Genomic DNA, 111,968 nt, shown 5'->3' with positions numbered 1-111,968 from the left:
CATTCTGCCAGAAGACCGGAATGCGGGAGCGGACACAAGCCGATTTGCGCGCGAAGGCACCCCGACTGGACGGTGCGCCCACCTGGTAACCCGCCGGCCTTTGGCGGGTCCCGTCTTATTATCGCGTTGGATCGGGCGCGCTTACGTCAGCCAGCGTCAGAGCTTGGCCTGGCAAAACTGGGCAGTGTGGGCGGTGCAGTCGGCCAGCGTCGTGGTGTAATCGTGCTGGCGGCGGCGCTCGGTATCGGCGCTGACGGCGGCGGCCAGGCTCATGGCGAAGACGACCATGAGAGCGCTGATGATCGTGAGGCGGCGTGCAAGAATATCCATGACAGTCGATCCGTTCGAAGCAATTGGGTTGGTGTTGGTTCGATGACCGTCTTTTCGCACAGGCAAACTGAATTCTAGCTGAGAGGTCGGTTCATGTGCCGTTCAGGTTGAATGCTGCAATGCAACGATTCTTCTCACCGAACCTCTCGATGCCTCTCATCCGGCCTGCTTTACCGGCCCGGGCGGGAGCGATGTTCCTGCGCAGACGGTTTCGGTTCTCGGGTTTGTGCGCTAGGCTCACATCTAACCCGATGCATGCAAGAGACCGGAGACCATGATGTCCGCACCCATAGACCTCTACTACTGGCCGACCCCCAATGGCTGGAAGATCACCATCATGCTGGAAGAACTCGGCCTTCCCTATGAGGTCAAATATATCAACATCTCCAAGGGCGAGCAGTTCGCGCCGGACTTCCTGAAGATCGCCCCGAACAACCGCATGCCGGCCATCGTCGATCCCGATGGTCCGGGTGGCACGCCGATCTCCGTGTTTGAATCCGGCGCCATCCTGCAATATCTCGGCCGCAAGACCGGCCGCTTCTACCCGAGCGGCGAACGGGCGCGCGTGGATGTCGATCAGTGGCTGTTCTGGCAGATGGGCGGGCTGGGGCCGATGGCCGGACAGGCCAACCACTTCCGTCACTACGCCCCGGAGAAGATCGCCTATGGCATCGATCGCTATACGAACGAGGTCAATCGCCTCTACGGCGTCATGAACCGGCGTCTTGCGGATCGCGAGTTCCTTGCTACCGAGTATTCGATCGCCGACATGGCCTGCTTGGGCTGGGTGCGCCAGTATGAAAGCGGCGGGCAGGATCTGAACGACTTCCCGCACCTGAAGCGCTGGTTCGAGACCCTCTCGGCCCGCCCCGCCGTCATCGCCGGCTTCGATGTCGGCCGTGAGGAGCGCGAGCGGCAGAAGCATCTGTCGGAAGACAAGGATGCGCAGAAGATCCTGTTTGGCCAGCGCGCGCAGTAGGGAGGATCGAGCGGGAATTTCTCGCTTCGTCCGGACCCCTCGCGATCCCGGCTTTCCCGGCAAACCGGGAAAGCTCCATTCCTTTATCGTTGCCACCTTGCGCGGCGGCGACGCCAACCGGCGCCGCCTCGGATAGGACTAGAGACGGCTCCAGGTCTGGCTCTTGCAGAGGACCTTCAGCACGCAGCCCTTCAGTTTCAACTGGTTGCCGACGACGGCGGCAGAGCCGCTATAGGTCTTGTCGTTGTCGGGGTCCGTCACTTCGCCGGAATAGGCCTCGCCCGCGCCCGACAGGGTGCCGATCTTCTTTCCCGCATGCTTACCGGTCTTCACCGTGATGCAGAAGCTGCCGCCGCAGGTGGCGATCGCGGCTGTTTCGCCGCTCGCCGTCTTCCAGTTGCCGACAATCGGCTCCGCTGCCAGAACGGGCAATGCGAGAAGAGCCGAACCCAGGATAGCGGCCGACATGATCAATGTGATCTTCATGAAATCTCCCTCCATAGGACGCCTCCCGAGCGTCTCCCTGCTAAATTACGTGAACGTAAAAGGAATGTCAAAAGGCAGATTCGAAAAGATCGCGCCGGTCGATATTTTTCGGTCGCGAAAGGTGCGCAGCGTTTCGTGGTGAACGAAGCGTTGAAATCGAGATGTAAAAGATGCGTAAAATTCGAGACGAAAGCCCGGCTTCGCAGGGGGTCGGATGTTTAACAAAAACCCAAGTTTACCAATCGTTTGAACTTCGTTTGCCGCGAATTAAGCATGCATTTTAAGCGGGAATTGAAGGCCGTGCCGCATACTCCAACCCATAAGACGAGCGGAGACGAACACTCCGCCGACAGCCTCCGGAAGATCAAGAGCCACGCAGATGGCCGGGCTTTCAGGGGTCGAAACAGGGACTGCACGAAGAAACGATCTAACGAAACAGGGACAACGACAATGGCACGCTTCGACCTCCAGAATTTCACCTACGCAACGATCGCCGGCGAAAACCGCGCGGAAGCCTTCTGCAACATGGGCCTGATGTACGCCACAGGCCGCGGCTGCGACATCGACGTCGTCGCTGCCCACAAGTGGCTGAACATCGCCGCCATCAAGGGCTCCGAGCGGGCAGCGGAACTGCGCGCCGAACTCGCCGCCACCATGTCGAAGGCCGATCTTGCCATCGCACTGCGCTCGGCCCGCGAATGGATGACCGTGCATTGATCGATCCGCATAAAGAAAAACCCTCCCGTCCCGCTGGCATCTCGTCCAGCCGGGTCGTGGAGGGTTTTCGTTTTCCCAGAACGCCGCGAAGGTGTCTTCCCGGCTCTATCAAGCCTTACATGTTCGGGTAGACAGGACCCTCGCCGCCCTGCGGCGGAACCCAGGTGATGTTGCCGTTCGGATCCTTGATGTCGCAGGTCTTGCAGTGCACGCAGTTCTGCGCGTTGATCACGAAGACCTCCTCGCCATCCTTCTCCACCCATTCATAGACGCCCGCCGGGCAATAGCGTGTGGACGGCCCGGCATAGATGTCGTGCTCGGAGCGCTTCTGCAGCGCCATGTCCTTCACCTTGAGGTGGACCGGCTGGTCTTCCTCGTGGTTGGTGTTGGAAAGAAACACCGAGGACAGCCGGTCGAAGGTCAGGACACCATCCGGCTTCGGATAGGCAATCTTCTTGTGCTTTGCCGCCGGCTCCAGACTTTGCGCATCCGTCTTGCCGTGCTTCAGCGTGCCGAAGAACGAGAAGCCGAAAAGATGGTTGGTCCACATGTCGAGACCGCCGAGCGCGACGCCGGCCACCGTGCCGAGCTTCGACCAGAGCGGCTTGACGTTGCGCACGCGCTTGAGGTCCTGCCCGATCGGGCCGGCGCGCCATTCGTTCTCGATCTCGACCACCTCGTCATTCGCCCGACCGGCCGCAATCGCCGCGGCGATCTTCTCGGCCGCCATCTTGCCAGAAAGGACGGCGTTGTGGCTGCCCTTGATGCGGGGGACGTTGACGAGGCCGGCGGAACAGCCGATCAGCGCGCCGCCCGGGAAGGTCAGCTTCGGCACCGACTGATAGCCGCCCTCGGTGATAGCGCGCGCGCCGTAGGACAGGCGCTTGCCCCCTTCGAAGGTGCCGCGGATGGCCGGATGCGTCTTGAAGCGCTGGAACTCCTCGAACGGGTAGAGGTAGGGGTTCTTGTAGTTGAGATGCACCACGAAGCCGACGGCAACCGTGTTGTCCTCGAGGTGATAGAGAAACGAGCCGCCACCCGTGCTGAGGCCCAGCGGCCAGCCGAAGGAGTGCTGCACGAGGCCCTGCTTGTGGTTCTCGGGCTTCACCTGCCAGAGCTCCTTGATGCCGATGCCGTATTTCTGCGGCTCGCGATCCTTCTGCAGGTCGTAGCGGGCGATCAGCTGCTTGGCGAGCGAGCCGCGCACGCCTTCGCCGATCAGCACGTACTTGCCGCGAAGCTCCATGCCGCGGGCGAAGCTCGGGCCGGGCTCGCCGTTCTTCTCGATGCCCATGTCGCCGGTGGCGACACCGACGACCGCGCCTTCCTCGTTGTAAAGCACTTCGGTCGCAGCAAAGCCGGGATAGATTTCCACCCCGAGCTCTTCCGCCTTGCCGGCCAGCCAGCGACAGACATTGCCGAGCGAGACGATATAGTTGCCGTGATTGTTCATGAGCGGCGGCATGGCGAAATTCGGCAGGCGCAGGGAGCCAGCGGGGCCGAGCAGCAGGAACTGGTCCTCCGTCACCTCCGTCTTGAAGGGATGGTCCGCCTCCTCGCGCCAGCCGGGCAGAAGAGCATCCACGCCGCAGGGATCGACCACGGCGCCCGAGAGGATATGGGCGCCGACTTCGCCGCCCTTTTCAAGAACCACAACCGTCAGTTCCGGATCGATCTGCTTCAGACGGATCGCAGCGGAGAGGCCCGCGGGGCCGGCTCCCACCACGACCACGTCGAAATCCATGCTTTCGCGCTCCGGCATTTCCTGTATTTCGCTCATGACCAGCCTCCGCTTCAACGGCCTATGCCGCGCCCGTCTCCATGGGTCCTCATGTCAAATAAGAGCAAGCTTGTCGAGCCGATGTGCGTCACGAAGCGGCGCGATGCCGTCTCCGCTTCCTGTTTTCGAAGGCGGGCGCTCTTGTTTTTGAGGGCGGGCCATGCGAGGGAGCGGCATCCCCACAGCCGATAACGGCGACCATTTCCATTCCCGCAGGCCCACCGCGAAGGGCCGGCCCATGCTCGCGATCGACAGCCGTTGCGGCGACCGGAACTCCCGGCGCTCGACCTGCCGCAGCACGGCGATCCCCACGAGGAAAGACACCATGACCCAGTCGCTCGGCTTTGATTTCGGCACCACAAACTCTGTTCTGGCCGCCGTCGAACACGGAAAAACACGGGCCATCGACTTCGACAGTCCTGCCGGACGATACGATACGATGCGGACGGCCCTGTCGTTCATGAAGCATCCGAACCTCGGCGCGCAGGCTCTGCAAATCGAGGCGGGACAGGCCGCCATCCGCACCTTCATCGACAATCCCGGCGACGCGCGCTTCCTGCAATCGATCAAGACCTTTGCCGCGAGCCCGCTTTTTCAGGGGACGCTGATCTTTGCGCGGCGGAATGGCTTCGAGGACCTGATGCGCGCTTTCGTCGCACGTCTGAAGGACTATGCCGGCGATGCCTGGCCTGTCGACGGCACCCGCATCGTCGTCGGCCGGCCCGTGCGCTATGCCGGCGCCAACCCGGACGACAACCTGGCGCTGGAGCGCTACCAGACGGCGCTCGGCAGTTTCGGCTTTTCGGATATCCGCTACGTCTACGAGCCGGTTGCCGCCGCCTTCTACTTCGCCCAGACATTGAAACAGGATGCGACGGTGCTGGTCGCGGACTTCGGCGGCGGCACCACCGACTATTCGCTCATCCGCTTCGAAACCCATGCCGGCGTGCTGTCGGCGACGCCCATCGGCCATTCCGGCGTCGGGATCGCGGGCGATCATTTCGACTTTCGCATCATCGACAATCTCGTCTCGCCGCTGATCGGCAAGGGCACCCAGTTCCGCTCTTTCGACAAAGTGCTGGATGTGCCCTCCGGCTACTACGCGAATTTCGGGCGCTGGAACCAGCTGTCGATCTTCAAGACGCTGAAGGATTTCGCCGATCTGAAGCAGCTCGTGCGCTCGTCGCTGGAGCCGGAAAAGCTGGAAGCCTTTATCGACCTTATCGAGCATGACGAGGGCTATCCGCTGTATCAGGCCGTTTCCGCGACCAAGATGCGGCTTTCGGCCGAGGAAGAGACAGAGTTCTTCTTCGCTCCGCTCGGCGAGCGCAGCCGCAAGATCGTGCGCCGCGCCGACTTCGAACAGTGGATCGCGCCGGAACTCGGACGGATCGAGAGTGCGCTGGACGAGGTGCTGGAAAAGACGAACACAGCGGCCGGTGCGGTGGACAAGGTGTTTCTCACGGGCGGCACGTCCTTCGTGCCAGCGGTGCGGCGCATGTTCGAGCGGCGGTTCGATACGGCACGCATCGAGAGCGGTGGCGAACTCCTCTCCATCGCCCACGGTCTGGCACTCATCGGCGCGCGGGACGACATCGACCTGTGGACAGCGGCGGCGAACTGACGCCTGGTGCCTGCGGCGAGCCCGTTCGCAGCATTTGCCGCTTTCATGCGCGGCGGCGCTTCTGTAAACCTTCTGTCATGAGCTCCCGCGACGAGACACGGTTTTCCGACGGACCGACCCTGGATGCAATGACGCCGCACGAGATGGCGGCGCTTTTGTATTTCCATGCCGATTCGGGCGTGGAGTGGCTGCTGGATGACGACCCGATCGACCGGATCGCCGCCTTTGCCGCCAGCCAGACGGCGCGCGGCGAAGCCGGGTCGGGCTCTGGTCGTGGGGGCAACGCGGGAGCCTTGCAGACCGCGCAAAGCTACAGGCCGCCAGCGCCCAAAAATGAAGCGGATGGCCGCGCTCAGCCCCCCGCTGCGGAAAAACCGAAGACGAGAGGGAAGTCCGAGCCCGCACCACGCCCGGTTTCCACCCGCGTCGCCATACCCGATGAGCAGGCTGTGGCCGAGGCGCGGATCGCTGCTGGATCGGCGCAGACGCTCGCCGACCTCAAGCTTGCACTTGAAGGCTTCACAGGCTGCAATCTGCGCAACAGCGCCCGCAACCTCGTCTTTGCCGAGGGCGATCCAGCCGCCGGCCTGATGATCGTCGGGCCGGGACCGAACGGCGACGACGACCGCGAGGGGCGGCCCTTTGCCGGCCGGCAGGGCGATCTTCTGGACAAGATGCTGACGGCCATCGGGCTCGACCGGGCCGGTGTACTGATCACGAACGTCATTCCCTGGCGCCCACCCGGCAATCGCATGCCGTCCGCGCGGGAGATGGAGATCTGCCGGCCGTTCCTCGACCGGCAATTCGCACTCGCCAAGCCGCGGCGCGTGCTGGTTCTCGGCAATTTCGCAGCACGATTCTTCTTCGGCGGCGCCGATACGATCCACGAAATGCGCGGGGACTGGCGGACGATCAGCACGGGCGGCGAGACCTTCCGGGCGCTGGCGACGTTGCATCCGCAGGACCTGATGTCCGCGCCGATCTGCAAGCGCCTTGCTTGGCAGGACTTGCAGATGTTTGCCGCGGCCGACGATTCCTGACGCTCGTGCGTCACGCGCCTCTTTCCAATTGCGAAGAAACTATGAATGGCGGAGGGAAAAAGCCATGCAAGTTGCGCATGGCAGCAACCCGACATCGCGGCTTGTGAAAAAGATGGTGCAGCGCAATATATGATCACGGGGGGAATGGAATCTAAGGAACTGACAATGAACACCCGTCCGCGCCCTCTGCATTGCGGCTTCGAAACGCTCCGTCGCAGTGGCTCTGCCCTCCGCACGCCGTTCAACGGCTTCGGCTCGGCAGCAAACGAACAGATGACGGCTGCCGGCTACGCCCGCGCCGCACGTCCTGCCAACATCTACGCCGAATTCATCCAGCGCTGATCGAAGGCTCGCTTGCGAGCGTCAAGCGCTGACGCCGGCGTGATCGCCGGCAGACACGATCTCGAAACCGTCCATCCGGGAAACGTCCCGGAAGAGATGGAAAGGACTACATCATGGCCTTCCGCGCTTTGAACGCTCTTGTTTCCGACATCCGGATTGCCGTGCGCGCATCCCAGACCTTTTCTGACCTGAGCCGCGATGCGCGCGCTTCGTCGGATGCGAACCGCGGTTCGTTCGGCCTGCTGCCGCGCTAAGGTTTTCGGCATATCGCTCTCCTCGCCGCATGATCGGTGGGCGATGGTGACGGTGTCGACCGGACTTCAGGTTAAAGCCCGCCCGTACCATCGGGTCACATGCTTGCGAGCGTCCATGACGCCGAACCTGACAATGGCGCCGGCCTGATGCGCCATCCCATCTAGGATCACCTCGAACACCTCCCTCTCCGTTCCTCCGCTCGGCTGTTCCATGTCACCCCTGCGGCGTCACATGCTTGCGCGCGGCCTTTCGCTCCAGGCCCAGCCGGTGTTCCCGTAGAATGATGAAGATGCCGGCGCCGATGACGATGGCGGTTCCGATCAGCATGGTGACGGTGGGCACGTCGTCGAAGAGCCAGTAGCCGATCACCAGTCCAAGAACGATCGAGGTATATTCGAACGGCGCGATGGTCGACATATCGGCATAGCGATAGCTCTGCGTGAGCAGCAATTGCGCAACACCCCCGCAAAAACCCGCGGCCATCAGAAAGAGGAAAGCGCGCCACGTAAGCGGCTCCCATCCGAAAGGCAGCGTCAGCAGCGAGAACAGGGAGGCGGACAGGGAGAAATAGAGGACGATGGTGTGCGTCCGTTCGTTCATTACCAGTTTGCGCACGAGCACCATGGCCGTTGCACCCAGCGCCGCCGAGAGCAGCACCGCCAGGGCGCCGTAGGCCGCCCCCGCCTCCCCGCCGCCGCCGGCAAACAGCGTCAGGCGCGGATAGGTGATGATCATCACCCCAACGAGGCCGACGATGACGGCCGACCAGCGATAGATGCGCACGACCTCTTTCAGGAACACGGCGGCAAAGACGACGGCCAGAAGCGGCATGGCGTAGCCGATGGCGATGGCCTCGGGCAGCGGCAGATGCGTCAGACCGTAAAAGCCGCAGCTCATGGCGAGAATGCCGATGAAACCGCGAATGAGGTGGCCGAATGGATCGCGCGTCTTGAAGGCGGTGGCGAGATCGCCCTTGATCGCGAGGTATCCGAGGATCGGCACCATGGCGAAAGCCGAGCGGTAGAAGGTGATCTGGCCCGTCGCGATACCGTCGCCGGCCGACTTGATGAAGGTCGACATTGCCACGAAAACGAGAACGGAAGAAACTTTGAGAGCAATACCCAGAAGCGGGTTGGGCTCGTCGCGATCCATAAGATCGGTCCTGCATGCACGAGGAGGAAAAGGCAGCTTGAAGCGGCGCGGAGAATCGCAAGCCTACTGCATAAATTCCCAAACCGGAATCAGCCGAGGCAGAAATTTGCGAATTTCCGCCGAGCTAACGGTTCCTGCGTTCACGTTGCTCTTGTTGGTTTACGCATTCTCCGTAGCGGACGACAGGTTGTCGTCGCACGGTTTTATCATCGTTACTCGAAAAGAATGAAGTCTGTTCCAAAATGGCTTATTGCTTAAAATCTTGTTAGGCCGAAGCGCGTAATTGTTCAGGTCTTTTATCGGCACTGGCCGCCGCATCGTCGCGAGCGACTTTCCAGAGTGCCCCGGGGAGCAAAACGACACATGCGGACGGACACGGGCGAGATCATCCACCTTGAAGACTACCAGCCGACAGATTTCGTGCTTGAACGCGTCGATCTGACCTTCGAGCTGGATCCGCTGGAAACCAAGGTCGAAGCCCGTCTGATCTTCCATCGCCGCGAAGGCGTGGCGGCCGACCGGCCGCTGGTGCTGGATGGCGACGAGCTGAGGATGACGGGTCTGCTGCTCGACCAGGAGCCGATCGCCGCCGAGAACTATACCGAAACAGAGCAGACGCTGACCATTCGCGGCCTGCCGGACAGCGCGCCCTTCGAGATTACCGTCACGACCGAGCTTTCGCCGCAGACCAACACCAAGCTGATGGGCCTCTACCGGACGAACGACGTCTACTGCACCCAGTGCGAAGCCGAGGGCTTCCGCCGCATCACTTTCTTCCCCGACAGGCCGGATGTGCTCGCCGTCTACACGGTCAACATTATCGCGGACAAGGCGACCGTGCCGCTGCTGCTGTCCAACGGCAACTTCCTCGGCGGCGCCGGCATGGGCGACGGACGCCACTTCGCCGCCTGGTTCGATCCGCATCCCAAGCCCAGCTACCTCTTCGCGCTGGTGGCCGGCGATCTCGGCGTGGTCGAGGACAGTTTCACCACCATGACCGGCCGCGAGGTCGTGCTGAAGATCTATGTCGAGCACGGCAAGGAGCCGCGTGCGACCTACGCCATGGACGCGCTGAAGCGCTCCATGCGCTGGGACGAGGAGGCCTTCGGGCGCGAATACGATCTCGACATCTTCATGATCGTCGCCGTGTCCGATTTCAACATGGGCGCCATGGAGAACAAGGGGCTCAACGTCTTCAACGACAAATACGTGCTGGCCGACCCCGAAACCGCGACGGATCAGGACTACGCGAATATCGAGGCGATCATCGCGCACGAATATTTCCACAACTGGACCGGCAACCGCATCACCTGCCGCGACTGGTTCCAGCTCTGCCTCAAGGAAGGGTTGACGGTCTATCGCGACCACCAGTTCTCCGCCGACCAGCGCTCGCGCGCCGTCAAGCGCATCGCCGAAGTCCGCCACCTCAAGGCCGAGCAGTTTCCGGAAGACGGCGGGCCGCTCGCCCATCCCGTCCGCCCGACGCGCTATCGCGAGATCAACAACTTCTACACGACCACCGTCTACGAGAAGGGATCGGAAGTGACCGGCATGATCGCGACCGTGCTCGGGTCTGATCTCTTCAAGGCCGGCATGGATCTCTATTTCGACCGTCACGACGGACAGGCCGTCACCATCGAGGACTTCATCCGCTGCTTCGAGGAGGCAAGCGGCCGGGACCTGACGCAGTTTTCGCTCTGGTACCACCAGGCCGGCACGCCGCTCGTCAGCGCGTCGGGCACCTACGACGCGAGCCGGCAGACCTTCACGCTTCAGCTCGAACAGACCGTGCCGCCGACGCCGGGCCAGAGTACCAAACAGCCGGTGCACATCCCGCTTCGCTTCGCGCTCATCTCCGAAGATGGCACCATCGCCGAAGCATCCAGCGTCTCCGGCGCGGAAGTGACCGGCGATGTGCTGCATCTCGTCGAGCGCAGCCAGAGCGTGACGTTCGAGGGCATCGCCTCGCGGCCCGTCGTCTCGCTCAACCGGGGCTTCTCCGCTCCCATCAACCTGCACTTCGAAAAGTCCTCGGCCGACCGCGCCCAGATCGCCCGTTTTGAGACAGATCTCTTCGCGCGCTGGCAGGCGCTGAACGACATGGCGCTCGATGCGCTGGTCGCAGCCACGGCAAGCGTCCGCGCCGGTACGCCGGTCGTCTGCGACCAGGCTCTCATCGACGCGCTGATGGCGACCGTCTCCGACGACGCCCTGGAACCGGCCTTCCGGGCTCAGGCGCTGGCCTTGCCAAGCGAGTCGGACATCGCGCGGGACATCGGACGGGATAACGACCCGGACGCCATCTTCGCCGCCCGTCGCGAGATCATGACGGCGATCGCCACGGCCGGCCGGGAAACGTTTGCCGGTTTGTTTGACACCATGCGCTCGACGGAGGCGTTTTCCCCGGATGCCGCGAGTGCCGGCCGCCGCGCTTTGCGCAACAGTGCCCTTGCCTACCTCGTGCTGGCCGAAAACGCGCCAACACGCGCCGTCGATGCCTTCTCGGCCGCCGACAACATGACCGACCTCAGCCAGGCGCTCACCATTCTCGTCCACCGCTTCCCGGACACGCCGGAGGCCACGACGGCGCTTGAAAGCTTCCAGACGCGGTTTGCGGACAACGCGCTCGTTCTCGACAAGTGGTTCACCGTGCAGGCGACCATTCCGGGTGCGGCGACGCTGGAGCGCGTCGAGGCCTTGATGGCGCATCCGCACTTCAACGGCCTCAACCCGAACCGTGTCCGCGCGCTCGTCGGCACCTTCGCCTTCTCCAACCCGACCGGCTTCAATCGGGCGGACGGCAAGGGCTACCGGTTCCTCGCGCGCCAGATTCTCGATATCGACCCGCGCAACCCCCAGCTTGCCGCCCGCATCCTCACCTCGATGCGGTCCTGGCGTTCGCTGGAATCCGGACGGGCCGAGCATGCCCGCGAGGCTCTGAGCGAGATCGCAGCTGGCGCGAAGCTTTCGCCTGACGTCAGCGACATCGTGGAGCGCACGCTCAAGGGCTAATCCGCGTCATCAAAACCTTTAAATTGTTGATTCCTTTCAGTGTCTTACGCTGAAAAGCGGGTTCGCGGCGCGACAAGCTGCGAATTCGCACCAGTGAGAACTGGTTAACGTCCCGTTACCCTTTTCGCTGGACAAGAAGAATCCGAATTGATTCATTGAGCCAGATTCGGGCGAGCGGCGCGTCGAATCAAGCGAGGTTCAAAGATTTGACGAAGATGGCGGAAGCGCAGCAGATGCGCGCGGCCGGGGATCGGCTGCGTCCACGATTCCCGGGCCTAGCGGGCCTTGAGCAGGGTTTCCTGCGACATGTGCGCAGCCTTGCCGCACCGGCCTCCCTTCGGCTGAACCAGGCGGAGCCGCTCCTGAAGCGCTCCATTCCCGTGCTGATCACGGCGTTCCTGATCGTGGTCGCCATTTCCCGCATCAGCGGCATCGTCAATGAATATGCCCGCATGGAAAACAGCGCCCGCCAGACGACGGTGATGGCGGCAACGGCAGCTGAAGCCACGCTCGCGCCGCAGGCGCATCTCCTCTTCGATCAGGCCGAACGCGCGCCCGTCGAGCAGACGCTGAACGACCTCCTCTCCCCCGACATGCTGGAACCCGGCGCCTTCGCGCTCGCCGTCCGCAATGACGGGCGCATCTTTGCCGCCTCGTCGGAGGGCAAGCCCTTCACGGGCCGAGCCCTATCGGCGATCTCGCCCGAAGTCGCGGCCTTCCAGTATTTCGGCGAGCGTTCCACCGTCATGAACGCCTTCATCGGCGGCGACGAGTACCTCGTCGCGTTGATGCAGGTGGGCGACAAGGCAGGCACGCTGATGGTCGCGACACCGCTCGCGCATATGGACCGGCTCTGGCGCGACGAGGTCTCGCTGAATGTCACGCTGTTTGCCGGAATTTCCGCCATCCTGCTCGTCGTGCTGTACGCCTATTATATCCAGGCCAAGCGCGCCCGCGACGCCGACCAGATCTTCGCCGAGTCCAATCTGCGCGTCGAAACGGCGCTGTCGCGCGGGCGATGCGGGCTCTGGGATTTCGACATGCCGAACCGGCGGCTGTTCTGGTCGCGCTCCATGTATGAAATGCTGGGCATGGCGCCGCAAGGCAGCGTGCTCTCCTTCGGCGACGCCGCCCGGTTGATGCATCCCGACGATACCGGCCTCTACAAGGTCGCGCGCTCCGTCTCCCGTGGTGAGATCCGCCACATCGACCATGTGTTCCGCATGCGCCATGCCGACGGCCATTACGTCTGGCTGCGTGCCCGTGCGCAGGTCATCCGCACCAGCGGCGACCGCGTGCACCTCATCGGCATCGCCATGGATGTGACCGAGCAGCATCGTCTCGCCCAGCGCTACGCCGAGGCCGACCAGCGGCTGGCGGATGCCATCGAATGCACGTCGGAAGCCTTCGTGCTCTGGGACAAGAACGACCGGCTGGTCATGTGCAACACGCACTATCAGCAGGCCTACCAGCTCCCTGACAGCGTGCTCGTACCCGGCACAGAGCGCTCGACCGTCAATGCCGCCTCTGCCCGCCCGATCATCGAGCGGCGCATCGCCGATCCGGATCGCGCCAATCATTCCTCCACGTCGGAAGTCCAGCTGGCCGACCAGCGCTGGCTTCAGATCAACGACCGCCGCACGCGCGACGGCGGCCTCGTTTCCGTCGGCACCGACATCACCCTTCTCAAGCGCCATCAGGTGCGCCTGCGCGAATCCGAACGCCGGCTGATGGCGACCATTGGCGATCTCTCGACGTCGCGCATGACGCTGGAGCACCAGAAGTCGGAACTGTCGATCGCCAACGCAAACTATCTGGCGGAGAAGCAGCGCGCCGAAGCCGCCAACCGGGCGAAGTCCGAGTTCCTCGCCAATATGAGCCACGAGTTGCGCACGCCGCTGAATGCGATCCTCGGCTTTTCGGAGATCCTCAAGCACCGCATGTTCGGCCCGCTCGGCTCCGACAAATACGGCGAATATGCCCTCGACATCCACGACAGCGGCAAGCATCTCCTCAACGTCATCAACGATATTCTCGACATGTCGAAGATCGAGGCCGGGCAGATGCGGATCGACCGCGAGCGGATCGATCTTGCGCCGTTGATCGAGGAGACGCTGCGCCTCACCACCATCCCTGCCACGCAGAAGAACATCAGCGTCATCCACCAGGTCTCCTCGGGCCTGACGATGGTCGCGGATCGCCGGGCGATGAAACAGGTGCTGCTCAATCTGCTGTCGAATGCCGTGAAGTTCACCAATGAAGGCGGGCGCATCTCGCTCCGGGCGCGCAAGGTCTCCGGCGCGGTCATGTTGACCATTGCCGATACCGGCATCGGCATTCCCCGCTCCGCCATGCGCAAGATCGGCCTTCCCTTCGAGCAGGTTCAGAGCCAGTATGCCAAGAGCAAGGGCGGCTCGGGCCTCGGGCTCGCCATCTCCCGCTCGCTGACCACGCTGCATGGCGGGCGGATGAAGATCCACTCGGCCGAAAACATCGGTACGATCATTTCCGTGCGCATCCCCGACTCGGTCTGAGCCGTCAGTCGGAAACGAGCGCGAGGAATATACGGCGCACGGCCTTGGTCAGTCGCCGCAGTTCGGCCTCCAGCACCTTGATATCGGGCGCATCGCCTGCCCGGCAAAGCCGCTCGATGAGACCGGCCGGCGCTTGTTTCGGATCGAACGGGCCATCGATGCAAAGGCGGACGATCTGCGAGAGATCCGTCATCAAGGCGAGCGCCCGCATCATCAGCGTGAGATCCGCATCCGACAGGAAGCCCGGGCCGAGCTCCTCCAGCACGTCCACGGTGGGCAGGCCGCAGGCCGGCAAAGCCTTCCCTTCCGCAGAGGCCAGCAGGAACATCAGCTGCGCCGAGAACTCGATATCCACGAGGCCTCCGGGGATCAGTTTGAAATCCCAGCCGTTTTCCGGCGGCTTTTCCGCCTCCACCAGCACGCGCATCTCGCGCACGTCCTTCCGCAGCACCTTCGCATCACCCGGTTCCGCGATCACAGCCTGGATCGCATCCGCCGTCGCCTGTACCATGTCCCTGTCACCGGCGATCGGGCGCGCGCGCGTCAGGGCCATGTGCTCCCAAGTCCAGGCCTCTTCACGCTGGTACTTGACGAAGGCCGGCAGCCGCGTGGCCACGGGTCCCTTGTTGCCCGAAGGGCGCAGCCGCATGTCGACCTCGTAGAGCACGCCCTCGGCCGTCGGCGCGGACAGCGCCGCGATCAGCCTCTGCGTCAGGCGGGCGTGGTAACGGGCGGCGTCGAGCGGGCGCGGTCCGTCGGAATCCGCCGCCTCTCCTTTATGATCGTAGATGAGGATCAGGTCGATGTCGGAGCCTGCCGTCAGTTCGCGACTGCCGGCCTTGCCCATCGCGACCAGCGCCACCCGGCTGCCTGTGATCTCGCCGTGCGCCCAGGCAATCTCCTGGCGGACGGTCTTGAGGGTCGCGGCAACCAGTATCTCGGCGAGATCGGTCAGCGCGCGACCGGTCGCCGGGCCGTCGATCACACCGGTCAGGAGCCGGATGCCGATGAGGAAACGTTGCTCGGAGGCAAAGATCCGCAGGCGGTCGAGCCGGTCCTCGTAATGGCGGGCCGTCGAGAGGAAATCGTCCAGCCGATGCGCAAGGTCCGCCCGCTCGGGCATCTCATCGAGCACGCGCCGGTCGAGCATGCCGTCAAAGACATGGGGCTTGGCCGCGATGATATCGGCCAGCCGGGGTGCGGCCGACATGATGGTGACAATCAGGGAGAGAAGGGCCGGATTGTTGCCGAGCAGCGAGAACAGCTGGATGCCGGCCGGAAGTTTGGCGAGAAAGGCATCGAAGCGCAGCAGCGCCTCGTCGGCCCGCCGGCTTTCGCCGAACACCTTCAAGAGCCGTGGCGTCAGTTCTGTCAGTCGCTCGCGCGCCTCGACCGATTGGGTCGCCCGGTAGCGGCCATTGTGCCATGTGCGCATCACGCGGGCAATATCCCGCGGCCGCTCGAAGCCGAGACCATGGATGGTCTCCAGAGTGTCAGGATCGTCCTTCTGACCGGTGAAGACGAGGTTGCCCAGTTCCGAGGAAAGCTCAGCCTCACGCTCGAACAGTTGCACATAGCGCCGCTCCACCGTGTGCATGACGCGCGAGAGCGCATCGGCAAAGGTCTTGGTGTCGTAAAATCCCGCCATCAGCGCGATGCGCTTCAGCTCGCCTTCTGTGGTCGGAAGCGTGTGGCTCTGTTCGTCGCGCACCATCTGTATCCGATGCTCGATATCGCGCAGGAACCAGTAGGCCGCCGTCAGCTCATCCCGCGTCCCGCCGTCGATCCAGCCGGCCTCTGCCAGCGCGGCCAGCATCGCTTCCGTCTCGCGTCCGCGAAGGGCGGCAGCACGGCCGCCGGCGATCAGTTGCTGGGTCTGCACGAAGAACTCGATCTCGCGAATGCCGCCGCGGCCGAGCTTGACGTTGTGTCCCTTCACCGCGATCTCGCCATGCCCCTTGTGCGCATGGATCTGCCGCTTGATCGAGTGAATGTCGGCAATCGCTGCATAATCGAGATATTTTCGGAAGACGAAGGGACGGAGCGCCTTCAAAAACCGCTCGCCGGCCTCCAGATCGCCCGCAACGGGGCGCGCCTTGATATAGGCCGCCCGCTCCCAGTTCTGCCCCCGTCCCTCATAATAGATCAGTGCCGCCTCGACCGGAATGGCGAGCGGCGTCGCGCCCGGATCGGGCCGCAGCCGCAGGTCCGTGCGGAAAACATAGCCGTCGCCCGTGCGCTCCTGCAGGATCCGAACCAACCGGCGCAGCAGCCGCGCGAAGATGTCGGAGGCATCCAGAATATCGGCAAAACCGAGCGCTTCCGGCTCGTAGAAAACCACGAGGTCGATATCGGAGGAATAATTCAGCTCGTCGGCCCCGAGCTTGCCCATGCCGAGAACGATGACGCCCGAACCGGCACTCGGCCGCTCTTCATCAAGGAGCCGGATCTTACCTGTGCGATGCGCCCCGAGAAGCAGGTGGTCGATCGTGGCAGACGTGGCCGCCGCCGCAAACCGGCTGAGCATCCGCGCGCTGTCGCGCGCCTCCGTCAGCCGCGCCAGATCGTGCAGCGCGAGCGCGAACGCCGCTGTTCGCTTGGCCCGGCGCAGACGCTCCATCAGCACGCTGTCGGTCACGTCGAGCCCGCGCCAGCTTTCGCGCGCTTCGGCGATGGTTTCGTCGAGAAGCGGCCCAAGCGGTTCTGTCACCACCCTCAGGAGCAGCGCGGTATGAGCAATCGCGATATCGCGCAGGTAGGGAGACAGGGAGAAGGCCGCAACGAGGAAATCGCGCAGCACAGGCGCCTCCTCCAGAAGCGGCTGCAGCAGAGGCTCGGCCTTCGTCATCGCCTTCAGATCGGCGCTGACGCTTCTCGCCTCGCTCTGGCTCATCGGCTTCAGTGCGCATGTCGCCAATGTCGCCAATGCCGCCAGCCGCGTCGGCTGCTCCCGCCCGGTCATGAAACCTCCCGATCACGACGTTTTCCAACGTTACTTTACAGCATGTCGCCGGGATGTGTGTAACGGTTTCGGGAGACCGACATGCGGCAGGGAAGCCTTCAACTCGACCCCTGCGGGAAAACCATCTCCGTCGTCAAACCCTTCGCACCTTCTGCCTCGGGCGAGGTGCTGCCAAGCACAAGGCTGCCGTGATGCAGTTCCATGACGGCCTCGACCAGCGACAGGCCGAGCCCCGTTCCCGGCTTCGACCGGCTCTGATCAAGGCGCACGAACCGCTGCACCACCACCTCGCGCTTGTCGTCGGGAACGCCGGGGCCGAAATCCGCGACAGAGACGACAAAACGGCCATCGCGCCGGAAAAGTCGGACGAGAATGCGCGGGTCAGCGGCGCCCTCGGAATATTTGATGGCATTGTCGATGAGATTGCCGAGCGCCTGCCCGATCAGCTCGCGGTTGCCCGTAATCGAGATACCCGGTTCGAGCTCGGCTTTGAGCGCCAGCGCATGCTCGTCCGCCAGCGGCTCGTAGAGTTCGACGCAATCGGCCACGCTCTGCGACAGATCGACCTCGCTCATCTCCGCGGCGGACGAACCAGCCTCGACGCGGGAGATCATCAGCAGTGCATTGAACGTGCGGATCAACTGGTCGGATTCGTTGATGATCTCGTCCATCGAGCCACGATAGCCGTCGATGGAGGTATTGTGGGACAGAGCCGCTTCCGCCTTGTTGCGCAGGCGTGTCAGCGGCGTCTTCAGGTCGTGGGCGATGTTGTCGGAAACCTGCCGCAGGCCCTCGTTCAGTTTCTCGATGCGCCCAAGCATGGCATTGAGCGATTCCGACAGCCGGTCGAACTCGTCGCCCGAGCCGCTCATCGGCAGGCGCTGCGACAGGTCCCCGGCCATGATGCGCGTACTGGCATCCGACATGCGGTCGATGCGCTTCAGCGCATTGCGGCCGATGGCAAACCAGATGATCAGCGCGCCGATGCCCATGACGCCAAGCGCGACCATCAGCGCCTGACGGACAAGAACCCGAAATTTCTCCGGCTCCTGTAGATCGCGGCCCACGAGCAAGCGCAGGCCGTTATCGAGGAAGAGGACATGGGCAAGCGCGACATGCCGGTCCTTGCGGGTTTCGTCGGTGTAGCGCTGGTAGGCGAAAGCCTCGTCCGTCCAGCCCTCCTTGTCGAGCAGACCCGGCTGCAACGAGGCGACGTTGCCGGCAAGGATCTCGCCCGTCGGACCCGCGATCACGTAAAGGGCGGCACCCGGCTGGCGCGCGCGGCGCTCCAGCGTCCGCAGCAACCCGTTGATGCCGGCACGCCCGTAGATGGCCTCGATCTGCGAGACCTCGACGCTCACCGCATCCTTGGTCTGCTGCTCGAGCAGGCGTTGCGACATGCCGGTGACATAGAAGACAAGGAAGGCGGCGCAGAGCGAGAACAGCACGAGATACAGCGCCGACAGCCGCACGGCGGTCGTGCGCATCAGAATGTCGACGCGGCTCATGCCTCGGCGCGCCCCTCGACCTTGGGTTCGTCCTTGATCATGTAGCCGGCACCGCGAACCGTGCGCAGCAGCGGCTGGTCGAAATCCTTCTCGATCTTGGCGCGCAACCGCGACACATGCACGTCGATGACGTTGGTCTGCGGATCGAAATGATAATCCCACACGTTTTCGAGCAGCATGGTGCGCGTCACCACTTGGCCCGCGTTCTTCATCAGATATTCGAGCAACCGGAACTCGCGCGGCTGCAGCAGCAGTTCGCGTCCCTGGCGCTTGACGGTGTGCGACAGCCGGTCGAGCTCGAGGTCGCCGACCCGGTAGATCATGTCCTGTTCCGGTGCGCCCTTGCGGCGCCCGAGCACCTCGATACGGGCCAGAAGCTCGTTGAAGGCGTAGGGCTTCGGCAGATAGTCGTCGCCGCCGGCGCGAAGACCCGTCACCCGGTCGTCCACCTGCCCGAGCGCGGAGAGAATGAGGACGGGCGTATGAATGCCGCGCGCGCGCAACTCGGTAATGACGGAGAGGCCGTCGCGGCGCGGCAGCATGCGGTCGATCACCAGCACGTCGTAGCTGTTCTCGCTCGCCATGAACAAGCCGCTCTCGCCGTCGCTGGCGTGATCGCTGACGATGCCCGCCTCGCGGAACGCCTTGGAGAGATAGGCTGCGGCCTCGAGGTCGTCTTCGACAATCAATATCTTCATGTGGCTGACCATACTGCCGGTCCCGTCACTTTCACAGTGTTTCCTTGAAAACAGAGCTGGTCTGAAAACGGCAACGCCGCGAAACCTTGTCGATTTCGCGGCGCGCCATCACCTTACCAGGGCAAGATCAACCTTGGTCGATAGGCAGCGCGATGAAGCGGCTGGCGTTATCGGCCTGGATCTGGAACAGCGCCTTGGTGCGCCCGTCCTTCTTGGCCTGGCTGATCACCTTCAGGATGTCGTCGGCCGACTTCACTTCCTGATTGTTGACCGAGACGATCTTCTCGCCTTCCTTCAGGCCGCGATCGCTCGCATCGCTGTCCGGATCGACCTGCGAGATCGTCACGCCCTGACCATCTTCGGCAGGTGCAACCGTCACGCCGAGATCCGCCAGTGCCTTTTCGCTCGCAGGCTGCGAAGGCTCGTCCGGCTGGACTGTTTCAGCAGCCGCTTCCTGCTTGTCGTCCGGCAGCGTGCCGATCACCAGCTTGACGCTCTGCGACTTGCCGTCACGCCACAGCGAGACATCGACCGAGCTGCCCGGCTTCATCGCGCCGATCTTGCGGGCAAGTTCGCGCGGTCCCTTGATCGGATCGCCATCGACGGCGGTGACGACATCTCCCTTCTTGATGCCGGCCTTTTCGCCCGGCGAACCCGGCTGCGGCTCGACCACCAGCGCACCGCTGGCCTCCGCAAGACCGAGACTGTCGGCGATGTCCTTATTGACGGGCTGGATCTGCACGCCGAGCCAGCCGCGCGAAACGCTGCCGTCCTTCATCAGGTCCTCGACCACGTCCTTGGCCACGGAGGCGGGAATGGCGAAGGCGATGCCGACATTGCCGCCGGAGGGCGAGAAGATCGCGGTGTTGATGCCGACCACCTGGCCTTCGAGGTTGAAGGTCGGGCCACCGGAATTGCCCCGGTTCACCGCCGCATCCACCTGCAGATAGTCGTCATAGGGGCCGGAGCCGATGTCGCGTCCACGCGCCGAGACGATACCGGAGGTCACGGTGCCGCCAAGGCCGAAGGGGTTGCCGACCGCGACGACCCAGTCGCCGACGCGCACCTTGCTGTCGTCGGCAAAGCTCACATAGGTGAACTTGCGCTTGTCATCGACCTTGAGAACCGCAAGGTCGGTGCGGCTGTCCTTGCCGACGAGCTTGGCGTCGAGTTCGGTGCCGTCGTTCAGCACGACCGTGAAGGCCGAGCCATCGCTGACGACGTGGTTGTTCGTGACGAGATAGCCGTCTTCGGTGATGAAGAAGCCGGAACCCTGTGAGGTCGGACGCAGGCGACCTTCGCCGCCCTTGCCATGCGGACCGCGTTCAGCGCGCGGGCCGTTCGGCCCATGCTGCGGACCACCGTTCGGGCCACCGAATTCACGGAACAGACGCTTCAGCGGGTGATCCTCGGGAAGATCGTCGAAACCGCGACCGCCGAAATCGAACGAGAAGCCATTGGAGGCATCCTCGGAAACGGGGTTCGCGCGGCTCTGCACGCGAACGGAAACGACGGCCGGGGAGACGGCATCGACCACATTGGCAAAGCTCGGAACCTGCTGCGGCGCCGTGATACGGACGGGCTCTGCAAAGGAACTGGTGATCGCGGCCGGAATACCCGTCGAGAGCATGACGGCGGCAAGACCCGCGACGCCGGACGTCTTCAGGACGGTCTTGAGGGAGGGACGGAAAGAACGTGTCGTTGTCATCCTGATATGCCTTTTCTTCTCTGCTCTGGCTGTGACTGGAGGGAAACAGCCGATGACGACAGAGATAGGCTTCCCCACCTTACGAGGGAATGTCTGGGGCATGAACATTTGGTAATGTTGGGAAAACGCCTTAGTCGTCGAGCATGGAGCGCAGCCGCGCCTCTTCCTCCGCGGACAGCGGCACCCCCGTCGCCCGTGACTGCCGACGGCCGCGGCCCGCGAGCAACATCGCCGTGCCGCCGGCAACCAGCAGCAGGACCGGCGCCCCCCAGAGGATCAGGGTCTTGCCCTCGAAACGCGGCTTCAGCAGCACGAATTCGCCGTAGCGCGAGACGACATAGTCGATCACGGCGGCGTCGGTGTCTCCGCGTGCGAGCCGCTCGCGCACGATCAGCCGCAGGTCCTTGGCGAGCTCCGCATTGCTGTCGTCGATCGACTGGTTCTGGCAGACCATGCAGCGCAGCTGGGCCGACAGCGCCCGCGCCCGCGCCTCCAGCGCCGGATCGGCCAGCACCTCGTCCGGGTTGACCGCCAGCGCCGGGCAGAGCGTTGCGAGCCCGAGCATCAGGATGACGACCATCGTCGCCACGGCCTGCACGCCCTTGCGAACCAGCCCGGGCACCGTCATTCCGCGGCCTCGGCCAGGCTGCGGACCGGCTTTCGCGCCCGCGAAGGCGCGCCGATGCGCAGGCGGCGGTCGCTGAGCGACACGGCGCCGCCGAGCATCATCAGGATCGTGCCACCCCAGATGCAGAGGATCAGCGGTTTCCACCAGATGCGCACCACGACGCCGCCGTTCGTCTGGTCGTCGCCGAGCGAGACGTAGAGCTGGCTTGCCCCGAAGGTCAGGATGCCCGCTTCCGTGGTCGGCATGCGTCGCGCCGTGTAGAGCCGACGCGCCGACCAGACGTCGGCGACCACAACTCCCGCTTGGCTCACGGTGAAGTGCCCGCGTTCCTCGGTGTAATTCGGTCCATTGCCTGCCTTCACGCCGTCGAAGCGGAGCGCATATCCGCCCGCATCCGTCGTCTGCCCCGGCGTCATCGCCAGAATATGCTCGCTCTGGAACGCCGTCACCGCGACGATGCCGATGACCGTCACGCCGACGCCGGCATGGGCGAGCGCCGTGCCGAAGCTTGAGCGCGGCAGCCCGGACAGCCGCCGCCAGGCGGTGGCGAGCGGCACCTTGCCGAGGCCGGAGCGGAGCACGAGATCGGTCACCGCGCCGCCGATCATATAGGCGCCGAGCGCGATGCCGAGCAGCGCCAGAACCGGACCGCCGCCCTGCGCATAGGCAACGCCCGCGCCGACCAGCAGCCCGAACGCCACGGCCGCAAACAGCCGTTGCCCTGCCGCCAGCATGTCGCCCCGCTTCCACGCGAGCAGCGGGCCGAACGGCACGGCAAACAGCAGCGGCAGCATCAGCAGGCCGAAGGTCATGTTGAAGAAGGGCGGGCCGACCGAGATCTTGTCGCCGGTCAACGCCTCCAGCGCCAGCGGGTAGAGCGTGCCTGTCAAGACGGTCGCGGCAGCGGTCGTCAGGATGAGGTTGTTGAAGACCAGCGCGCCCTCGCGCGAGATCGGCGCAAACAGCCCACCGGCCTTCAGCCGCGCGGCCCGGATCGCAAACAGCGCCAGGGCGCCGCCGATGAAGAGGATGAGGATCACGAGGATGAAGATGCCGCGCTGCGGATCGGTCGCAAAGGCATGCACCGAGGTGAGCACGCCGGAGCGGACGAGGAAGGTGCCGAGCAGCGACAGCGAAAAGGTGAGCAACGCCAGCAGCACCGTCCAGATCTTCAGCGCCTCGCGCTTCTCCATCACCAGCGCCGAGTGCAGCAGCGCCGTGCCGGCAAGCCAGGGCATGAAGGAGGCATTTTCGACCGGGTCCCAGAACCACCAGCCGCCCCAGCCGAGTTCGTAATAGGCCCAGTAGGAGCCCATGGCGATGCCGGCCGTCAGGAAGCTCCACGCGGCTAGCGTCCAAGGCCGCACCCATCGCGCCCAGGCCGCATCCAGCCGCCCTTCGATCAGCGCCGCCACGGCAAAGGAAAAGCAGACGGAGAAGCCGACATAGCCGAGATAGAGCAGCGGCGGATGGATCGCGAGCCCGATATCCTGCAGCACGGGGTTCAGGTCCTGCCCCTCGCCCGGCGCCGGCACCAGCCGTGCGAACGGGTTGGAGGTCAGGAGCACGAAGAGCGCGAAGGCGGTGGCGATCAGCGCCTGAATGGAAAGGACATGCGCCTTGAGCGTGTCGGGAAGATTGCCGCCGAAGAAGGCGACCAGCGCCGAAAAGAAGGTGAGGATCAGCATCCACAGGAGCATGGAGCCCTCATGATTGCCCCAGACGCCCGAGAACTTGTAGATCAGCGGGATCGCCGAATGCGAATTCGCCCAGACGTTCTCGACCGAGAAATCCGATGTCACATGCGCATGCGTCAGCGCCGCAAAGGAGAGCGCGACAAGGATGAAGGTCGCATAGGCAGCCGACGTGCCGCTCGCCATCAGGCCCGCGTCGCGGCAAAAGGCGCCGATGGATGGCAGCGCTGCCTGCAACAGGCTGGTCGCCAGCGCCAGCACCAGCGCGTAATGTCCGAGTTCCGCGATCATCGGATCGTCTCCTGCCCGCCGAGCGAGACGCCCTGCGCCTTCAGCCGGTCGGCCACATCCTTCGGCATATAGGTCTCGTCGTGCTTGGCCAGCACCGTATCGGCCACGAACACGCCTTGCTCGTTCATCGCGCCTTCCGCCACCACGCCCTGTCCCTCGCGAAACAGGTCGGGCAGCATGCCGGTATAGGTCACCGGCACCTTGGCCAGCGTATCCGTCACGGTAAAGGTCACCGTCGTCCCCGCGCTCCGCTCCACGGAGCCGGCCGCAACCAGCCCGCCCAGCCGGATGCGCGTGCCCGGCGCAACATGCGCCTTTTCCAGATCGCCGGGAACATAGAAATAGGCCACCGCCTGGCTGAAGGCGAAGAGCACGAGTAGCACAGCTATGCTCAGGAAACCGACGCCGCCGGCAATCAGCGTCAGGCGCTTCTGCTTGCGCGTCATCCTTCCCGTCCTCCTCCCGCCCATCATCGTGGCCGTCATGGCGCCCTCGCCGTATCGATGCCGAGTTCGGCGGCAAGCGCCAGAAGCTGCCGCCCGCCGTCGCCCTCGCGAGGAAAGGCTGCAAGCCCCTCGCGCAACGCAATTTCCGCCTTGGCGCTCTCGCCCAGAACCGCATAGGAGCGGATGATCCGCTGCCAGCCCTCAAGGTTGGCGGGGTCTTCCTTCAGCTTCGCGGCGAGGCTCGACACCATGCCCTCGATCATCTGCCGCCGGTCATCCGCGCTCATCGCTTGCGCATTGGCGATCGCCGCCGCATCCGGCCCGCCGAGCCTGGCCTCGCCGGCTGTGGGCGCGCTGCCCGCAGGTGCCAGCGCCGCAATATGCTCGTTGACGAGCGGCAGCCACGGTGCGCCGGCAGGCGATGTCTTCACAATCTCGCGAAACGCCGTCGTCGCCTCCGCCGCCTTGCCGTCCTGCTCCAGTCCCAGCGCGAGGTAGAAGCGGGCGCGCGGGTCCTGCGGTTGCAGCGCCAGCGATTGCTCCAGCGCCTTGCGCGCCTCGGCCGCCACCCGTCCTCCCGACCGCGCGATCAGGCTTTCGGCATAGCCACCCAACCGCTGCGGCGACGGGCCGTTCAGGCGGATGGCGTTGGAAAAGGCGGAGATGGCATCGTCGAAGCGGCCGCTGCGATAGTAGATCGGCGCCAGAACGTCGTATCCGGCACCGTCATCCGGGTTGGCGGCCAGTTGCTTCTCGGCCTGCGCGATGAGAAGTTCGATGTCGTCGCCAGGGTCGGCGAGACGCGCGGAAAGCGGCGCATCGGGCAACTCCGGGCTGCCCGTCGTCACGTAAAGACAGAGCCCCACCACAGGCAGAACGACGATGACGGCCGCCTGCGCCAGCCGGTTGGCCCGGCCGGCCGAAGACGCCCCGTTCGGCGCCCTGTCCTGATCCGCCATGGCACTGGCGGCAAGCAACCGCCGGGCGATCTCCGCGCGGGCAAGCTCGGCCTCTTCAGGCGCAATCAGCCCGCTCCGCGCATCCCGTTTCAGCTCTTCCAATTGGTCGCGATAGACTTCGGCGTCATGCTGTCCCGCGACAGTGCTCGGCCCACCTGCCCGCAACAGCGGCAGAAGCAGCAGCGCCGAGACGATGGCCGTCATCACGGCAACGATAATCCAGAACAGCATGTCCAGTCTTTCAAGCCCTCACAGCGCGCCCGACAGGACGCTCCGTCATCGAGCCCTTCCTCATGCCACGGCGGCAGACGGATCACGCTCTGATGGCAGCCATACTATGCGGACAGCCGTGTTCCAATCGGCAAAGCGGGCATGACGGAAAATTGAGGCATCGGCTGGACGGCGATGCCGCCCGCTGCCTGCCGGCCGTGAAAACCTGCGTCAGGTCAGCGGCGTCCAGGTGCCGTTGGCGTTGCGGCAGGCAACGCCGCGCGCGACGTTGTCGGCGGTGCCCGCCGTCACCGTATGGCTGTACTGCCGGCAGTTCTGCGAACCCACCTGATAGGGCGCCGCCGCAACCACCGAGCCGCGCATGCCACTGCCCTGCCAGACGACCGGCTGGCCGCCCGGTGCGGCCTCGAGAGCGCGATATTCCGCTTCAAGCGCCCGCTGGCGGTCCGCGCCCGACAGCTTCACATTGGCGTTCTGCCCGATGATGCCGTTGCCCAGCGCCGCGATAAAGGAGGACGATGCGCTGCCCCGCGTCGCCACGCCGCCGAGTGCCGCCGTCGTCGGCCCGGCGGACTTGGAGGCACAGCCGCTCGCAACGCCCAGAGCGACGAGAAGTCCCGTGGTTGCGAGCCTGATCATGCGGGGAAAACGGTGTCTGTCTGTCATGCGCGAAGCGGATCCGGGTTTCATGGGCAAGCAATGATGGGCTTATTTTGCATTGCCGCAAAATGCGGGCAACAGCTCATCGCGAAATAAGCAAGGACATCCGTTCATTTCCCGCCGACCCGTGTCGAAAAAGCACGCCGCAACCTGTGCCGCCGTCACGAAGCGGCCGGCAGCACCAGCGTCGCTCGGAGGCCGCCGATCTCGGCACGGTCCATGGCCAGCGTGCCGTGATACTCGCCGGCGATCTCCCGTACGATCGAAAGGCCGAGGCCGGTGCCCGGCTTGCTCTCGTCCAGCCGCCGCCCGCGCTTCATCGCCATGGCGATCTGCGCGGGCTCGATGCCCGGCCCGTCATCCTCCACATCCACCGTGATCCAGGCGCGCCGCCCGGGGTCCAGCCCCTGCACGCCTTCGCCCGAGAGATGCGCGGTGATCCGGACTTCGCTCACCGCATAGCGCGCCGCATTGTCGAGCAGGTTGCCGACGGTTTCCTCCACGTCCTGCTGTTCCATCGCCAGCACCAGGTTGGGCGGCGAGATCGTCAGGAGAAACGTCTTTTCCGAATGCAGGCGGCGCATCACGCGCACCAGCCGCTCTAGCGCCTGCTCCACTTCGGTGCGCGCCAGCACGGATTCGCGCTGCGCCGCGATACGCGCCCGGTTGAGGTAGGATTGCACCTGCACCTGCATGGCGTCGGCCTGGCTGCGCACCAGTTCGCCATGCGGCGCCTCCAGCACGCGCGCCTCGTTGATCAGCACGGCCAGCGGCGTCTTCAGCGAATGCGCGAGATTGCCCACCTGCATGCGCGCCCGTTCGATGATGCGCCGGTTGCTGTCGATCAGCGCGTTGACCTCGCTCGCCAAGGGCTGGATCTCGCGCGGAAACACCCCGTCCAACCGCTCGCTCTCGCCCGCCCGGATCTTTTCGAGCGACCGCCGCGCCTGATCGAGCGGCCGCAGGCCGAAAAGAATGGCGAGCGCGTTCATGCCCAGCCCGCCGAAGCCGAAGATGGCGAGCGCGAGGTAGAGATTGCGGTTGAAATCGTTGATATCGGCCTCGAGCACGTCGCGGTTGCCGGCGATGCGAAACCTCGCGGTGCGGCCTTGGATGTCGAGCACCACTTCGGTCTCGGCCACCTCGACCTCGTTGCCGAAGCTGTCGAGCGTCGTGTAGAATCGCTCGTAGCGAATGTCGAACGGCACGTCGTCGACGCTGACGATCGGCAGCTTGCCCGAGCCGAGCGAGGTCGAGACCAGCGGCGGCGTGTTGAATTCGCCGATCGGCTCGACGATCCAGTACCAGCCGGTCTGCGGCTGCGAAAACCGGAGGTCGCCCAGTTGCGGGCTGCCGGCCAGCACGCCCTTGTCGTTGACGACGATCGAGTTGATAACGTTGTAGAGTTGCGCCCGCAGCAGATCCTGAAAGCCGCGCTCCGAGCCTTGGCGATAGAGCGTCGAGATGACGACGCCGATCACCACGAGGGCTGCCGCCGCCCAGATGGTGGAGACGAGGAGAACGCGGGCGGTGAGCGATTGCAACCGCAGCATCAGCCGCGCCGGCTTTTTTGGGACAGCGGCCTCAAGACTTTTCCGCCATGCCTTTTTCCGCGACACCCGGCGCCTGCATGCGGTAGCCAAGCCCGCGCACGGTCTCGATCAGGTCGTTGCCGATCTTCTTGCGCAGCCGCCCGACGAACACCTCGATCGTGTTGCTGTCCCGGTCGAAATCCTGGTCGTACATGTGCTCGACCAGTTCGGTGCGCGATACCACCTGCCCCATATGATGCATCAGATAGGAGAGAAGCCGGAACTCGTGCGAGGTCAGTTTCAGCGCGATGCCGTTCACCGTCGCCTTGGAGCCCTTGGTGTCCAAGCGCACCGGGCCGCAGACGATCTCGGACGTCGCGTGGCCCGCCGCCCGGCGGATCAGCGCGCGGATACGGGCGAGCACCTCCTCGACATGGAACGGTTTCGTCACATAGTCGTCGGCGCCCGCATCGATGCCGGCAACCTTGTCGCTCCAGCGGTCGCGGGCGGTCAGGATCAGCACGGGCATGCGCCGGCCGGCGCCGCGCCATTTCTCCAGCACGGTGATGCCGTCCATCTCGGGCAGGCCGATGTCGAGGATGATCGCGTCATAGGGTTCGCCCTCGCCGAGATAGTGCCCCTCCTCGCCGTCGAATGCCTGATCGACGACATAGCCGGCTTCCTTCAGCGTGTCGGTCAGCTGCCGGTTGAGGTTCACGTCGTCTTCGACCACCAGAATGCGCATCAGATACCACTCTCCGTCTGTCCATCGTCACGGACCTTACCGGGCAAGCCCGGCAGCATTGCGTTCAGTGCCCGCCCCCGCCATTCCATGGAAGAGGCACAGTCGTCATGCGGGGCCGATCTACATCGGCACCCGCATCGTCACCTTCTTCGGCCGTCCGCCATTGCCGGGAATGAGCACCGTCACCACACATTGTCCGTCCGAGGTCATCTGCACCGACAAGAGGTCGCCGCCGGTTTCCTCGACCACCTGCGAGGCCGCCGAACTGCAATCGCCGGAAACGGGCGCGACCTGCAGGGCTCTAACGTTCGCGATAACGGGGCCGGCCGCGAAAGGCGCCGCCGCCGTCGGCAGCGGAAGCAGCGTCAGGCTTCCGGCCAGGCTTCCGACAAGCATCGCGATGATCAGCGGTGACGGCATGAACGCACTTTCGCATTTCCAAGGTGTTGCGTGTGTATTAGGTGTCCCTGCCTGAATGGCGAATGAATGCGCGACTTACGCCACTTTCTCCGCTCCGGATCAAGCCCTGATCCACTGTTCGGCGGCAGCGTCCGACGTGTCTTGCTGCAATTCTTAGCTGCGATCCGCCCTCCCTGCCTCACACGGCCAGCAGCGCGTCACCTGGAAGCCCGAGCGCCACCACCTGCCCCCGCTGCCGCACCCGCACCGACATCTGGCTCTGCCGCGCCCCGAAATCCGCGATCTCCTGCGCCAGCGGATAGGCGAAAGCGTTCGTGGTCGTGTCGCTTGCGCGCACCACCTGCATGCCCGAGAGGATCTCGACACGGTAGGCCTCGACAGGTTCGTCGAGCGGCGTTTCCCCGTCGAGCCAGGCATCCGCGGAGCCACGCGCGCAGCGGATCCACCGGAGCGTCAGGTTGCCCCCGGCATCCCGCCGCGCGCTCAGATGCACCGGCGCAAGCGGCATTTCCGCGCGCAGGCCACCGGCAAAACTGTATGTCTCTGCCGCACCGGCCGGCCTGCCCTGCGCCTCGACGATCCAGTTGAGCGTCTGCCCGGCTTCCGCACCGCTCAGGCCCAGCGGCTGCACGGCCGGGTCGAGCATCACGATCGCGGCACCGGCATCCGACCCGGCCGCCTGTGCATCGGTCGATCCGCCAAGCCCGCGCAGCAGCCGCGACAACCGCCAGCGCCCGGACGCGATCTCCTCGGCAAGCCCGAAGCCGAGGATTTCCCAGGCACCGTTGCGCGACAGCACGGCCATCCGGTTTTCGCCCTGAAACAGCGCAAGATCGCTGATCGACGTCAACTCCCCCGCATGCAGGTCGAGCGTCACCGTATTCGCACGGTCGAACCGCCCGGAAACGCCTTGCGAAAGCGCAGCGACGAGCGTTCCCGTCCGGGCGGGCCGCTCCAGCGACAGCCGCGCCGCATAGCCCTCGCGCATCGGCGAGGCCGAGAGCGTTACCGACGTCCAGGGCCGTGCAAACACCGCCGCCCGCGCAAAGCTCGCCGTGTCCCCCTCCGTGTAGCGCGGCAGGTCCATCAGGTGCACCAGCGGCGCGAAGGCAGCGGATGCGCTGTGGCCGTTCGCCGCCACCCGCGCCTGCGGCACGAAGCGGCTGGCGCCACCCATGACGATGCCGCGCGCCTCCACCCGGCGCACGTCGCCATCGTCGATCCGCTCGATGACGAACGTTCCGGACGGTCCTTCAGGCACGGTCACTACATCTCCCGGCATGGGGCCGAGCGCGTTTGGCGGCAGCGCGAAGCTCAGGCGCCGGCGCCCCGCCTGATGGTCGCGCAGCGCCGCGTCCACGGCATCGGTCGCCGCCGCCTCATGAAGCGTTCCCGCCAGCGACAGCCGCAGGATGCGCTCGTTGCCGGGCGCGGCCCTGCGCGAGCGGGCGGTCGACCGCCCATAGTCGCTGGCGGGATCGAGATGGTCGAGAATCGCCTCGCGGGCATAGTCGCCGGCGTCGCCGCGCAGATCCTGCGTTAGGGCGGCGTCCTTCACCTCGGCAAGCGTTTCGAGCCGGGCCGGCGGCCCCGCCTGCAACAGCCGCGAGCGGAAGACGAGCCGCCCGTTCCGCTCGACCGCATCGATGCCCGCCGCCGCCATCAGCGGCTCCAGCAGGTCACGCGCCGACATCTGCTCGGCCTGCACATAGCCGCCGAGATCGCCGCAGACGAGATCGGTATCGCCGTCCGCAAACCGGTGATCGGCCAGAATGGCTGCGATCGTGTCGGCCATCGTCGCCGTGCCCAGCCGGCCGTTCAGCCAGTGTCCCACCTGCCAGTTGCGGCCGTCCGCCCACACATCGAGCGCTGCGGGAAAGGCCGGCTGCGGCCGCGCGTCCCAGGTCCAGACGAACATATGGTCGGGATCGACGCCCCCGGGCGCGTGTGGACGCTGCCAAAAATCGTGGCTCGCCTCCAGAAACCGTCGCTGCACCGCATCGCTGCGCCCGCCGCCGGAAAAATACGGAACCGCACTCTCGGAGGATTTCGGATCGGAGAAGACGTTGGGCTGGTTGCCCCCCTTGTCGATGGCCGGGCAGCCCGTCTCGGTGAACCAGACCGGCTTCATGCCCGGCACCCAGGCCGTCGGCGCCGCCTTCTCCACGCCGCCGATGCGCTCGTGATGGGCGTTGCCCCACCATGCGCCGATGTCCTTGACGCGAAACATCCACGGTTTACCTGCCAGCCCGTCGGTGATCGCGGTGCGCTTGCGGGCTGCCCGGTCCAACTGGCTGGCATAATACCAGTCGAAGCCCTCACCCGCCGCATTCATGGCCCTGAACACCGCTCCGTCCTCGGGCGTGCGCTGCCTGTCCGGGTTGCCCTCGGCGATATCCTCGTCCCGCCAGTCCGAGAGCGGCATGTAATTGTCGATCCCGACCGCGTCGATGGCCGGCGACGCCCAGAGCGGATCGAGATGGAAGTGGACATCGCCCGATCCGTCCGCCGGGTGGTAGCCGAAATACTCGCTCCAGTCCGCCGCATAGGTCAGCCGCGTTCCCGGCCCCACGGTCGCGCGCACATCCTGCGCCAGCACCGTCAACGCCTCGACGAAGGGAAACCGCAGCGCCCCGTCGCGCAGCGTCGTCAGGCCGCGCATCTCCGAGCCAATAATAAAGCCGTCCACCCCGCCCGCATCCCGCACCAGTCGCGCATAATGCAGCACGAAGGCGCGATACCGCCCGTCCGCGCCACTGGTTACGGTGCCGGTACCGCAAAAGGCCGAAATCTCGCCGCGCACGGCCGATGTTCCCTCGCTGCTTCCCGGAAGCCCCGGTGCCACCGCCGCGGTGATCCGCCCGCGCCACGGATACGCCGCCTGCCCCGCGCCGCCATAGGGGTCCGGCAGGGTGTTGCCGGCGGAAATGTCCATCATCACGAAGGGATAGAGGAACACCTCTAGCCCCCGCACCTTGAGATCGGCGATCGCCGCCACGACGCTGCGGTCGGATGGCGTACCCCCATAGGCCGGCCCGCCGCCATCGCTGCTGACGAGATGCGCCGCGCCGCGCGTCATACCTGCGGCCGACCACGCGCTGCTCTCATGGCCGCGCTCGCGCGTCTCCACGCCGGGCAGGATGCGGCATTCCCCGGCGCGCAAGTCCGTGCCGAACCAGGAGACCACCAGCGCCACGCGCTTGAGGTTCGGGCAGAGCGCCTGCAGCTCGTCCAGCGAGGCCTGCCAGTCCGTCTCGCCGTGAAAGACGTTACGGTTGAGGATACGGGCTTCCCCCGCCCCGGTCTTCTCCTGCACCTGCGCCGGGTCGTAGCCATGCTCCGTCGCGCCGGGGATAATGGTCACGGCGCGGATCTGCCGCTCCAGCCGTCCGACGGGGCGGATGACCTCGACATGCAGCAGCGGAATCCGGTTGCCGTAAGGCCCGAGCGGCAACCGCTCGAAGACGATATAGGCGAGCCCGCGATAGGCCGGCGTCTCGCCCGCTGCCTGCTTCGCCGCGATCAGCGGGTCGGGCGCCTGGCTCTCGGCTCCGGTATGCAGCCGCATCTCCACGGTCGCAAGATCGAGCTCCCGCCCATCGGCCCAGACGCGCCGGATCCCGTCGATCGGCCCTTCGCAAAGGCCGAGCGCGATGTTCGCGAAATAGCGGAAGGTCTCCACCCTCGGCCCGCTCGCCTTGCCGCCCTGCCGCTCGCGATGCACCTGCTCCTCGAAGCGCGTCGCCCAGATCAGCGTTCCCCCGATCCGCATCGTGCCGTAGACGCGCGGAATGGCCGTGCCTTCTTCCGCACCGGGCACGCGGGCATCGCCGAGCCGCGCCCCGGTCACGGTCGTCATGCCGTTGAGGATCGAGCGGTCGATGACGGAACCCGCCAGCGCGCCGGCCGCACGTCCGACGATCGCGCCCAGCGGCCCGAACACGGCTCCGAGGGTTGCCCCCGCCGCCTGCAGAAGAATGGTTGCCATCTCTCTCAAACCTTCTCGGGAAAGCGGAAGACGCCGGCAATCCGCCGCCGCCAGGACGGTACCAGCGCCGATTCCACGACGCTTGCCTGCTCATAGGCATGGATGAAGCGCGCTGTGTCGCTCAAAATCCCCGCATGCTTGGCCGGTATGCCCAGCCGCCATCGGAAGAGGATGAGGTCGCCCGGCAGCATCGCGCAGAGGTCGATGGGTGGCCCCATCGCGCGCGTCGCCGCGTCCCACAGCCGATCCTCCCCGCTCCGCTCCGCCCAGTCCGGCCGGTAGGGCGGCGGCGTCTCCGGTTCCGCGCCGTGGATATCGCGCCAGATGCCGCGCACCAGCCCCAGGCAGTCGCAGCCCACACCCTTCAGGCTCGCCTGATGCCGGTAGGGGGTGCCGAGCCAGTCCCGCGCAGCAGTCAGCACCCGATGACGCATGGGTTCCTCAATGAAACAACGGCCGTCCGTCATGCACTGTCTCCCCATCCGCATAGCCATAGGAAAAGTCGCTGCCCGGCATGTGCGGGAAGCCGCGAAAGTTGAGCGCGTTGTCGAAACGGTCGCGGCAGGTGGCAAAGCTCTTGTCGCACCCCATGGTCACCGTGAGCGTATCGCCCGGCGACAGCGGCACCGGCGGCGGCAGCCACAAGGTCAGTCGCGCTGTGCTCACGCCGCTCTCAGCCGTGTGATCCTCGACATCGCAACTCCATCCCGCATTCGCCCCGCTCGTTATGCGGATGAGCCCGTAGCGATAGGCACCGGCCGCCGCCGAAAGACCGGACACACGCAGCCCCACATCGCCGGCAACCTCCATGATCACGCCCGTCTCGGTCCGCCCGGCAAGGCTCGCGCCGCATCGGGCATCCCCGAAGGCCGCGTCACATCGCCGTCCATAGCTGCGACCCTGCACCGCGCCCAGCCGGTGCGTCAGGCTGCGAAGCTCGGCGCGAAAGGCCCCACCCGCCCGCGTCACCTCGCCGATATCCTGCACGGTCAGCAACAGATGCTGCTCGGGCGCCTGCCAGTTGACCAGAAACTGCTCCACCCGCGCGCCGTCATAACGCCCCGCCGCCACATCGACCTCGCTGATGGCGGCGCTCGAAAACCCGCCCGCCACCTCGCCCGCATCCGCCGCCAGCCCTGCCGCCGCTTCCGTCTCGCTTGCCCGAAAGCCGCTCGCCGCCAGAAAATCGGTCCCCGCAAAACGGAGATCGCGGTCATGCTCGGTAAAGCCGATGACCACGCCATCGCGCCGCGTCACCCGCCAGCCATGGCACACCGTTGTCGCGTCGCCGGTGAGATGTGCCGCCAGCGCGTCCGGGATCTCTCTCATGGCCGGATCTCCACCAGCGGAATGGTCGGGATGCGCCCCGCCTGAAACTGCGCGAGGTCCACGTCGATCCGGTCGGTGTCGAACCGCACCGGCACGTCGAATTCGAACCCCGCCCGCACGGTCGCCCCCGCAGGCGGCACATGGCCCGTCGCAAACGTCACGATCCCCGTCGTCGTATCCAGCGCCAGATGCTCGCCCGCCACCGCCGCACCATTCACCGAGATCAGCAGCGTCCCCGCCGCCGGCTTGACGATGTCGCGCACCGTGCCGCCGCCCGCATCCGCATAGGTCTTGGTCAGCTGGAAGCGCGCCGTCACGCCGTCACCGGTGCCGATTACCTGATCGCCCGCCATTACCGCCCGGCCGGGCGGTCCGGAACGGAAATCCACCGGATCGCGGAAGCGAAACCCGTGCAACTGCCCCGACCGCGCCTCGAAGAAAGCGAGAACCGCATAGAGGTCGTCGATCTCGCGGATGCCGGACCCGGCATCATAGTGCCGCCGCGCGTCCCGCCAGCGGTTGTTGCGGTTCTCCCGCCCGTTCGACAGGCTGACGATATCGGTGCGGCGCACCGGCCCGCCGCTGGTGCCGAGCGCCAGCCGCATCGGAAACCGAACCTCGTGAAATCCCTGATCCATGGACCTTCCCTTTCAAACGCCGCGCCGGCCGCGCCCGACGGTGCGGGTCAGCATGGCGGCGATCTGCCCTTCCGAGCGGCGAAAGCTGTCGGCATCGCTCGCCGTCACGTTGAAGACGACGTTCGGCACGCCGCCGACCGCAATCACGCTCGCGTCCGGCCTGCCGCCGGCCGCATGTCCGCCGACGGAAGAGCCCCCGCCGCCCGTGGCACGTCCTTCGGCAAGGCCCTGAAGAAACCGGGGGGTGCCAAGGCTTCCCGTGTCTGAAAACGGCGCCACGGCACGTCCGCCGGAGGCGCCGCCCGCGCCCTTCGGCAGCCCTTGCGCCAGTCCCTCGAACACCGTGCCGATCCCGGTGGAAACCGCGTCCTGCAACGGCTTCAGTCCCGCAGACAGCGCGATATCGACCAGCCGGAGCCCGGTGCTTTTCAGGATATCGTCGAGGCCCCGCCCGCCGCGCACGGCGCTCGACAGGGCGCTTGTCATCGCCGCGCCAAACCGGCTGGCGCTTTGTTCCAGATCGGAGAGGACCGCGTCCAGCGCCTTCCCCTCCACGATCATCGCAGGGAAATCGCCGCCGTTCTCAGCTTCATCCGCCATATCCGCCTCCGTTGCCGTTATCGTCCGCCGCTCCGTCGGGAAATTGCGTCATCATCCGGGAGAGCCCGGCCCGGTCGGGTGCGGCACCCTTTCGCATGGCCAGACCCAGCGCTGCCGCCAGTTCGCGCGGGGTCATCCGCCAGAAATCGCGCGCCGGCAGCCGCAGACGGGAGAGGCCGGCCTCCATGGCCGCCTCCCAGGGAAAGGGCGCCGGTGCCGCCCCCGCCTCGCCGTCCACGGCCGTCAGGGGTCCCGCCGCGCCTGCCCGTCGTCGTCCGGTTCGCCGCCGAAGGCTGCCGTCAGCAGCTCGCCTACCAGCCGTGCGAGGCCCGCCAGCCCGTCCTCGACGCTCATGCCGGCCACATCCTCGTCGGAGACGATGTTGCCGCCGCCGCGCAGGCCGGCCGCGAGGATCGCGATCAGGTCCTCCGCCCTGAGCCCGCCCGCCAGAAAACGCCGCGCAAGCGCGGCGAGACCGTCGGCGGCAAAAGCGGTTTCCAGTTCGGCAAGACTGCCGAGCGTCAGGCAGAGGATGCGGCGCTCGCCGTCGATCACGGCTTCCACCTCGCCGCGATGCCGGTTCGCGCGCCCGGTCACGCTTCTGTCGCGCGGCCGCATCAGGCCACCGCGAAGGTCAGAGGACCGGCCGATTCCAGCGCCGCCTCGAACTGGACCTCGCCATTGTGCTGACCGGTATATTCCAGCGTCGTCAGCTGGAAGAGGCCGCTCACCGTGCCGAAATCCGGAATGATCGCCTGCCATGTCAGGATCGCGCCCGAAAAGAACGTCGCGCGCACCAGCGCGTCGGAGGCCTGATCTTTGAAAATCCCGGCACCGGCGATCGAGGCGCGCTGCACGCCCGCCCCGCCCAGAAGCTCGCGCCACCGCCCGCCGGATTCCGCATCGGTCACATCGACCGTTTCCGCATTGAACGCCAGCCGCTTGGATCGCAGCCCCGCCACGGTCGTGAACCCGCCGCCGGTCTCGATCTTCAGCAGAATATCCTTGCCCTTCTGCGCCACCATCGGCTCGTTCCTTCCTGTTTTCGTTCTGTTGATTGCCTCAGGCCCGCGTTCGCTCAGCCCATCGGCTCCGTCACCGCGCGAAACCGCATCGCGGCCACATGCCCGCGCGCCTCCCCGTCACGCGCCGTGTGCGTGCCTTAATGCCGCAGGTTCACCAGATGATGGTCGGCAAGCGAAAGGCCGGCATCGTGCAGCAGCGCCCGCACGCGGCCCGCAATCTCCTGCACCACCTTGTTGCCGCCCTCGCCGCCGCGCGCCTCGATCGTCATCGCATGCTCCTCGCCCGGCTCGCTCGCCGTCGACCAGTCGCTGCTCTCGATGCCGGCAAGGCGCAGATAGGGGTGCTTTGCCCCCTCCAGCAGCCGGTCGTGAATGCCCCCATCCCCGAGCGCCGCGACAAGCGCCGCATCGCCCGAAAGCGTTGCAAACACAGCCGCCTGCAACGCATTCCCCGCACTCATGACCCCGCTCATCTCAGGGTCTCCCGGCACCGGCAGACGAGGTAGCGCCGGCTTTCATCCGGATCGAAGGCCGACAGGATCGCCAACAGCCGCGCGCCCTTGCGAAAGCGCATGCCGACCGACACGTCCGTGCGGTGGCGGATCCAGACGTCGTGCTCGAGGTGCTCGATCTTCTCGCCGGCCCGTTCCGTGATCAGCGCCACCCGCGGCTCGATCAGCGTCCACAGCGCGCCGGCGCTCACAAACGCCCGCGAAATGCCGCCCTGTCCGTCCGGCGTATCGACAGGTCGTTCCAGTTCCATCCGCGCCGTCATGCGGCCGGGATCGATGGTATCAGTTCGCATGGTCAGAGCCTCATCCGGCGAAAGGGCGCGACCAGCCGGTCGTAGCCGGCCGGCACGTCCGCCGGCTGATCGCCGGGGGAGACGGCGCCGCGATAGGCGTAGAGCAGCGCCAGATGCAGGAGCAGCGCCCGCTTCAGCGAGGCGGGCATCTCGGCCCCGGTCGTGCCGAAACCGGCGGTGAAGTCGATCTCGATACCGTTTACCGCCCGCGCCGTCTGCGGCGCCGCGCCGAGGCAAAGACGCGCCGGAAGCGCCGCGCCATCCAGCACGAACCCCGTCATGTCCGCCTCGAACGGCGCGCCCAGCGCGTCGTATCCGGTGATGGTCTCGATGCTGGTCACAGGCGCGCGGCCGATGTCCAGCACGGAGGAATCCGGCCAGCGGTCGAGATAGAGGCGGAAGGTGCGGGCGATCAGCACGAGGCCGGTCGTCCGCTCCAGATGCTCGCGCACGGTGGTGATGAGGTCGGCGATCACGGCATCGTCGGCGGTGTCGTCGACGCGCAGATGCGCTCGCGCCTCGGCAAGCGTCAACGGCTCGCCCACCGGCGGCGCCAGTTCGGCAATGGTCATGGATATCTCCGGTCTGGAAGGGGAAGACGAAGTACGGGCGGGGGCAATGCCCCGCCCGAAACACCGGGAGGTCAGTTGACCGCGAACTTCACCAGCTTGATCGCCTCGAAATTCTGCACCCCGCCTCCCACACGCTTGGTCGTGTAGAACAGCACATAGGGCTTGGCGGAATAGGGATCGCGCAGGATACGCACGCCCGTCCGGTCCACCACGAGGTAGCCCGCCTGGAAATCGCCGAAGGCGATCGCCATGCCGCCGGTGGCCACATCCGGCATGTCCTCGGCTTCCACGACAGGAAAGCCCAGCAGCGAGGCCGCCTGACCGACAGTGGAGGGCGGCTGCCACAGATAGTTGCCGTCGGCATCCTTGAACTTGCGGATATCGGCCTGCGTCCTGCGGTTCATCACGAAGCTCGCCTTCTGCCGGTGGCCCGCCTTCAGCGCATAGATCGTGTCGATCAGCACGTCGGACGGCCCGCTCGATCGGAACCCGTTCTCTGCCCCGGTCGCGATGTAGCCGAGGCTGCCCCAGGCCCAGCTGGCCTCGGCCACATTGCCGTAGCTGAGGAACCCCTTCGGCTTGTTGATGCCGTCGCCGGTGACGAAGGCCGTACCCTCCTGCTCGCTGAAGGCGATGTCCACCTCGTCGGCGATCCAGCTTTCCACGTCGACGGCGGCATCGTCCAGCAATGTGGCCGTCGCCGCCGGCATGGCGTAGAGTTCCATGGTCGGGAAGGTCATCTCGGAGAGCTGCGGCGTCGCGGTCTGCGGCCGCGCCGCCGTTTCCGAGACCCAGCCGGAAGCAAGCCCCGACACCGCGAACGGCTTCTTCAGCACGCTGCCCGACACCTGCCGCACGGTCGAGAGCGCGCGGATCGGCGAGATCACCTGCAGCCGCCGGCCGATTTCCGTGTCGGTCTGCGCCGGCACCAGATAGCCGCCGTCGCTCGCCGAGCCGATGGAGAAGGCCTTTTCCTCCAGCGCCCGCAGCGCCCCTTCGTCGCCGCGGCGGATGTAGCTGTCGAAAGCCGCCTTGTGTTCGGCCGCCTCGAAGCTCATCGCCTCCGCCTTGCCGCCCAGCGCCGGGCGCGCCTTCTTCAGCAGCATCTGGTCCAGCGCCCGCTTCTGCTCGTCCATCCCGCGCGAGATGCGGTCCACCTTGTCGCGCGTCACCACGTCGGCGGAAAGCTTGCTCTCGATCTCGCCCAGCCGCTGGTCGTTCGCCTCCTTGAACACCTCGAAGGCGCCCATGAAGTCCTCGAAGGCCGAGGCCATCGTGTCCGGAATCGTCTTGATTTCCGGGGCCGTCTTCAGAGCTCCCACGGTCTGTGTATTGGTCATCTCAAGAAATCCTTTCGTTCCACCATCATCCGGGCCGCCCGCCGCATCGTGCGCACGAGCTCCGTTTCCCTGTCGCGGAAGAACCGCGCATGCTTGACGTTCGAGACCCGCGCCGATGGCAGCATCGGAAAGGTCACGACCGAAATTTCCCAAAGGTCCGCTTCCAGCACGCGGCGGATGCCGCTCTTGGCGTCGGTGCGCGCCTTCACGGTCTGAAAGCCGAGGGAGAGCCCGTCGAGCGCGCCGCCCTTCATCAGCTGGTGCACCTCGCGGGCGCGGGCCACGCCGGTCGAAAGCCGGCCCTCGACGAACAGCCCCCGCCCGTCCTCGCGGATCGTCGTCCAGGTGCCGATCGGCTCGTTCGGATCGTGCTGGAACAGCATCCGCACGCCGCCCGCGCCGCGCTTGGCCAGCGAGTGCAGGAAGGCGCCGCGCTCGATCGTGTCCTTGCCGAGATCGATCTCGCCGAACACGCTGGCATAGCCCGAAAACCGCCCCTCGCCCGTCACCCCCGCCAGCGTCAGCCCGGCAACCGCCGTCGTCCGCCGGACCGCATACCGGTCTGTCGCCATGGAAATCTCCCGTGATGTGATCGATTGAGAAAGCCGCTTCCCGCAGCCGGGGCGCTTGCCTATTTCTGCCCGTACCGCCGCGAAATCCGCAGCGCGGCGCCCAGCGCCCACCAGGCCATGAGGCTCGCCGCCGCCGATCCCGTCAGCAGCACCTCCGCGCTGGAAACGCTGCCGGCGATCCCCAGCCGCTCGACCGCCCAGATCCCGGTCGGTCCCCCGAACACCAGCCCGCAGACCGTCCCCGTCAAAAACCGCGACGCCGCCTCATGCCGGCTTTTCGGCAGGAGATAGATCAGCGACACGGCAGCCCCCGCCACGGCGCCAATGCCGCGCGCTGCCCAAAATCCCGGATCATCCGCCATCGCCCTGTCCTCGCCTCGTTGCGTTTTCAGCCTCAATATCCCACCGCCGCGCGCTTCTCCGCGTCGGTCAGAAAACCCGCCGCCCCGACGCGCGCCCAGAGTTCGCTCCGCTCGCCCGCAAGCCCGCTCACCTGATCGAGGTCCGCCTTGAGCTGCAGCGGCTCGCCGAACCGGTCGGAGAGCCAGGCGGAAAGCGCCGTTGCCGTTCGGTTGATCAGCGGCAGCACGGTCAGCCGGTAGAAGGCCCGGTGGGCTTCCTGATAGTTCGCATAGGTGTTGTCGCCGGGAATGCCGAGCAGCATCGGCGGCACGCCGAAGGCGAGCGCGATGTCGCGCGCCGCGCCGTTCTTCGCCTCCACGAAATCCATGTCCTTCGGCGAGAGCCCCATCGCCTTCCAGTCGAGCCCGCCTTCCAGCAGCAGCGGCCGCCCGGCCCGCATCGGCCCGCTATAGCCCTCGTCCAGCTCGGTTTTCAGGCGGTCGTACTGGTCGGGCGACAGGTTGCCCCCCTCCTTCGGCTGGTAGACCAGCGCGCCGGAGGGCCGGGCGGAATTGTCGAGCAGCGCCTTGTTCCAGGTCGCCGCCGCGTTGGACAGGTCGAGCGCCGTCTGCGCCGCCGCCAACGGTGGAAACCCCAGATGATCGTCGAGCGGATGGAACAGCTTCAGATGCAGCAGCGCCGTTCCCGCCACATAGCGCCGCACGGCGCTGCCGGCGCGATATTCATAGCCCTCCGGCCATCCGTCCCGCCCTTCCAGAACGCGCACCCGGTCCGGCCGCAACAGATGCAGTTCCCGCGTCTCCGTGCCGATCGTCACGGCCTCCACGAAGGCATTGCCCGACAGCAGCAGGTGGCCGTAGAGCGTTTCGAGAAAATCCGCCGCCGCCATCTGTCCGTTCGGCCGCGCCATTAGCTGCAACACCGCATGGTCAGTCACCTCGGTCTCGCCACGATAGACCAGCAGCGGCACGGCGGCCGACGCCTCCGCGATCATCCGTACCGTGCGATAGGCGACCGGGTTGCGCAAAAAGCCTTCCCGGGCCAGCGCCGCATAGGAGCGCCCGGTCCAGTGCGCCCGCCCCTCCTGGGCGATGGCGACGAAGCCCGCCGATTTGCTTTCGCGCCCCGGCGCAGCCTTGCGGTCCCCGCCGGATCCCGGCATTTTCAAACGAAACGGCATCTTCATGACAAGACGATCCTTCTGATGGAGGGCAGCCCGGCGGCGCTCAGCGCCGCGTGATAGGCGCGGGCATATCCCGCGATATCGACGGCACGGTCCCGCCCGTTGATGATCCGTCGCGCGCCCACCCAGTCGGTCCGGCCGGCGTTGAAGACATCGGCCAGCGACACGCCGGTAAAGGCGCCCGTCTCCATGCCGATGAAGAGAATCTCGACCGCCGTTGCGCCGTCCATCGCGCGGGCGGGATCGGCGACAAGGTCGATCCCGACAAGGCCCGACACTCTCTCGTAATTGCGCCGGTGCGTCAGCTGCACCAGGCCGCGACCGAGCCAGCACTTGCCCTCGGCATCGCGCCGCCAGTAGGGCGCGCGCACGGTCGGCAGCTGTCCGGCCGCAAAAGCCTTGTCCAGCCGGGCGATCGCCTGCGCATCACTCGCCGCCATCGTCTCCCGCACAGGCTGCATCTTTCGCCCGGTTTCGTGATGCGCGGTCGCGAGCATATAGGCAAGCCACCGCCCGTCACAGGACCCGGCGAGGCCACCCGGCCCGACCCGCGCCCGCTCGAGAAGGGCGCTCATCCCCACCACCTGCCCGCTCGTCAGCCGCCCGCCAAAAAGTGTCCGGCGAACGTTGCCGAAGAATACAGCCCTGTCCATCCGCTGATCCCCTGTCCACCAGCGTCCGCAGACGCCCGGTTGTCACAAAAAATGTGCAATACAATCGATTTAAGAAAACTAAATCGTTTAAACCTCTTAAGGCACTGATTTACTTTTTGTTTAGGCTCTGCCAGCGTAAAACCAGCAGGCGGGACCGGCCACTCAGGGTCGAATTTTAAAAAAACCATAGGGAGAGACAGCATGACCTCGACGGACAAGACGCAGACCACCGTGCGCGAAACCATCCCGCCGCATCTCCTCAGCCGTATCGAAAACGAATGGCAGCAGATGCGCGCCGTCACCGTGGCCACCCCGCGCGCAGACGTCCGCCCGGATGCCCGCCCCGCCGCGACCCCGCGCGACTGACCGTCCGCACCGCGGCACAACCCGTGGAACCTTTGTGCCCCCTGTGCGTTTTCGTCGCACTCAACCGTCGCGTTAAGGAGAGACCATGACCGTCAAGACGATTTCCCAGAGCCTTTTCGAACGCTTCGAGAACGAATGGCGCGAGATTCGCACCACAACCACCGCCCCCGCCAAGCCCGTTCCGGCGAGCGCGAAGTAGGCGATTGAGGTTGTTTCGAGAGTGACGAGAGGCGCACGTCGGGTGCGCCTCTTTTCGTTTGTGGGACGGGTTGTTGGGGCAACAAGAAAACCCTCTCTGCCCTGCCGGGCATCTCCCCCACAAGGGGGGAGAAGACTTGCGGGACGCCCTCAGCTTCAATCTCGAACGTTTCTTTTGAAGCGAGCGGCGAGCCCCGAGTCCTCTCCCCCCCTTGTGGGGGAGATGCCCGGCAGGGCAGAGAGGGCCTTCCTTCCTCAGATCCCAAACCACCACCGTCAGCCCCTCATCCGCCTGCCGGCACCTTCTCCCCGCAAACTGGGCGAAGGGACACGCGGCGTAGCTTCCGCCCCTATCATCAGCCTTCGAGAAAGAAGCGAGCGCTTGCCTCAACTCCCTTCTCCCCGCAGGCGGGGAGAAGGTGGCGGCAGCCGGATGAGGGGCCACCCCGCTCATAAGCGCCCACACCCCTCACACCATCCGCAACCGCGGTTCGCCCCCGCCCTCCAGCATCAGCGCCGTCAGCGCCCAGACCAGCGCATCCAGCCGGTCGGGCGAGCGTCCCGACGAGAGCCCGTCCGCGCCGAAATCGCACATCTGGTCCTCCAGCGCCGGAAACGCTCCGGCATGCACCACCCGGCCCTGCTCGTACAGAGCCGCCACCGGTTCGGCGCGGAGCCATTTGCCCCGGCTGGCCCGGACATTGGTGATCGGCAGGCGCGCGTCGATGCCGCGCAGAACTGCCGCCACCATGTCGCCGCCCTGGTTGATCTCGACCACGACCCGGTCGGCGTCGAAACGCCTGAACGCCCGCACCACGGCGGCGGCCCATCCGGCGGGGCTGGCACCTTCCACCGAGCAATCCGCCAGCACCACGGCGCGTCCCCGCCCGTCGATGCCCGCCACCACGATGCCGCAGCAACTTTCGGCACCCGAGCCCGCCGGCGGATCGACCGCCACGACGATACGGCCGAGAGGACCGGTATCGCGAAGCTTCAGCGCCTCGATCGCGTCCCGGTTCCAGAGCGCGTCCTCCCGGTCGGCGATCATTTCGCCGTCGAGTTCCTGCCGCCCGAGCCGCGTGCCGCCATAGCGGCCGTCCATGGCTTTCAGAAAACCCGGCGCCAGATTGTTCGCATTGTCCATGGTGCGAATCCGGCGCAGCACCGTCGCCGGGTCGGCGGCCAGCGCCTTCAGGATCGGGATCGGCCGCGGCGTCGTCGTCACCAGAATACGCGGGTCGGCACCCAGCCGCAGCGCGAACTGCAGCATGTCGAAGGTCGCCTGCGCATGTTTCCACTTCCCCAGTTCGTCGCACCAGGCATAGTCGAATTGCGGCCCGCGCAGACTTTCGGGATCCTCCGAGGAGAAAATCTGGGCGATCGTTCCATTCGGCCAGACCAGCCGGCGGCGCGAGACCTCGAAATCCGGCCGATGCCGCGTCGCCACCCGGCAGATGCCGGACACGCCGTCGATCATCACCTCGCGCGCATCGCCCAGCGTTTCCGCCACCAGCGCGATCCGCAGGCCAGGCCGTGCGCCGGGGGCCGTCGCCAGATCGTGCACCCAGTGCGATCCCGCCCGCGTCTTGCCGGAGCCGCGCCCGCCCATCAGCAGCCACACCCGCCAGTCGCCCTGCGGCGGTCGCTGCTCGGGCCGCCCTGTCAGCCGCCAGTCGGACGCCAGCCGCGCGAGAAGCACCGGCGAAAGATCCCCCGCCGCTGCTGCCAGCCAGTCCGCGAAACCGTTGGGCTGCGCTCCGCCATCCCCTTGCGGAAAAGAGCCCGCCCCGGTCGGCCGAACCGAACCGTCCCCCGCCAGGCTTCCGGAGGCAACAGCCGTGGAAACCGGGGCTGGCGCGGGAGGCTTGGCAACGGCACCTCCGGCGATCATCGCGGCCATTCCGGCGCTCGCGGAACCATCAGCAGCACTCCCGGCAGCACCGGCATCCGCCATCCCCCGCCCCACGCGGCCCAATTGTGCCAGCGAGCGATCCCAACGTCCACCGATCCGCGCCACGCCATCCTCGAAATCCGAAACGATCACCGCAACCCGCGCCGCATGTGCCACGTCGATCCTCCGACGCTGCGCGGCCTCCGCCGCATCCGGCTTATCCGGTGGGTGCGAGGGGGTTTCCGCTTCGGGAGGCGGCGGGCACGGAACCGTCGCCAGCCAGAGCCACAGCGCCTGCAGCACATCCGGCCCCGGTTGCTCTGTCTCGTTCTCCGCCGTCCTGCGCCCGCACCACATCGCGTTCCCGGCAACGCTCGACAGCGCGCTGCTCGACCAGAGCCTCCAGCGTGTCGAGAAGATTTTGGTATCCCGCATCGTCCAGTGCCTCCGCGTCCCGCCGTTCCCGGTCCTGCGCCAGCGTCCGTTGCAGGCTGTCGATCTTTTCCAGCGTCCGCACGATCAGCGACATCGCCTCGATCGAGGCCTTCGCGTCCGCCTGGGCGGCCTTGCGGTCGATCTCCTCGCCGGCCTCCGTCTGCCTGCGGTCGGTCTGCTGGCGCAGCATCTGAAACATCTGCATCTGCTCGCGCAGTTCCCGCGTCATGCCGTTCAGCATGTCCGCGAGCTCTTCGCCAGCCGGCATATCGGCCGATTTGCGGTCGAGGATCAGACGGAACGCGTCATCGAAAGGCACCTGCTCCAGCGATAGCGCCTCGCCATAGGTGCACCGCGTCGCCCACGCGCCGAACAGCGCCGGATCATAGGTCCCGTCGGTCATCGCATCGTCCTGTCGTGAGATAAGGAATGTTTTGAAGGAAAAAGGCCGGCTGTGCGACCCGCGGCCCTGCCGCATCCGCACATCTCCGACCATACGCAAAACCTACCTGAGGACCGTCACGCCGTCAAGGACTATTTTCCTATTTCGGGAAAATAGTCAGTATTCTGTCGTTTTGTTGCCGTCCGTCGGCCAGTCCGCCAGATAATCCTCGAAGTCGTCGATATCGACATCGTCCTCGCTGACCGTGCGCCCGCGCGCGGAAATGCCGGCGGCGTGCACCGTCTCCGGGTCGCCGGACACCAGCGGATGCCACCAGTAGAGGTCCACGCCGTCGCGCACGAGGCGATAGCCGCAGGTGGGCGGCAGCCAGGGGAGTTCGCGCACTTCCTGGGGCGTCAGCTGGATGCAGTCCGGCACGGTCGCCTGCCGGTTCGGATAGTCGCGACAGCGACAGGTGTCGCCGTCCAGCAGCGTGCAGCGGATCGAGGTCCAGGCGATTTCGCCCGTATCCCAGTCTTCCAGCTTGTTCAGACAACAGAGGCCGCAGCCGTCGCAGAGGCTTTCCCACTCCGCGCCGTTCATCGTCTCCAGTGTCTTGGTCTTCCAGAAAGGCACGTCGCCCATGGATCCGTCCCGCCATCCGTACCGGCTTCATCTATACCGGGCCGCCGTCCTTCGCTAGGTAAGTCTGCGTTTCCAGAATTTTAAGGCTGTTGCGACATATCCTCGTGGAAGGGAAAGCCGCTGCGTGGCAGTATAGTGCCATCCCGCGCGAAAAAAGCCTGCTTTCGCCAGCAGCCTGTGCGACATCGAAACACCGCGCGAGATTGAGGACGGTCCGAAGCGTTGACAAGCCCGAGCGACGACATTCCCGACACGACACCGCGCCCGGCGCCACCGGAGAGCGCAGCGCCCCTGAGTGCGGCTGAGCTTCCGAAAAAGCGCCACATCCTCCTGCGCATCGATGCCTTCATCGATTCGACCGTCTGGCACACCGGTTTCCGCCTTGCCGAATGGTGGGAAGACATCACCATCTTCTTCCGCCGGTTTCGCGTGCGCGGCTGGAAGCGCGTCGTGTTCGAATTGCTCGGCGAGGGCATGACCTGGGGTACCGTCGGGGCTGTGCTCCTGCTGGCGCTGGCGCTGCCCGCCTTTCAGGAAACGAAGGGCAACTGGCTGGCGCAAAGCGATTTCGCCGTGACGTTCCTCGATCGCTACGGCAACGAGATCGGCCATCGCGGCATCATCCACGAGGACAGCGTCCCCGTGGACGAGCTGCCGGATACGCTGGTGAAAGCGGTGCTTGCCACCGAAGATCGCCGTTTCTTCGACCATTGGGGCATCGACTTTCTCGGCCTCACCCGCGCCATGACCGTCAATGCGCGCGCCGGCGGGGTCGTGCAGGGCGGCTCCACGCTGACGCAGCAGCTCGCCAAGAACCTGTTCCTCTCCAACGAACGCACCTTCGAGCGCAAGATCAAGGAAGCCTTCCTGTCCGTCTGGCTGGAATGCAACCTCTCCAAGAAGGAGATCCTGCGTCTCTATCTAGACCGCGCCTATATGGGCGGCGGCACCTTCGGCGCGGCGGCGGCGTCGCAGTTCTACTTCGGCAAGGCCATCACCGATATCAACCTGGCCGAAAGCGCCATGCTCGCCGGCCTGTTCAAGGCGCCGGCCCGCTATGCCCCGCATGTCAACCTGCCCGCCGCCCGCGCCCGCGCCAACGAGGTGCTGACCAACCTCGTCCAAGGCGGGCTGATGACCGAGGGGCAGGTGGTGGCCGCCCGGCTCCATCCGGCATCCGTGGTCGATCGCGCCGAGGTGACCGCGCCCGATTTCTTCCTCGACTGGGCCTTCGACGAGGTCCAGCGCATTGCCGCCCCCTTCGCCCAGCACTCCCTGATCGTGCGCACCACCATCGACATGGGCTTGCAACAGGCAGCCGAGGACGCGATCGAATCCAGCCTGCGCCAGTATGGCGAGAGCTACCGCGTCGGCCAGGGCGCCCTCGTCATGATCGAGAACGGCGGCGCCGTGCGCGCCATGGTCGGCGGGCGCGATTACGGCGAGAGCCAGTTCAACCGCGCCACAAAGGCGCTGCGCCAGCCGGGCTCCTCCTTCAAGGCCTATACCTACGCCGCCGCCATGGAAAAGGGCATGACGCCGGAAACGACGATCAGCGATGCGCCGATCACCTGGGGCCGCTGGTCGCCGCAGAACTACGGCCGCAGTTTTTCCGGCAAGGTCACGCTGCTCAGCGCCATCGCCCGCTCCATCAACACGGTGCCGGTACGCCTTGCCAAGGAGACGCTGGGCATTCCCCGTATCGTGGAGCTTGCCAAGGCCTTCGGCGTGGAAACGCCGATCCGCCCCGACAAGACCATTCCGCTCGGCACGTCAGAGCTGACCGTCATGGATCAGGCGACGGGTTACGCCGTCTTCCCAGCCGGCGGCATGCAGGCGCGCCGCCACGGTCTCAGCCAGATCCTCAATTACGACGGCGACGTGCTCTACGATTTCAACCGCGATGCCCCGCCGGCTCAGCGCGTGCTCAGCGAAAAGGCTACGGCCTCGATGAACTACATGCTGACTCAGATCCCGATCATCGGCACGGCCCGCAAGGCCGCGCTCGACAACGGCGTCGTTGCCGGCGGCAAGACCGGCACCACCCAGTCCTACCGCGATGCCTGGTTCGTCGGCTTCACCGGCGATTACACGGCCGCCGTCTGGTTCGGCAACGACGACTACACCTCGACCAACAACATGACCGGCGGCTCCCTGCCGGCCATCGCGTTCAAGCGCCTGATGGACTACGCCGAGACCGGTATCGACCACCGCCCCATCCCCGGCATCGCCCCGCCGCCACCCGCCCCGTCCAAAAAGGACAAGCCCCCCGTCGTCGCGAAAACCGACGAAAACGCCCTCCCCCCTCTCGTGCGCCCCCGCATGCTCTCCGGCGACGTCACACGCCTCCTGAAGTCGCTCGGCACCCGCTTCGAGACCACCCCGCCTCTCGAAAACCCCGCGTCCGTCCCCGGCAAGGTCGCCAGCGCCGCCCCGGACCCGGCGCGCGATGCCGCCAGCAACTGACGCGATGATAATGCATTTCCCCTTTCGCCCGTTGCGCCGGAGGCCGCCCCTCACCCGAACCCTCTCCCCGCCTGCAGGGAGAGGGGACGTGCCATGCTCCACCTCGGTGGTCACCGCAAATCCTCACCACATGTCTCTTCTCCCCGTAAAAACGGGGAGAAGATGCCGGCAGGCAGATGAGGGGCAGCTTCCGCGCGCACGTTTCAGCGGGTTGGGAAGAAAGAACCCTCTCTGCCCTGCCGGGCATCTCCCCCACAAGGGGGGAGAAGACTCGGGGCGGGCCTCTCGCCCACTGAAGAGACGTTCTGGAAAAGAGCTGGGTGCGTCCCACGAGTCCTCTCCCCCCTTGTGGGGGAGATGGCCGGCAGGCCAGAGAGGGTCTTTCTTTTCCGCGCGACGGACACAAACCCACTCCCTACCCCCCTCGCTAAAAAGCCGCCAGTCCTGATGTTTCGCGTACCCTTCCTCGTCGCACTTACGCTCTGCGTCGCCTTCGGCGGTGGCATTGCCGTGAGCATTTCGGCACTGAAAGCCTCCACCGGCTTCGGCTCCATCCGCCTCGGGCCGTGGGTCGCCTATCCCAATGCCCAGACCGCCGACACAGACCCTTACGCCAAGGCGCACCGGGCTCGGGCCGGGCGGCTCCTCTATGGCAAAGCAGAGGGCATGCGCTTCACTGCGGAAACGGACGATACGGGGCAGCCGCTCTCCGGCGCCTGCCGCTACGACATCGTCGGCAACACGCCGCCTGCCCGCTTCTGGACCCTCTTTGCGACAGACATCGCCGACCGGCCGCTGACGGCGTCGGAGACGCTGCCGGTCGCGCTCAATGCCTGGAGCGTGCTGCGCGAGGCCGATACGTCCTTCGTCATCCACGTGGCACCGGACGCACAGGCGGACAACTGGCTGGCGGTCACCGAACCCGGCCGCTTCCGCCTCGTCCTGACGCTTCTCGATGCGCCGACGGCCAATTCCTCCGGTGCGATCGAGCTGGTCATGCCGAAGATCACAGCACAGGGATGCGGCCGTGCGTAGCCTGCTCTATGCCATCCTCGTCGGGCTGATCGGTGCCGCCCTGCTGCACATCGTCATCATCCTCGCTCTACCGCGTTTCACGGCGGAGGATGCCTATAGCCGCGTGCTCGGGCTCTACGAGATGGACAGTTTCTTCCCGCTGACCTCGGCGCCGGGGCCGACGGGTCTTTCCAACGACGATCCCTATCTCCGGGTCGCCGTCTGCGGTTTCTCGGTGCTCGGCGGCCCGGTCCGGTTCACGGCGTCGGGCGATGTGCCGTTCTGGTCGCTCGCGATCTATGATTCCGGCTCGAACGAGATCTTCAGCATGAGCGATGCGACGGCGGTCAACGACCGGGTCGATGTCGTCGCGGCAACGCCGCTGCAACTGGTAGAGCTCCGCAAGCAGCCGGCGGAAACCATCGGACAGACCATCACGGTCGAAATGCCGGAAGACGAAGGCTATGCCGTGCTGAGAGCCCTCGCGCCGCTCGGCAGCTATGAGGCGGCCGCCAGCAAATTTCTCGGTGAGGCGGGTTGCGAGCCCATGTCTCGGTAAGGCCGGTGTCTCGGTAAGGCCCATGTCTCGGTAAAAAACGTTTCGGTAAGGAAAGTCTCACTCAACCAAGGCGCACATACGCCTCAAGACCTGCAAGACGGCCTTGGATCATCCGGGGAAAAAGTCAGTGTTTCTGCGTCGAGCCGTTCAGCGGCTTGATCGAGGAAACCCCGGGGGAAACCTTGGGAAGGGTCACGCCTTCCATCCGCTCGTAGCGAATACCCGTGAAAAGCAGGATCGTCGCGTCGTGACGGGCTCCATCGGGGTTCATCTTGCGGCCGCCGCGGTGCTGGCGGTCCTGAAGTCTGATTACATCTGCCATTCTCGTCTCCAATGAACGGGATGAGACGGATGAACTTGAAACAGATTTCATCCTGCCCTCGTCGGGCTGACGCTTCACTGATCCCGTAAGATCAGCCATGAGCGCCGTTCTCGTTGCTCCTTCTTCCGGATGATTCCGGATGTATTTAGGCTCATACTGCGATGTCGGTGGTACGTCCTGAGCGTGCCGGCCCGCAGGATGATTGGGCCACAGCTTAGTAAACAAGCTCTTAACTTTGGATACCCCAAACCTAGCGATGGAAAACATCCCGAAAACCTGCCGTCCGCCCGTTGAAACCCGTGATTCGCATATGCCCATGATTCGCATATGAATGTGTACGGTGCCGATCGGAACGCCATGCGCTCCAGTCGCCGAAAGCCGCAACATCCCTCGGGGACATTGCGGCTGCATGGCTTTGCGTCCTGACGACGGGCGGCGGCCTTAGCGGCGGGCGAGAAGGCCCAGCACGAAGGAGACGCCGGCGATCGTCAGAAGCGTGGTGACAGGCTCTTCGCGAACGCGGTCACGCAGGCGCTCGGTCAGCACTTCGGCTTCGGACTGGACAACAGCCTTCGCGCCGCTGCCGATTGCGGAGACCGAGTCGGTCAGGCGGGCGATTTCGGCACGCAGATCGGAGATCTGGCTGTCGAGGTCGCTCTTGGCAACGCTGGCTTCGACTTCGGCTTCCGTGCTGGAAACGGTGGCGAACTTCTTATCGATCATTGTCCGGGGCTCCTGTTCGAACTGACCCGATAACGGGCGATCGTCCGTTTTGTTCCCCGCTCTGCCGCAAGGCGCTGTATTTCCGGGCGATGCGACGCCTGGATCCCGGGCCGCCAAAGATGTGCTTCCCGCCCGTTCAGGATCCGTTCAGGCCAGCCCGCATAGGAACAAAAACAGGCAGACGCTGTTTTCTGCTTCGCTACGTCCTGTGTGACGGCGTTCATCCGTGCCTTGCCTGCTTCCTATGCGCTTGAAGATTTTCCCGGCGCCGTCGATCGACAATCTTTCTCGTGTCGATGAGCGAACAGGAAGGGACAGCAGCCGGACGATGCCATCATGTGGACGTGTTTTACCTTGCCCATACCGTTCGGCATGGTCTGCCAGCCCCCGCCCGCAGGCCGAAAGCTCGATAAGCTACTGGAGGACCCTAGAGTGTATTCCGTCAAATCCATCCTGTCCGGCATAGCGCTGGCGGCCACGCTGCTGGCGCCGGCCGTGGCCAGCGCTGCGGAGGGCTTTGCCACCGCCAATGTCAACATGCGCTCCGGCCCCAGCACCCGCTACCCCGCCGTCGTCGTCATTCCCGTCGGCGCGCCCGTCGAAATCCACGGCTGCCTTGCAGATGCTAATTGGTGCGACGTTTCCTTTTCGCGCGGTCGCGGCTGGGTCTCCGGCTCCTATGTCCAGGCAGAGTACCAGCGCAGCCGCGTCTATGTCGCGCCGCGCTACTACCGCCCGCTCGGCATTCCCACAGTCACCTTCGAACTCGGCAACTACTGGGATCGCAACTACCGGAATCGCGACTTTTATCGCGACCGCGAATACTGGCGTGGCGGCCCGGATCGCTTCGAGCGCGATCGCGATCGTCCGCGCTTCGACCGGGACAGGGATCGGGATCGTCCCCGCGTCGAGCGGGACCGCGACCGGGAGCGCTTCGAGCGGGATCGGGATCGTAACCGCTTCGACAATGACGGCCCGCGTTTTGACCGTGACCGCCCGGACCGCGATCGCCCTGACTTCGAACGCGACCGCAATCGGGACCGGGATCGGGATCGGGATGGCAATCGTGACCGCCCCCGGTTCGACCGCGACAATGACGGCAACCGCGATCGCCCGCAGTTCGACCGGGATCGTCGGGACAATGATCGGCGGGACAATGACCGTCCCAACGGCGACCGTCGCGATAATGGCGACCGCCGTGACAACGACCGCCGCAACGCCGATCGGCCCACCCTGGAACGCCCCGATCTGGACGGCACCAACGACAACCGCGGGAACCGCGACCGCGACCGCCGCCGCGCCTGCGAGATCGGCGAACCGGGCTGCACGCTCTAAGCAGCACGTCGTCACACCGTAAGACAACAGGCGGCGCCCGACACGGCGCCGCCTGTTGCGTTGGAGGGGTGCTTCTCTCCCGACCCAAACGCCCTCCCCGGCCTGCAACCATGCCTTGCGGGACCTCCCACACAGCACGCCATCGCCTGTCCCATTGCCTGCCCCATTGCCGGACGTCCTTAAGCCGATGTTAACCACGTCGGCATAACCTCCGTCTCATGGCGCGCTCGTTGCCATCGCCGGGACACCTGCATCATGGATTCCAGAGACGTCAACGCGTTGCGCGGAGATGTTCGGAAGACGCGTGAGCTGGAGCCGGCGGCACGAGGCCTGCGTCCGGACGAGGGCAAGGGGTGCCTTGCCGAGGGATGCGTCGGTGTTTTGCGTATGAGGTGGACGTGTGGCGGATCGGTTTCGTGATTTGGAAAGACCTCAGAACGGCCGCGTGAAAGACGCGGTGCTGATGGCAACAGTGTCGAGTTTCGAGGGGCTTCGCCAGCCGCGGTCCTCGGATCTCAAGCAGTTCTGCGAACTGTTCGAGCCGCTGTTTATGGCCTCCAGCGACGAGGCACGCCGTCAGGCGGCCGCAGCGCTGGCCAGAAGCCCCCATGTGCCCCCGTCCGTCGCCCTCCAGATCGGCAGCGCGCCCATCGCCATCGCCGCCCTGTTTCTTACGCGCGCTGTTTCGATCGAGGAGCGCGTCCTCCTCGACATCATCCGCCACCAGAGCCCCTCCCACGCCAATGCCATCGCCCGTCGCGACAATCTGAGCGTCCGGGTGGTGGATGCCCTTGTGGAGCGGCGCGACAGCACCTCCCGCCCGGCGGCCTCCATGCCGGAGCCTCCCAAGCCCGTGGCCGCCCCTGCCAAAGAGACGGCCTCGCTGGAGCGCGAGGAGCGCCTGCGCGCGGAGTTGAAAGCGCTTGCCCGCACCGCCGGCCAGCCGCTTGCCGCGCCTGCAACGCCACCCCGCCGTCCCCTTCTGGCGCTCGACGCCACGCATGAAGCGCTGCTTGTGCGCTTTTCCCGCTCGGGCGAGGTCAATCTTTTCGCCGCGACTCTCTCGCATGCGCTCGACTGCTCGGCCGTATTCGGCGAACGCCTCGTTCTCGACGTGTCCGGCTGGCAACTCGCCGTCACCCTGTCGGCGCTGGGCACCCCTCGCATGGAAATGGTGCGCATGCTCACCACGCTCTACCCCTATCTCGGGGAAAGAAACGGTTCGGCAACGCGCTGCGATGCGTTGCTCGACGGCATCGATCCGGTCGATGCGAAGACCCGCGTGGAAGGCTGGATTGCCGCCGACGATGCGCGCCGTAACGGGGGTCAACGCCATGCGCCGATGCTCGGCCCGGAGCGCGCGGAAGACCCGCGCCAGCCGGCTGCCTACCCCGCCCCCGCCAACCAGACGCAGCAGGTCGCCTCCACCTTCTACCCCCGCAATCTGACGCGCAGCGCGCGCTGATCGGCCTTCAACCGTCGTTCTTGATGGTTTCGAAGAGATCGGAAACATCCTGCGTTTCCAGCTCGACGACCCAGCAATCCGGATCGAACCGGATCTCGCGGGCGAGCGCCGCATCGATGGCCTCAGCCTCGGACGACGAGAGGCGGCACTCGAACAGCCGCCCGCCCTCTTCCTCTGCCGTCACCAGGCTCTGCGGCGCCGGCCCGAACAGCGTTTCCTGCCCGTCCCGCGTCCGCTGGCGGATGAAGATCGCACCGGCCGCCTCGGACCCCTTGCGCAGCACGGCCGCATAATCCCCGCGCGAAAACACGCGGCGGGTGATGGCGGAAACGAAGATATCGGAACGGAGGCGCATGGCCCTGCATAGCGCGGGCGAAGGACCGCGTCTATCGATGCCGGCACAAGTGGTTAGGTGCGGAATTCTCCACCGGTTCGCGAAGAGTTTCGCACGTTGATTCCGAAAACACGGAGAATCCGCTGGAGCGATTGCGCTTTCCACCCCTCCCCTCCGTCATGCTCGGGCTTGTCCCGAGCATATGATGTCGCCCCCGCAAACACCATGGCCCTTCAGATCGCGGGCCGTGCAGCAGATGCTCGGCACAAGCCCGAGCATGACGGCAGGGGCTGGCGGCGCTCGACACCGGAACAATGCCATCCGGAGGCAATCGACCGGACGCCAGCTTAGATCGCGCCGATTTCCTTCATTTTCTTCAGCACCGCGGCACTCGGCTCGCCGGTTTCCGGCAGGCGGTAGTGCTTTTCGAAATGGCGGATGGCCATGCGGGTCTGGTCGCCCACCACACCATCGACCGATACATCCGCGTAAGCGAGGTTCGACAGCCCCCGCTGGATGGACATGACCATGCCGGCGCCGCTCGCCCCTGATGCGCTTGATTCGGCAGAGGCCGTTTCGGTCGCCTTGGCGTGGACGGGCTTCGGCTTCACCTCCGCACCCCCTTCGGCCGCGCGGATCGCAGCGGCGATCGGGTCGATCTCGGTTGGCGTCTTCGGGGCCGGCGGAATCTCCGTCGGGCGCGGGGCCGGCGTTATCGTGGCGATGCCGGGGGAGGCCGACGTGTCGCGCTGCAGAGCGGCGAGAAGGCCCTGGCTGACCACGCCGGTTTGCGGAAGGCCGCTGGCTTGCTCGAAGCGGCGGATGGCCGCCGTCGTCTTGGGTCCCAGACGCCCGTCGGCCTCGCCATCATAGAAGCCGTGCCGCGCGAGTTCGGCCTGCACAGTGCGCACGAGGCTCGTCGGGTCGAGGTCCGCGTTCGTGTCCTGCCGGGGTGTCGGCTCGCCCGGCAGCGTCGCGAGCGTGTCGGACCCGGGAACGCTGGCAGTGCGCTCGCCGGTCGGCAGGGCTTCGGCCGGAACCAGTCCAGGCTCGGCCTCCCCCGCTTCGTCTTCCCTGCGGATGACGAAGGTCGTGACCTTGCTCGGGTCCGGCACGTCCTGCGGTTCGCTCAACGAAACGCGCGCCGGGTCGGGATGGGTGAAGGGCAGCCGGGTGCGCATCAGCGGCGACGGGTGGTGGCCCGGCTGATACCAGAGCGCATTGGCCGCGACGAAGCCGAACACGACGGCAAACGCCGCGGTCCCGCCGAAGATGGCGGGATTGCGCAGCGCCAGACGCAACATGCCGGATGCGGCACGCAGCACGATGTTCGGTCGAGACACTCCCTTGCGCTTCAGCGCGGTCGCGCCCTTGGCGGCGCCCGTTTTCCCCTTTGCTGTTGTCGCGGGGGCTTTGCGTCGGTCAGGCTGTTTTCGCGTAGGCTTCGCCATCTGCCGCACCTCCTTTCTCAACCTCTGGCATCTGGATGCCGGGGTTCAGGGACGTGGAGCCGGCCTGGGTCTTCAGGCGCGGCGGAAATTCTGCAATGCTGTCGGCGTCGGTAAGCTGATCGGCATCGCGGATGCCGGACCCGTCGAGCGGCAGGCTGATGCGGATCACCGTGCCTTCGCGCGGGCGGCTGGAGATGTCGAAGCGGCCGCCATGCAGCGCCACCAGCCCCTTGACGAGCGCGAGGCCGAGGCCGGTGCCCTCGTATTTGCGGGTATATTCGTTCTCGACCTGCATGAAGGCCTGCCCGAGGCAGGCGAGCTTGTCGGCGGGAATGCCGATGCCGGTATCGCTGACGGTCAGCCGCAGGTCCTCACCCACGATCTCCGCATCGATGGTGACGATGCCGCCGGCGTCGGTGAACTTGATGGCGTTGCCGACGAGGTTGATGAGGATCTGCTGCACGGCGCGACGGTCCGCATGGACTTCGCCCACGCCGCGCATGACGCGGCTCGCCAGCTTCACGCCCTTGGCCTCGGCCTGCAGGCCCAGCATCGCCTCGCAGGCGGAGACGGCATCTGCCACGACGAAGGGCTCGGCGATCAGCTCGTAGCGCCCGGCCTCGATCTTGCTCATATCCAGCATCGTGTTGACGACGGAGAGGAGATGGGCGCCGGACTGGTTGATCAAGGCGACGTATTCACGCTGGCGATCGTTCTCCAGCCGGCCGAAATATTCGCCGGAGAGAATGTCGGAAAAGCCGAGAATGGCATTGAGCGGCGTGCGCAGTTCGTGGCTGACGGCCGCGAGGAACCGGGTCTTCGCGTCGTTGGCGCTTTCCGCGGCCTCGGCCTTGCTCGCGGCATCGGCCTTGAGGGCGACTTCGGCCGAGATATCGCGCGACTGGACGAGAATGCCCGACAATATGCCGTCTTCGACGATGGCGGCGAGTTCGCACCGCATATGCAGAAGCTCGGCGCCGCCTTCCGTCATGGAGCCGCGTTCCAGCCGCAACTCGACGGTGTCGCTGTCGGCGCCGAGCCGGATCGTGTCGATGGCGCGCAGGAAGGCGATGCGGTCGGAGACGTGGATCTGCTCGATGAAGCCGCGGCCGGTCGGGTCGCGCATCCAGGCGAGGAAGCCGGACGCATCGCGGCCATGCACGGACGTCACGGAGCCGCGCAGGTCGTGCAGCGTCACGAGGCCGGCGAAGAGATCATAGGCGAGCGCTGCCGGAGCGACGGGTGCTGCGAGGGGCGTGACCGGGCCTGCATCGCGGCCGGCAAGGCCGACGGCGGCGAGGCCGCCGACCAGCGTCAGCGCGCCGACGAGGCCGGCACCGACCGGCAGGGCCAGCGACAGCGGCAACACGGCGGCAAGCGCCAGCGGGGCGATCGGGAAGGCGATGAGGGCAGAGGCTGCAACGGTGCGGATGGCGGAAAGCTCGCGCTCCGTCGGTGCCGGGCGGGGCAGCCAGAGCCTGGCGGCATCGTCCACACGGGACGCAAACCTTCCAGCGATGTTCCGCACAATTGTCACGCCCGACCCTGCATTTTTCGTTATCCGGAACATCCTGCCCCGGTTGTTTATAAAGTGCCGCGCGGTCGTTTCCGGCCCGTCGAAAAAGGGTGGAACGATCGTCATCGGACAAGGCCGAATGTCTCACCGGCGGCTTAATGAAACTCTAAGTGAACACCCCCGATGTGTTGCAAAACGGCTTCACCGGCCCTTCTGAGCCAGATTCGGACGCCCTTCCTTTGTTGTGGTTAACGTGGCGTAACCGTTGAAATCATGGTATTTTTCGAGTTAATTTAACCACTATGGCATCTCGCTCCACTGCCGGAAGCCGCATTTGCAGGGGGCTTGGGCGCGGCCGCCGCCTTGACCCTTAACGCGATTGGCTCAAATGCCCTTCAAATGCGGATCAAATGCAGATCGATCGAATTTTACGAAAAGACGCCTCAAATACAGGTCTCGTTTTCAAGGCCGTGTTGGAAGAGGTGCCCTAGTTTGACGTTCGACCGAGCTGCTTCCCATTATCGGTAACCGGCACAGACCGGCCATATCGGTGAGGACACGGAACAGCAGGCGGTCGGGACAGTTGCGTAAACGTGAAGAACGGGGTCGACCATGTGGTTTCTGATCAAGGCAGCATTCTGGTTTTCGCTGGTGCTCGTTCTCCTGCCGATCTTCGGCACGGAGGAGGCAGCGCAGCCTGAGGCTGCGGCCGGGGCGAAAATGGATATCGGCCAGACGGTTTCCGCCGCCAGCGAGGCGATCGGTTATATCGGCGCCATCTGCCTTGAGAAGCCCGATGTCTGCACCAAGGGTGCCGAGACCTTCAATGCGCTCGGCCACCGCGCGAAAGATGGCGCCCGCATCGCCTATCAGCTGCTCGAAACCCAGTTCGGCGACGAGAAGACCGCTGCGGCAGACGACGCTGTCATACCGGGCGATGCGGTGACCACGGGTACTGTGCCGGAGCAGGCCTTGCCCCCAGCCCTGCCCACAGCCGCGCCCTCTGCCGCCGCTTCTGCCGGACCCGCGCTTTCGGAGACCCCTGAGGATCTCGGCTTCACCCGTATTCCGGTGCCGGAAAAGCGCATACCGCCGAAGCCGCATCGCGCGTCCTGACCGGCCCGGCGCTTGCCACGAAACCTCTGCGAAAGCCTTGCCTACCCAGCCGATCCACCTTCTCAACGCGGAACCGATCCCTTATAGAGACGGCATGACCGATGCCGCCTTCACTCCGACGCCCCTTTCCGAAATCCTCGAGAACTGCGCCTATCTCGACGACTGGCAGGACAGGATGAGCTATGTGATCGAGCTCGGGCGCACCCTGCCGGACCTGCCGGAAGAGAAGCGCACGGCTGACAACAAGGTGCAGGGCTGTGCCAGCCAGGTCTGGCTCGTCACCCACGCCGCAGAGGGCACCGATCCCGTTCTGACCTTCGAGGGCGAATCCGACGCCCATATCGTGCGCGGCCTCGTCGCCATCGTGCTCTCGATTTTTTCGGGCAAAAGAGCCTCCGAGATCGCGGCGACCGATGCGCTGGACCTGTTCGGCCAGATGGGCCTCATCGAGTTCCTGACGGCCCAGCGCGCCAATGGCCTGCGCTCCATGGTCAAGCGCATTCAGGACCAGGCGGCGGTGCGGCTGAAAGGTTGAGCGTCTTCGCGTCTGAAGAGATACCCCCAACGCCTTGCTCTCACGACCATCACCCGCCGCGCTCCCGGCCCCCATCCATATCCGGGCGATAGCCCTCCGCGCCCCAGGCATGGGTGCGGCGCGCTGGTGATGCCGGCGGGGGTGGTGCGTAGTGGCGGGCGAGTGCCATGAGGGCGGCGCGCAGCAGGAGTTTTGCCGAGCGGGCCGGCCACTGGCGTTCGCGCTCCACCGTTTCCAGCCCCTTTTCGAAACCGCAGACGTCGATGGCGACGCCGCAGAGTTCCGGGCCGATCGCCGCCATGGCGCGTGACACGCGGGTTCTGGCCGTCATAGCACTGTCGGCGATCTCAGGACCGCCGCCGCTTCCCTTCGTGCGCGTTGACAGCCGGGGTTCGTAGGACATGGTCATGCGCGGCTGCAATTGCGCGTGGGTAAAATCCCGGTGCAGCCGCTGCCCGGCTTCCAGCGCTTCAGCCGGCAGAAACGGCTTGCCGGACTTCTCCTTCAGCCGGCTCATATGGGCGAGCGGCGATTCCGCGAGATTGACCTGCACCGTCTGCCGGCCGGCCCCCGTTTCCACCGTGCCCGAGGCGATGTGCCGATGCTGGCCCGCGAAAACCGCCTCCGGATCGGACAGAGCGCGCTTGAGGAAGGGCACGGCCGGCGAAAGCACGTGCCAGCGACCGGACACCTCCGGCCCTCCGGCATCGGGCTTGGCGACGAGGCCGAGGGAGAGGGCCTCGCGCATCGCCGCTGGCGGCAGGGTGCGCTTCGCACCGTCCGCACGCGTGACGATCACGTCAGCGCCCTCCTCCGTCACCGTGAAGGCGGCGACGACAGCGGCGTCTTCTGCTGTGTCCGGCCGGGCTTCGCCGGGTCTCGCCCGCCGGCCACCCACGAGGTGGCGGACCAGCCGGACGAGATCGGCGCGGGCGGCGGCCTCCGGAGGCCTCACGTCACGCATGGGCAGCATCTCCGGCCGGCGGGAAGACGGCCGTGATGACGCGCTCGATGGCGGAGACGAAGGCATCGAAATCGGCATCGTCGCGGCGATCCTCCACCACATGGCAGGAATAGCTGACCGTGGAGCGATCCCGGCCGAAGGCGACGCCGATATCGGTCAGCGAGACCTGCAGCACGACATGGCTGACATACATGGCGATCTGGCGGACATGCGTCATCATCCGCCGGCGGTCGCGCCGCAACTGCTGGCGATCGCCGACCATCATGGTGAGTTCCTCGACCACATCGGCCACCATGCGGCAGCGAGCCTGCGCCAGCGGGTCGGGCGCTGCCGTATCGGGCCGTTCGGAAACCCGGGATGTCGCGGGCGCGGCGGACGGCGGCCATGCGGATTTGCATTCGGGCGCACGACCCAGAGCGTGACCGGGCGCGTGACGGGGCGCGTGACGGGACGCAGCCGTCCCATACGAGGCTGCCCGGACTGAGAAAGATGTCGTGGCCAGACGGAGATCGTCCGGAAAACGGCCGAGAAGACCCAATGGGCCTATCGTGGTCAGTGCGCTTTCGGCATGTGTATGAAGCATGGTCATCGCAGATCTCCGTTATAGGAATACTTTCACATATCCTACGCGGAACACGAAGCGAGCGCTACAACCAGCGCGCAATTTTTTGTTGTATTATATCATATTTCCGATAGCATCCTGAATCATATAGGCATTTTTTCCTTATTCCGGTTCTTGAATATGCCCTTCCGCTCTCCGGACATGAAAAAGCCGGACCGGATAAGGATCCGGCCCGGCGCTATGGAAACATCTTGCATGACAAGGCTTGATAAAAATCCTGCCGAGTGTGCTGTCAACCTTACTTGGCGGCGCGCTTGCGGCGCTGGCCGAGGCCCATTTCGCGGGCGAGGCGCGAGCGCGCTTCGGCATAGGCCGGGGCGACCATCGGATAATCCGACGGCAGTTCCCACTTTTCGCGGTAGTCTTCCGGCGACAAAGCGTGATGCGTCATCAGGTGGCGCTTCAGCGACTTGAAGTTGCCACCGCATTCCAGGCAGGTGATCTGGCCGTCCTGAACCGACTTGCGCACCGATACGGCAGGCTTCGGCTTTTCCACGGCGGCGACGACGGGAGCCGGTGCACCGGTGTTGTTCAGCGCCGTGTGCACATCGCCGATGAGAGTCGACAACTCCGAGACGGGCACGACATGATTGCTGACATAGGCGGCGACGATTTCTGCGGTCAGTTCCACGAGCAACTCGTTGCCATGTCCTGCCAGGTTCAGTCCGGCCATGCCATGTCCTGCCATCTGTTCACTCATTTAGTTCTCCTTTCGGGCGATTGTCTCGTTTTCGCCCGCAGGTTCGCAGGCTTTTCCATGAAGGCGTCATTTTTCCCATGGAAATGCGATCGATTGCGGTAAAAACCGGCACGATTGCATCACAATGGAACGACCGAATTACTTGATGAATGCACTTGCATTGGACGCCGCATATCTTTCCCCTACCCCGAAAAGACAACCGAATTCTGTAGAGATATTTCGGCGGCGACAACCTGCAGTATTTTCAGTCTCAGACACTTTACCGTTACTCGAATAACATTCACCCCAAAAATGTCAAACGCGTTTTTCAATAGATGCAAGACTTGGCGGCTGAAACGGCGCCTCCCGGAACAGTTGTCACAAGCAATCCCGATAGAAACGCGCGCGTTCATCTATCGAGACCCCCCTTTCGGGGCAACATCCGTGCTTGCACCACCGGCGAGGGCTGCGATTCTCTGCAACCTGCGATTCTCACCTCGTTCGCATGCGTTTCCATGAGCAGACGTTACTATAAAGCCGCGCGGCACGAGGGCTTGCGGTGGCTTTGCTTGCGCGTTGCGCGTTCCTATATGAAGCGCAGTTTCAAGATGAGGAGAACGACATGACCGAACATCGCACGCATGCTGCCGGAGACGGCGCAAACACCCCTCTGGCAAACACCCCTCTGAAGGTCGTGAAGAGCGATGCGGAATGGCGCGAGCAGCTGACGCCGGACCAGTACCGCGTCACCCGCCAGCACGGCACGGAACGGGCGTTTTCCAGCCCCGATTTCGCGCTCGGCAAGGCCGGCACCTATCGCTGTATCTGCTGCGGCAATGCGCTCTACGACGCAGGCGCGAAGTTCGATTCGGGAACGGGCTGGCCGAGCTTCTTCCAGCCGCTCGAGCCTGACGCGGTGACGCAGGTCACCGACCGCTCCTACGGCATGACGCGGACGGAAGTGAAATGCGCCGATTGCGACGCGCATCTGGGCCACGTCTTTCCGGACGGACCAGCCCCGACCGGGCTTCGCTACTGCATGAACGGCGTGGCGCTGCGTTTCGAGCCGGCTTAAGCGACACGTCTCAAGCGAGCCCGCTTGGGGCGCCGCGAAGCGCGCGGGGCCTCAAGCCGGGGTGTTGCCGATGACCGAGAACACGGCCGAGAAGTGGACGGCGGCGGCGGTCACGACGAAACCGTGCCAGATGGCGTTCTGAAAGCGCAGCCGTTCCCACACATGGAAGATGACGCCGGCGGAGTAGATGATGCCGCCGGCGAGAATCAGCAGCATGGTGGCGGCGTTCAGCGTCGTCAGCAGCGGCCCGACGGCCAGCACGCCGCTCCAGCCCATGGCGAGATAGAGCACGATGGCGAGCTTGTCGTAGCGCCCGGGAAAGACGCATTTGAGCGCAATGCCCAAAGCCGCGATCAGCCAGATGCCGACGAGCATGACGGCCAGGAACGGATCGTTCCAGCCGCTTTGCAGGAAGGGCGTGTAGGTCGCCGCGATCAGGATGAAGATCGAGGAATGATCGAACCGGCGCAGCAGCCACTTGGTCCGCGACACCGGCCACATATTGTAGACGAAGGAGATCGACAGCGTGGCGACGAGGCCCGCGCCGTAGATCGCGGCGGCCGCGATCTGCCCCGCGGTACTGGCCGCACTGGCGTGCACCAGCAGAATGGTCACGCCAATGAGCGCGAAGGCGAGACCGATGCCATGGACGATGCCGTCCGCGATCATTTCGGTCCGGTCGTAGTTCCACTTGATGCCCTTGATCTCCACGCGTGCTTCGTCTCCAGATCCGTTTCAGGTCAGGCTACGCATCCGCTGCCCGTTTGGCGAGCCCATATGGACGCGCGTTCGTCACTTTCGGTGACGAATCGATCATCGGCGAGGATGCGGGCGGGAGCGTGGCGGCGCGAACACGTTCGCGCCGGGCCGACGAGTTTTCCGTGCAAGCACAAAAAATTCGCAAGGGCGCGAATGTATTCGCGCCGGGATTGTCAACGCATGCGAGACGATCCATCGCCGATCCCGGGGATTTCGCATGGCGGCCAGGCGGTGCATAATCGGTCCTCTTCGGGGACCCTGCCATGGACGATCTGCGCCGACGCCGCCTGCTGCACATGACGGGTATGGCGCTCGTCCTGCCCGGCATCGTCCCGAACACCCTCGCAGGAGCGACCGAGATGACCCTTTCCGACCTGATGCGCACCCCTTCGACGGATCGTCCGCCCGCGCCCGAAGTTTCCGCCCTTCAACATCCGGCCCCTGAACATCCACTCGCCATGCCGGCTTTTATCGACCACGCCCGGCTGGTGGTGCGCGACCTGCCGCTCGTGTCGTCGTGGTACCAGTCCGTGATGGGGCTGAGCCTGATGGAACGGTTGCCAAGCGGCGAGACGCTCGGCGTGGGCGGACGGCCGTTGCTGACGCTCACCACCTCCGGCCATGCGACCACGGCGCCGCGCAACGCGCCGGGCCTGTTCCACACGGCCTTCCTCGTGCCGGACCGGGCAGCGCTTGCCCGCTGGCTGGCCCATGCCGCCGGCCTTCAGGTGCCGCTGCAGGGCGCATCCGACCATCTGGTCAGCGAGGCGATCTATCTGGCCGATCCCGAAGGCAACGGCATCGAGGTCTATCGCGACCGGCCCCGCGCCGACTGGACCACCCTGCCCGACGGCACGGTGAAGATGGCCACCCTGCCGCTCGATCTCCAGACGCTCTACGACGAGGGCGTGGCGCTTGCCCGGGGACACACCCATTGGGGCGGCATGGCGGCGGGCACGTCGCTCGGCCATCTCCACCTGCAAGTGTCGGATCTGCCGCAGGCCAACGGCTTCTTCCGCGACGTGCTCGGCCTCGATCTGATCTCCACCTATCCCGGCGCCAGTTTCTTCTCCACCGGCCGCTACCACCACCACCTCGCCGCCAATATCTGGAACACGCGCAACGCGCCCCGGCGCGTCGCCGATATGACAGGGCTCGGCACTTACGCCCTCCGCTTCAACGATACGGCAGCGCTTCAGACGGCGCTTGCCGCGCTGGACCGCCTGGAAATCCCCACGACCCGCACGGGCGACACCGTCTCCCTCACCGACCCGTTCGGCATCGGGCTGACGCTGTCGGCGTGAGATGGCCGAGACCCCTCAGCCCGGGCGGCGCACCACGAGGGATGTGAGCTTCAGCGCGATCGGGCGGACGATCAGCACGCTGACGAAGGCGGCGGGCATGGCGACGAGGTAGGCAGCGGCGACGCGCATCGGCAGGCCGCTATCGACGCCGCTGTTCACCGAGACGATGATCCAGCACATCACGAAGGCCATGATGCCGGCCATGAAGAAGGCGAAGACGTAAGGTGTTGCCGCCTGGGGAAGCCCTGTCTTCGCAGACCGGGCGGCGGGGGATGTGGGGGTTGCGTTCGTGGGCATGGTCTCTCCGGATGTTTCCTTGTCGATGTCCTTGTCCTAGCCGCAAACGCCGCCGCCGATTAGAGGCTTGCGAGCACCATCAATCTGAAGCAAAACTTTCGAATGGCCACTTTCTGGAGTGCACGCAGCTATGGATAGCCTTCGCGGGATCGAGAGTTTCGTGCGCAGCGTCGAGATGGGCAGCATTGCGGCTGCGGCCCGACAGCTCGGCATCAGCCCTGCGGCCGCCAGCCAGAACATCGCCCGGCTGGAGCGCGACCTCGGTGTGCGTCTCCTTCAGCGGACCACACGCCGGCTGGGGCTGACGGATAGCGGTCAGGTCTATTTCGAGCGCGTCCGCCATGTGGTGCACGATCTGGAGGTTGCCGCCACCGCCGTTTCCGCGCTCAACGACACGCCGCGCGGCCGGCTCACCATTTCCGCATCCGTCGCCTTCGGCCGTCATGTCATCGCCCCGCTCATTCCGGGCTTTGCAAGCATCTACCCGCAACTCTCCGTCGAACTCGTCGTCACCGACAGGGCCATCGACCATATCGCCGAGGGCATCGATATCAGCGTCCGGTTTGCCGAGCAGCTGGAGCCCTCGCTGATCGCCCGACGGCTCGTCACCGTGCCGATGATGATCTGCGCCTCGCCGGATTATCTCGCCCGTCGCGGCCATCCGAAGACGCCGGAAGACCTGGTGCATCACGATTGCCTGCTCTACCGGCTGGCGACGCACGGCCGCCTCTTCCGCTGGACCTTCCTGCGGGACGGCACGCTGTACGAGCCCGACATCAAGCCGAAGATCGTCAGCAACGATATCGACACCCTGACCTCCATGGTCCTTGCCGGCGCCGGCATCGCCCGTCTCGGCGCGTTCATCTCCGACGACCTGATTGCAAAGGGTCTGGTCGTGCCTCTCTTCGGTGAGAGCGCGGAAGGCGACGCCACGGCCGGCAGCGACACCATCGCCGCGCATACGCCCTTCACCTTCTACGCCTGCACGCTCGATCGCCACAGCGCCACGCCGAAGATCCGCGCCTTTATCGACTACGCCGTTGCGGCCCTGTCATCGCGCTGACGTGCTTTGTCGCTTGAATGCATCGGCTGCGGCATCTATGTGCGGAGCATCGAAGATGCATGTTCCGGCGAGGCAATCGCTTCGTCCCGGGACATAACGCCATCGAACCCCCGGAGATCCCATTGTCCGACCAAGCCCCCGTCTTTTCCAGCCTGCCCGCCCCGCCCGTCGCACGAAAGAAGCCGCTCAGCGACACCCGCCACGGCATCACCCGCACCGACGACTATGCCTGGTTCCGGGCCGACAACTGGCAGCAGATGTTCAAGGACACCTCCATTCTCGATCCCGAGATCCGCGCGCATCTGGAGGCCGAGAACGCCTATATGAAGGCGGCGATGGCGGATACCGAGGCGCTGCAGAAGCAGCTTTTCGCCGAGATGAAAGGCCGCATCAAGGAAGACGACAGTTCCGTGCCGATGAAGGACGGGCCGTTCGCCTATGGCACATCCTTCGTCACCGGTGGTGAGCAACCCCGCTACTTCCGCGAGACGCGCGAGGGCGGCGAGCGTGTGGTGCTGCTCGATGGCGACAAGGAGGCTGCGGGCAAGGATTATTTCCGCCTTTCCGGCATCAACCATTGCACCGACCATTCGCTCGGCATTTGGGGCTATGACGACAAGGGATCGGAATATTTCACGCTCCGCATCCGGGATCTGTCGACCGGCGACGACCTTGTGGACGTGATCGCAAACACCGGCGGCGATGGCGCCTGGGCGCCCGACGGCCGCAGCTTCTTCTACACCGTGCTCGACGAGAATCATCGCCCGTCGAAGATCTTCCACCACGTCATCGGGACGCCGCAGGCGGACGACCGTCTGGTCTATGAAGAAGAGGATCCGGGCTTCTTCATGGGCGTCGGAGCCTCCATGCTCGACGACGTCATCTACATCGATATCCACGATCACGAGACCAGCGAATACATGCTGATCCCGACCTCTGACCTCAATGCGACGCCCAGGCTGGTTGCGGCGCGCGAGACCGGGCTCGAATATTCCATGACGGAAGGCGGCGACGTCTTCTACATCCTGACGAACGCCGATGGCGCCAAGGATTTCAAGATCATGGAAACGCCGTTCGACCGGCCGGAGCGGGAGAACTGGCGCGAGGTCGTGCCGCACACGCCCGGCCGGCTGATCCTCAACCACATGGCGTTCGCCCGCCACCTCGTCTGGCTGGAGCGCGAAAACGGCCTGCCGCAGATCAAGATCCGCGACCGGCGCACCGGCGAGGAACATGCGATCGCCTTTGCCGAGGAAGCCTTCTCGCTCGGCCTGTCGGGTGCCGCCGAATACGACACCGACGTCATCCGCTTCTCCTACTCCTCGATGACGACGCCGAGCCAGCTTTTCGACTACGACATGACGACGCGCGAACGCCGGCTCCTGAAGACGCAGGAGGTGCCCTCCGGTCACAATCCCGACGACTACGTCACCCGCCGCGTGTTTGCGCCCTCGCAGGATGGCGTCACCGTGCCGGTCACGCTGCTCTACCGCCGCGATACCCCTCTCGATGGCTCCGCGCCCTGCCTGCTCTACGGCTATGGCGCCTACGGCATGTCCATTCCCGCCTCGTTCAACACCAACTGCCTGTCGCTGGTGGATCGCGGCTTCGTCTATGCCATCGCCCATATCCGCGGCGGCAAGGACAAGGGCTTTGCCTGGTACGAAGACGGCAAGATGGAGAAGAAGACCAATACGTTCAAGGACTTCATTGCGGCTGCCGACTACCTGAACGAACAGCGCTTCACCTCCTACGAAAACATCGTCGCCGAGGGCGGCTCGGCCGGCGGCATGCTGATGGGGGCCGTCGCCAACATGGCGCCGGAGAAATTCGGCGGCATCATCGCGGCCGTTCCCTTCGTGGATGTGCTGAACACCATGCTCGACGACACCCTGCCGCTGACCCCGCCGGAATGGCCGGAATGGGGCAACCCCATCGACGACGAAGCGGCCTACCACCATATCGCCAGCTATTCGCCTTATGACAACGTTGCGGAAAAACCCTACCCCGCCCTCCTCGCCCTCTCCGGCCTCACCGATCCCCGTGTGACCTACTGGGAACCGACCAAATGGGTGGCCAAGCTGCGCGACAAGACCACGGGCAACCAGCCGATCCTGCTCAAAACCAACATGGGCGCCGGCCACGGCGGTGCGTCCGGGCGCTTCCAACGGCTGGAAGAGATCGCGTTCGAATATGCCTTTGCGATCAAGGTGGCGCGGAAGATGTGAGGGGGTCAGGGAAGCAAGGCCCTCTCCGGCTTCCCGGGCATCTTGTCCCGGCAAGCCTTCACGAAAGTTGAGAACGACGCGCCGACTCGACTTGAAGTTTGCGTCGTGATTTATGGTGGTCGAAACTTTGATTGCGAACAACCGATGAGTTGACGTGACATGGCGCTAAGCGACGGCAGTAGGGAGACCATCGTCCAGGAAGCACAGTTTTTTTAACTCTCTTGCAGGTAATCTGTTTGCAACAGGCGTTCTGGGTACAGTCGGCACCTATATTTTTTCGGCGACGCTGTCGGATGATCGCGTTTACGTTGCATCCCTGTTCGGCATCCTTTGCTTTTTTGTATGCTTTGCCCTACATTTTCTCGCGCGCCTCAGATTGAGGGAACTGGACAAATGAATTGGCTCCTCTTAGCGACCCCCGTAGTCGGTACCATCGCTATCGTCTGCGGAATGCTTTTCCTGCGACGTGCGATGCCTCTTCGGCGGGACGCACCTTCAACAGACGATAGAGTGTCTGACGCAGTCGAACGGACCGCGACGATGCTTGCCGCTGCCGTCGGCGCAGCGATGCGAGACGAGCGTAACAAGGGCGTTGACCTTGGACTTGAAAGCTCCGCAGCGCACAATCTTGAGGATACGCTTTCCGGATACCGCCGTAAGGCCTCTTAGGCTGAGTTGAAATAGGCTTCATATCGGCAGGCCAGACAGGGTTTTTCTTCTTTCCTTACCCCCGTTCCCGGTCAATTCCCACCTCACCCCCGCGACGAACGCCGGTTGCGCCCTATAACGTCACGGGAGGGCAGCCGCTCCGGCATGGCCCGTCAAGGGGGTCCCATGCTCAGGTCGAAACGTCTCTGGCAGGTGATGCGGCTGTCGCGGCGGTTGTGGGTTCGCGCGACGCTTTATTGCCTTGCCGGTGTGGCGACGGCACTGGTTGCGGTCGTTCTCGGTCCTTTCATTCCCGAGGACATGACGCGGGCCTTCGGCGCGGATGCGGTGGATCCGATCCTCAGCATCATCGCCTCCAGCATGCTGGCCGTCACAACCTTCTCGCTGTCGACACTGGTTGCCGCCAGTGCCGCTGCGGCCAGCGGCGCGACGCCGAGGGCAACGAGCCTGCTGCTCGAGGACGCCACGGCCCAACGCGCACTCTCGACCTTTCTCGGCACCTTCCTGTTTTCGCTGGTCGGCCTGATCGCGCTGCATGCCGGGCTTTATGGCGGCGGCGGGCGGCTTGTCCTCTTCCTTGTCACGCTCGGTGTGATCGCCGTGATCGTGCTGACGCTGCTGCGCTGGATCGATCACCTCTCCACGCTCGGCCGGGTCAGTGAGACCATCGACCGGGTGAAGACGGTGGCCATATCCGGTATGCGCGATCACCTTGACGACCCACTTCTCGGCGGCGCGCCGCTCGGCCCGCTTCTGGCCGGTGCCGTGCCGGTAAGCCCCACCAAGGTCGGCTATCTCCAGCATGTCGATATGCCGCAATTGCAGGCGCTCGGTGAAGCCGGCGATCTCGATCTGTATCTGGTCGCGCGGGCCGGCACGTTCTGTTCGCCCGGCACGCCGATGGTCTACATTCGGAGCCGGGCGGCGGGCGGGCTCGACCCCAAGGTGCAGCAGGCCGTTCTCGACGCCCTGACCATCGGCCCGCGCCGCACCTTCGAACAGGATCCCCGTTTCGGCTTGATCGTGCTCGCCGAGATCGCCGCGCGTGCCCTCTCCCCGGCCGTTAACGATCCCGGCACGGCAATCGACGTGCTGACGACGATGGTAGAGGTGCTCGCCGTGGAGCCAACGGCGGATCGCCAGCGGGACGTGCCGGAGTTTCCACGCATCCACGTCCCGCCTCTGGCACTTCGCGATATGTTCGAGGATGCCTTCCTGCCGATTGCGCGAGACGGTGCCGGGAATGTCGAGATCGGCATCCGCCTGCAAAAGAGCCTGCGGGCGCTGGCCAGCCTGCCCGGCGGACGCCTGCACACCATCGCCCGCGAGATCGCGGTGGTAAGTCTTGCGCGCGGGCTGGAAAGCCTGACCTTCGAGGCGGACCGGGAGCGGCTCAAGCGGGAGTCTTTCGTGGAGGCCTGAGGCTCGCCTATCTCGACAAAGACTGCCGCGAACCACCGCCGGCGCGGGACGCCTGGTCACCCTTTCATGCCGAGACCGCCCACCCTATCTAACATTGACGACACCGGTCTTCCGACCGGATCGACGAATAGCGGACAAGGCACGGAGCGGAGACGACCATGGAGGCGACGAACAGGACGCGGGCGCAGACGCCGCCCATTCCCTTCGACAACAGCTATGCCCGGCTGCCGGACAGCTTCTTCTCGCGCGTCGCGCCGACCCCGGTCGAGGCCCCGGTGCTGATCCGCTTCAACCGGGCGCTGGCGGAAGAGCTCGGTCTCGATGTCGCGAGACTGGAAGCCGATGGCGCGGCCGTCTTCTCCGGCAACACCATCCTGCCCGATGCCGAGCCGCTGGCCATGGCCTATTCCGGTCACCAGTTCGGCGGCTTCAACCCACAACTCGGCGATGGCCGGGCTATTCTTCTCGGTGAAGTGGTGGACCGGCACGGACGCCGCCGGGATATCCAGCTGAAGGGTGCGGGGCCGACGCCCTATTCCCGGCGGGGCGACGGACGCGCGGCGCTCGGCCCCGTGCTTCGGGAATATATCGTCAGCGAGGCGATGCATGCGCTGGGTCTGCCGACCACGCGAGCGCTGGCCGCCGTCGTCACCGGCGAGCCCGTCTACCGCGAGACGGTGCAGCCCGGCGCAGTGCTGACGCGGGTCGCGGCCAGCCATATCCGGGTGGGCACGTTCCAGTTCCACGCCGCGCGCGACGATCAGGCGGGCGTCAAGCGGCTCGCCGACCACGCCATAGAGCGGCACTATCCCGACATCGCCAACGACCCCCATCCCTATCTCGCCTTCCTCTCCGCCTTTGCCGACCGGCAGGCATCGCTCATCGCCCGCTGGCTTTCGATCGGCTTCATTCATGGCGTGATGAACACGGATAACGTCGCGATCTCGGGCGAAACCATCGATTTCGGCCCCTGCGCCTTCCTCGATGCCTATGATCCGGCCAAGGTTTTTTCCTCCATCGACCGCAACGGCCGCTATGCCTATGCCGCCCAGCCCGGCATCGGACAGTGGAACCTCGCGCGCCTTGCCGAAACGCTGCTGCCGCTTCTCGATACCGACGAGGAGACGGCCGTGACCGCCGCCAACGGCGTGCTGAAGCTCTATGGCGAGCGCTTCCAGCACCACTGGCTCGCCGCCGTGCGGGCAAAGCTCGGGCTTTCCACAATTGAGGACGGCGACCTCGATCTCGTGCAGGACCTGCTGACGCATCTGCATCAGGAGGAAGCGGATTTCACGCTGGCCTTCCGGCGTCTGTCCGATCTTGCGGCCGACCCGTCGGCGGAAACCGCGTTTACCGCTTTGTTCCGCAACCCCGCCAGCACCAGCCTCTGGCTCGACCGCTGGCGCCGCCGCGTGGAGGCCGAAGGCCGAAGCTCGGGCGACACCGCAACGGCTATGCGCGCCGTCAACCCCGCCTTCATTCCCCGCAACCACCGGATCGAGCAGGCGATTGTCGCAGCGCAGACGAATGCGGATTTCTCGCCGTTCGACGCCCTGATGCGCGTCCTCGCCCGCCCCTATGACGACCAGCCCGACATGGCCCACTTCGCCGAGCCTCCGGCCCCGGGCGAGGAAGTGCTGCGGACGTTCTGCGGGACGTGACGGGCGGGGCATGCTGCTGTTGCTCTGAACGCTGCGGCATGTTATGAGTTTATTCTCATATGAGGTGCTGAAATGGCTGTAACAGTCCGCCCGAGGCCCGTAGAGGCGCAGGAAACACATATCGATCATCTTACCCGTATCGCTGCGGAAGCGAAGAGAGAAGAGGGTGAAGCGCTGCCCAAGATGACGCGTGAAGAGGCCCATGCTTTCTTCTTCAAGAGGTAGTTCGACCTTCCTACCAAATTAGGTCTGTGAGATGAGCCGGGAATGCTGAGCGCAAGACGGACTCCCGAATTGCGCCCAGACCTCTCAAAATTGTCCTGTCTCCACATTTTCGGCCTGATCTGTACTTCCGGGGAAAACCTCATCTTGAGGAATATTTCCTCGATATTTTCCTGGCGATCCAGAACGGTACATCTCTTCCTAAATGGGCTTACCGCCGGGATCTGGATACGACAGACGACGCCCTTCTCCAGCGCGAGGGCATCATGCATCTTCATCTGGGCTCGCAAAGTTCGAACGAGCTTGTCTTTCTGCTGCAGTTTGATGATCACGTGACGTTTCTGGAAATCAACGACCACCGGCATTTTCAGACCGATCCACCGGGAACCTTACTTGTCAGGCTCCACCAGGCAAAGGTCGCCGCTTTTCATGCAGAGCTGGCGGACCAGCAAGAGGAAATTGCGGACCGCTTGAGACACGAGGCAGCGGAAAAGCGGGCTGCACGGGTGAAGGCCGTGAAAGCCGGGATCAAGCCGCGAACGTCGTAGGTGCGATCATCTTCGCCTGCTTTTCGAGAGGCACCCATCTCCGTCATAACCGTACGCTGCCGACCCAAGGCCCCGGATTGTGCGCTGCGACATTGACCCATGCGAAACTTGCCCTAATTTCGCCATAACGGAGTCCGGATCTCGATCGGGCTTCGACTGCGTGATGTCTTGAGTCGCGATTGCTGCGGAGACGACATGATGCGGTATTTTCAACGTTTTAGGGCGACCGCAGTGCACTACCTCACGCGTGCGGCGTTCTGATATCGATACTGACGGGGCGCATGTCGTGGCGCCAGGAGTCTCTTCCATGATCATCTTTACGTCTGTCCTTTTTGCGCTGATCGGACTGGGGCTGACCGGCTTCGGCGCCTGGCTCGCCGTTCTCGGCGGCAGCTGGTACTATGTGTTGGCCGGTCTTGCCTTCCTGGCAACGGCCGTTCTGCTCTCGCGCCACAGGTCGTCAGCGCTCACCGTTTATGCGGTGTTCATCGTCGCCACGCTCGCCTGGGCGCTGTGGGAAGTCGGTTTCGACTGGTGGCAGCTCGGCCCGCGCGGCGGCGTCGTCATCGTGCTCGGCCTCTGGCTGCTGCTCCCCTCCATCCGCAAGCCGCTCGGCTTCACCAGCCCCACGGGCCATGTCTACCGCGCCAGCGGCTGGCCGCTCGGGCTTGCCGTCGTGCTCTCCGTCGCGGTCGCCGTCTATTCGATGACGCAGGACCCGCTCGACAAGGCAGGCGCGCTGCCGACCACGATTGCCAACGCGACTCCGGCGCTCGGCGGCAATGTGCCGGATGGCGAATGGCATCAGTACGGACGCACGCAATATGGCCAGCGCTATTCGCCGCTGACGCAGATCACCTCGGCCAATGTCTCTGATCTCAAGGAAGCCTGGCGCTACCAGACCGGCGACGTGAAGCTGCCGGAAGACGTGGGCGAGACGACCTATCAGGTGACCCCGCTGAAGATCGGCGACACGCTCTATGTCTGCACGCCGCACAATTGGGCGATCGCCATCGATGCCGCCACCGGCAAGGAAAAGTGGAAGTTCGACAGCAACTCCGGCATGAACCCGGACCGTCAGCACCAGACATGCCGTGGCGTCAGCTATTATCAGGATGCCGCCGCCGCACCGGGCAGCGCCTGCGCAAGCCGCGTCTACCTGCCGACCTCGGATGCCCGCCTGATCGCGCTCGATGCCCAGACCGGTCAGGTCTGCACCGGCTTTGCCGACCAGGGCACGCTGCATCTGGAAACCGGCATGCGCTACCAGCCGGCCGGCTATTACTACTCCACCTCGCCGCCCGTGATCACCGGCAACAAGATCATCATCGGCGGCGCCGTCAACGACAACTATTCGACGCAGGAGCAGTCGGGCGTCATCCGCGCCTTCGACGTCAACACGGGCGCCCTCGTCTGGAACTGGGACTCAGGCAATCCCGACGTCACGACCCCCCTGCCGGAAGGCCAGCACTATACGACGAACTCGCCGAACAGCTGGTCGGTGTTCTCCTATGACGAAGCCCTCGGCCTCGTCTACATCCCCCTCGGCAATCAGGTTCCCGACCAGCTGGGCATGGGCCGCAGCGAGAATGTGGAGCGGTTCTCCTCCTCCATCGTCGCGCTCGACATCAATAGCGGGCAGCTGCGCTGGGTTCGCCAGACCGTGCATCACGACCTCTGGGACATGGACGTTCCCGCCCAGCCGGTGCTGCTCGATATTGAGGGTCGCCCGGCCCTCGTCGGCCCGACCAAGCAGGGCGATCTCTACGTGCTCGACCGCCGCACCGGCGAGCCGATCATCCCCGTGAAGGAAATCCCCGCGCCGTCGGGTGCTATTCCCGAGGATTTCACGTCGCCGACCCAGCCGATCTCCGATCTCACCTTCTCGCCGCCGCCCCTGACGGACAAGAACATGTGGGGCATCAGCATGTTCGACCAGCTGGCCTGCCGCATCGAATTCGAGCGGCTGAAATATGAAGGCCGGTACACGCCGCCGTCGCTCGAGGGTTCGCTGATCTATCCCGGCAATTTCGGCACCTTCAACTGGGGTTCCGTTGCGGTCGATCCGGAAAAGCAGCTGATGTTCGGCATGCCGACCTACCTCGCCTTCACCTCGCAGCTCGTGCCGCGCGACCAGATCCCGCCGAAGGGACAGGACCAGAAGGGCAGCGAGCAGGGCCTGAACCGCAATGACGGCGCACCCTATGGCGTGCTGATGGGACCGTTCCTCGGACCGCTCGGCATCCCCTGCCAGGCACCGCCATGGGGCTACGTCGCGGGCGTGGATCTGAAGACGGGCGAGGTCGCCTACAAGCACCGCAACGGCACCGTATACGACATGACGCCTCTGCCCCTGCCCTTCAAGGTCGGCGTTCCCGGCATCGGCGGCCCGATGATCACCAAGGGCGGCGTTGCCTTCCTCGGAGCCGCCGTCGATAACTATCTGCGCGCCTATGACCTGACGACCGGCCGCGAACTCTGGCGCGGCCGCCTGCCCGCCGGCGGCCAGTCCACCCCCATGACCTACAGCACCGACGACGGCACCCAATACGTCGTCATCGTTGCCGGCGGCCACGGCTCGGTCGGCACCAAGCCGGGGGACTACATTATCGCCTACACGCTGCCGAAGTAAGGGCAGAGGAACGCGAGACGATCGAGCCCGGCCGCGCAAGCGCGCCGGGCTTTTTTCGGGGGGTGAGGCACACCTGCCGACTACGTCCTCCTCATCGCCGTGCGCGACCTCGACGAATACAAGCCTTCATCGAGAGGCTCATGACCGAACAGCGGGCGTTGGTGCGGAAGTCCAAAAGCATCGTCGCCCTGAAGATGATTACATACAGTCTGACCGTGCCATCTGTGCGAAGGGCTGCGCTAAGGCTGGAAAGCCCGCATCCGCTCGCTTATCTCTGAGACCACGCGGCCTTCATCCGCCGCACGGAGAACAGCCTCATGTATTCGATCGGCGATCTGTCGCGGCGCACCGGCGTGAAGGTGCCGACCATTCGCTATTACGAGCAGGCGGGGCTGATCGCGCCGGCGGAGCGGACCGAGGGCAACCAGCGGCGTTACGAGCGTCAGGCGCTGGACCGTCTGGCCTTTATCCGCCACGGTCGCGATCTCGGCCTGTCGATCGAGGCCATCCGCGACCTGATCGACCTCAGCGACCACCCGGAGAAACCCTGCGCCCGCGCGGATGCCATCGCCGCCGGGCATCTTGCCGCCGTGCGGGCGAAGATCGCACAGTTGCAGCGGCTGGAGCACGAGCTGGAGCGGATCGTCTCCCACTGCGCCGGCCATACGGTGGAGGATTGCTATGTCATCCGCGCGCTGTCCGACCACACCCTCTGCGACGGCGACCATGCGCGGCCGCTGGAGGATATGCCGGTTCCCCGGCGGGCATGATCGCCGTTGCCTGCAAAAACAGGCCGGTTGACAGGCTTCTCAAAAGGGATCATGCATGGCACATGATCACGACCGCAACCCGTGCCCGCTGGTATTTTACGCTGCATTCATAGATGCGGCTGTCTGATCACGTTCAACAAGCCGCCGCCAGGCGGCTTTTGTTTTGGACGGTGCCTGGGGCGGATCAGCTTCAGGAATTTCGATGCCCACCTTGTCTTCTCCGCTTGCCAGCCGCCTCCCTGCCCTGCCCGAAGGGCTGAACGTGCCGCCTGCCGCCGCCCCCAGCCGGGCGCCGCTGGTGACGATCCGCGTGGCGCGGCCGGGCGATATCGCCGCACTCTGCGAGATGATCGCCGCGCTTGCCGCGCATCATGGCGATGCCGCGCCGCTCGACGCGGACACGCTGGAGCGCGACCTGTTCGGCCCCGTGCCGTGGATCACGGCGCTCGTGGCCGAGGCCGGCGGCGCGCTCATCGGCTACGCCATTCTCGTGCCGCTCTACAGGGCGCAACTCGGCGTGCGCGGCATGGATCTGCACCATCTCTTCGTGCGCGACGCCCATCGCGGCACCGGCATCGGCCGCCATCTCGTGGCCAAGGCCCGCGAAGAAGCCCGCCGCGCCGGCTGCGCCTACCTCTCCGTCAGCGCCGCCACAGGCAATGTCAAAGCGCACCGGTTCTACGAGCAGCAGGACTTCACGGCGGGTCCGGTGACGGGGATGCGGTATGTGCAGGCTTTGCGATAGGGGGTGAGTCGGCAGAGAGCATGCGCCTTGCCTTTCAAGACCATTGGGAGGCGCAACGCTATTGCCTGACCCGTCCCGCGAGATCAGGACCCCGAGACCACGCCAAGCAAAGGAGAAGCATCAAATATTGTCCCGCTCGTCGGCCGCGGCTTCGGCCCGGCGTTCGGCAATCAGCTCCTCGGAGACGAGGCCGTGCCCGATATTCCGTCCCTTGAGCGCATCCTGCAACGCCTGAAGAGCTTCCAGCTGAGACGTGACGGGCTGGACATCCCCGCCCAGAGCGGTTGCCGGGTCGTCTGCATCCGGGCCTCCTGTAACCGTCTCTTCAGGCATCTTCCGTCGCCGCCTCCGCCAGCACTTCGGCGGCCCACTGGTTGAGGCTCTTGCCGGCGAGTGCCGCCGCGCGGGCGGCCTTGGCGCAGGTCTCGATGTAATCGTCCACGGCCTCGTGGAAGGCGGCTTTCAGGTCCGAAACCGTGTCCGCGTGGAACCCGACGCCATCCGTGATGCCGGCAAGACGGCCGAAAAAGATCTCGTCCTCGGCGTCATACTCCACCCGCGCGAAATAGCCTTTGTGCGACATGACGTTCATGGTTGACCTCCCATACGCTTGATAAAATCACGCGCCGCTCGAACCTTGTAGCGCTTGGCTTCCTTCTCCGGATGCGGACCGTGAAAGCTTTCGATATCCGCCCATGCGATCGTTCCGGACACCGGATCCGCAAAACAGCCACCAGGATCTCGCGGTGCCGATTGTTCATGCCGGACTCTACGTAGTGCTTGCACTTTCTGCAAGCACTACCGCGCCGGCACCGCCTTCAGATAGGCCGCGATCGCCTCGCGGTCGGCTACGGTGAGTTTGGCGATGTTTTGCTGGACCTCGACCATGGAGCCGCCGGCGCTGTCGAAGTCCGGGGTGAAGCCGGTTTCGAGGTAGTTGGCGATGTCGGCTTCCGTCCAGTCGCCGATGGTCTTCGAACCGGGCGTGATGTTGGGGATCTGGCCCTCGCCTTCCGGGTTCGGCGCGCCGGCGAGCCAGAGATCGGTCTTGAAGCCGCCCAGCGCGTTGCGCGGCGTGTGGCACTCACCGCAATGGCCGGGGCCTTCCACCAGATACTGGCCGCGCACCAGCTTCGCATTCGTCTGGTCGACCGGCACGCGCGGCCTGTCGCTGTAGAACAACAGCTTCCAGCCGCCGAGCGACGCCCGGATATTATAGGGGAACGGGAGATCGTGCGGCGGCGCGATATTCGGGCTCTTCGGCAGGGTCTTGATGTAGCCGTAGAGGTCGTTGACATCCTTCGGCGTCAGCCGGGCGTAGGAGCCATAGGGGAAGGACGGATAGAGATGCTGGCCGTCCGGGCCGACGCCGCGCGTCATGGCATCGCCGAACTGGGCGAGCGTCCACCGGCCGATGCCGGCGGTGTCGTCGGGCGAGATATTGGGGAGGTGGAAGGTGCCGAACGGGCTTTTCAGCGGCAGACCGCCGGTCAGCACCAGCTTGGCATCGCCCTGCGCGCCCGGGGCAGCGTGACAGCTGGTGCAGCCGCCGGCCCAGAACACCTGTTCGCCATGGCTGATATCCGGTGGGCCGAGACCTTGCCAATGCGCGGCCGGCCATGGCTCGGGCTTGGTGACGAACCATGCGCCGCCCGCCGCCACGATGCCGAGGAAGAGGACGCTCGAGACGAATTTGCGCGCGCGACGGGCCATGCGGCGGGTCCCTGTTCTCAGCGGCTGTCCGGTTCACTCTCAACCGGACAAGCGCTCTTTTTGTCTGTTTTCGTGTGTCTTTTCGGGATAACCGGTTCCGACTTGCTCTGACAAAGACCAAGGCGCCGGGCGGTGGGATCAACCCTGACCAACAGGCCAGTGGCGTCCCGCGCGCACGCGGAATGCCATGGTCTGCCGGGGCGTGGCTGAAGCGCGTCTCGGTCTACCGCTTACTTCTTGACGCGGTAGACCTGATGACAGTCACCGCAATGGGGGCCGAGCTTGCCGAGCGCGGCGCCCACGCCGGCCGCATCCGCTGGCAGCTGCGCCAGCAGCATGTCGGCATCGTCCCCCAGGCTCGCGGCCTTGGCATCGAAGTCGGCCTTGTTCTCCCAGATCTTCGGACTCGCCTCGGAATTGGCCTCCGACCCCGCCGGGAACTGATCCGGAAAGGCCTTGATGCTGGTGCTGATCGCGGTCAGCGACGTCTTGACCACCTCGGCATCGTAAGGCTTCTGACCCTTGGCGATGGCCGAGAGCGCGCCCAGGGAGCCGCCGATCTTCTTCATCAGGCCTTCGCGCACCTCTTGCGGCTCGGCCGCCGTCACCGCACCGGCGGCAAGGCCTGCCAGCGCTGCGGCGAGAAACAGGGTTCTCAGTTTCATGGGAGTCCTCTCTGGTGGCGACGCCCGTTGCGGACGCCCGTTCCGACATGCGTGTCCGACAGAAATGGCCGATCCCCGGCAGACCGATGTCCGGCCGGAATCCGGTCATTTCGTCGCAGGCATCTTGGCATCTTCCGGTCGCGTTGAAAGTAAAATTTTCGCGACATTTCGGCTGTGGAACAGGCGATGGACAGGTGTCAGGGGCGCAGGGTTTTCGACAGCTCGGGCCACTCCGCCATCAGCGCATCGCGCGTCAGAACGCCCGGCGAGGTCTTCGTCTTTTCCCGTGTGCGGATCAGGCGGGCAAAGACCACGGTCTTGTCCTTCGCCGCGCTCCCTTTCGCATCCGCCGGCCGCTCGGCCCAGCCGACATACCAGCCCCAGCCATGGGCATAGTCGAAGCTGCGATCGACGTTGCGCGGAAAGGCGGCGCCGGTCTTGCCGTGGATCGTCCAGTCGCCGACGGCACGGCTTTCCACGATGCGCTTCGTCTTCTCGATGGCCTCTGGCCCGACCGGCAGCGTGGCATTGACGAAGCCGCGCAGGAACGCGACCTGCTCGCGCGGCGAGACCTGCAGCGACGAGGCGATCCAGGCCCGCTCCAGCCCGTTGTCGAAACCGGGATCGCCGGAGAGGTCGGCATTGCCGTACTGAAAACTCTTGAGATAGCGCTCGGGCGTCTCACGGCCGAGATCGCGCGTGATGCGCTGGGAGTACCAGACGACGGAATAGCGCATCCAGTCGGCCGGGTTCGTATCCCGCAGCCAGTTGGCGCCGCCCCAGTCCGGGTCGCCCTTCCGGTAGGAAAGAACGGGCGTCGCCTCATCCTTGAGAAAGCCGGTGTCGTAGCCGATCAGCGCCAGCGGGATCTTGAAGGTGGAGGCCGGCGTCGTGCGGGCGGCGCAGTCGCCCTCCTCGATCAGCACCTTGCCGGTGGCGGCATCGAGCATGATGGTGCAGGTGACATCGACATCATCAGCGGCGAAAGAGGCGGTGGAGGAGAGCGCGAACAGGCCGAAGGCAAGAGCAAGAGGACGCAAGCCGGTTTTCCTTTCAGAATAGGACGGTGCCTGCACCATCCCCCCTTCAAAAGCCGGGAAACAGGGCATCATTGCGGCGGCACCAGCGGTCGTTCAGCAGACTTTGAAGAATCCCCGATTACTTTCCCGTCCCAAGAACCCGGCTTTCCTCCCGCCCGAACCCCTCGATCTCCAGCCGGTCCTTGTAAAGGCTGACAATCGCGAAGGCGTTCCGGTCGGGCGTATCGACCATGCCGCGGAAGGTGACGTAGTGCGTGCCATCGCGTGTGACGGTGTTGCCGGCGTGGTTGTGGCCGCAGAGCCAGGCGCGCACATTCGGATAGGTCCCGAGCATGTCGATCAGGCGCTGCGCATCCCAGAGATCATGGGCGTTTTCGGGGGCGACGGGGTAGTGGCAGAGAATGACGACCGGCTCGCCGTCGTCGCGGGCCAGATCCAGCACCTCGGCAAGCCAGGCGAACTGCGCCTCGCTGAAGCCCCCGTTCCAGCGCTGGGCATTGATGGCGCCCGCCTCCGTCAGCGCCTGCAGCCGGGCCTTCGCCTGCTCGTAGCGCGGATGACCCTTCGGCACGGCAAACAGGCTGACCTCGCTGCCATCGAGAATGACGAGGCGATGCCCGGCGACGAGGAGATCGTGATACTGCGCCGGCATGCCGAGGCGGCGGTGCACATCGCCCAGATGCTCCGGCGCCACCGCGAAATCGTGATTGCCGGGCAGAAACAAGGCCTTGTGCCGCAGACGCCGATAGACCGCCAGCGCCGGATCGAAGCTTTCCCAGTCCCGGTCGATGAGGTCCCCGAGCGTCACCACAGCATCGAGGTCGCGCCCGTTGAACACCTCGATCGCCTCCTCCAGCTTGCCGAGCGACTGACGGAAATGGCGATCAAGCGTAAGGTTCGGCTCGAGATCGGCATATTGCGGATCGGCGATGATGCCGAGGCGGAGGACGGGGGTATCGGTCATGGGGGGCGACGTAGCGAAGGTGGATGACATAGGGATGACAGGCTGTCGGCTGACAGAAGGGACGAACGCGCCACCCGACATCGGCGTGCCGGAAAGACATCGGCGTGCAGGAAATGGAGCCCCAAGGCCCCCGGCGTCTGCCGATCGGAACCCCTCCTTACGCGACGTCATCCTTGGCCTTGTGCCAAGGATCTGCAAACGACAACATATTCAGGAGGTTGCAGATGCTCGGGACAGGCCGAGCATAACGAAGGAGAGCGTCGAAGATGTCGTCATAACGAAAAAGCGGGACCCGAAGGCCCCGCTTTCCGTCATTGCCGAGCCTGATCAGGCTGCTTTTTCGTAAAGCTCCAGGACGTAGTCCCAGTTGATCAGATTGTCGATGAAGGCTTCGAGGTATTTCGGGCGCGCGTTGCGGTAGTCGATGTAGTAGGAATGTTCCCACACGTCGACGCCGAGCACCGGGGTCGCGCCGTGGACCAGCGGGTTTTCGCCGTTCGGGGTCTTGGCGATTTGCAGCTTGCCATCCTTGACGGCGAGCCAGGCCCAGCCCGAGCCGAACTGGCCGACGCCGGCCGCGATGAAGTCGGCCTTGAACTTGTCGTAGCCGCCGAGATCGGACTTGATGGCCGCGTCGAGCTTGCCCGGCAGGGACGTGCCGCCGCCGCCCTTCTTCATCCACTTCCAGAAGTGAAGGTGGTTGTAGTGCTGGCCGGCATTGTTGAAGAGCGGCTGATTGGTGCCGTAGGACTTCTTGACGATCTCTTCGAGCGAGAGGTCGGCAAGGCCGGCCTCTTCCGCCAGCTTGTTGCCGGCCGTCACATAGGCCTGGTGGTGCTTGTCGTGATGATATTCCAGCGTCTCGCGCGACATGAAGGGCGCAAGCGCATCGTAGTCATAGGGAAGCGGGGGAAGTTCGAAAGCCATGGCGGTTCTCCTCTTGGCATCGGAATTCATTCACGAAATCGTCAGGGGAACATAGGCACCCCGACCACGCGAGGCAACCGGCGTCACCGCTAAATTCATGGTCCCTTGCGAAATGGTTTTCTCCCGGGTGTCCTTCACGACTGCGTCATCGGACGGCTATCACCACTGCGAACCCCCGGAACGCCGCTCTTCCGGCCTTCATTTCGCCCGTTTCTTAAGTCCCTGTTAAGACTTTCCAAACCCAAGGGAATCCTCCATGGCGCTTGGCGCTTCGCATCGATTGCAGGACGGCATCGAGGCCGTCGAAACCATGACGCGTTTCGCGTTGGCCGTGCTGGCGCTGGCCTCCGGCGTCTATACCTATCTCGGCGTCCGTTCGATCCTCGATGGCTCGGCGACCGCGGTGTTCTTCGCCGCGCTGATCTACTCCAGCGCCGTGTCCGTGGCGATTTACGCGTTCTGGAGCTACATGGCGCGGTTCTATCCGCATGTGACCGGCCGGGCCGGGCGCGGCGCGATGATCGGTGTCATGGCGCTCGGCTGCGCGATGATCATCGCCATGTCGAGCTGGTTGAATGCGGCGGCCCTTGCCGGCTCGGCCGCGCTGGAGCAGCATCTGGCGGAAACGCTCGAGGACTACACGGCCGATCTCGACAAGGCGCACCAGAATGCGCTGGCCGCGCAGAGCCTGCTGCCGGATATCCAGCGGACGCAGGAGCGCTTCCAGCGGCTCGCCGATCAGGAGCGCGAAACAGGCGCGCTGACCGGCACCACCGGTGCCGGAAGCGTCGTGCAGCTGCTGTCGCAGATGGCGGCGCAGCTGACGGAGCTCGAAAGCGGCATCACCGCCTCGCGCGAGCGCGTCACCACCCTCTTCGACGATGGCCGCAAGCATCTGGAGACGATGCGCACGCTGGTCTCCGCCCCCGGCGCCATCGACCCGCGCGCTGACCAGTTCTCGGCGGAAGTCGTGGCCCTTTCGGGCGTCATCACCTCGTTGCAGCAGACCTCCATCGCGCCCTCGGTCAAGCGCGCGGCGGAAGACCTGTCGCTCGGCTTCATCGCGCCGATCGCGGATGGCGATGCGCCCGACCTTGCCAACCGGCAGGACCGGGTGATGGAAACGATCCGCTCCTCCGTCGCGGCCCAATCCAAGGTGCTATCGACCGCGGCAGACGAGATCCTGGCGCGCGAGCCGGTCGCGGACCGGCGCTTCGTGCCGCTTTCGTCGGCTGAGGCGGTTCTGCGCTACGCGTCGGATTTCATTCCGAGCTGGGCCGGCGCCATCTCCATCGACCTGCTGCCCGCCGTGCTCGTCTTCATGCTGTCCATCGTCCATGCGGCGCTGCGCCGGCAGGAGGAGACCATGCCGTTCGCGCAGCGCATCACCGCAGCCGAGCTTCTGGACGCGATCGAGGTGCAGCGGGCGCTTGCCCGCAGCGGCGTCGATGTCGAGGCGATCGTGCGCGGTCCGTCCGTCGCGCCATCCCCCGAGACCACGGAGCCCGGCTCCGTCGAGCCGACCAACATCACCAGTCTCGATCTCGCCCCCAAAGGCCCGCCGAAGGCCCCGCGCGCGGGAACGCCCGCATGAGCCTGACCGGAGACGCGGGCGGCTTGCAGGGGGCGACGCAAACCGCAGAGCCGGACAAGGCCCGCCCTTTTCCCGGGCGACGCCCAGTGCAGGGGCAAGGTTTGCAGCGCGAGGGTTTGCAGGGCGAGGGTGTCGCGCGCGACTACAAATCAGCCATGGAGCGCCTTGCCCGACTGGATGACGGGCAGATGATGCGCGCATTCTTCTACGGGCTCCTGGCGACCGCCCTCGTCTTCGTGCTGATGGACTGGCGCACGATCAGCCAGGAGGCTGCCCTCGTGCCGGCCTATGATCCCGCAAACCCGGCGAGCGAGCCGGTGCTGCCGCCGGCGCTGACCACCGGCGAGCCGGAGGATGCGCCGGGCGAGGTGACGACCGACGCGGAAACACTGAAGCAGGCCATCCGCTTCGAACTGCAGCCCGGTGGCGTCATGCTCGCCAAGGGCGCGATCGATCCCGGATCGGCCACACGCTTTGCCGCCGAGATCGAGGCGCGCGGCGAATATGTGAAGGTGGTGCAGCTCGATTCGCCCGGCGGCTCCGTCAGCGACGCGCTCGCCATGTCGAAGCTGATCCGCGAGCGGCAGCTGAATACCGTCGTGGAAAAAGGCGCGCTCTGTGCCTCCTCCTGCCCGATCCTGCTGTCCGGCGGCGTGGAGCGGACGGTGGCCGAGGGCGCCGTGGTCGGCGTGCACCAGATCTTCAACGGCACGCGTGAAAAGCTCTCGCCCGAAATGGCGATGTCGGAGGCCCAGCGCACCACGGCCACCATCACCCGCCACCTCGACGCCATGGGCATCAAGCCGGGCCTCTGGCAGCGCGCCATGGACACGCCACCGGACCGGCTGGCCTATCTCAGCGTCAAGGAAATGCGGGCGTTCGGGCTGACGACGGCGGCCGAGAAGGGAGCGCCCTGAGGGCTGCGTCAGCGGGTTTGGCAGCCCCTCATCCGGCTGCCGCCACCTTCTCCCCGCAGGCGGGGCGAAGGAACATGTGGCGCGGCTTCTGCCCCTATCGTCAACCTTCAAGAGACAAGCGAGCGCTCGCCCCATGTTCCTTCTCCCCGTGAGAACGGGGAGAAGGTGGCGGCAGCCGGATGAGGGGCTGCTCTACACGCGAGCCCCTCAGAAATCCGACCCGTTCCCGTGCGCCCAGTCCATGTAGACTTCCAGCGCCTTCTTGGCCACGGGTCCCACCTGAAGGTGGCGTTCGTCGAGCCTGACGACGGGGACGATCTTTGAGTAGTTGCCGGAGGTGAAGATCTCGTCGGCGGACAGGAAGTCTTCCACGGTCAGCGTCATCTCCCGCACGTCGAGGCCGGCGCGGCGCAGGAGGTGGAGCACGCGGGAGCGGGTGATGCCTGCGAGGAACGTGCCGTTGGCGAGCGGGGTCAAGACGACGCCGTCCTTGACCATGAAGATGTTGGACGAGGCGGTTTCCGCCACGTTGCCGTTCATGTCCCGCGCCAGTGCGTTATCGAAGCCGCGGGCGCGCGCTTCGATGATCATTCGGCCGGAATTGGGATAGAGACCACCGGTCTTGGCCGTGGTCACCGCAACTTCCGCGCTCGGGCGGCGATAGGGCGAGACGGTGAGCGAGGATGGCTCGGCCGTGTTCATCGGCGCCTCGAACAGGCAAAGCGCAAAGCGCGTGGAGGCGGGGTCTGCGGCGACCACCGAGCCCGGCATGCCGTGTTCGGCCCAGTACATCGGCTTGATGTAGATGGCGGTCTGACCGTCGAACTTCTTGACGCCCTCCCAGGCAAGGCCTTCGATATCATCCGCCGTCACGACCGGCTCCAGGCCGAGCGCCAGGGCCGAACGGTTGACGCGCTGGCAGTGGAGGTCGAGATCCGGCGCGATGCCATCGAACCAGCGGGCGCCGTCGAACACGGTGGTGCCGAGCCACATGGCGTGCGAGGTCGGCCCGATCAGCGGCGGGTTGCCCGTCACCCATTCGCCATCGACGAAGGTCCAGGTGGTGCTGCGCGGTGACGTATCGACGGCCATGATGTTCTCCTTGCTTGTCGTCCCGGGGTCTCGCCCTGACATCGAATGCCGTGCCGGGTCTGATCGCGGGCGCCGACATTCTCGTCCTGTCTTGTCGCATAGCCGGAAAACGGAGAACAGGGGGGAATGGATCGATCAAAACTTCTGATCGACCGCATTTCGGGGCTTTGCCGGGTTACCCTGTTTGCGCTAGGCACACGGGAACACGCCCTCACGCCCCGCGGAGACCACCATGCGCGCCATGTATTTCGACACGTTCGGGAAGACGCCTGACATCCGCGATGTGCCCGACGCGACGCCTGCCGATGGCGGCGTGGTCATAAAGGTTGAGGCGACGGGGCTGTGCCGGAGCGACTGGCACGGCTGGATGGGCCATGACCCCGACATCCGCCTGCCGCACGTGCCGGGCCATGAGCTGGCGGGAACGGTGGTGGCCACGGGCCGCGGTGTCATGCGTTACAAGACGGGCGACCGGGTGACGGTGCCGTTCGTTTCCGGCTGCGGCCGCTGCCCGGAGTGCCATTCGGGCAACCAGCAGGTCTGCCCCAACCAGTTCCAGCCGGGCTTCACCCATTGGGGCTCGTTTGCGGAATATGTGGCTATCGACTTTGCCGACGAGAACCTCGTGCTCCTGCCCGACGAGATCGATGCGGCAACCGCAGCAAGCCTCGGCTGCCGGTTTGCGACCGCCTTCCGGGCGATCGTGGATCAGGGCCGCGTGCGCGGCGGCGAGTGGGTGGCCGTGCATGGCGCCGGCGGTGTCGGGCTCTCCGCCGTCATGATCGCGTCCGCCATGGGCGCGAATGTGATCGCAATCGATATCGCCGATACGAAGCTGTCGTTTGCCCGGGAGATCGGCGCGGTCCACACCATCGACGCCACGCAGACCGGCGATGTCGCCGAGGCCGTGCGCGAGATCACCGGCGGCGGCGCGCATCTTTCGATCGACGCGCTCGGCTCGCCCGTCACCTGCTTCAACTCGATCCGCAACCTGCGCCGGCGCGGCCGCCATGTGCAGGTGGGGCTGATGCTGGGCGACCATGCGGCACCGCAAATTCCTATGGCGCAGGTCATCGGGCAGGAGCTGGAGATCTATGGGAGCCACGGCATGCAGGCCTGGCGCTACGAGGCGATGCTGGCGCTGGTGGCGTCGGGCAAGCTCAGCCCCCAGAAGCTGATCGGGCGGCATCTGTCGCTGGACGAGGCCGTGCCGGCGCTGACCACGATGGACACCGCCACCGACCTTGGCATCAGCGTCATCACGAGGTTCTGACCCGACCCGCAGACCCCGGTCCGGCGGGAACACTTTGCTCGATCCAGCTTCGGCTGATAAATTCGCGCACGGGGCAGACAGAGAATCACGAGGTGGATCATGGCACGCGCAGCGCAGAAGCCGGACGAGGACGTCTTTTTTTCGCCGGTGCTGCTTCCCAATCCCGGCCATGCGAACGGCTGGCCGCTGGCAGTCATGGTCAGCTCGCAGACGGAGGCGCGGCACAACCGCGCCAGCTGGGCGCCGACCCATCTCATCTCCATCCGCGCGCCGGAGACCAAGCTCCTGTCGATGATCGACCTGCCAGACGACCGGCACCTGCAGTTGATCTTCGGCGATACGATGGACCCCGAAGAGCGTGACGCCGCACGACCCCAGGCGATTGCCGAGGCCTTCGCCTTCATCGACGGCCTGCCGGCCGACGCGCGTCTGCTTGTTCACTGCCTGCGCGGTATCGGCCGCTCGACGGCGCTGACGCTCGGCATTCTCGCGCGCTACATGGACCCGGACGCCGCTGCCGCTGCCCTGCATGCCCTGCGGCCGGACGCCAAGCCGAACCGGCATGTCGTCGGCCTTTGCGATGCCGCGCTCGGGATGAAGGGCAAGCTGGCCAAACAGGCCCTGCGCTTTCCGGCAAAGGTCTGGAAACCGGCCAAGGGGTGAGCACAAAGGGGTAGATATGGCCTGGTCGGCGGCGCAATATGTGAAGTTCGAGGACGAGCGGACGCGGCCTGCCCGCGATCTGCTGGCGCAGGTGCCCGACCTGCGGCAAGGTCCGCTGTTCGACATCGGCTGCGGACCCGGCAATTCGACCGAGCTGCTGGCCGCGCGATTCGCAGGCGTGCCGCTGACCGGCGTCGACAGCGATGCGGACATGCTGGCTGCGGCAAGGCAGCGCCTGCCGGACATCCCCTTCGTTCAGGGCGACCTCACGGCGTGGCATCCGGGCGAAGCACCGGCTCTGCTCTTTGCCAATGCCGTGCTGCAATGGATGCCCGATCCGGCGGTAAGCATCGCCCGGCTGGCCGGGATGCTCGCGCCCGGCGGGGTGCTGGCCGTGCAGATGCCGGACAATCTGGACGAGCCGACGCACCGGGCCATGCGCGAGATCGCGGCCGATCCGGACTTTGCCAATGCCTATGAAGCGGGCCTGCCGGACCGGAACAGCCTTCCGGCGCCCGGCCATCTGATCAATCTCCTCTCGCCGCTCTGTACCCGTGTCGATGTGTGGCACACGATCTACTACCACCGGCTCGAAGGTCCCGAGGCCATCGTCGAATGGGTGAAAGGCACCGGCCTGCGCCCTTATCTTGCGCCGCTGCCGGACGAACGCCGTCAGGCCTTTCTCGCCCGCTATCGGACGCGCATCCGCGCCGCCTACCCGCCGCTGGCCGACGGACGGGTCCTGCTGCGCTTCCCCAGGTTGTTCCTTCTCGCGGTGCGCAATGGAAGCGTGCCGGCATGAGCGGCACAGCGACAGGATGCCGCCCTCATACATGACCCGGGCATGAAAAAGACCGCCTGAACGTTAAAGCGCTTGCTTGCCCTGCCGGGCCGCTTCACAAAAGAACAACGCAACTTTTCCACACCGTATCCTGATCCATGATGGCATGTCTCGTCTTTCCCCTTTTTCCGCACGGCGCCCCGGCACCGGTTGCGGACGTATGCCGGGGAGGCTGAGGCATGGGACAGTCTAGACAACCGGATTCCCCCTCCGTCGTCCTGGTGGTGGAGGATGAGCCGCTGCTGCGGATGATGGCGGTGGACCTGATCGAGGACGCCGGCTTCACGGTCGTGGAGGCCGGCAGCGCCGACGAGGCCGTGCATCTTCTGGAAACGCGGCTCGATATCCGCATCGTCTTTACCGACATCGACATGCCCGGCAGCATGGACGGCCTGAAGCTCGCTGCCGCCATCCGCGACCGCTGGCCGCCGATCGAGATCATCATCACCTCCGGCGCCGTGACCAATGCGGCAGCCCAATTGCCGGACCGGGCCGTGTTCTTCCCCAAGCCCTACGACCACACCCGGCTGATCACAACGCTGCAGGGTTTTGCGGACCTGCCGTCGCTGCCGGGGTTGTAACGGGCAAGCCCTGCCCTGACGGCCGACCGGAAAGCTGCCGACACCTGTCTGACCATCCAGCTCCTCCCCCACCGTCATCCTCTGGCCTTGTCCCGAGGATCCGGGACGTGAAAGACGGGTTTACGCCAATGGCATGTGCGGCAGATCCTAGGGACAAGCCGCGAGGATGACGGTGGGTGGTGTGGCCGCTGCGGGTGACGGTCAAGGTTCCTCATAATCCTTCAGTCTGATGGTCTTACGGCACAGGCAGCAACTGCCGACACGTGTCACACGGAGGCGGCATCCCGGCCTTCGTCCCCCCTCGCAGGCGCCCATCGACATGCCGCCATCAAACCGGATCGCGAGCCTTTTCGCCACTGATCTTTACCACAGGCGTCGCGTCCAGCGCGGCCTTCGTTTCCCCGGACAGCGGCTGCGCAGCGGAATGGTCACCGTAGAGCTTGCGGATCTCGTCGGCGACCAGGGCCTGGAGGCGCCAGAGATTGCGGTCATGGATGCCGACGGCTTCGAGGTGGAGGACGGTGTTGTAGAGATATTCGGCGCAGGATCCGACGTGACCGCAGGCACGGGCGAGGATGCGGGCGACCTCTTCCAGCGGCAGGCGGGAAACGGCGTCGTGGCCGGTCGACCCCAGCCAGAAGCCCAGCACGTTGACGGGACCTTCCGGCGTGCGGACCGGCATCCAGCGGACGGTGGAGACGGTTTCGCGGGAGGAGAGTTCCCGGCGCAGCAGGCGCTCGATCTGGGCGATCCGGTCGCCGTCGGCCAGCCGGTAGATGACGCCGTCGCACCGCCCGCCGTGCTCCAGCGCCATCATCAGCCCCGGCGCCGCGCGCGAGCCGCGCCAGCGGTCGATCTTCAATGAGAAGGCGCGGTGCCAGCCATAGGCGGTCGCACGGCGGCTTTCGACCGAACAGAATTCCGGCTTCCAGATCAGCGACCCATAGGCGAAGACCCAGAGCGGCGCGCCGCCCGATTGCGCATCGAGATCGAGCGCCAGCGCCCGGTAGTCCTCGTCCTCCATCGGCGTGAACCGCGCATTCAGACCGGGATCGACCTCTTCGCGATAGCAGAGCGCCACCAATTCCGGCGTGAGCGACAGCGCGCGCGGCTTGGAACGAGGCGATGCGAGGTTCGGGGCGGGAGATGTTGCGGACGGGATTTCGGACATGGAAGCACGTTTCCTATCGGACATCGAAACCTCCTCTTGGCCTCTATGGGAGGCCGAAGCGGTTCGTCTGTCAAGACGGCGGGGGATGCTGTTCAGGTAAGGCATCGTGTGGCGGGTCTCAAGGGATCGTCTCTCCCTCCGGCAACGCGCGCCCTATGGGATCGATGCGCTCCACCAGAAAATCGATAAAGGCGCGGATGCGGGCGGCGAGATGGTCGTGGCTGGCGAAGACGGCGTGGATCGTCTCGCGATCGGCCGGGCGGTGCGCCTGCAGCAGCGGCACGAGGCGGCCGGCATCGACATCCGGCTGGATGTGAAACGCGCCGATGCGGCCGATGCCGACGCCATCAAGGCAGAGCCGCCGCATGATGAAGCCGGCATTGACGAGAACCGCCGGCTCGAACGGACGCTGGATCGTCGCACCGCTTGCGGGATCGAGAAACGGCCACTCCGCCCGAATACCGGGAATATTGAAGCCGAGGCAGGCATGCCGGGCGAGATCGGCCGGCACCTGCGGCGTGCCGTTCCGGGCGAGATAGGCGGGCGAGGCCACGAGCAGGCGGTGACTGTCGAGCAGTTTTCGCGCCTTCAGGGACGAATCGCGCAGCGCGCCGGAGGACCGGATGGCGATATCCGTGCGGTCTCCGACGAGATCGACCACGTCGTCGCTGAGCGAGAGATCGATGAGGACATGGGGATAGAGGCTGCGGAACTCGCCGATCAGCGGCAGGATGAAGCGCTCGGCAAAGGCCATCAGCGCGCTGACCCGCAACACGCCGCGCGGGGCGGCCTGCGTGCCGCTGGCGATCAGGCGCTCGGTTTCGTTGATATCGGCGAGGATGGCGCGGGCGCGGGCCAGGTAGAGTTCCCCCTCCGGCGTCGGCTGGAGCGTGCGGGTGGTGCGCACCAGAAGCCGCGTTCCCAGCCGGTCCTCCAGCCGGGCGACGAGCTTGCTGACGGCGGACGGCGACAGGCCGAGCCTGCGCCCGGCCGCCGAAAATCCGCCGCCATCCACCGCCGCCACGAAAACCTCCATCTCACCCGCCCGGTTGTCCACAGGATGTCTCTCATGAATTCAAATCACAAGTGATTATCCAATACACAGGATTATCGCACAAGCGGGCGGCGCATATATCTCGGTCAAGTCACCCCCTTCCCTTTTCCCACCTCATGGAGGCCTCGATGCCCCTTGCCCTTCTTGCCCTGACGATTGCGGCCTACGCGATCGGAACCACGGAATTCGTCATCGTCGGCCTGTTGCCGACGGTCGCGCGGGATCTCGACATCACCTTGCCGATGGCCGGCATCATCGTCTCGATCTATGCGCTCGGCGTCACTTTCGGCGCCCCCATCCTCACCGCCCTGACCGGGCGCATCGCGCGCAAACCCCTGCTGCTCGGGCTGATGGCGCTGTTCATCGTCGGCAACGGGCTGGCGGCGGTATCGCCCGGCTATGGTCTTCTCCTCGTCGCCCGCGTCCTCTCGGCCTTCGCGCATGGCGTGTTCTTTTCCGTCGGTGCGACGATTGCGGCGGGGCTGGTGCCGGAGAACCGGCGGGCCTCGGCCATCGCCATGATGTTCATGGGGCTGACCGTGGCGATCGTTACCGGCGTGCCGCTCGGCACGCTGATCGGGCAGATCTTCGGCTGGCGGGCCACCTTTGCGGCCGTCGCCGGCCTCGGTGCTATCGCGCTGGCCGCCATCGCGCTGCTGCTGCCGGCCCATCTGCCCTCCAGCCCGCCGGCCCGGATCATCGATCAGGTCAAGGTTCTCGGCAGCGGACGCCTGCTCCTCGTCTTCGGCATGACGGCGCTCGGCTATGGCGGGACCTTCGTCACCTTCACCTATCTCGCGCCGCTGCTCGAAGAGATCACCGGCCTTTCCGCCTCCACTGTCAGCCTCGTGCTGGTGCTCTACGGCCTCGCCATCGCGGCCGGGAACCTTGCCGGCGGCCGGCTGGCCAACCGCAATCCGGTGAAGGCGCTGGCCTTTTTGTTCGCGGCCCAGTCGCTGGTTCTGCTGCTGCTTACCTTAACGGCCAGCGCCACCGTTCCCGCCCTCGTGACGCTGACCGCGCTCGGCTTCCTCTCCTTCGCCACGGTGCCGGGCCTCCAGCTCTATGTGGTGGAACTGGCGCGCCAGCACCGCCCGGCGGCCGTCGATGTCGCCTCGGCGCTCAACATCGCCGCCTTCAACCTCGGCATCGCCGCCGGCGCCTGGATCGGCGGTCTCACCGTCGCCTCCGCGCTCGGCCTCGGCGCCACGCCCTGGGTCGGCGCGCTGATGGTGCTCGGTGCGCTGGGACTGACGGTGGTCAGCGGATCTCTCGATAAAAGGCCCGTTGCCGTCGCGGCAGAGGCCTGATCGCGGCCGGGCTTCACGGGAACCTTCCGCAGCTCGGTCCCATTACCTCTCTCTCCGGACGGCGTATATGCCAGCTGCCCGGGAAACCCAGCGCGATGAATCCCTTGGCGGGATTTCAGCATCCTCTTGTGGAGGATCAGCGCCGCCCCCCTTTCCCGCCCGGCCGCAGGACGGCCGTGCCATTTCGACCCAGGAGATACGCCTATGAACATCGTCAAAGCCAACGGCGCCGAAATCCCAGCGCTCGGTTTCGGAACCTTCCGCATGCCGGGACCGGAGGTGCTGGAGATCGTGCCGAGAGCCATCCGGCTCGGCTTCCGCCATGTCGATACGGCCCAGATCTATGGCAACGAGGCCGAGGTGGGCACGGCCATTCAGCAGTCCGGCGTCTCCCGCAACGAGATCTTCCTGACAACCAAGGTCTGGCCAGAGAAATACGCCCGGTCGAGCTTTGCGCAGTCGGTGGACGAGAGCTTGCAGAAGCTGAAGACCGACCATGTCGATCTGCTGCTGCTGCACTGGCCGCGTGGAAGCTCCGTGCCGCTCGAAGAGCAGATCGAGGGCCTGAACGCCGCCGTGAAGGCCGGCAAGGCACGGCATATCGGCATCAGCAATTTCAATACGGAAGACATGCGCGCGGCGAGCCGCCTGTCGGAGGCGCCGCTGGTGACCAACCAGATCGAGTATCACCCCTATATCGACCAGTCGAAAGTGCTGCAGACAGCCCGCGAACTCGGACAGTCGATCACTGCCTACTATGCCATGGCCGATGGCCGGGTGCCGAAAGAACCGTTGCTGGACGACATCGGCAGCCACCACCGCAAGACCGCCGCACAGGTGGTGCTGCGCTGGCTGGTCCAGCAGGACGGCGTGATCACGCTGTCGAAGACCTCGACGGAAGCGCGGCTGGCGGAAAATTTCGGCATCTTCGATTTCGTGCTGTCGGCGCCGGAGATGCAGGCCATCCACGCGCTCGCCCGCCCCGACGGCCGTATCGTCAATCCGGGGCATCTCGCGCCGACGTGGGATGTGGCGGCGTAAGGCGTCCGCTCGTTCGCGTTACGGTCAAACGAAAAACGCCGCGGGTCTCATGGCCCGCGGCGTTTTCTCGATCGTTGATCAAAACCTAGAAACGGCTTAGACGAACTGGCGCAGACCCGGGACCGAGTTGATCACCGCATCCACCGTTTCGTCACCGGCATGTTCGCGGGCGTAGGCCAGCGTTTCCTTGGCGAGGCCGGTGATTTCGCCCATGGAGAGGCCTTGGCCCATCAGCTGCTGGCCAAGCGCCATGACGCCGCCGCCGACAGCGCCGATCACCTTGCCGAGAAGGCCGGGCTTGGAGCCTTCGCCGTTGAAACGGGCGACCAGCTCGGGCGCGCCGGGTACCGCTTCGATCATGCGCGCGACAGGGCCGGCATCGGCTTCGCGCTGCAGGAAGCCCAGCATCATGCCGATGGCCTTTTCCGCCTTGTCCGGCTCGATACCGACATTATCAGATACGCGGGTGACCAGTTCGCTCATGCTTTTCTCCTCGGCATGCGAATTAACGTTCACGTCAACGTAAAGGGATGGCTGGAGAAATCAAGTCGTCCCGGAGGGTTTTCATCGGCGTCTCGCGAAACTCTGCCGCATGGTAAATCGGTCGTCCGCCAACCGCAATGTCGGCACGTCCGCAAAGCGCGCGACAGGTGCCGGACGACCGAAAAACGGCAGCGTTTCGACCAACGGCAATTTTTGGCGGATGATCGGCCTGTAGACGATCGAACCGCGCATGAGCTTGTCTGCCTGCGGGCAACGTATAGTATCACCCGCAAACAAGCGAATGGATACCCACATGGCAATGCTGCAGCCCGGAATGCTCTACCTCGGCACGAGCCGCAAGCCGGACGACACGCTCGACAAGGGCGAGTACCTGACCCTGAAATACGGCAACCGCCACGGGCTGGTGACGGGCGCCACGGGCACGGGCAAGACCGTGACGCTGCAGGTGCTGGCCGAGGGCTTTGCCAGCGCCGGCGTGCCGGTGTTCTGCGCCGATATCAAGGGCGATCTCTCCGGCATCGCCGCCCGGGGCGAGCCCAGGGATTTCCTGCTCAAGCGCGCTGCCGAGATCGGGCTCGATCCTTATGAGTTCACCCAGTTTCCGGTGATCTTCTGGGATCTCTACGGCGAAAAGGGCCACCGTGTGCGCACCACCATGTCGGAGATGGGGCCTCTCCTCCTCTCGCGGCTGATGAATGCGACGGATGCGCAGGAAGGCGTGCTGAACATTGCCTTTAAGATCGCCGACGAAGGCGGGCTGCCCCTGCTCGATCTCAAGGATCTTCGCGCGCTTCTGACCTATATGAGCGAAAATGCGAGCGCACTGTCCGCCACTGTCGGCCTGATTTCCAAGGCGTCCGTCGGGTCGATCCAGCGGGAGTTGCTGATCCTCGAGCAGCAGGGCGCCGAGCACTTCTTCGGCGAGCCCGCGCTGAAGGTAACGGACATCATGCGCGTGACACCGGACGGGCGTGGCACGATCTCGGTGCTCGCCGCCGACAAACTGATGATGAACCCGCGGCTCTATGGCACTTTCCTTCTCTGGCTGCTGTCGGAGCTGTTCGAGGAGCTGCCGGAGGTGGGAGACCCGGAAAAGCCCCGGCTCGTCTTCTTCTTCGACGAGGCGCATCTTCTCTTCAAGGACGCGCCGAAGGTGCTGCTGGAACGCATCGAGCAGGTGGTGCGGCTGATCCGCTCCAAGGGCGTCGGCGTCTATTTCGTCACGCAGAATCCGCTGGACGTGCCGGAAACCGTGCTGGCGCAGCTGGGCAACCGGGTGCAGCACGCGCTGCGCGCCTATACGCCGCGCGAGCAGAAGGCGGTGAAAACCGCCGCCGAAACCTTCCGTCCGAACCCGGATTTCGACTGCGCCGAGGTGATCACCACGCTCTCGACCGGCGAAGCGCTGGTCTCGACGCTCGAGGGCAAGGGCGCGCCCTCCATGGTGGAGCGCACGCTGATCCGCCCGCCATCCGCCCGTGTCGGCCCTCTGACGGACGCAGAACGGGCGCAGGTGATGGCGCTGAGCCCGGTCGCCGGGCTTTACGATACCGATGTGGATCGCGAATCGGCCTACGAGATCCTCGCCGCCCGCGCCGCGAGAGCAAGCCAGCAGGCGGAGGCCGCACGGGAAGTGGAAGCGTCGGACAAGCCGGTCACCGGCGGCAGCCGATGGACGCTGCCGGGCTTCGGCGACGATGCCGAACCTATGCAGACCGGGCCGGTGCAAAAGCCCACGCGCGCCGGCACGGCCGCCAGACCCCGCAGCGCAGGCTATCAGCGGGAAACGGTGGTGGAAGCCGCCATGAAGACCGTGGCGCGCACCGTCGCCTCTTCGCTCGGCCGGGCTCTGGTGCGCGGCATTCTCGGCAGCCTCAAGCGCTAGGCAGAGGATCCCGTTTCGTCACCGAAACGTCAACGGCCGGCATTTTCCAGCCTTTCCAAGGTCTTGCCGGCCAGATACCGCCAGAAGTTCGTGCAAACCGACGGAGACGACTTGCAATTCTCGGGGGGATCGTCTATCTAGCGCTTATCGATCTTGCATTTTGAGCTTTGCTCCCGCGCAACGCGCCGTTCAATCTTCTCTTTCAACGTCGATCTATCACCGCCCGCACACTGCGAGCGAAACATCATCACGATTGAAAAGGAATCACGTCGTGGCAACAGGTACCGTAAAGTTCTTCAACGCAACCAAGGGCTTCGGCTTTATCGCTCCGGACAACGGCGCTGCTGACGTTTTCGTCCACATCTCGGCCGTTGAGCGCGCCGGCATGCGTTCGCTGAACGAAGGCCAGAAGGTCAACTTCGAAATCGTTCAGGACCGTCGCAGCGGCAAGAGCGCTGCCGACAACCTGTCCGCAGCCTAATACACAGAATTTCGTTTCCGGCGCCTGACCACGGATGTACTGGCAGAAACCGTCGAGACGATATCGAGAAGGTCGGGAATTTCCCGGCCTTTTTTTGTGCCTGTGTATGGGCGCGCGGGAGGCCGTTCCGTTTGCTGCCCCTTGCGACATTGGGCTGCCGCAGGACAGGATCGAGCCGAATTCGACTGCTCGGAAAAGCGTGTCGGACAGTCCCGACGGCGCACTTTGACGGTTCAGCCTGCCCTTCTCGACAAATTGCAGCAGCCGCCCGGCCGGCAAGCTTCGTCCGCCTGTTTCGCCCTGTATTTCCTGTCCCCGGCGCTTTCGATTTTCGGCGCAATGCAGTAAGCTCTTCATAACATTGCAGATGCCGGCCCCTTGCATCCGGAACCGGCCTTTGAGCGACGACGGAACAGGCATCGGAGAGCGGACGGGACGACAGACACCAGACTGCGCGATCGTGGCCGACCGGCCTACGACGCCTCACCGATACTCCCGAAGGAGAACGCCTTGGTTCCCGCCGACCGCCTGTTCAAGACCGAAACCCGCCCTGCGAACGCCAAAGCCACGCAGACCGATTCGGCCTCCAGATCCATCATCGAGGTAGAAGCCGCCCAGCGCCGCGCCAAGACCGAGCGCCTGAAGCAGGCCCGCATCGCCCAGGAAGCCAGCCAGCCCGTGCCCGAAGCGCCGGTGAAGAAGGTCGCCAAGTCCCGCAAGAAGGACTGAGGCGGGAGCGCGTCGCGCCAGTCCGCTTGTCAGGTCCGCGCATCGGGCGATCTCCCGCTATGAATGGCCATGCCTGCGGTATCGACCTTCTCACGATCGCGTGGGTAGAGATGTGGGCATTGGGATTGCCGTTGGCGCGTCACGCGTGACGCAGGGCGCCGTCATCCGGCACAGCGCTATTTTTCGTAATGGAAGCGGCACTGGATGATCTCCAGTTGCCGGGCGTCTCCCTTGCCCGACACGCGATATACAAATCGATGCTCGCCCAGGATCCGCCGCGACCAAAATCCCGAGAGGTCACCCTTCAGCGGCTCAGGTTTTCCGAGACCCTTAAACGGCGATCTCTTCGTATCCCTGATCAGGGTATTGATCTTTTCCACCATCGCCGGATCGAGACGTTGCCAATCCTCGTACTCTTCCCACGCATATGCCGCCCAGAGGAGGTTCATGTTACAAGGTCGGGTCTTTCTCGATGACCTCTCCCTTGCGAAGTTGCGCCAGACTTGCTCGCAGTCGATCGGCGTTCGCTGGCGTAGAAAGAAGATGCAGCGTTTCCTGCATGCTCTCGTACTCGCCCTCGGCAATGAGAACCAATGCCTCCGATCCCTGACGGGTCACAAGCAGAGGCGCACGTGATTCGATCACGGCGTCGAAGTGTGTCGCTATGTTCTGTCGGAACTCGGTCAAGCGCACATGGGCCATTTAGACCTCCCTTGCTAAAGCGTACATATATCTGTACGGATTTTCCGAAATTGTCAATGTCTAACGATGGAGAACGGTCGCAATCGGCAAGAGGACAGGACCCCGCAGGAAATCGGCTCACGGCTCACGGCTCACGGCGCACGGCGCACGCGACCTCCCCGCCTCTCCTTGTATCCGCAATATGCGTAACCATCTATGGACTCTCGACAGGAGACCAGATTGTCCGACTTCATCAGCTACCTCTTCGCCATCTTCGTCGTCACGCCGCTCCAGGCCGAGCTGACCGACCGCCTGCAGGGCATGCCCTCCGCCGAGCTGATCCAGGCCGGGCGCGCCTGCATCTCGGCCGAAGGCCCTCGCCTGCTGCAGATGGCGCATGAAAACTGGGGCTGGGCCGCAGCCAACGCCCTTGGCGTCAGCGCCGGCCTGGTCGATCCCGTCACCCTGCTCTCGACCCAGAACGGCCATTGCGGCCTCGTGCGCAACGCCTTGATGAACGAGGCCGGCGAGGACGCGTGAGCGGCCGGCGCGCCGCCTTCGCCTGATCATCCGCGATCCGGCATCAGATAGCGGCAGCCTCACACTCGTCTCAGGCTGGCAGTCGGGACGGTCTTCCGGATGATGATCGATGACGTCCGGACGCGACCGGTGCCGGGCGTGCTCGCCCGGTCTGGCCGTCGCGAACCGTGAAGGACGTCCCCTTCCAGCTTCGTACAAGTTCCGCCTCATAAACTCTCGCGTGTACAGCATCGACACGAAACCCTTCTTGCTGCCGACGAGAACCCTATGAAGATCCTAGCGCATCGCGGCTGGTGGCATGTTCCGGCCGAGAAGAATACGGAAGCAGCCTTTCGCCGTGCCTTCGAGCATGGCTTCGGCGTCGAGACCGACGTTCGCGACCAGAATGGTCTCCTCAAGATCTCGCACGACATGCCGATCGGCGATAGCGCCATGGATCTGGACGGGTTTCTGGACCTGCACAAGGCCCACGCGCATGCCGGCACGATCGCGCTCAACATCAAGGCCGACGGGCTTCAGGCGACGATCCGCTCAGCCCTCGACCGCTCCGGGGTTTCCGATCTCTTCTGCTTCGACATGGCCGTTCCCGACGCTCTCGGTTATCTGCGCGCAGGCTTTTCGAGCTACACGCGGCATTCCGAGATCGAACCGGTTCCGGCCTTCTACGACCGGGCGGACGGTGTCTGGCTGGACGCGTTCTTCGACGACTGGATCACGCCCGACATCATCGAGCAGCACCTTGCCGCCGGCAAGAATGTCGCGCTCGTCTCGCCGGAACTGCACGGACGCGACCCGGCTGCGGCCTGGGCGATGTGGCGCGGGCTGCGGGGAAATGGCCTTTCGATCTGTACGGATCTGCCCGACAGGGCTGCGGAATTTTGGACATAGCGCCCGGGGGGCCTTAACGGTGGGAAGTCATGATCAAGGCGGTTCTTTTCGACATGGACGGCGTTCTCATCGATGCCAAGGAGTGGCATTACGAGACGCTGAACGACGCACTGGCCGTCTTCGGCCTGAACATCAGTCGCACGGAGCACTTGGCAGTCTATGACGGCCTGCCGACGCGCAAGAAGCTCGAAATGCTTTCGCGCACGCGGGGCCTCTCGCCCAAACTGCACGACTTTCTCAACACGCTGAAGCAGCAGATGACCTACCGCGTCATCGTGGAAAAGTGCCGGCCCGTCTTCCACCACGAATATGCGCTCGGTCGCCTGCAGCGGGAGGGCAAGCGCCTCGTCGTCTGCTCGAACTCCGTGCGCTCCACGGTCGAAGCCATGATGCAGCAGTCCAACCTTCTCAAATATCTCGATTTCCTGCTCTCCAACCAGGACGTGGCCAAGGCGAAGCCGCATCCGGAAATCTACCTGACGGCCATCGAGCGGCTGAAGCTGCAACCCCATGAGTGCCTGATCCTCGAGGATAACGAGCACGGCATTCAGGCGGCGCGCGCGTCCGGCGCGCATGTCATGGTCGTCGGCTCCGTCAACGACGTCAATTACGACCGCATCGGCAAAGAAATCGCAGCAATAGAGGCCGTCCACTGATGAGATATCTCATTCCGATCGCGTCGAAGGACGATCTGTTCCCCAAGGAAGATTTTCATTTTCCCAAGCCGCTGATCGAGGTGGACGGGCTTCCGATGATCGCGCTGGTCGTGGGAAGCATTCGCAAACGCGATCCCTCGGCCCGCTTCATCTTCATCGTTCTGCGGCAGGACGTGCTCGAATACAGCCTCGACTCGATCCTGAAGCTGATCGCCGGGGACGGCTGCACCGTCATCGAGCTCGGCAACCCGACGATGGGCGCCATCTGCTCGGCGCTGATGGCCATCGACCATATCGACGACGACGAGCCTCTCGTCATCTGCAACGGCGACCAGATCATCAATGCCGATCTCGGCGCCATCGCCGATTCCTTCTACCATTCGGACGCCGATGCCGGCGTGGTGACGTTTCCCTCCGTCCATCCACGCTGGTCCTATGTGCGAGAAGATGCCGACGGCCGCGTGGTGGAAACGGCGGAAAAACGCGTGCTCAGCCGCAAGGCGATTGCCGGCTATTACTATTTCCGCAAGGCACGTCAGTTCGTGGCCCTCGCGCAGGATTGCCTGCTGAAATCGGACCCGATCGGCGGCAAATACTATCTGTCTCCCGTCCTCAACGAGGTCGTCCTCTCCGGCGGACGCATCGTCCAGTTCGAGATTTCGGCGGAAAGCTACGTCTCGTTCTACTCCCCGAAGCGCGTCGAACTTTACCAGGCCGAGAACCAAGGCCGCATCGCGCCGCTTTCGCAGCCGCGCCCGGCCGTTCAGGTCGTCATTCCCATGGCGGGCCTCGGCAGCCGGTTTTCGCAGGCGGGCTACACCAAGCCGAAGCCCTTCATCGATGTCGATGGCGCGACCATGATCGAGCGGGTCATGGACAATCTGCGCGTCGACAACGGACGCTTCGTGCTGATTGCCCGTCGCGACCATCTGGTGGCCGAACCGCTGGTGGTCGAGGGTCTCCTGCGCCGCGGCGATCTGGTGTTTTCGCCCATCGATTTTACCACCGAAGGCGCCGCCTGCACGGTGCTGACGGCCCGGACGCATCTCGATCCCGACGCCCCGCTGATGATCGCCAATTGCGACCAGATCGTCGATTTCGACTGCGGCGCCTTCCTGGAAGACGCCATGAGACGCGATCTCGATGGTTCCATCCTCTGCTTCCGCGACGTCCATCGGGATCCGAAATGGTCTTTCGCACGCACCAACGACCAGGGATATGTCGAGGAGGTTCGCGAGAAGGTGGCGATCTCCGATCTGGCGACCGTCGGCATCTATTACTTCCGGCGCGCCCAGGCCTTCATCGATGCGTCGATCGATATGATCACCGCCAACGACCGGTCGAACAACGAGTTCTACGTTTGCCCGGTCTACAACTATCTCCAGCGCCGCGGGGGCAAGATCGGCGTCTATGAAATCGCGGCGACGGCGATGCACGGGATCGGGACTCCAAACGATCTGGACGCCTATCTCGGGCTCCGCAAGATCGCATGAAGTGCATCGTGCCGCTTGCCGGCCCGGATCTATGGACGGAAAAACACGGCCTGCGGCCGCTTGTGAACCATGAGGGAACGCCCCTGATCGAAGCCGCCTTGCGGCCTCGCGCCTGGGCTTCCAGGCTGTTGCCGAGCGACTACGTCTTCGTCGTCCGCGAGACGACGGGGCACCTCGATCTCGTCGCCTTCCTGAAAGACGCCTGGCCCGGCTGCCGGATCGTCACGCTGTCGCATCTCAGCGCGGGCGCCCTGTTTTCCTGTCTCGCCGCAACGGCCCTCGTGCCGGCGGACGAACCCCTGATCATCGACCTTGCCGACGTTCTTTTCCACGAAGGCCCCGACGATCCCGCAGCCCTGTTCGCGCAAGGCCCGTACGGCGCCATCGTTCCCGTCTTTGCCTCGAGCGAGCCGTGCTACAGCTATCTGACGATCACCGACGGGCTGGTGACCGGGGCGCGCGAAAAACAGGTGATCTCGCGCCATGCCTCCGCCGGCGTCTATATGTTCGGCAATATCGAAGTCTTCCTCGGCGCCAGTGTCCACAGCATCGCGCATCGCGACGAACTCGCCCACAAAGGCAGCCTGTTCATCTGCCCGATGATCAACGGCGTCATCGCGGACGGACACGCGGTCATCGCGCCGCAGATTCTGGACTGCCAGCCCGCGGGCAAGATCTTTCACGACGCATGAAAGCGTTGTGGCAAGAGCCATCCGAATGTTTGCAGGCCGGACGGCGGCGTGGCCGTTACACCATGAGACCGTTGATATAGTCGCGGAGTTCGCACGCTTCCCGGGGAACGCGCTTGACGCTGAAGACGGCGTCGAGGACCGATGCGCCGATATGCGGCGACCGCAGCGCCCGCGGAATGCGGCGCGCAAAGACGGCACCTTTGCCCGCCCGCACGAGATCGATGACATCCGCGTTCATGTCGAGATTGTTGCAATAATTGCACAGCGTGATCGGCTGGCCCACGGTCACGCCGGTCATGGCGAGGCGTGCGGCGAAGGTCGGAAGAATGACCTCTTCGACCGGGAAGCCGACCGAGGCCATCGGAAAATGTTCGACGAATGCGCGTGAAAGCTGGGAAAAGATATGCCGGCTGGCAAACTGCCCTTCCGCCTGCCCCCCGAAAAACAGCGGCAGGCTCAAGGCCGAGAGAAACCCCTGCATGGAGGGGCTGTGGAGAAAGCTGTCGCGAAAGACGCCCCAGTCGTTGGACGAGTCATAAACCTCCATCTGGGACCCGATGTCGTATTTTCCGACATAGTCCGCGAGCCCCGGCTTCACGAGCATCTCGTTGGAGGAGATCAGGACGATCTTGTCGAACGCGACATTCATCTCCGTCGCATGGAGAAAGTTGCTGACATGGGTGTGCATGATCCCGGCCGACCACTGCGTTTCGTAGGAATTCGGATTGACCAGAACGTTCTCCGCCGCGCACAGCGCCCGAAACGCCTCCTTCTCCGCCAAGGCACCCGCGGAGACATGCAGGCAGATGACCGAGCCGGGGCAGAAGTAATCGATGTTCCTGATCTGCTCGAGAACGATGTCGGGCCGCTCGTGAACCGGAAGAGAGAAAAGAAGCCTGCTCATAACGCACCATTCCCATCGATCATCATCACACCGGCCACACAGGAAAAGATGTCGCGCCGTGTGGACTCCCTACGTATCGTGGCAATCTGTCGTCAGACTGGAAGCGCCGGAGACCATGACGGGCCGCGAGACTGCACCGTGAACGGCCTTGTGAACGGCCTTGTGAACGGTCTCGCCTGGGCCTCAAGCATTTTCGATCATGTAGATGTCGATCGGCGTCACGAGGGATACGGGGGGATGATCGTTCCTGCCGAAATAGGACGCCAGTGCCTGAACGGCGGTTTGCACTTCGAGTTCGGGTCGTTGATCGATAATGACATCGATCAGGCCTTGGCGAATGAGCTGGCGGCGGTCGTCGGTCAGTTCATGCGTAATGAAAACGACCTCGTCGGCGCAATCGAGTGTCTTGAGCGCCGTCACGACCGTCTGGGCGCCGGCGGAGGCATTGTAGATGCCACGGATCTGAGGATTTCTGCGCAAGGCGTCGAAGACGAGATCGCCCGCCGTTTCCGCGCGCTCCAGGCTCTCCAGAACGTCCGTCACCCGGCAATGCGGATAGCGTTCGCGCAACACCGCGCGGAAGCCCATCTCGCGCTCCTCATGGCCGATCATGCTCAGCATGCCGGATATGATGACGATTTCGCCGCCTTCCCTGCCCATCAGGCGCGCCATCAAGTCTCCGGCGACCCGTCCTGCTTTCCGGTTGTCGGGTCCGATATAGGCGATGCGATCCGCGTCGCGAATATCGGTGGCAAGCGTCATGACGGGTTTCCCCTGCCCGCTCCAGCCTCGAAGGGCCGTCGCGACATCCCTGTTCTGTGAACTCACGATGATCAGCGCATCGCAATGCCCACCCAAAGATTGAATGAGCGCAACGGTGGCAGCGGGTCGAACCGGGTCGATGTGATGAACCTGAAACTGCAGGTTATACTGCGGGTAGAGGCGCGTCGCGGTCTCGAAACCATCCTGCACGACCGCATGGAACGGATTTGCGCGCGACTGAAGGAGAACGGCGACACGCAGGGTCCGCGCGGCGCGCGGGTCGATCACGCGGTTGATCTTCAGCCGTCTCGCCTGTTCGAGAACACGCCGCTCCTTGTCCGGGCTCACGCCGCCGCGGCCGTTGAGGACACGATCGACCGTAGCCAGCGATACGCCGGCCGCGATGGCGAGATCTCGCGATGTCGGCTTGCCCACGGCATACTCCGTTTGAGGAGATCTCATCAAGATCGACGTATCCCCTCATTAGCACCGCGCTAGACTGCCGACAACAAACGGGGCCGAAGCGGCTCGGGTGGATCGGGAGGATCTTCATGCTACATCTCGCCGTCTTCGGTGCCGGGCGCATCGGACATGTGCATGCGACGAACGCCGCAAGCCAACCTTCCGTGCGGGTGCGCTATCTTGTCGATCCCATCGAGAGCGAGGCGCGCTCGGAGCTTGCGGCGAACGTCGGCGCCGACATCGTCGAGGCTGCGCAGGTCTTCGCCGATCCGTCGATTGACGGTGTCGTGATCGCAAGTTCGACCGACACGCATGCCGCTCTGCTGATCGAAGCCGCGCGTGCCGGCAAGGCCATCTTCTGCGAGAAGCCCGTGAGCCTCGATTTCGCGACGGTCGAGACGGTCACGGAGGCGGTGGAGCGTTCGGGTGTGCCGTGCCTGCTTGCCTTCCAGCGCCGCTACGATCCGGATTTCCGCTTCGTGAGAGACCGGATTTCGGATGGCACTGCGGGACCGCTGGAACACATCGTCATGCACACGCGCGATCCCGCACCACCGCCCCGCGCCTATGTCGAGCGGTCCGGCGGCATGTTCCGGGATCAGGCGATCCATGACTTCGACATGGCGCGCTACCTGCTGGGTGAGGAGATCGTGACGGTCTACGCCGTCGGCAATTGCCTCATCGACCCCGAGATCGGCGCAGCCGGCGATATCGATACGGCCATGGTCACGCTGACCTCCGCCTCCGGGCGCTTCGTCCAGATGATCAACTGCCGCCGTGCACCCTTTGGTTACGACCAGCGTCTCGAAGTGCTCTGCGCCCGTGAAGTGCTCTATGTCGAGAACCGTCCGCAGCGCGGGGTCGTGATCGCCGCTGCCGACGGCTTCAGGGCCTCCCCGCCGATGAACTCTTTCATCGAACGCTTCTCGACAGCCTATCGCGCCGAGATGTCCGCGTTCGTCGAGATGATCCGGACCGGCACAAAACCGCTGGCGACGATCCGCGACGGTCTGGAAGCGCAACGGATCGCGGAAGCAGCGGTGACGTCCGTCGCCACCGGCCTGCCCGTCCGGATTGGCCCCGACTGGAGGCCCTGAAGGGCGACACCGCGTGGCAACCCTGGCACAATCCTTCATACCGGAGATCATGATGAGATCTGAAAACCTTTCGGCGCTTCCGTCCGGAGTCCGCCTCGCCGTGAGCCCTTTGTCCTGGGCAAATGATGTCCTGGAGGACCTTGGCGCGGATATCCCGGTCGAGACCTGTCTCGATGACGCCGCCCGTGCCGGCTACGAGGGGGTCGAGCTTGGCCGCAAGTTGCCGCGCACAAAAGAATTGCTGGCGCCCCTGCTCGACAGCCGGAAACTGTCGCTTGCCTCCGGCTGGCATTCCGGTCAACTCGCTGAAGGCAGCGTAGACGACGAACTAACCGCCGTGGCTTCCCATGCGGATCTGCTGCGCGCCATGGGATCGACCGTCATGGTCTATGGCGAAACGGCCATGATGACGCCCGGTGCGCCTCTCGATGCGCCGATGTCCCGCAGGCGGCATCTTGCGGGAGGGGATGTCGCGGCCTATTCTGCCCGATTGACCGATTTCGGCACCACGCTCGCCGGCGCGTATGGTCTGACGCTCGCCTATCATCATCATCTGATGATGGTCGCCGAGACGTTCGACGAGATCTCGTCGATCTTCGACGCGGCAGGGCCGTCGGTCGGGCTTCTTCTCGACACGGGCCATGCGGCGGCGGCAGGCTTTGCCTACCCTCAGCTGATCGAGCGCTTCGGCGACCGCATCGTCCATATTCACCTGAAGGATGTCCGCGCGCCGGCTCTTGCCGCGGTTCGCACCCGTGACCTGAGCTTCAACGAAGGGGTGCGAAGCGGCATGTTCACCGTCCCCGGAGACGGCGCGCTCGATTTCGCGCCAATGGCGCGCTTCGTCCGGGAGAGCGGCTATCGCGGATGGCTTGTGGTCGAGGCAGAGCAGGATCCGTCGATCGTGCCGCCTTTGCCGGCCGTCACTGCGGCTTTCCACCATATCCTTGCGCAATTCTCGGCCTGATGGCCCCCTTGAGGACAACGACGATGCCAAAAAAGACGCTGAACATCGGTCTGATCGGCTCCGGCTTCATGGGGCAGGCCCATGCCGATGCCTACCGTCGCGCGGCCACGCTCTACCGGGATTTGCCGGCGATCCCGCATCTGAGCATGCTCGCCGATGTCACGAGCGAGCTTGCGGCCGATGCCGCCAACCGTTTCGGGTTTGAGCGGAGCACCGGCGACTGGCGGACGCTTGTGACCGATCCCGGCATCGACGTGGTCGACATCACGTCGCCCAACGCGATGCACCATGAGATGGCGCTTGCTGCCATCGCCGCCGGCAAGCACGTCTATTGCGAGAAACCGCTATCGGTGACGCTGGCCGAGGCCGAGGAGATGGCCGAGGCGGCACGACGGCAGGGCGTGAAGACCATGGTCGCCTTCAACAACATCAAGACCCCTGCCGCCATGCTCGCCAAGATCATGATCGACCGCGGCGATATCGGCACGCCGATGCGGTTTCGCGGATGGTTCGATCAGGGTTTCTTCAACGATCCGGACCTGCCGTTTTCCTGGCGGTGCACACGCAAGGATGCGGGATCGGGCGCGCTCGGGGATCTGGGAAGCCATGTGATCTCGGTGGCGCAATATCTGGTCGGCGATATCGATCAGGTCATCGCGCAGACGCAGACCTTCTTTCCGACGCGGCCCGTGCCGCAAAGCGGTTCCGGCTATGGGGCGACGTCGGACACGGATGCGCCGCGCGCGACAGTGGAGAACGAGGACCAGATCCAGACGCTGATCCGCTTCAGCAATGGGGCGGGCGGTACGATCGAGGCATCGCGTGTCGCTGCCGGCAAAGTCTTCGGCATCTACTGGGAGGTTTCCGGCACAGAGGGCACCATCATCATGGATGGGGAGCGCTTCAACGAGTTGAAGATCTCGCGCTTCAACGATCCGAAGCCGGACCGCGGTTTCAAGACCATCCTCGCGGGAAGCCAGGTACCGCAGTTCGGCGCTTTCTTCGGGTTCGATTTTGCAGGCGGCGGTCTCGGTTATTTCGACGTCAAGGTCATTGAGGTCCGCGATCTCATCGAGGGCATCTGCAACGGCGCGGACTGTTTTCCGAACTTCGACTTCGGGCTTGCCAACGAACGCATCATCGACGCGATGGAACGCTCCGTCGAGACCGGGTCCTGGCAGAAGATCTCCGGCTGACACGCGACGAACGAGAAGGAGAAGCACGCATGTCTTTCCCCGAAACACTGCCCCTGCCCCGGACCCGGCCACCGATGGAGGCACCCCCGCTTCGGTGGGGTATTCTCGGCTCGGGATGGATCGCCGCGAAGTTCGTGGAGTCGGTTCAGGCGCATACGCGCCAGACGATCGCGGCGGTCGGCTCCCGATCGCCCGAGGCCGCCGAGAGGTTTGCAGCCGCCTGGCAGCTTCCCCGTGCTTACGGCAGTTACGAAGCGCTCGTTGCTGCCGACGATATCGACATCATCTATGTCGCGACACCCCACAACCTGCACCATGAGCACGCGATGTTGGCGATTGCGGCAGGAAAGCATGTTCTCGTCGAGAAGCCGGTGGCTCTCAATCACGCACAGGCAGCGGACATGGTGGCCGCCGCGCGGTCGAAGGGTGTGTTCTTCGCCGAGGCGCTCTGGACCTACTTCCTCCCGAAATTCGACGTGATCAGCCAGGTCCTCGATGCCGGCGACATCGGCGATATCCTCTCCGTCTATACCGAGTATGGCGAATACCTGCCGCGCGATCACCGGATCTTCGATGCGACGCTTGCCGGCGGGCCTCTTCTCGATCTCGGGACCTATCCCGTCTCGCTCCTCGCCAAGCTTCTTGGCACGCCCGAGCGCATCGTCGGTCTGGCCACGCCCGACCCGGCCGGCGTCAACGGACAGCTCTCCGTCGTCGTCTCCAACAAGAGCGGCGCTCTCGGCACAATGTCGACATCGCCTTACGGTTTCAGCCCGACGAACGCGGCGATCATGGGCAGCCGAGGCACCATACGGTTCGAGACGGAGTTTCACCTGCCCGGCAGCTTCGAGGTCTGGTCCCTCGATGGCACCCGCCGCCTGCGCTACGAAGAGCCGAGAGGCGCGCATTTCCAGGGTCTTTTTTACGAAGCCGCCGAGATCGCCTGGGCGATCTCGGAAGGAAAATGCGAGACCGCGTGCCGACCCGTCGAGGCATCGCTCGCCACCATGCGGCTGCTCGACGGCATACGGCAGGCGCTCGGTATCGACTTCACGCAGGCAGGGCTGGTGGAATAGGCTTCTCTCACCCGTCACGTCGTCTGCAAGGACGCACGAATACCGTTGGCCAGGGCGTCGCCGAGCACGATGCCGGCTGTCACGCGTGACAAGGCGTCTCTGCCGGCACCGGCGAGATTGAAGCGAACGCTGGCGAGTGCTGCCGTGGACGATAGTGGCGTATCGGTCATGCAGACAATCGGCATCTGCAACTCTTTGATGGTCACGACATGAGCAGCGAGCGCGCTGCTGAACGGGGCCGTTTCGAGGATGACGGCCGCATCTCCGCGCCTTGCAAGAGCGAGGATGTCGGTTGCAGAGGCCAGGTCGGTCAGCAGGATGGCCCGGAGGTTCATCGCGACAAGACGCCGGTGGAAGAAGCTTGCGAACGGCAGAGCATCTTTGTCCGCGAGAATGAAGATGCTATCCGCCGTCGATAGCATGCCCGACGCAGCGCTGATGTCGGCAAGGGGGATCGTCTCGCCCATCATGTCGAGCGACATGCGGCAGGCCTCGACCGTCTCCTGAATGGCGTTCCAGTCGTCGCGGGCGGGGCCAGCCGCCGATGCAGCATGAGATGTGGCCTTTGCGACGATTCTCGTGCGTCCCGCCTGCTGGAACACCGACTGAAGATCGCTGAACCCGCTATATCCGAGGAACTGCCCAAAACGGACGAGCGTCGACGGCGAAACCTGCGCAGCGTCTGCAATGGATGCGACGGTGCCGAAGGCAATATCGTCGGGATGGTCGAGGGCGTAATGTGCAAGCGTCGCGATCCGCTTGGGAAAGTCTGCGTGCCGCGCCAGCATCAGGGCTTTCAGCGTATCGAGATCCCGCGGACGGTCGTCCTTGCCACGCTGTAGGGGTCCTCGAAGCGAACGCGCGGAGGCAGACGCCCGACGACCTTGCGGGACGGGGTCCAGCCGACCGCTCATAGATCACCCGTCACGAATTGAGCGACACCCCCGCCGAACGACCAGTCCTCGTCACTGTTCTCAACGAAAGACACCATGAGATCGGACGCCGGAATGCCGCATCTTTCGGACAATTGAACACCAAGCCCCTGATAGAATGCGAGCTTTTCGGATCTTGGCCTTGGCCGCGAGACGACTTCGATCAGGACGAAACGATCCGTCCGCGTGAAGCCGAGACCCGTATCCAGCGCGCGAAAATGCGTGTCCTCGTGTTCGAACACGATCTGGTAGCGATCCCGTTCCGGTACATGAAATGCGTCCAGCATCACCGCGTGCACCGTGTCGAGAAGGCGTGTGATGTCGGCCTCCGACCGGCCCTTGCGGATGTGCAGCTTGATCAGCGGCATGAGATGTCCTTTCGTCAGGCGGTCAGGCCTTCGTGTCGCGATCGATGATCCACTGGACGGCGGGATCGGGAACGAAACGCCAGTTCCGCAAGGGACCTGCCATGACGTTGAGATAGTACATGTCGAAACCATAGGGCGCGCCGCAGGGGTGATGGCCGCGTGGCACGAGGACGACATCGTGCGACTTCACAGCTATGGTCTCGTCGAGCGTGCCATCCTCCGTGTAGACCCGCTGGACGCCGAATCCCGTGTCAGGATCGAGCCTGTGGTAATAGGTCTCCTCCAGATAGGTGATCCGCGGAAAATCGTCCTCGTCGTGCCGATGACTTGGATAGGACGACCAGTTGCCGGCCGGCGTGAACACCTCCGTCACCAGCAGGCTGTCACAGTCGTCATCGGCTTCCATCGCGATGTTGTTGATAAAGCGCTGGTTTGCGCCGGTCCCGCGTGGCGTGAGCGTGATCCGGTCCGGCCCGATACGGTGGGCCTTGTGGCCGCCCTTTCCCGGAGCCAGGCAGACGGCGATGGTGCAGTCCGTGGTCGCCTGCGCCTGCCATGTCTCATTATTCGGCACATAGAGGCAGTGCGGCGGCGTGCGCTCAAAGACGTTCATACGATCGCCGAGTTCGCCCCAATCCGTGCCCGCCGCCTGAACCCGTGCCTTGCCCTCGACCATCACCAGAATGGTTTCCATCGCACCGGTCGCCTCACCGATCCTGTCGCCCGCGCGCAGGCGGTAGAGGCTGAAGCCGACATAGCGCCAGCCGGCCGACTGCGGCGTGATCTCGTGGACCTTGCCGTGCCCGCCAAAGGGCCGGCGTTGAAGCATGCTCATCGCTCTTGCCTTCCTTATTCCGCGGCTGTCGCGGAGGATGTGTCGAGCCCCGCATGGCGAGACATCGCCTTTAGAGCCTTCAGGCCCATGTTCTGGTAGAGGAACGGCTCCCGAACGGCGCTGTCCTGCTCGGCCTCGATGACGAGCCAGCCCGCATAGCCATGCTCTGCGGCGATCTTCAGCACGGGTTCGAAGGCGACGCAGCCTTCCGGATCACCCGGCACGGTGAAGACCCCAAGACGCACGCCATCGAGAAACGACAGGTTTTCGGAGCGGACGCGGGCCATGATCTCGGGCCGGATGTTCTTGGCATGGATGTGCGTGACGCGGTCCATGTATTTCCGGGCGACGTCCTGCGGATCGGCACCGCCGAAGGTGCAGTGGCCCGTGTCGAGGAGAAGCCGCGTCTGAGGCCCGGCCATGCTCATGAAGCGATCGATATCGGCGGCGCTCTCGATGATCGTGCCCATGTGGTGGTGGTAGCCCATCTTGACGCCCTGATCGGCCGCATGCTTCGAAAGTGCCTCATAGCCTTGCGAAAACCGTGTCCACTCGGCATCGGTCATGATGGGTCGGTCGTTGACCGGCGTGCCCTCGCTGCCATGCACGGTGTTGGAGCATTCGCAGGCATTGATGTGGTCGCCGCCGGCGGCCTTGGTCATGTCGATGAAGGTCTGCAGCGCTGCCATTTCGGTCTCCACGTCGTTGACGAGGAGATTGGTGGAGTGCCACCCGCCGACGAAGCGCAGGCCGAACGCGCCGAGCGCGTCCTTCAGTGCCCCGCCCTCGCTCGGCATCTTGTGGCCCTTCTCGATACCGTCGAAGCCGATCTTGCGGCAATCCGACAGGCAATCCTCAAGCGTCAGATGCGCGCCGATCGTCTGATCGTCGTCATTCGACCAGGCAATGGGGTTGGTTCCGTAGAGTATCATGGTCGTTCCTTCCGGCCTGTCGACATGTCAGTTGATGCGCTGGCGCGCGGTGTTGGCCTCGTAATGGGCGCGGGCGCGGGCGAGCTTGTCGGTATCGCCGACCGCGGGAACGGCGACATCCCACCAGGCGCCGCCGATACCCGGACCGGTTTCCGCTTCCGTATCGATGACGATCACGGTGGGGATCTGGCGATCCCGCGCGGCCACAATCTCGCGTTCGAGGTCCGCGATGCTGTCGACTTTCAGCGCATGCGCGCCCATCGAGGCGGCATGCGCCACGAAGTCGATCTCGGGCTGCACCTCGATGTTGCTGTCCTTGTACATATTGTTGAATTCGGCACCGCCGCACTCCTGCTGGAGCCGGTTGATGCAGCCGTAACCACGGTTGTCGGTGAGAACGATGGTGAAGGGCACCCGCATCATCACGGCGGTTGCCAGTTCGGAGTTCGCCATCATGTAGGAGCCGTCGCCGACGAAGCAGACGACCTCCTTGTCCGGCGCTGCCAGCTTGATGCCGAACGCGCCCGCGACCTCGTAACCCATGCAGGAGAAGCCGTATTCCATGTGGTAGCCGCCCGCTGCGGACCGCCAGAGGATCTGCAACGCTCCCGGCATGGTGCCGGCCGCGCACATGGCAACCGTCTGTGGCCCGGCCACCCGCTGCACCGCCCCGATGATCTGAGCATCCGAAGGCAGGACATTGGCGCTCGCAGGCTCCGGTGCCGCCGTCACCTGCTCTGTCGCCTTGAACCAGGCATCCCGAGCCGCAAAGTCCGGATCGGCGAAGCGGTGCTCGCCGAGCCCCTTCGAAATCCGCTCCAGCGCCAC

Annotated in this window: 113 protein-coding genes (2 of these 113 only partly in view); 46 read left to right on the top strand and 67 right to left on the bottom strand. The window is 64.9% G+C overall.

Features of this window, described 5'->3' with window-relative positions; all coding sequences use genetic code 11:
• Positions 1-3: the 5' portion of a YnfA family protein gene (locus GA0004734_RS08215; protein ID WP_092932806.1), read on the bottom strand. It extends 336 nt beyond the left edge of the window; 3 of the gene's 339 nt are visible here — the first part of the coding sequence; it begins with the start codon at positions 1-3; its stop codon lies beyond the left edge, outside the window.
• A 153-nt stretch (positions 4-156) separates the two neighbouring features.
• A complete protein-coding gene (locus GA0004734_RS08210) occupies positions 157-330 on the bottom strand; it encodes a hypothetical protein (RefSeq protein WP_092932804.1) in 174 nt (57 codons plus the stop codon).
• A 277-nt stretch (positions 331-607) separates the two neighbouring features.
• Here GA0004734_RS08210 and GA0004734_RS08205 point away from each other — a divergent pair, with 277 nt between their 5' ends.
• Positions 608-1,309, top strand: coding sequence for a glutathione S-transferase N-terminal domain-containing protein (locus tag GA0004734_RS08205; RefSeq protein WP_092932802.1), 702 nt, complete (start codon positions 608-610; stop codon positions 1,307-1,309).
• Positions 1,310-1,447: 138 nt separating this feature from the next.
• Here the strand turns inward: GA0004734_RS08205 and GA0004734_RS08200 are convergent, their stop codons facing one another.
• A complete protein-coding gene (locus tag GA0004734_RS08200) occupies positions 1,448-1,795 on the bottom strand; it encodes a DUF2147 domain-containing protein (RefSeq protein ID WP_092936070.1) in 348 nt (115 codons plus the stop codon).
• A gap of 450 nt (positions 1,796-2,245) precedes the next feature.
• Here GA0004734_RS08200 and GA0004734_RS08195 point away from each other — a divergent pair, with 450 nt between their 5' ends.
• Entirely contained in the window at positions 2,246-2,512 is a 267-nt protein-coding gene (locus tag GA0004734_RS08195) for a sel1 repeat family protein (RefSeq protein ID WP_092932801.1), read from the top strand.
• Between the two features lie 115 nt (positions 2,513-2,627).
• On the opposite strand, the gene GA0004734_RS08190 is transcribed toward GA0004734_RS08195, so the two are convergent.
• On the bottom strand, positions 2,628-4,292 hold the full coding sequence (locus GA0004734_RS08190) for an electron transfer flavoprotein-ubiquinone oxidoreductase (protein ID WP_092932799.1): 1,665 nt from the start codon (positions 4,290-4,292) through the stop codon (positions 2,628-2,630).
• Between the two features lie 54 nt (positions 4,293-4,346).
• Complete coding sequence (locus tag GA0004734_RS08185; protein ID WP_092932797.1) at positions 4,347-4,619, bottom strand: hypothetical protein; 273 nt, start codon at positions 4,617-4,619, stop codon at positions 4,347-4,349.
• On the opposite strand from GA0004734_RS08185, the gene GA0004734_RS08180 reads away from it, so the two are divergent.
• From GA0004734_RS08180 to GA0004734_RS25900, 4 genes are all read left to right on the top strand, one after another.
• Entirely contained in the window at positions 4,618-5,916 is a 1,299-nt protein-coding gene (locus tag GA0004734_RS08180; RefSeq protein WP_092932795.1) for an Hsp70 family protein, read from the top strand. The two genes, GA0004734_RS08185 and GA0004734_RS08180, sit on opposite strands and share 2 nt — an antisense overlap.
• Positions 5,917-6,044: 128 nt before the next feature.
• Positions 6,045-6,956 carry a uracil-DNA glycosylase gene (locus GA0004734_RS08175; RefSeq protein ID WP_245292375.1) on the top strand — a complete coding sequence of 304 codons (912 nt, stop codon included), beginning with the start codon at positions 6,045-6,047 and terminating at the stop codon, positions 6,954-6,956.
• A gap of 165 nt (positions 6,957-7,121) precedes the next feature.
• Positions 7,122-7,298 carry a hypothetical protein gene (locus GA0004734_RS25905; protein WP_092932793.1) on the top strand — a complete coding sequence of 59 codons (177 nt, stop codon included), beginning with the start codon at positions 7,122-7,124 and terminating at the stop codon, positions 7,296-7,298.
• Between the two features lie 113 nt (positions 7,299-7,411).
• Positions 7,412-7,552, top strand: coding sequence for a hypothetical protein (locus tag GA0004734_RS25900; RefSeq protein ID WP_175386258.1), 141 nt, complete (start codon positions 7,412-7,414; stop codon positions 7,550-7,552).
• A gap of 214 nt (positions 7,553-7,766) precedes the next feature.
• Here GA0004734_RS25900 and GA0004734_RS08170 read toward each other — a convergent pair whose 3' ends face one another.
• Positions 7,767-8,705 (bottom strand): DMT family transporter, encoded by a 939-nt coding sequence (locus GA0004734_RS08170; RefSeq protein WP_092932791.1) that lies wholly within the window; start codon positions 8,703-8,705, stop codon positions 7,767-7,769.
• A gap of 363 nt (positions 8,706-9,068) precedes the next feature.
• Here GA0004734_RS08170 and pepN point away from each other — a divergent pair, with 363 nt between their 5' ends.
• The gene (gene pepN, locus GA0004734_RS08165) at positions 9,069-11,717 is read left to right on the top strand and encodes an aminopeptidase N (protein ID WP_092932789.1); all 2,649 of its coding nucleotides are present in this window, start codon (positions 9,069-9,071) and stop codon (positions 11,715-11,717) included.
• Positions 11,718-11,923: 206 nt separating this feature from the next.
• Positions 11,924-14,251 carry an ATP-binding protein gene (locus tag GA0004734_RS08160; RefSeq protein WP_175386256.1) on the top strand — a complete coding sequence of 776 codons (2,328 nt, stop codon included), beginning with the start codon at positions 11,924-11,926 and terminating at the stop codon, positions 14,249-14,251.
• A 4-nt stretch (positions 14,252-14,255) separates the two neighbouring features.
• On the opposite strand, the gene GA0004734_RS08155 is transcribed toward GA0004734_RS08160, so the two are convergent.
• The 28 genes from GA0004734_RS08155 to GA0004734_RS08020 all read right to left on the bottom strand — a co-directional run bounded on the left by GA0004734_RS08155 (position 14,256) and on the right by GA0004734_RS08020 (position 41,801).
• Entirely contained in the window at positions 14,256-17,213 is a 2,958-nt protein-coding gene (locus GA0004734_RS08155; protein WP_092932785.1) for a bifunctional [glutamine synthetase] adenylyltransferase/[glutamine synthetase]-adenylyl-L-tyrosine phosphorylase, read from the bottom strand.
• Between the two features lie 98 nt (positions 17,214-17,311).
• The gene (locus GA0004734_RS08150) at positions 17,312-18,721 is read right to left on the bottom strand and encodes a sensor histidine kinase (protein ID WP_092932783.1); all 1,410 of its coding nucleotides are present in this window, start codon (positions 18,719-18,721) and stop codon (positions 17,312-17,314) included.
• Positions 18,718-19,431, bottom strand: coding sequence for a response regulator transcription factor (locus GA0004734_RS08145; protein WP_092932781.1), 714 nt, complete (start codon positions 19,429-19,431; stop codon positions 18,718-18,720). The genes GA0004734_RS08150 and GA0004734_RS08145 overlap by 4 nt, the downstream gene beginning before the upstream one ends.
• A gap of 115 nt (positions 19,432-19,546) precedes the next feature.
• Complete coding sequence (locus GA0004734_RS08140; RefSeq protein WP_092932779.1) at positions 19,547-21,127, bottom strand: Do family serine endopeptidase; 1,581 nt, start codon at positions 21,125-21,127, stop codon at positions 19,547-19,549.
• A gap of 130 nt (positions 21,128-21,257) precedes the next feature.
• Positions 21,258-21,716 (bottom strand): cytochrome c-type biogenesis protein, encoded by a 459-nt coding sequence (locus GA0004734_RS08135; protein ID WP_175386472.1) that lies wholly within the window; start codon positions 21,714-21,716, stop codon positions 21,258-21,260.
• Between the two features lie 35 nt (positions 21,717-21,751).
• Positions 21,752-23,740 (bottom strand): heme lyase CcmF/NrfE family subunit, encoded by a 1,989-nt coding sequence (locus GA0004734_RS08130; RefSeq protein ID WP_092932777.1) that lies wholly within the window; start codon positions 23,738-23,740, stop codon positions 21,752-21,754.
• On the bottom strand, positions 23,737-24,186 hold the full coding sequence (ccmE, locus tag GA0004734_RS08125; RefSeq protein ID WP_092932775.1) for a cytochrome c maturation protein CcmE: 450 nt from the start codon (positions 24,184-24,186) through the stop codon (positions 23,737-23,739). The genes GA0004734_RS08130 and ccmE overlap by 4 nt, the downstream gene beginning before the upstream one ends.
• A gap of 35 nt (positions 24,187-24,221) precedes the next feature.
• Positions 24,222-25,376, bottom strand: a complete 1,155-nt coding sequence (ccmI, locus tag GA0004734_RS08120) for a c-type cytochrome biogenesis protein CcmI (RefSeq protein WP_092932773.1) — start codon at positions 25,374-25,376, stop codon at positions 24,222-24,224.
• Positions 25,377-25,586: 210 nt separating this feature from the next.
• Positions 25,587-26,042, bottom strand: coding sequence for a hypothetical protein (locus tag GA0004734_RS08115; protein ID WP_245292373.1), 456 nt, complete (start codon positions 26,040-26,042; stop codon positions 25,587-25,589).
• A gap of 155 nt (positions 26,043-26,197) precedes the next feature.
• A complete protein-coding gene (locus GA0004734_RS08110) occupies positions 26,198-27,586 on the bottom strand; it encodes an ATP-binding protein (protein WP_092936064.1) in 1,389 nt (462 codons plus the stop codon).
• A 34-nt stretch (positions 27,587-27,620) separates the two neighbouring features.
• Positions 27,621-28,313: a response regulator transcription factor gene (locus GA0004734_RS08105; protein WP_092932770.1), complete on the bottom strand. Its 693-nt coding sequence runs from the start codon at positions 28,311-28,313 to the stop codon at positions 27,621-27,623.
• A 120-nt stretch (positions 28,314-28,433) separates the two neighbouring features.
• Positions 28,434-28,733 (bottom strand): hypothetical protein, encoded by a 300-nt coding sequence (locus GA0004734_RS26675; RefSeq protein WP_092932768.1) that lies wholly within the window; start codon positions 28,731-28,733, stop codon positions 28,434-28,436.
• Between the two features lie 178 nt (positions 28,734-28,911).
• A complete protein-coding gene (locus GA0004734_RS08095) occupies positions 28,912-32,721 on the bottom strand; it encodes a baseplate multidomain protein megatron (RefSeq protein ID WP_092932766.1) in 3,810 nt (1,269 codons plus the stop codon).
• 5 nt (positions 32,722-32,726) lie between these two features.
• Positions 32,727-33,155: an NlpC/P60 family protein gene (locus GA0004734_RS08090; protein ID WP_092932763.1), complete on the bottom strand. Its 429-nt coding sequence runs from the start codon at positions 33,153-33,155 to the stop codon at positions 32,727-32,729.
• 7 nt (positions 33,156-33,162) lie between these two features.
• Positions 33,163-34,050 (bottom strand): DUF2163 domain-containing protein, encoded by an 888-nt coding sequence (locus tag GA0004734_RS08085; RefSeq protein WP_092932761.1) that lies wholly within the window; start codon positions 34,048-34,050, stop codon positions 33,163-33,165.
• Complete coding sequence (locus GA0004734_RS08080) at positions 34,047-34,688, bottom strand: DUF2460 domain-containing protein (RefSeq protein WP_092932759.1); 642 nt, start codon at positions 34,686-34,688, stop codon at positions 34,047-34,049. Before GA0004734_RS08080 ends, GA0004734_RS08085 begins: the two co-directional genes overlap by 4 nt.
• 12 nt (positions 34,689-34,700) lie before the next feature.
• Entirely contained in the window at positions 34,701-35,288 is a 588-nt protein-coding gene (locus GA0004734_RS08075) for a hypothetical protein (RefSeq protein WP_092932757.1), read from the bottom strand.
• A complete protein-coding gene (locus GA0004734_RS08070) occupies positions 35,278-35,526 on the bottom strand; it encodes a rcc01693 family protein (protein ID WP_348626082.1) in 249 nt (82 codons plus the stop codon). Before GA0004734_RS08070 ends, GA0004734_RS08075 begins: the two co-directional genes overlap by 11 nt.
• 5 nt (positions 35,527-35,531) lie before the next feature.
• Entirely contained in the window at positions 35,532-35,885 is a 354-nt protein-coding gene (locus tag GA0004734_RS08065; protein ID WP_245292372.1) for a gene transfer agent family protein, read from the bottom strand.
• Positions 35,886-35,905: 20 nt separating this feature from the next.
• On the bottom strand, positions 35,906-36,313 hold the full coding sequence (locus GA0004734_RS08060; protein ID WP_092932751.1) for a phage major tail protein, TP901-1 family: 408 nt from the start codon (positions 36,311-36,313) through the stop codon (positions 35,906-35,908).
• 137 nt (positions 36,314-36,450) lie between these two features.
• Entirely contained in the window at positions 36,451-36,786 is a 336-nt protein-coding gene (locus tag GA0004734_RS08055; protein ID WP_092932749.1) for a DUF3168 domain-containing protein, read from the bottom strand.
• Complete coding sequence (locus tag GA0004734_RS08050) at positions 36,783-37,118, bottom strand: phage head closure protein (protein ID WP_092932747.1); 336 nt, start codon at positions 37,116-37,118, stop codon at positions 36,783-36,785. The genes GA0004734_RS08055 and GA0004734_RS08050 overlap by 4 nt, the downstream gene beginning before the upstream one ends.
• Before the next feature lie 2 nt (positions 37,119-37,120).
• Entirely contained in the window at positions 37,121-37,690 is a 570-nt protein-coding gene (locus tag GA0004734_RS08045; RefSeq protein WP_092932745.1) for a head-tail connector protein, read from the bottom strand.
• 71 nt (positions 37,691-37,761) lie between these two features.
• Positions 37,762-39,030 (bottom strand): phage major capsid protein, encoded by a 1,269-nt coding sequence (locus tag GA0004734_RS08040; protein WP_092932743.1) that lies wholly within the window; start codon positions 39,028-39,030, stop codon positions 37,762-37,764.
• A complete protein-coding gene (locus tag GA0004734_RS08035) occupies positions 39,027-39,602 on the bottom strand; it encodes an HK97 family phage prohead protease (protein ID WP_092932741.1) in 576 nt (191 codons plus the stop codon). The genes GA0004734_RS08040 and GA0004734_RS08035 overlap by 4 nt, the downstream gene beginning before the upstream one ends.
• A gap of 59 nt (positions 39,603-39,661) precedes the next feature.
• A complete protein-coding gene (locus GA0004734_RS08030; RefSeq protein WP_092932739.1) occupies positions 39,662-39,964 on the bottom strand; it encodes a DUF6107 family protein in 303 nt (100 codons plus the stop codon).
• A gap of 32 nt (positions 39,965-39,996) precedes the next feature.
• Positions 39,997-41,151 carry a phage portal protein gene (locus GA0004734_RS08025; protein WP_092932737.1) on the bottom strand — a complete coding sequence of 385 codons (1,155 nt, stop codon included), beginning with the start codon at positions 41,149-41,151 and terminating at the stop codon, positions 39,997-39,999.
• Positions 41,148-41,801, bottom strand: coding sequence for a hypothetical protein (locus tag GA0004734_RS08020; protein WP_092932735.1), 654 nt, complete (start codon positions 41,799-41,801; stop codon positions 41,148-41,150). The genes GA0004734_RS08025 and GA0004734_RS08020 overlap by 4 nt, the downstream gene beginning before the upstream one ends.
• Positions 41,802-42,002: 201 nt before the next feature.
• On the opposite strand from GA0004734_RS08020, the gene GA0004734_RS25895 reads away from it, so the two are divergent.
• Positions 42,003-42,167: a hypothetical protein gene (locus tag GA0004734_RS25895; RefSeq protein ID WP_175386254.1), complete on the top strand. Its 165-nt coding sequence runs from the start codon at positions 42,003-42,005 to the stop codon at positions 42,165-42,167.
• Positions 42,168-42,834: 667 nt separating this feature from the next.
• Here the strand turns inward: GA0004734_RS25895 and GA0004734_RS08015 are convergent.
• From GA0004734_RS08015 to GA0004734_RS08005, 3 genes are all read right to left on the bottom strand, one after another.
• Positions 42,835-44,319, bottom strand: coding sequence for a DNA-packaging protein (locus GA0004734_RS08015; RefSeq protein WP_245292495.1), 1,485 nt, complete (start codon positions 44,317-44,319; stop codon positions 42,835-42,837).
• A 154-nt stretch (positions 44,320-44,473) separates the two neighbouring features.
• On the bottom strand, positions 44,474-45,094 hold the full coding sequence (locus tag GA0004734_RS08010) for a hypothetical protein (RefSeq protein ID WP_139056247.1): 621 nt from the start codon (positions 45,092-45,094) through the stop codon (positions 44,474-44,476).
• Positions 45,095-45,250: 156 nt separating this feature from the next.
• On the bottom strand, positions 45,251-45,718 hold the full coding sequence (locus GA0004734_RS08005) for a YcgN family cysteine cluster protein (protein WP_092932731.1): 468 nt from the start codon (positions 45,716-45,718) through the stop codon (positions 45,251-45,253).
• A 291-nt stretch (positions 45,719-46,009) separates the two neighbouring features.
• Between GA0004734_RS08005 and GA0004734_RS08000 the strand changes: the two genes are divergently transcribed.
• The 3 genes from GA0004734_RS08000 to GA0004734_RS07985 all read left to right on the top strand — a co-directional run bounded on the left by GA0004734_RS08000 (position 46,010) and on the right by GA0004734_RS07985 (position 49,757).
• The gene (locus GA0004734_RS08000) at positions 46,010-48,184 is read left to right on the top strand and encodes a transglycosylase domain-containing protein (RefSeq protein WP_092936060.1); all 2,175 of its coding nucleotides are present in this window, start codon (positions 46,010-46,012) and stop codon (positions 48,182-48,184) included.
• Between the two features lie 447 nt (positions 48,185-48,631).
• Entirely contained in the window at positions 48,632-49,219 is a 588-nt protein-coding gene (locus GA0004734_RS07990) for a DUF1214 domain-containing protein (protein ID WP_092932728.1), read from the top strand.
• On the top strand, positions 49,212-49,757 hold the full coding sequence (locus GA0004734_RS07985) for a DUF1254 domain-containing protein (protein ID WP_092932726.1): 546 nt from the start codon (positions 49,212-49,214) through the stop codon (positions 49,755-49,757). Before GA0004734_RS07990 ends, GA0004734_RS07985 begins: the two co-directional genes overlap by 8 nt.
• Before the next feature lie 124 nt (positions 49,758-49,881).
• Here the strand turns inward: GA0004734_RS07985 and GA0004734_RS07980 are convergent, their stop codons facing one another.
• Together GA0004734_RS07980 and GA0004734_RS07975 are read right to left on the bottom strand one after the other, a co-directional pair.
• On the bottom strand, positions 49,882-50,079 hold the full coding sequence (locus GA0004734_RS07980) for a hypothetical protein (RefSeq protein ID WP_139056246.1): 198 nt from the start codon (positions 50,077-50,079) through the stop codon (positions 49,882-49,884).
• 441 nt (positions 50,080-50,520) lie between these two features.
• The gene (locus GA0004734_RS07975; protein WP_092932722.1) at positions 50,521-50,802 is read right to left on the bottom strand and encodes a hypothetical protein; all 282 of its coding nucleotides are present in this window, start codon (positions 50,800-50,802) and stop codon (positions 50,521-50,523) included.
• A gap of 432 nt (positions 50,803-51,234) precedes the next feature.
• Between GA0004734_RS07975 and GA0004734_RS07970 the strand changes: the two genes are divergently transcribed.
• Positions 51,235-52,137: an SH3 domain-containing protein gene (locus GA0004734_RS07970; RefSeq protein ID WP_245292371.1), complete on the top strand. Its 903-nt coding sequence runs from the start codon at positions 51,235-51,237 to the stop codon at positions 52,135-52,137.
• 445 nt (positions 52,138-52,582) lie between these two features.
• The gene (locus GA0004734_RS07965) at positions 52,583-53,602 is read left to right on the top strand and encodes a DUF2336 domain-containing protein (protein ID WP_092932718.1); all 1,020 of its coding nucleotides are present in this window, start codon (positions 52,583-52,585) and stop codon (positions 53,600-53,602) included.
• A gap of 7 nt (positions 53,603-53,609) precedes the next feature.
• Here GA0004734_RS07965 and GA0004734_RS07960 read toward each other — a convergent pair whose 3' ends face one another.
• From GA0004734_RS07960 to GA0004734_RS07950, 3 genes are all read right to left on the bottom strand, one after another.
• A complete protein-coding gene (locus GA0004734_RS07960) occupies positions 53,610-53,957 on the bottom strand; it encodes a DUF1491 family protein (RefSeq protein WP_092932716.1) in 348 nt (115 codons plus the stop codon).
• Positions 53,958-54,283: 326 nt separating this feature from the next.
• Positions 54,284-55,387, bottom strand: a complete 1,104-nt coding sequence (locus GA0004734_RS07955; RefSeq protein ID WP_092932714.1) for a peptidoglycan-binding domain-containing protein — start codon at positions 55,385-55,387, stop codon at positions 54,284-54,286.
• Complete coding sequence (locus GA0004734_RS07950) at positions 55,359-56,924, bottom strand: sensor histidine kinase (protein ID WP_245292370.1); 1,566 nt, start codon at positions 56,922-56,924, stop codon at positions 55,359-55,361. The genes GA0004734_RS07955 and GA0004734_RS07950 overlap by 29 nt, the downstream gene beginning before the upstream one ends.
• A gap of 591 nt (positions 56,925-57,515) precedes the next feature.
• On the opposite strand from GA0004734_RS07950, the gene GA0004734_RS07945 reads away from it, so the two are divergent.
• Positions 57,516-58,019, top strand: coding sequence for a DUF5330 domain-containing protein (locus GA0004734_RS07945; protein WP_092932712.1), 504 nt, complete (start codon positions 57,516-57,518; stop codon positions 58,017-58,019).
• A 94-nt stretch (positions 58,020-58,113) separates the two neighbouring features.
• Complete coding sequence (locus GA0004734_RS07940) at positions 58,114-58,554, top strand: SufE family protein (RefSeq protein ID WP_092932710.1); 441 nt, start codon at positions 58,114-58,116, stop codon at positions 58,552-58,554.
• 49 nt (positions 58,555-58,603) lie between these two features.
• Here the strand turns inward: GA0004734_RS07940 and GA0004734_RS07935 are convergent, their stop codons facing one another.
• The 3 genes from GA0004734_RS07935 to GA0004734_RS07925 all read right to left on the bottom strand — a co-directional run bounded on the left by GA0004734_RS07935 (position 58,604) and on the right by GA0004734_RS07925 (position 60,813).
• The gene (locus GA0004734_RS07935) at positions 58,604-59,518 is read right to left on the bottom strand and encodes a DUF6456 domain-containing protein (RefSeq protein WP_092932708.1); all 915 of its coding nucleotides are present in this window, start codon (positions 59,516-59,518) and stop codon (positions 58,604-58,606) included.
• The gene (locus GA0004734_RS26385) at positions 59,511-60,107 is read right to left on the bottom strand and encodes a helix-turn-helix domain-containing protein (protein ID WP_245292369.1); all 597 of its coding nucleotides are present in this window, start codon (positions 60,105-60,107) and stop codon (positions 59,511-59,513) included. Before GA0004734_RS26385 ends, GA0004734_RS07935 begins: the two co-directional genes overlap by 8 nt.
• 271 nt (positions 60,108-60,378) lie before the next feature.
• Entirely contained in the window at positions 60,379-60,813 is a 435-nt protein-coding gene (locus GA0004734_RS07925; RefSeq protein ID WP_092936054.1) for a MucR family transcriptional regulator, read from the bottom strand.
• Between the two features lie 628 nt (positions 60,814-61,441).
• Here GA0004734_RS07925 and msrB point away from each other — a divergent pair.
• Positions 61,442-61,894, top strand: coding sequence for a peptide-methionine (R)-S-oxide reductase MsrB (msrB, locus tag GA0004734_RS07920; protein ID WP_092932706.1), 453 nt, complete (start codon positions 61,442-61,444; stop codon positions 61,892-61,894).
• Between the two features lie 51 nt (positions 61,895-61,945).
• Here the strand turns inward: msrB and GA0004734_RS07915 are convergent, their stop codons facing one another.
• On the bottom strand, positions 61,946-62,605 hold the full coding sequence (locus GA0004734_RS07915; protein WP_092932704.1) for a PAQR family membrane homeostasis protein TrhA: 660 nt from the start codon (positions 62,603-62,605) through the stop codon (positions 61,946-61,948).
• Positions 62,606-63,111: 506 nt separating this feature from the next.
• On the opposite strand from GA0004734_RS07915, the gene GA0004734_RS07910 reads away from it, so the two are divergent.
• Positions 63,112-63,957 (top strand): VOC family protein, encoded by an 846-nt coding sequence (locus GA0004734_RS07910; RefSeq protein WP_245292494.1) that lies wholly within the window; start codon positions 63,112-63,114, stop codon positions 63,955-63,957.
• A 15-nt stretch (positions 63,958-63,972) separates the two neighbouring features.
• On the opposite strand, the gene GA0004734_RS07905 is transcribed toward GA0004734_RS07910, so the two are convergent.
• Positions 63,973-64,254, bottom strand: a complete 282-nt coding sequence (locus tag GA0004734_RS07905; protein ID WP_092932702.1) for a DUF2798 domain-containing protein — start codon at positions 64,252-64,254, stop codon at positions 63,973-63,975.
• Between the two features lie 130 nt (positions 64,255-64,384).
• Between GA0004734_RS07905 and GA0004734_RS07900 the strand changes: the two genes are divergently transcribed.
• The 8 genes from GA0004734_RS07900 to GA0004734_RS07865 all read left to right on the top strand — a co-directional run bounded on the left by GA0004734_RS07900 (position 64,385) and on the right by GA0004734_RS07865 (position 76,214).
• Positions 64,385-65,317, top strand: coding sequence for a LysR family transcriptional regulator (locus GA0004734_RS07900; RefSeq protein ID WP_092932700.1), 933 nt, complete (start codon positions 64,385-64,387; stop codon positions 65,315-65,317).
• A 122-nt stretch (positions 65,318-65,439) separates the two neighbouring features.
• The gene (locus GA0004734_RS07895) at positions 65,440-67,545 is read left to right on the top strand and encodes a S9 family peptidase (RefSeq protein ID WP_245292368.1); all 2,106 of its coding nucleotides are present in this window, start codon (positions 65,440-65,442) and stop codon (positions 67,543-67,545) included.
• Between the two features lie 834 nt (positions 67,546-68,379).
• The gene (locus GA0004734_RS07890) at positions 68,380-69,636 is read left to right on the top strand and encodes a DUF2254 domain-containing protein (RefSeq protein ID WP_092932696.1); all 1,257 of its coding nucleotides are present in this window, start codon (positions 68,380-68,382) and stop codon (positions 69,634-69,636) included.
• Between the two features lie 158 nt (positions 69,637-69,794).
• Positions 69,795-71,297, top strand: a complete 1,503-nt coding sequence (locus tag GA0004734_RS07885; RefSeq protein ID WP_092932694.1) for a protein adenylyltransferase SelO — start codon at positions 69,795-69,797, stop codon at positions 71,295-71,297.
• Between the two features lie 488 nt (positions 71,298-71,785).
• Positions 71,786-72,067 carry a hypothetical protein gene (locus tag GA0004734_RS07880; protein ID WP_092932692.1) on the top strand — a complete coding sequence of 94 codons (282 nt, stop codon included), beginning with the start codon at positions 71,786-71,788 and terminating at the stop codon, positions 72,065-72,067.
• 307 nt (positions 72,068-72,374) lie between these two features.
• On the top strand, positions 72,375-74,699 hold the full coding sequence (locus tag GA0004734_RS07875) for a glucose/quinate/shikimate family membrane-bound PQQ-dependent dehydrogenase (protein WP_092932690.1): 2,325 nt from the start codon (positions 72,375-72,377) through the stop codon (positions 74,697-74,699).
• 317 nt (positions 74,700-75,016) lie between these two features.
• The gene (locus tag GA0004734_RS07870; RefSeq protein ID WP_092932688.1) at positions 75,017-75,469 is read left to right on the top strand and encodes a MerR family transcriptional regulator; all 453 of its coding nucleotides are present in this window, start codon (positions 75,017-75,019) and stop codon (positions 75,467-75,469) included.
• A gap of 202 nt (positions 75,470-75,671) precedes the next feature.
• Positions 75,672-76,214 (top strand): GNAT family N-acetyltransferase, encoded by a 543-nt coding sequence (locus GA0004734_RS07865; RefSeq protein ID WP_092932686.1) that lies wholly within the window; start codon positions 75,672-75,674, stop codon positions 76,212-76,214.
• 120 nt (positions 76,215-76,334) lie between these two features.
• Here GA0004734_RS07865 and GA0004734_RS07860 read toward each other — a convergent pair whose 3' ends face one another.
• The 7 genes from GA0004734_RS07860 to GA0004734_RS07830 form a co-directional block, all read right to left on the bottom strand.
• A complete protein-coding gene (locus tag GA0004734_RS07860) occupies positions 76,335-76,547 on the bottom strand; it encodes a hypothetical protein (protein ID WP_092932684.1) in 213 nt (70 codons plus the stop codon).
• Complete coding sequence (locus GA0004734_RS07855) at positions 76,540-76,806, bottom strand: type II toxin-antitoxin system HicB family antitoxin (protein WP_092932682.1); 267 nt, start codon at positions 76,804-76,806, stop codon at positions 76,540-76,542. The genes GA0004734_RS07860 and GA0004734_RS07855 overlap by 8 nt, the downstream gene beginning before the upstream one ends.
• Positions 76,807-77,012: 206 nt before the next feature.
• Positions 77,013-77,927 carry a cytochrome c gene (locus tag GA0004734_RS07850; protein ID WP_092932680.1) on the bottom strand — a complete coding sequence of 305 codons (915 nt, stop codon included), beginning with the start codon at positions 77,925-77,927 and terminating at the stop codon, positions 77,013-77,015.
• A gap of 230 nt (positions 77,928-78,157) precedes the next feature.
• Complete coding sequence (locus GA0004734_RS07845) at positions 78,158-78,592, bottom strand: c-type cytochrome (RefSeq protein ID WP_092932678.1); 435 nt, start codon at positions 78,590-78,592, stop codon at positions 78,158-78,160.
• A gap of 197 nt (positions 78,593-78,789) precedes the next feature.
• On the bottom strand, positions 78,790-79,632 hold the full coding sequence (blaOXA, locus tag GA0004734_RS07840; protein WP_245292367.1) for a class D beta-lactamase: 843 nt from the start codon (positions 79,630-79,632) through the stop codon (positions 78,790-78,792).
• Between the two features lie 118 nt (positions 79,633-79,750).
• Positions 79,751-80,596: a metallophosphoesterase gene (locus GA0004734_RS07835; protein ID WP_092932674.1), complete on the bottom strand. Its 846-nt coding sequence runs from the start codon at positions 80,594-80,596 to the stop codon at positions 79,751-79,753.
• A gap of 327 nt (positions 80,597-80,923) precedes the next feature.
• Entirely contained in the window at positions 80,924-81,523 is a 600-nt protein-coding gene (locus GA0004734_RS07830) for a superoxide dismutase (RefSeq protein ID WP_092932672.1), read from the bottom strand.
• Positions 81,524-81,779: 256 nt separating this feature from the next.
• Between GA0004734_RS07830 and GA0004734_RS07825 the strand changes: the two genes are divergently transcribed.
• Complete coding sequence (locus GA0004734_RS07825; protein WP_139056245.1) at positions 81,780-83,117, top strand: hypothetical protein; 1,338 nt, start codon at positions 81,780-81,782, stop codon at positions 83,115-83,117.
• 155 nt (positions 83,118-83,272) lie between these two features.
• Positions 83,273-84,034 (top strand): COG3904 family protein, encoded by a 762-nt coding sequence (locus GA0004734_RS07820; RefSeq protein ID WP_092936052.1) that lies wholly within the window; start codon positions 83,273-83,275, stop codon positions 84,032-84,034.
• 207 nt (positions 84,035-84,241) lie between these two features.
• Here the strand turns inward: GA0004734_RS07820 and GA0004734_RS07815 are convergent, their stop codons facing one another.
• The gene (locus tag GA0004734_RS07815) at positions 84,242-85,126 is read right to left on the bottom strand and encodes a branched-chain amino acid aminotransferase (RefSeq protein WP_092932671.1); all 885 of its coding nucleotides are present in this window, start codon (positions 85,124-85,126) and stop codon (positions 84,242-84,244) included.
• A gap of 232 nt (positions 85,127-85,358) precedes the next feature.
• Here GA0004734_RS07815 and GA0004734_RS07810 point away from each other — a divergent pair, with 232 nt between their 5' ends.
• From GA0004734_RS07810 to GA0004734_RS07795, 4 genes are all read left to right on the top strand, one after another.
• A complete protein-coding gene (locus GA0004734_RS07810) occupies positions 85,359-86,399 on the top strand; it encodes a zinc-dependent alcohol dehydrogenase family protein (protein ID WP_092932669.1) in 1,041 nt (346 codons plus the stop codon).
• 99 nt (positions 86,400-86,498) lie between these two features.
• A complete protein-coding gene (locus GA0004734_RS07805; RefSeq protein WP_092932667.1) occupies positions 86,499-87,062 on the top strand; it encodes a phosphatase in 564 nt (187 codons plus the stop codon).
• A 16-nt stretch (positions 87,063-87,078) separates the two neighbouring features.
• Entirely contained in the window at positions 87,079-87,864 is a 786-nt protein-coding gene (tam, locus tag GA0004734_RS07800) for a trans-aconitate 2-methyltransferase (RefSeq protein ID WP_092932665.1), read from the top strand.
• Positions 87,865-88,082: 218 nt separating this feature from the next.
• Positions 88,083-88,484 carry a response regulator gene (locus tag GA0004734_RS07795; protein ID WP_092932663.1) on the top strand — a complete coding sequence of 134 codons (402 nt, stop codon included), beginning with the start codon at positions 88,083-88,085 and terminating at the stop codon, positions 88,482-88,484.
• A 328-nt stretch (positions 88,485-88,812) separates the two neighbouring features.
• On the opposite strand, the gene GA0004734_RS07790 is transcribed toward GA0004734_RS07795, so the two are convergent.
• Positions 88,813-89,655 carry a gamma-glutamylcyclotransferase gene (locus GA0004734_RS07790; RefSeq protein WP_092932661.1) on the bottom strand — a complete coding sequence of 281 codons (843 nt, stop codon included), beginning with the start codon at positions 89,653-89,655 and terminating at the stop codon, positions 88,813-88,815.
• Between the two features lie 118 nt (positions 89,656-89,773).
• Positions 89,774-90,712, bottom strand: a complete 939-nt coding sequence (locus tag GA0004734_RS07785) for a LysR family transcriptional regulator (RefSeq protein ID WP_092932659.1) — start codon at positions 90,710-90,712, stop codon at positions 89,774-89,776.
• A gap of 125 nt (positions 90,713-90,837) precedes the next feature.
• Here GA0004734_RS07785 and GA0004734_RS07780 point away from each other — a divergent pair, with 125 nt between their 5' ends.
• Positions 90,838-92,019, top strand: coding sequence for an MFS transporter (locus GA0004734_RS07780; protein WP_092932657.1), 1,182 nt, complete (start codon positions 90,838-90,840; stop codon positions 92,017-92,019).
• A gap of 204 nt (positions 92,020-92,223) precedes the next feature.
• Entirely contained in the window at positions 92,224-93,060 is an 837-nt protein-coding gene (locus GA0004734_RS07775) for an aldo/keto reductase (protein ID WP_092932655.1), read from the top strand.
• A gap of 96 nt (positions 93,061-93,156) precedes the next feature.
• Here the strand turns inward: GA0004734_RS07775 and GA0004734_RS07770 are convergent, their stop codons facing one another.
• The gene (locus tag GA0004734_RS07770; RefSeq protein ID WP_280949477.1) at positions 93,157-93,576 is read right to left on the bottom strand and encodes a DUF2780 domain-containing protein; all 420 of its coding nucleotides are present in this window, start codon (positions 93,574-93,576) and stop codon (positions 93,157-93,159) included.
• A gap of 286 nt (positions 93,577-93,862) precedes the next feature.
• Between GA0004734_RS07770 and GA0004734_RS07765 the strand changes: the two genes are divergently transcribed.
• From GA0004734_RS07765 to GA0004734_RS07755, 3 genes are all read left to right on the top strand, one after another.
• Positions 93,863-95,449 carry a helicase HerA-like C-terminal domain-containing protein gene (locus GA0004734_RS07765; protein ID WP_092936051.1) on the top strand — a complete coding sequence of 529 codons (1,587 nt, stop codon included), beginning with the start codon at positions 93,863-93,865 and terminating at the stop codon, positions 95,447-95,449.
• A 271-nt stretch (positions 95,450-95,720) separates the two neighbouring features.
• Positions 95,721-95,930, top strand: a complete 210-nt coding sequence (locus tag GA0004734_RS07760; RefSeq protein WP_092932651.1) for a cold-shock protein — start codon at positions 95,721-95,723, stop codon at positions 95,928-95,930.
• A gap of 510 nt (positions 95,931-96,440) precedes the next feature.
• Positions 96,441-96,659 (top strand): hypothetical protein, encoded by a 219-nt coding sequence (locus GA0004734_RS07755; protein ID WP_092932649.1) that lies wholly within the window; start codon positions 96,441-96,443, stop codon positions 96,657-96,659.
• Positions 96,660-96,835: 176 nt separating this feature from the next.
• On the opposite strand, the gene GA0004734_RS07750 is transcribed toward GA0004734_RS07755, so the two are convergent.
• The gene (locus tag GA0004734_RS07750) at positions 96,836-97,108 is read right to left on the bottom strand and encodes a Txe/YoeB family addiction module toxin (RefSeq protein WP_092932647.1); all 273 of its coding nucleotides are present in this window, start codon (positions 97,106-97,108) and stop codon (positions 96,836-96,838) included.
• A gap of 1 nt (position 97,109) precedes the next feature.
• Positions 97,110-97,361, bottom strand: coding sequence for a type II toxin-antitoxin system Phd/YefM family antitoxin (locus GA0004734_RS07745; RefSeq protein WP_092932645.1), 252 nt, complete (start codon positions 97,359-97,361; stop codon positions 97,110-97,112).
• A 219-nt stretch (positions 97,362-97,580) separates the two neighbouring features.
• Between GA0004734_RS07745 and GA0004734_RS07740 the strand changes: the two genes are divergently transcribed.
• The 5 genes from GA0004734_RS07740 (at position 97,581) to GA0004734_RS07720 (ending at position 101,609) form a co-directional block, all read left to right on the top strand.
• Complete coding sequence (locus GA0004734_RS07740) at positions 97,581-97,880, top strand: hypothetical protein (protein WP_092932643.1); 300 nt, start codon at positions 97,581-97,583, stop codon at positions 97,878-97,880.
• A 267-nt stretch (positions 97,881-98,147) separates the two neighbouring features.
• Positions 98,148-98,768, top strand: a complete 621-nt coding sequence (locus GA0004734_RS07735; RefSeq protein ID WP_092932641.1) for a hypothetical protein — start codon at positions 98,148-98,150, stop codon at positions 98,766-98,768.
• Positions 98,769-98,797: 29 nt separating this feature from the next.
• Entirely contained in the window at positions 98,798-99,424 is a 627-nt protein-coding gene (locus GA0004734_RS07730) for an HAD family hydrolase (RefSeq protein WP_092932639.1), read from the top strand.
• Positions 99,424-100,917, top strand: coding sequence for a glycosyltransferase family 2 protein (locus GA0004734_RS07725; RefSeq protein WP_092932637.1), 1,494 nt, complete (start codon positions 99,424-99,426; stop codon positions 100,915-100,917). The genes GA0004734_RS07730 and GA0004734_RS07725 overlap by 1 nt, the downstream gene beginning before the upstream one ends.
• Complete coding sequence (locus GA0004734_RS07720; protein ID WP_092932635.1) at positions 100,914-101,609, top strand: hypothetical protein; 696 nt, start codon at positions 100,914-100,916, stop codon at positions 101,607-101,609. The genes GA0004734_RS07725 and GA0004734_RS07720 overlap by 4 nt, the downstream gene beginning before the upstream one ends.
• Before the next feature lie 55 nt (positions 101,610-101,664).
• Here GA0004734_RS07720 and GA0004734_RS07715 read toward each other — a convergent pair whose 3' ends face one another.
• Positions 101,665-102,513 (bottom strand): hypothetical protein, encoded by an 849-nt coding sequence (locus GA0004734_RS07715; RefSeq protein WP_092932633.1) that lies wholly within the window; start codon positions 102,511-102,513, stop codon positions 101,665-101,667.
• Between the two features lie 183 nt (positions 102,514-102,696).
• Positions 102,697-103,710: a LacI family DNA-binding transcriptional regulator gene (locus GA0004734_RS07710; RefSeq protein WP_245292366.1), complete on the bottom strand. Its 1,014-nt coding sequence runs from the start codon at positions 103,708-103,710 to the stop codon at positions 102,697-102,699.
• A gap of 116 nt (positions 103,711-103,826) precedes the next feature.
• Between GA0004734_RS07710 and iolG the strand changes: the two genes are divergently transcribed.
• From iolG to GA0004734_RS07690, 4 genes are read left to right on the top strand one after another with little or no spacing between them, the layout of a single operon-like run.
• Positions 103,827-104,834 carry an inositol 2-dehydrogenase gene (gene iolG, locus GA0004734_RS07705; RefSeq protein WP_175386252.1) on the top strand — a complete coding sequence of 336 codons (1,008 nt, stop codon included), beginning with the start codon at positions 103,827-103,829 and terminating at the stop codon, positions 104,832-104,834.
• Positions 104,835-104,883: 49 nt separating this feature from the next.
• Complete coding sequence (gene iolE, locus GA0004734_RS07700) at positions 104,884-105,801, top strand: myo-inosose-2 dehydratase (RefSeq protein ID WP_245292365.1); 918 nt, start codon at positions 104,884-104,886, stop codon at positions 105,799-105,801.
• Between the two features lie 23 nt (positions 105,802-105,824).
• Positions 105,825-106,997 carry a Gfo/Idh/MocA family protein gene (locus GA0004734_RS07695; RefSeq protein WP_092932627.1) on the top strand — a complete coding sequence of 391 codons (1,173 nt, stop codon included), beginning with the start codon at positions 105,825-105,827 and terminating at the stop codon, positions 106,995-106,997.
• A 29-nt stretch (positions 106,998-107,026) separates the two neighbouring features.
• Positions 107,027-108,073, top strand: coding sequence for a Gfo/Idh/MocA family protein (locus tag GA0004734_RS07690; RefSeq protein ID WP_092932625.1), 1,047 nt, complete (start codon positions 107,027-107,029; stop codon positions 108,071-108,073).
• Between the two features lie 14 nt (positions 108,074-108,087).
• Here the strand turns inward: GA0004734_RS07690 and GA0004734_RS07685 are convergent, their stop codons facing one another.
• The 5 genes in view from GA0004734_RS07685 to iolD are tightly spaced (at most 27 nt apart) and all read right to left on the bottom strand, a layout consistent with a single transcriptional unit that may run on beyond the window.
• Positions 108,088-108,987, bottom strand: coding sequence for a MurR/RpiR family transcriptional regulator (locus GA0004734_RS07685; RefSeq protein WP_092932623.1), 900 nt, complete (start codon positions 108,985-108,987; stop codon positions 108,088-108,090).
• On the bottom strand, positions 108,984-109,373 hold the full coding sequence (locus GA0004734_RS07680; protein ID WP_092932621.1) for a tautomerase family protein: 390 nt from the start codon (positions 109,371-109,373) through the stop codon (positions 108,984-108,986). The genes GA0004734_RS07685 and GA0004734_RS07680 overlap by 4 nt, the downstream gene beginning before the upstream one ends.
• A 22-nt stretch (positions 109,374-109,395) precedes the next feature.
• Positions 109,396-110,208, bottom strand: a complete 813-nt coding sequence (iolB, locus tag GA0004734_RS07675; RefSeq protein ID WP_092932619.1) for a 5-deoxy-glucuronate isomerase — start codon at positions 110,206-110,208, stop codon at positions 109,396-109,398.
• Between the two features lie 14 nt (positions 110,209-110,222).
• Positions 110,223-111,140 carry a myo-inosose-2 dehydratase gene (iolE, locus tag GA0004734_RS07670; RefSeq protein WP_092932617.1) on the bottom strand — a complete coding sequence of 306 codons (918 nt, stop codon included), beginning with the start codon at positions 111,138-111,140 and terminating at the stop codon, positions 110,223-110,225.
• 27 nt (positions 111,141-111,167) lie between these two features.
• Positions 111,168-111,968, bottom strand: partial view of a 3D-(3,5/4)-trihydroxycyclohexane-1,2-dione acylhydrolase (decyclizing) gene (iolD, locus tag GA0004734_RS07665; RefSeq protein WP_092932615.1) — the 3' end only. It continues 1,035 nt past the right edge of the window; only the last 801 of its 1,836 coding nucleotides appear in the window; its start codon lies off the right edge, out of view — the gene reads right to left on this strand; it ends in the stop codon at positions 111,168-111,170.

This window comes from Rhizobium sp. 9140, assembly GCF_900067135.1.
Classification (GTDB): domain Bacteria; phylum Pseudomonadota; class Alphaproteobacteria; order Rhizobiales; family Rhizobiaceae; genus Ferranicluibacter.
This window is presented reverse-complemented; position numbering and strand designations above follow the sequence as displayed.

Coding starts and splice junctions, on each gene's coding strand:
- iolB (WP_092932619.1), bottom strand. CDS start 110,208: ATGAGCATGCTTCAACGCCGGCCCTTTGGCGGGCACGGCAAGGTCCAC.
- GA0004734_RS08020 (WP_092932735.1), bottom strand. CDS start 41,801: ATGGACAGGGCTGTATTCTTCGGCAACGTTCGCCGGACACTTTTTGGC.
- GA0004734_RS07850 (WP_092932680.1), bottom strand. CDS start 77,927: ATGGCCCGTCGCGCGCGCAAATTCGTCTCGAGCGTCCTCTTCCTCGGC.
- GA0004734_RS08145 (WP_092932781.1), bottom strand. CDS start 19,431: ATGGTCAGCCACATGAAGATATTGATTGTCGAAGACGACCTCGAGGCC.
- GA0004734_RS07935 (WP_092932708.1), bottom strand. CDS start 59,518: ATGCGTGACGTGAGGCCTCCGGAGGCCGCCGCCCGCGCCGATCTCGTC.
- GA0004734_RS07730 (WP_092932639.1), top strand. CDS start 98,798: ATGATCAAGGCGGTTCTTTTCGACATGGACGGCGTTCTCATCGATGCC.
- GA0004734_RS07855 (WP_092932682.1), bottom strand. CDS start 76,806: ATGAACGTCATGTCGCACAAAGGCTATTTCGCGCGGGTGGAGTATGAC.
- GA0004734_RS26385 (WP_245292369.1), bottom strand. CDS start 60,107: ATGACCATGCTTCATACACATGCCGAAAGCGCACTGACCACGATAGGC.
- GA0004734_RS07830 (WP_092932672.1), bottom strand. CDS start 81,523: ATGGCTTTCGAACTTCCCCCGCTTCCCTATGACTACGATGCGCTTGCG.
- GA0004734_RS07690 (WP_092932625.1), top strand. CDS start 107,027: ATGTCTTTCCCCGAAACACTGCCCCTGCCCCGGACCCGGCCACCGATG.
- GA0004734_RS08075 (WP_092932757.1), bottom strand. CDS start 35,288: ATGGCGGATGAAGCTGAGAACGGCGGCGATTTCCCTGCGATGATCGTG.
- GA0004734_RS07875 (WP_092932690.1), top strand. CDS start 72,375: ATGATCATCTTTACGTCTGTCCTTTTTGCGCTGATCGGACTGGGGCTG.
- GA0004734_RS08095 (WP_092932766.1), bottom strand. CDS start 32,721: ATGGCAACCATTCTTCTGCAGGCGGCGGGGGCAACCCTCGGAGCCGTG.
- GA0004734_RS07925 (WP_092936054.1), bottom strand. CDS start 60,813: ATGGCCGGACTGAACCTGGCAGGACATGGCAACGAGTTGCTCGTGGAA.
- GA0004734_RS07975 (WP_092932722.1), bottom strand. CDS start 50,802: ATGATCGATAAGAAGTTCGCCACCGTTTCCAGCACGGAAGCCGAAGTC.
- GA0004734_RS26675 (WP_092932768.1), bottom strand. CDS start 28,733: ATGCCGTCACCGCTGATCATCGCGATGCTTGTCGGAAGCCTGGCCGGA.
- GA0004734_RS07870 (WP_092932688.1), top strand. CDS start 75,017: ATGTATTCGATCGGCGATCTGTCGCGGCGCACCGGCGTGAAGGTGCCG.
- GA0004734_RS07880 (WP_092932692.1), top strand. CDS start 71,786: ATGCATCTTCATCTGGGCTCGCAAAGTTCGAACGAGCTTGTCTTTCTG.
- GA0004734_RS07795 (WP_092932663.1), top strand. CDS start 88,083: ATGGGACAGTCTAGACAACCGGATTCCCCCTCCGTCGTCCTGGTGGTG.
- GA0004734_RS08035 (WP_092932741.1), bottom strand. CDS start 39,602: ATGGCGACAGACCGGTATGCGGTCCGGCGGACGACGGCGGTTGCCGGG.
- GA0004734_RS08170 (WP_092932791.1), bottom strand. CDS start 8,705: ATGGATCGCGACGAGCCCAACCCGCTTCTGGGTATTGCTCTCAAAGTT.
- GA0004734_RS07775 (WP_092932655.1), top strand. CDS start 92,224: ATGAACATCGTCAAAGCCAACGGCGCCGAAATCCCAGCGCTCGGTTTC.
- ccmI (WP_092932773.1), bottom strand. CDS start 25,376: ATGCTGTTCTGGATTATCGTTGCCGTGATGACGGCCATCGTCTCGGCG.
- GA0004734_RS08010 (WP_139056247.1), bottom strand. CDS start 45,094: ATGACCGACGGGACCTATGATCCGGCGCTGTTCGGCGCGTGGGCGACG.
- GA0004734_RS07715 (WP_092932633.1), bottom strand. CDS start 102,513: ATGAGCAGGCTTCTTTTCTCTCTTCCGGTTCACGAGCGGCCCGACATC.
- GA0004734_RS07765 (WP_092936051.1), top strand. CDS start 93,863: ATGCTGCAGCCCGGAATGCTCTACCTCGGCACGAGCCGCAAGCCGGAC.
- pepN (WP_092932789.1), top strand. CDS start 9,069: ATGCGGACGGACACGGGCGAGATCATCCACCTTGAAGACTACCAGCCG.
- GA0004734_RS07890 (WP_092932696.1), top strand. CDS start 68,380: ATGCTCAGGTCGAAACGTCTCTGGCAGGTGATGCGGCTGTCGCGGCGG.
- GA0004734_RS08115 (WP_245292373.1), bottom strand. CDS start 26,042: ATGACAGACAGACACCGTTTTCCCCGCATGATCAGGCTCGCAACCACG.
- GA0004734_RS08130 (WP_092932777.1), bottom strand. CDS start 23,740: ATGATCGCGGAACTCGGACATTACGCGCTGGTGCTGGCGCTGGCGACC.
- GA0004734_RS08030 (WP_092932739.1), bottom strand. CDS start 39,964: ATGGCGGATGATCCGGGATTTTGGGCAGCGCGCGGCATTGGCGCCGTG.
- GA0004734_RS08015 (WP_245292495.1), bottom strand. CDS start 44,319: ATGGCGGATGCCGGTGCTGCCGGGAGTGCTGCTGATGGTTCCGCGAGC.
- GA0004734_RS25895 (WP_175386254.1), top strand. CDS start 42,003: ATGACCTCGACGGACAAGACGCAGACCACCGTGCGCGAAACCATCCCG.
- GA0004734_RS07790 (WP_092932661.1), bottom strand. CDS start 89,655: ATGTCCGAAATCCCGTCCGCAACATCTCCCGCCCCGAACCTCGCATCG.
- GA0004734_RS07835 (WP_092932674.1), bottom strand. CDS start 80,596: ATGACCGATACCCCCGTCCTCCGCCTCGGCATCATCGCCGATCCGCAA.
- GA0004734_RS08005 (WP_092932731.1), bottom strand. CDS start 45,718: ATGGGCGACGTGCCTTTCTGGAAGACCAAGACACTGGAGACGATGAAC.
- GA0004734_RS08180 (WP_092932795.1), top strand. CDS start 4,618: ATGACCCAGTCGCTCGGCTTTGATTTCGGCACCACAAACTCTGTTCTG.
- GA0004734_RS07780 (WP_092932657.1), top strand. CDS start 90,838: ATGCCCCTTGCCCTTCTTGCCCTGACGATTGCGGCCTACGCGATCGGA.
- ccmE (WP_092932775.1), bottom strand. CDS start 24,186: ATGACGCGCAAGCAGAAGCGCCTGACGCTGATTGCCGGCGGCGTCGGT.
- GA0004734_RS07680 (WP_092932621.1), bottom strand. CDS start 109,373: ATGCCGCTGATCAAGCTGCACATCCGCAAGGGCCGGTCGGAGGCCGAC.
- iolE (WP_245292365.1), top strand. CDS start 104,884: ATGATGAGATCTGAAAACCTTTCGGCGCTTCCGTCCGGAGTCCGCCTC.
- GA0004734_RS07990 (WP_092932728.1), top strand. CDS start 48,632: ATGTTTCGCGTACCCTTCCTCGTCGCACTTACGCTCTGCGTCGCCTTC.
- GA0004734_RS07815 (WP_092932671.1), bottom strand. CDS start 85,126: ATGGCCGTCGATACGTCACCGCGCAGCACCACCTGGACCTTCGTCGAT.
- GA0004734_RS08175 (WP_245292375.1), top strand. CDS start 6,045: ATGACGCCGCACGAGATGGCGGCGCTTTTGTATTTCCATGCCGATTCG.
- GA0004734_RS25905 (WP_092932793.1), top strand. CDS start 7,122: ATGAACACCCGTCCGCGCCCTCTGCATTGCGGCTTCGAAACGCTCCGT.
- GA0004734_RS08080 (WP_092932759.1), bottom strand. CDS start 34,688: ATGGATCAGGGATTTCACGAGGTTCGGTTTCCGATGCGGCTGGCGCTC.
- GA0004734_RS08210 (WP_092932804.1), bottom strand. CDS start 330: ATGGATATTCTTGCACGCCGCCTCACGATCATCAGCGCTCTCATGGTC.
- GA0004734_RS08025 (WP_092932737.1), bottom strand. CDS start 41,151: ATGAAGATGCCGTTTCGTTTGAAAATGCCGGGATCCGGCGGGGACCGC.
- GA0004734_RS08040 (WP_092932743.1), bottom strand. CDS start 39,030: ATGACCAATACACAGACCGTGGGAGCTCTGAAGACGGCCCCGGAAATC.
- GA0004734_RS07825 (WP_139056245.1), top strand. CDS start 81,780: ATGGCGCTTGGCGCTTCGCATCGATTGCAGGACGGCATCGAGGCCGTC.
- GA0004734_RS07735 (WP_092932641.1), top strand. CDS start 98,148: ATGAAGATCCTAGCGCATCGCGGCTGGTGGCATGTTCCGGCCGAGAAG.
- GA0004734_RS08060 (WP_092932751.1), bottom strand. CDS start 36,313: ATGGTGGCGCAGAAGGGCAAGGATATTCTGCTGAAGATCGAGACCGGC.
- iolE (WP_092932617.1), bottom strand. CDS start 111,140: ATGATACTCTACGGAACCAACCCCATTGCCTGGTCGAATGACGACGAT.
- GA0004734_RS07885 (WP_092932694.1), top strand. CDS start 69,795: ATGGAGGCGACGAACAGGACGCGGGCGCAGACGCCGCCCATTCCCTTC.
- GA0004734_RS08155 (WP_092932785.1), bottom strand. CDS start 17,213: ATGACCGGGCGGGAGCAGCCGACGCGGCTGGCGGCATTGGCGACATTG.
- GA0004734_RS08090 (WP_092932763.1), bottom strand. CDS start 33,155: ATGCGTCATCGGGTGCTGACTGCTGCGCGGGACTGGCTCGGCACCCCC.
- GA0004734_RS07900 (WP_092932700.1), top strand. CDS start 64,385: ATGGATAGCCTTCGCGGGATCGAGAGTTTCGTGCGCAGCGTCGAGATG.
- GA0004734_RS08200 (WP_092936070.1), bottom strand. CDS start 1,795: ATGAAGATCACATTGATCATGTCGGCCGCTATCCTGGGTTCGGCTCTT.
- GA0004734_RS08150 (WP_092932783.1), bottom strand. CDS start 18,721: ATGAGCCGCGTCGACATTCTGATGCGCACGACCGCCGTGCGGCTGTCG.
- GA0004734_RS07940 (WP_092932710.1), top strand. CDS start 58,114: ATGACCGATGCCGCCTTCACTCCGACGCCCCTTTCCGAAATCCTCGAG.
- GA0004734_RS08195 (WP_092932801.1), top strand. CDS start 2,246: ATGGCACGCTTCGACCTCCAGAATTTCACCTACGCAACGATCGCCGGC.
- GA0004734_RS07945 (WP_092932712.1), top strand. CDS start 57,516: ATGTGGTTTCTGATCAAGGCAGCATTCTGGTTTTCGCTGGTGCTCGTT.
- GA0004734_RS07960 (WP_092932716.1), bottom strand. CDS start 53,957: ATGCGCCTCCGTTCCGATATCTTCGTTTCCGCCATCACCCGCCGCGTG.
- GA0004734_RS07750 (WP_092932647.1), bottom strand. CDS start 97,108: ATGAACCTCCTCTGGGCGGCATATGCGTGGGAAGAGTACGAGGATTGG.
- GA0004734_RS08045 (WP_092932745.1), bottom strand. CDS start 37,690: ATGACCATTGCCGAACTGGCGCCGCCGGTGGGCGAGCCGTTGACGCTT.
- GA0004734_RS07720 (WP_092932635.1), top strand. CDS start 100,914: ATGAAGTGCATCGTGCCGCTTGCCGGCCCGGATCTATGGACGGAAAAA.
- GA0004734_RS08185 (WP_092932797.1), bottom strand. CDS start 4,619: ATGGTGTCTTTCCTCGTGGGGATCGCCGTGCTGCGGCAGGTCGAGCGC.
- iolG (WP_175386252.1), top strand. CDS start 103,827: ATGCTACATCTCGCCGTCTTCGGTGCCGGGCGCATCGGACATGTGCAT.
- GA0004734_RS07860 (WP_092932684.1), bottom strand. CDS start 76,547: ATGCCTGAAGAGACGGTTACAGGAGGCCCGGATGCAGACGACCCGGCA.
- GA0004734_RS07805 (WP_092932667.1), top strand. CDS start 86,499: ATGGCACGCGCAGCGCAGAAGCCGGACGAGGACGTCTTTTTTTCGCCG.
- GA0004734_RS07905 (WP_092932702.1), bottom strand. CDS start 64,254: ATGCCCACGAACGCAACCCCCACATCCCCCGCCGCCCGGTCTGCGAAG.
- GA0004734_RS08085 (WP_092932761.1), bottom strand. CDS start 34,050: ATGAGAGAGATCCCGGACGCGCTGGCGGCACATCTCACCGGCGACGCG.
- GA0004734_RS08190 (WP_092932799.1), bottom strand. CDS start 4,292: ATGAGCGAAATACAGGAAATGCCGGAGCGCGAAAGCATGGATTTCGAC.
- GA0004734_RS07820 (WP_092936052.1), top strand. CDS start 83,273: ATGGAGCGCCTTGCCCGACTGGATGACGGGCAGATGATGCGCGCATTC.
- GA0004734_RS07810 (WP_092932669.1), top strand. CDS start 85,359: ATGCGCGCCATGTATTTCGACACGTTCGGGAAGACGCCTGACATCCGC.
- GA0004734_RS07910 (WP_245292494.1), top strand. CDS start 63,112: ATGCCGGCTTTTATCGACCACGCCCGGCTGGTGGTGCGCGACCTGCCG.
- GA0004734_RS07745 (WP_092932645.1), bottom strand. CDS start 97,361: ATGGCCCATGTGCGCTTGACCGAGTTCCGACAGAACATAGCGACACAC.
- GA0004734_RS08050 (WP_092932747.1), bottom strand. CDS start 37,118: ATGCGAACTGATACCATCGATCCCGGCCGCATGACGGCGCGGATGGAA.
- GA0004734_RS25900 (WP_175386258.1), top strand. CDS start 7,412: ATGGCCTTCCGCGCTTTGAACGCTCTTGTTTCCGACATCCGGATTGCC.
- msrB (WP_092932706.1), top strand. CDS start 61,442: ATGACCGAACATCGCACGCATGCTGCCGGAGACGGCGCAAACACCCCT.
- GA0004734_RS07695 (WP_092932627.1), top strand. CDS start 105,825: ATGCCAAAAAAGACGCTGAACATCGGTCTGATCGGCTCCGGCTTCATG.
- GA0004734_RS07685 (WP_092932623.1), bottom strand. CDS start 108,987: ATGAGCGGTCGGCTGGACCCCGTCCCGCAAGGTCGTCGGGCGTCTGCC.
- GA0004734_RS07725 (WP_092932637.1), top strand. CDS start 99,424: ATGAGATATCTCATTCCGATCGCGTCGAAGGACGATCTGTTCCCCAAG.
- GA0004734_RS08105 (WP_092932770.1), bottom strand. CDS start 28,313: ATGCGCATTCTGGTGGTCGAAGACGACGTGAACCTCAACCGGCAGCTG.
- GA0004734_RS07955 (WP_092932714.1), bottom strand. CDS start 55,387: ATGGCGAAGCCTACGCGAAAACAGCCTGACCGACGCAAAGCCCCCGCG.
- GA0004734_RS07865 (WP_092932686.1), top strand. CDS start 75,672: ATGCCCACCTTGTCTTCTCCGCTTGCCAGCCGCCTCCCTGCCCTGCCC.
- GA0004734_RS08055 (WP_092932749.1), bottom strand. CDS start 36,786: ATGAGCGGGGTCATGAGTGCGGGGAATGCGTTGCAGGCGGCTGTGTTT.
- GA0004734_RS08205 (WP_092932802.1), top strand. CDS start 608: ATGTCCGCACCCATAGACCTCTACTACTGGCCGACCCCCAATGGCTGG.
- GA0004734_RS07980 (WP_139056246.1), bottom strand. CDS start 50,079: ATGGCAGATGTAATCAGACTTCAGGACCGCCAGCACCGCGGCGGCCGC.
- tam (WP_092932665.1), top strand. CDS start 87,079: ATGGCCTGGTCGGCGGCGCAATATGTGAAGTTCGAGGACGAGCGGACG.
- GA0004734_RS08140 (WP_092932779.1), bottom strand. CDS start 21,127: ATGACAACGACACGTTCTTTCCGTCCCTCCCTCAAGACCGTCCTGAAG.
- GA0004734_RS07845 (WP_092932678.1), bottom strand. CDS start 78,592: ATGAAACTGAGAACCCTGTTTCTCGCCGCAGCGCTGGCAGGCCTTGCC.